At 57.8% G+C, this 115343-nt stretch carries 90 protein-coding genes and 10 pseudogenes (2 of these 100 running past the window's edge); 36 read left to right on the forward strand and 64 right to left on the reverse strand.

The features are described from left to right. From map to ACZRJ6_RS15170, 3 genes are all read right to left on the reverse strand, one after another. Positions 1-47: the 5' end (the start) of a type I methionyl aminopeptidase gene (gene map, locus ACZRJ6_RS15160; protein ID WP_463968519.1), read on the reverse strand. Its footprint begins 706 nt before the window's first position; 47 of the gene's 753 nt are visible here — the first part of the coding sequence; it begins with the start codon at positions 45-47; its stop codon lies off the left edge, out of view. Further along, positions 47-247 carry a ParD-like family protein gene (locus tag ACZRJ6_RS15165; protein ID WP_133102580.1) on the reverse strand — a complete coding sequence of 67 codons (201 nt, stop codon included), beginning with the start codon at positions 245-247 and terminating at the stop codon, positions 47-49. The genes map and ACZRJ6_RS15165 overlap by 1 nt, the downstream gene beginning before the upstream one ends. A gap of 65 nt (positions 248-312) precedes the next feature. Continuing rightward, the gene (locus tag ACZRJ6_RS15170; protein ID WP_463968518.1) at positions 313-648 is read right to left on the reverse strand and encodes a DUF2834 domain-containing protein; all 336 of its coding nucleotides are present in this window, start codon (positions 646-648) and stop codon (positions 313-315) included. A gap of 264 nt (positions 649-912) precedes the next feature. On the opposite strand from ACZRJ6_RS15170, the gene ilvA reads away from it, so the two are divergent. Next, positions 913-1944: a threonine ammonia-lyase, biosynthetic gene (gene ilvA, locus ACZRJ6_RS15175; protein WP_463968517.1), complete on the forward strand. Its 1032-nt coding sequence runs from the start codon at positions 913-915 to the stop codon at positions 1942-1944. A 25-nt stretch (positions 1945-1969) separates the two neighbouring features. On the opposite strand, the gene eco is transcribed toward ilvA, so the two are convergent. Beyond that, entirely contained in the window at positions 1970-2452 is a 483-nt protein-coding gene (gene eco, locus ACZRJ6_RS15180; protein WP_463968516.1) for a serine protease inhibitor ecotin, read from the reverse strand. A 510-nt stretch (positions 2453-2962) separates the two neighbouring features. Between eco and ACZRJ6_RS15185 the strand changes: the two genes are divergently transcribed. Next, on the forward strand, positions 2963-3235 hold the full coding sequence (locus ACZRJ6_RS15185; protein ID WP_463968868.1) for a DUF1652 domain-containing protein: 273 nt from the start codon (positions 2963-2965) through the stop codon (positions 3233-3235). Here ACZRJ6_RS15185 and ACZRJ6_RS15190 read toward each other — a convergent pair. Further along, a complete protein-coding gene (locus ACZRJ6_RS15190) occupies positions 3232-3630 on the reverse strand; it encodes a hypothetical protein (RefSeq protein WP_463968515.1) in 399 nt (132 codons plus the stop codon). The genes ACZRJ6_RS15185 and ACZRJ6_RS15190 overlap by 4 nt on opposite strands. Positions 3631-3869: 239 nt before the next feature. Between ACZRJ6_RS15190 and aqpZ the strand changes: the two genes are divergently transcribed. After that, entirely contained in the window at positions 3870-4553 is a 684-nt protein-coding gene (gene aqpZ, locus ACZRJ6_RS15195) for an aquaporin Z (RefSeq protein WP_463968514.1), read from the forward strand. A gap of 45 nt (positions 4554-4598) precedes the next feature. Here the strand turns inward: aqpZ and ACZRJ6_RS15200 are convergent, their stop codons facing one another. The 9 genes from ACZRJ6_RS15200 to ACZRJ6_RS15240 all read right to left on the reverse strand — a co-directional run bounded on the left by ACZRJ6_RS15200 (position 4599) and on the right by ACZRJ6_RS15240 (position 15504). Then, entirely contained in the window at positions 4599-5537 is a 939-nt protein-coding gene (locus tag ACZRJ6_RS15200; protein WP_463968513.1) for a carbohydrate kinase family protein, read from the reverse strand. Positions 5538-5549: 12 nt separating this feature from the next. Then, entirely contained in the window at positions 5550-7031 is a 1482-nt protein-coding gene (gene xylB, locus ACZRJ6_RS15205) for a xylulokinase (RefSeq protein WP_463968512.1), read from the reverse strand. An 11-nt stretch (positions 7032-7042) separates the two neighbouring features. Next, a complete protein-coding gene (locus ACZRJ6_RS15210; protein WP_463968511.1) occupies positions 7043-8524 on the reverse strand; it encodes a mannitol dehydrogenase family protein in 1482 nt (493 codons plus the stop codon). Between the two features lie 17 nt (positions 8525-8541). Further along, a complete protein-coding gene (locus ACZRJ6_RS15215; protein WP_463968510.1) occupies positions 8542-9645 on the reverse strand; it encodes an ABC transporter ATP-binding protein in 1104 nt (367 codons plus the stop codon). Between the two features lie 40 nt (positions 9646-9685). Next, positions 9686-10516 (reverse strand): carbohydrate ABC transporter permease, encoded by an 831-nt coding sequence (locus ACZRJ6_RS15220; protein ID WP_149413340.1) that lies wholly within the window; start codon positions 10514-10516, stop codon positions 9686-9688. A 10-nt stretch (positions 10517-10526) separates the two neighbouring features. After that, positions 10527-11453: a carbohydrate ABC transporter permease gene (locus ACZRJ6_RS15225; RefSeq protein WP_149413339.1), complete on the reverse strand. Its 927-nt coding sequence runs from the start codon at positions 11451-11453 to the stop codon at positions 10527-10529. A 230-nt stretch (positions 11454-11683) separates the two neighbouring features. Then, positions 11684-13006 carry an ABC transporter substrate-binding protein gene (locus ACZRJ6_RS15230; protein ID WP_463968509.1) on the reverse strand — a complete coding sequence of 441 codons (1323 nt, stop codon included), beginning with the start codon at positions 13004-13006 and terminating at the stop codon, positions 11684-11686. Positions 13007-13236: 230 nt separating this feature from the next. Beyond that, entirely contained in the window at positions 13237-14142 is a 906-nt protein-coding gene (locus ACZRJ6_RS15235; RefSeq protein WP_463968508.1) for an AraC family transcriptional regulator, read from the reverse strand. 72 nt (positions 14143-14214) lie between these two features. Then, on the reverse strand, positions 14215-15504 hold the full coding sequence (locus ACZRJ6_RS15240) for a glycosyltransferase (protein ID WP_463968507.1): 1290 nt from the start codon (positions 15502-15504) through the stop codon (positions 14215-14217). Between the two features lie 159 nt (positions 15505-15663). On the opposite strand from ACZRJ6_RS15240, the gene tpx reads away from it, so the two are divergent. The 7 genes from tpx to ACZRJ6_RS15275 all read left to right on the forward strand — a co-directional run bounded on the left by tpx (position 15664) and on the right by ACZRJ6_RS15275 (position 28531). Further along, positions 15664-16164 carry a thiol peroxidase gene (tpx, locus tag ACZRJ6_RS15245; RefSeq protein ID WP_463968506.1) on the forward strand — a complete coding sequence of 167 codons (501 nt, stop codon included), beginning with the start codon at positions 15664-15666 and terminating at the stop codon, positions 16162-16164. A 233-nt stretch (positions 16165-16397) separates the two neighbouring features. Then, positions 16398-17699, forward strand: a complete 1302-nt coding sequence (locus tag ACZRJ6_RS15250) for an MdtA/MuxA family multidrug efflux RND transporter periplasmic adaptor subunit (RefSeq protein ID WP_463968505.1) — start codon at positions 16398-16400, stop codon at positions 17697-17699. Further along, on the forward strand, positions 17696-20797 hold the full coding sequence (locus ACZRJ6_RS15255; RefSeq protein ID WP_463968504.1) for an MdtB/MuxB family multidrug efflux RND transporter permease subunit: 3102 nt from the start codon (positions 17696-17698) through the stop codon (positions 20795-20797). The genes ACZRJ6_RS15250 and ACZRJ6_RS15255 overlap by 4 nt, the downstream gene beginning before the upstream one ends. Further along, positions 20794-23901 (forward strand): efflux RND transporter permease subunit, encoded by a 3108-nt coding sequence (locus ACZRJ6_RS15260; protein WP_463968503.1) that lies wholly within the window; start codon positions 20794-20796, stop codon positions 23899-23901. Before ACZRJ6_RS15255 ends, ACZRJ6_RS15260 begins: the two co-directional genes overlap by 4 nt. Then, positions 23898-25367 carry an efflux transporter outer membrane subunit gene (locus tag ACZRJ6_RS15265; protein ID WP_463968502.1) on the forward strand — a complete coding sequence of 490 codons (1470 nt, stop codon included), beginning with the start codon at positions 23898-23900 and terminating at the stop codon, positions 25365-25367. The genes ACZRJ6_RS15260 and ACZRJ6_RS15265 overlap by 4 nt, the downstream gene beginning before the upstream one ends. Positions 25368-25599: 232 nt before the next feature. Next, a complete protein-coding gene (locus ACZRJ6_RS15270; RefSeq protein WP_463968501.1) occupies positions 25600-27696 on the forward strand; it encodes a putative bifunctional diguanylate cyclase/phosphodiesterase in 2097 nt (698 codons plus the stop codon). A gap of 88 nt (positions 27697-27784) precedes the next feature. Then, the gene (locus ACZRJ6_RS15275) at positions 27785-28531 is read left to right on the forward strand and encodes an SDR family oxidoreductase (protein WP_463968500.1); all 747 of its coding nucleotides are present in this window, start codon (positions 27785-27787) and stop codon (positions 28529-28531) included. Positions 28532-28630: 99 nt separating this feature from the next. On the opposite strand, the gene mapR is transcribed toward ACZRJ6_RS15275, so the two are convergent. From mapR to ACZRJ6_RS15290, 3 genes are all read right to left on the reverse strand, one after another. Then, a complete protein-coding gene (gene mapR, locus ACZRJ6_RS15280) occupies positions 28631-30040 on the reverse strand; it encodes a GntR family transcriptional regulator MpaR (RefSeq protein ID WP_463968499.1) in 1410 nt (469 codons plus the stop codon). A gap of 71 nt (positions 30041-30111) precedes the next feature. Beyond that, positions 30112-31527 (reverse strand): cytochrome c oxidase accessory protein CcoG, encoded by a 1416-nt coding sequence (gene ccoG, locus ACZRJ6_RS15285; protein WP_463968498.1) that lies wholly within the window; start codon positions 31525-31527, stop codon positions 30112-30114. Between the two features lie 194 nt (positions 31528-31721). Beyond that, the gene (locus ACZRJ6_RS15290; protein ID WP_463968497.1) at positions 31722-31961 is read right to left on the reverse strand and encodes a DUF3203 family protein; all 240 of its coding nucleotides are present in this window, start codon (positions 31959-31961) and stop codon (positions 31722-31724) included. A 121-nt stretch (positions 31962-32082) separates the two neighbouring features. Between ACZRJ6_RS15290 and ACZRJ6_RS15295 the strand changes: the two genes are divergently transcribed. Continuing rightward, on the forward strand, positions 32083-32577 hold the full coding sequence (locus tag ACZRJ6_RS15295; RefSeq protein WP_463968496.1) for an MgtC/SapB family protein: 495 nt from the start codon (positions 32083-32085) through the stop codon (positions 32575-32577). Between the two features lie 7 nt (positions 32578-32584). On the opposite strand, the gene ACZRJ6_RS15300 is transcribed toward ACZRJ6_RS15295, so the two are convergent. Then, on the reverse strand, positions 32585-32743 hold the full coding sequence (locus tag ACZRJ6_RS15300; protein WP_463968495.1) for a hypothetical protein: 159 nt from the start codon (positions 32741-32743) through the stop codon (positions 32585-32587). 203 nt (positions 32744-32946) lie between these two features. Here ACZRJ6_RS15300 and ACZRJ6_RS15305 point away from each other — a divergent pair, with 203 nt between their 5' ends. The 3 genes from ACZRJ6_RS15305 (at position 32947) to glgB (ending at position 40598) form a co-directional block, all read left to right on the forward strand. Further along, positions 32947-34956 (forward strand): alpha-1,4-glucan--maltose-1-phosphate maltosyltransferase, encoded by a 2010-nt coding sequence (locus tag ACZRJ6_RS15305; RefSeq protein ID WP_463968494.1) that lies wholly within the window; start codon positions 32947-32949, stop codon positions 34954-34956. Between the two features lie 66 nt (positions 34957-35022). Then, entirely contained in the window at positions 35023-38370 is a 3348-nt protein-coding gene (treS, locus tag ACZRJ6_RS15310; RefSeq protein ID WP_463968493.1) for a maltose alpha-D-glucosyltransferase, read from the forward strand. Further along, complete coding sequence (gene glgB, locus ACZRJ6_RS15315) at positions 38367-40598, forward strand: 1,4-alpha-glucan branching protein GlgB (protein ID WP_463968492.1); 2232 nt, start codon at positions 38367-38369, stop codon at positions 40596-40598. Before treS ends, glgB begins: the two co-directional genes overlap by 4 nt. Positions 40599-40627: 29 nt before the next feature. On the opposite strand, the gene ACZRJ6_RS15320 is transcribed toward glgB, so the two are convergent. The 8 genes and pseudogenes from ACZRJ6_RS15320 to ACZRJ6_RS15355 form a co-directional block, all read right to left on the reverse strand. Continuing rightward, a complete protein-coding gene (locus ACZRJ6_RS15320; RefSeq protein WP_463968491.1) occupies positions 40628-41389 on the reverse strand; it encodes a PIG-L deacetylase family protein in 762 nt (253 codons plus the stop codon). Positions 41390-41548: 159 nt separating this feature from the next. Next, the gene (glgX, locus tag ACZRJ6_RS15325; RefSeq protein WP_463968490.1) at positions 41549-43708 is read right to left on the reverse strand and encodes a glycogen debranching protein GlgX; all 2160 of its coding nucleotides are present in this window, start codon (positions 43706-43708) and stop codon (positions 41549-41551) included. Positions 43709-43809: 101 nt separating this feature from the next. Beyond that, positions 43810-44055, reverse strand: coding sequence for a DUF2934 domain-containing protein (locus tag ACZRJ6_RS15330; protein WP_463968489.1), 246 nt, complete (start codon positions 44053-44055; stop codon positions 43810-43812). A gap of 23 nt (positions 44056-44078) precedes the next feature. After that, positions 44079-46847, reverse strand: coding sequence for a malto-oligosyltrehalose synthase (locus ACZRJ6_RS15335; RefSeq protein ID WP_463968488.1), 2769 nt, complete (start codon positions 46845-46847; stop codon positions 44079-44081). Then, positions 46844-48928 (reverse strand): 4-alpha-glucanotransferase, encoded by a 2085-nt coding sequence (gene malQ / locus ACZRJ6_RS15340; RefSeq protein ID WP_463968487.1) that lies wholly within the window; start codon positions 48926-48928, stop codon positions 46844-46846. The genes ACZRJ6_RS15335 and malQ overlap by 4 nt, the downstream gene beginning before the upstream one ends. After that, positions 48925-50694, reverse strand: a complete 1770-nt coding sequence (gene treZ, locus ACZRJ6_RS15345; RefSeq protein ID WP_463968486.1) for a malto-oligosyltrehalose trehalohydrolase — start codon at positions 50692-50694, stop codon at positions 48925-48927. Before treZ ends, malQ begins: the two co-directional genes overlap by 4 nt. Positions 50695-50708: 14 nt before the next feature. Continuing rightward, on the reverse strand, positions 50709-52268 hold the full coding sequence (glgA, locus tag ACZRJ6_RS15350; RefSeq protein ID WP_463968485.1) for a glycogen synthase GlgA: 1560 nt from the start codon (positions 52266-52268) through the stop codon (positions 50709-50711). Between the two features lie 463 nt (positions 52269-52731). Then, positions 52732-52809: pseudogene (locus ACZRJ6_RS15355) on the reverse strand (outer membrane lipoprotein carrier protein LolA); the annotation flags it as partial. A gap of 756 nt (positions 52810-53565) precedes the next feature. On the opposite strand from ACZRJ6_RS15355, the gene ACZRJ6_RS15360 reads away from it, so the two are divergent. Beyond that, entirely contained in the window at positions 53566-54369 is an 804-nt protein-coding gene (locus tag ACZRJ6_RS15360) for a nitrilase-related carbon-nitrogen hydrolase (RefSeq protein ID WP_463968484.1), read from the forward strand. A gap of 106 nt (positions 54370-54475) precedes the next feature. Here the strand turns inward: ACZRJ6_RS15360 and ACZRJ6_RS15365 are convergent, their stop codons facing one another. The 17 genes and pseudogenes from ACZRJ6_RS15365 to arnC form a co-directional block, all read right to left on the reverse strand. Next, positions 54476-55489 (reverse strand): alpha/beta fold hydrolase, encoded by a 1014-nt coding sequence (locus ACZRJ6_RS15365; protein WP_463968483.1) that lies wholly within the window; start codon positions 55487-55489, stop codon positions 54476-54478. A gap of 64 nt (positions 55490-55553) precedes the next feature. Beyond that, on the reverse strand, positions 55554-55985 hold the full coding sequence (locus ACZRJ6_RS15370) for a YqaA family protein (RefSeq protein ID WP_463968482.1): 432 nt from the start codon (positions 55983-55985) through the stop codon (positions 55554-55556). Positions 55986-55988: 3 nt separating this feature from the next. Beyond that, a complete protein-coding gene (locus ACZRJ6_RS15375; protein ID WP_463968481.1) occupies positions 55989-56435 on the reverse strand; it encodes a DUF411 domain-containing protein in 447 nt (148 codons plus the stop codon). Positions 56436-56609: 174 nt separating this feature from the next. Beyond that, positions 56610-57059, reverse strand: a complete 450-nt coding sequence (locus ACZRJ6_RS15380; RefSeq protein WP_463968480.1) for an SRPBCC family protein — start codon at positions 57057-57059, stop codon at positions 56610-56612. 89 nt (positions 57060-57148) lie between these two features. Continuing rightward, positions 57149-57994, reverse strand: a complete 846-nt coding sequence (locus ACZRJ6_RS15385; protein ID WP_463993544.1) for a methyl-accepting chemotaxis protein — start codon at positions 57992-57994, stop codon at positions 57149-57151. A 15-nt stretch (positions 57995-58009) separates the two neighbouring features. Then, positions 58010-59143 (reverse strand): annotated as a pseudogene (locus ACZRJ6_RS15390) (HAMP domain-containing protein); the annotation flags it as partial. Positions 59144-59310: 167 nt separating this feature from the next. Beyond that, a complete protein-coding gene (locus tag ACZRJ6_RS15395) occupies positions 59311-60462 on the reverse strand; it encodes an acyl-CoA dehydrogenase family protein (protein WP_463968479.1) in 1152 nt (383 codons plus the stop codon). Between the two features lie 3 nt (positions 60463-60465). After that, positions 60466-61572, reverse strand: a complete 1107-nt coding sequence (locus tag ACZRJ6_RS15400) for an enoyl-CoA hydratase/isomerase family protein (protein WP_463968478.1) — start codon at positions 61570-61572, stop codon at positions 60466-60468. A gap of 158 nt (positions 61573-61730) precedes the next feature. Beyond that, positions 61731-62438, reverse strand: coding sequence for an HPP family protein (locus ACZRJ6_RS15405; RefSeq protein ID WP_463968477.1), 708 nt, complete (start codon positions 62436-62438; stop codon positions 61731-61733). Between the two features lie 251 nt (positions 62439-62689). Beyond that, entirely contained in the window at positions 62690-64309 is a 1620-nt protein-coding gene (locus ACZRJ6_RS15410) for an ArnT family glycosyltransferase (protein WP_463968476.1), read from the reverse strand. 3 nt (positions 64310-64312) lie between these two features. Beyond that, complete coding sequence (locus ACZRJ6_RS15415; protein ID WP_463968475.1) at positions 64313-65692, reverse strand: UDP-glucose 6-dehydrogenase; 1380 nt, start codon at positions 65690-65692, stop codon at positions 64313-64315. After that, on the reverse strand, positions 65689-66102 hold the full coding sequence (gene arnF / locus ACZRJ6_RS15420; protein ID WP_463968474.1) for a 4-amino-4-deoxy-L-arabinose-phosphoundecaprenol flippase subunit ArnF: 414 nt from the start codon (positions 66100-66102) through the stop codon (positions 65689-65691). Before arnF ends, ACZRJ6_RS15415 begins: the two co-directional genes overlap by 4 nt. Further along, the gene (gene arnE, locus ACZRJ6_RS15425; RefSeq protein ID WP_463968473.1) at positions 66099-66443 is read right to left on the reverse strand and encodes a 4-amino-4-deoxy-L-arabinose-phosphoundecaprenol flippase subunit ArnE; all 345 of its coding nucleotides are present in this window, start codon (positions 66441-66443) and stop codon (positions 66099-66101) included. The genes arnF and arnE overlap by 4 nt, the downstream gene beginning before the upstream one ends. Next, on the reverse strand, positions 66440-68095 hold the full coding sequence (arnT, locus tag ACZRJ6_RS15430; protein ID WP_463968472.1) for a lipid IV(A) 4-amino-4-deoxy-L-arabinosyltransferase: 1656 nt from the start codon (positions 68093-68095) through the stop codon (positions 66440-66442). Before arnT ends, arnE begins: the two co-directional genes overlap by 4 nt. Next, positions 68092-68976 carry a 4-deoxy-4-formamido-L-arabinose-phosphoundecaprenol deformylase gene (gene arnD / locus ACZRJ6_RS15435; RefSeq protein ID WP_463968471.1) on the reverse strand — a complete coding sequence of 295 codons (885 nt, stop codon included), beginning with the start codon at positions 68974-68976 and terminating at the stop codon, positions 68092-68094. Before arnD ends, arnT begins: the two co-directional genes overlap by 4 nt. Further along, positions 68976-70967, reverse strand: coding sequence for a bifunctional UDP-4-amino-4-deoxy-L-arabinose formyltransferase/UDP-glucuronic acid oxidase ArnA (gene arnA / locus ACZRJ6_RS15440; protein WP_463968470.1), 1992 nt, complete (start codon positions 70965-70967; stop codon positions 68976-68978). The genes arnD and arnA overlap by 1 nt, the downstream gene beginning before the upstream one ends. Then, on the reverse strand, positions 70964-71998 hold the full coding sequence (gene arnC / locus ACZRJ6_RS15445; RefSeq protein ID WP_463968469.1) for an undecaprenyl-phosphate 4-deoxy-4-formamido-L-arabinose transferase: 1035 nt from the start codon (positions 71996-71998) through the stop codon (positions 70964-70966). Before arnC ends, arnA begins: the two co-directional genes overlap by 4 nt. Positions 71999-72527: 529 nt before the next feature. On the opposite strand from arnC, the gene ACZRJ6_RS15450 reads away from it, so the two are divergent. From ACZRJ6_RS15450 to ACZRJ6_RS15460, 3 genes are all read left to right on the forward strand, one after another. Further along, positions 72528-73328, forward strand: a complete 801-nt coding sequence (locus ACZRJ6_RS15450) for a M949_RS01915 family surface polysaccharide biosynthesis protein (protein WP_463968468.1) — start codon at positions 72528-72530, stop codon at positions 73326-73328. Positions 73329-73445: 117 nt separating this feature from the next. Beyond that, positions 73446-74372: a site-specific integrase gene (locus ACZRJ6_RS15455; protein WP_463968467.1), complete on the forward strand. Its 927-nt coding sequence runs from the start codon at positions 73446-73448 to the stop codon at positions 74370-74372. A gap of 37 nt (positions 74373-74409) precedes the next feature. Further along, positions 74410-75000, forward strand: a complete 591-nt coding sequence (locus ACZRJ6_RS15460; protein ID WP_463968466.1) for a hypothetical protein — start codon at positions 74410-74412, stop codon at positions 74998-75000. Between the two features lie 195 nt (positions 75001-75195). Here the strand turns inward: ACZRJ6_RS15460 and ACZRJ6_RS15465 are convergent, their stop codons facing one another. The 3 genes from ACZRJ6_RS15465 to gltS form a co-directional block, all read right to left on the reverse strand. After that, complete coding sequence (locus tag ACZRJ6_RS15465) at positions 75196-75414, reverse strand: helix-turn-helix domain-containing protein (protein WP_149414944.1); 219 nt, start codon at positions 75412-75414, stop codon at positions 75196-75198. Positions 75415-75421: 7 nt separating this feature from the next. Continuing rightward, positions 75422-75982: a DUF2975 domain-containing protein gene (locus ACZRJ6_RS15470; RefSeq protein WP_463968465.1), complete on the reverse strand. Its 561-nt coding sequence runs from the start codon at positions 75980-75982 to the stop codon at positions 75422-75424. A gap of 432 nt (positions 75983-76414) precedes the next feature. Beyond that, positions 76415-77623, reverse strand: a complete 1209-nt coding sequence (gene gltS, locus ACZRJ6_RS15475) for a sodium/glutamate symporter (protein ID WP_463968464.1) — start codon at positions 77621-77623, stop codon at positions 76415-76417. A 421-nt stretch (positions 77624-78044) separates the two neighbouring features. On the opposite strand from gltS, the pseudogene ACZRJ6_RS15480 reads away from it, so the two are divergent. Further along, positions 78045-78800 (forward strand): annotated as a pseudogene (locus ACZRJ6_RS15480) (efflux RND transporter permease subunit). A 113-nt stretch (positions 78801-78913) separates the two neighbouring features. Here ACZRJ6_RS15480 and ACZRJ6_RS15485 read toward each other — a convergent pair. Further along, positions 78914-79468 carry a hypothetical protein gene (locus ACZRJ6_RS15485; protein WP_463968463.1) on the reverse strand — a complete coding sequence of 185 codons (555 nt, stop codon included), beginning with the start codon at positions 79466-79468 and terminating at the stop codon, positions 78914-78916. Between the two features lie 567 nt (positions 79469-80035). Here ACZRJ6_RS15485 and ACZRJ6_RS15490 point away from each other — a divergent pair. Next, positions 80036-80269: a hypothetical protein gene (locus ACZRJ6_RS15490; protein ID WP_463993540.1), complete on the forward strand. Its 234-nt coding sequence runs from the start codon at positions 80036-80038 to the stop codon at positions 80267-80269. Positions 80270-80452: 183 nt separating this feature from the next. On the opposite strand, the gene ACZRJ6_RS15495 is transcribed toward ACZRJ6_RS15490, so the two are convergent. The 3 genes and pseudogenes from ACZRJ6_RS15495 to ACZRJ6_RS15505 form a co-directional block, all read right to left on the reverse strand. Continuing rightward, on the reverse strand, positions 80453-80698 hold the full coding sequence (locus ACZRJ6_RS15495) for a hypothetical protein (protein WP_463968462.1): 246 nt from the start codon (positions 80696-80698) through the stop codon (positions 80453-80455). 7 nt (positions 80699-80705) lie between these two features. Continuing rightward, positions 80706-81047: pseudogene (locus ACZRJ6_RS15500) on the reverse strand (CrcB family protein); the annotation flags it as partial. Between the two features lie 79 nt (positions 81048-81126). Then, positions 81127-82497 carry an aminotransferase-like domain-containing protein gene (locus ACZRJ6_RS15505; protein ID WP_463968461.1) on the reverse strand — a complete coding sequence of 457 codons (1371 nt, stop codon included), beginning with the start codon at positions 82495-82497 and terminating at the stop codon, positions 81127-81129. A 137-nt stretch (positions 82498-82634) separates the two neighbouring features. Here ACZRJ6_RS15505 and ACZRJ6_RS15510 point away from each other — a divergent pair, with 137 nt between their 5' ends. The 8 genes and pseudogenes from ACZRJ6_RS15510 to ACZRJ6_RS15545 form a co-directional block, all read left to right on the forward strand. Beyond that, positions 82635-83921: a hydroxymethylglutaryl-CoA reductase, degradative gene (locus ACZRJ6_RS15510; RefSeq protein WP_463968460.1), complete on the forward strand. Its 1287-nt coding sequence runs from the start codon at positions 82635-82637 to the stop codon at positions 83919-83921. Positions 83922-83926: 5 nt separating this feature from the next. Then, positions 83927-84844 carry a hydroxymethylglutaryl-CoA lyase gene (locus ACZRJ6_RS15515; protein WP_463968459.1) on the forward strand — a complete coding sequence of 306 codons (918 nt, stop codon included), beginning with the start codon at positions 83927-83929 and terminating at the stop codon, positions 84842-84844. Positions 84845-84902: 58 nt separating this feature from the next. Then, entirely contained in the window at positions 84903-85379 is a 477-nt protein-coding gene (locus ACZRJ6_RS15520; protein WP_463968458.1) for a hypothetical protein, read from the forward strand. Beyond that, on the forward strand, positions 85376-86764 hold the full coding sequence (locus tag ACZRJ6_RS15525; protein WP_463968457.1) for a tripartite tricarboxylate transporter permease: 1389 nt from the start codon (positions 85376-85378) through the stop codon (positions 86762-86764). The genes ACZRJ6_RS15520 and ACZRJ6_RS15525 overlap by 4 nt, the downstream gene beginning before the upstream one ends. Positions 86765-87019: 255 nt before the next feature. Then, positions 87020-88291 (forward strand): OprD family porin, encoded by a 1272-nt coding sequence (locus ACZRJ6_RS15530; protein WP_463968456.1) that lies wholly within the window; start codon positions 87020-87022, stop codon positions 88289-88291. Positions 88292-88535: 244 nt separating this feature from the next. Next, positions 88536-89597 carry an SDR family oxidoreductase gene (locus tag ACZRJ6_RS15535; protein ID WP_463968455.1) on the forward strand — a complete coding sequence of 354 codons (1062 nt, stop codon included), beginning with the start codon at positions 88536-88538 and terminating at the stop codon, positions 89595-89597. Positions 89598-89648: 51 nt separating this feature from the next. After that, positions 89649-89847, forward strand: a pseudogene (locus ACZRJ6_RS15540) (hypothetical protein). Positions 89848-89960: 113 nt separating this feature from the next. Continuing rightward, positions 89961-90095 (forward strand): annotated as a pseudogene (locus tag ACZRJ6_RS15545) (DUF7693 family protein); the annotation flags it as partial. Between the two features lie 202 nt (positions 90096-90297). Here the strand turns inward: ACZRJ6_RS15545 and ACZRJ6_RS15550 are convergent. Then, positions 90298-91447, reverse strand: a protein-coding gene (locus ACZRJ6_RS15550) for an IS3 family transposase (RefSeq protein ID WP_463968454.1) whose coding sequence is annotated in 2 segments (ribosomal slippage) — positions 90298-91207 and positions 91206-91447 — 1152 coding nt in all. Because the reading frame shifts where the segments join, the coding sequence is not laid out codon by codon here. A 596-nt stretch (positions 91448-92043) separates the two neighbouring features. Here ACZRJ6_RS15550 and ACZRJ6_RS15555 point away from each other — a divergent pair. After that, positions 92044-92247, forward strand: coding sequence for a hypothetical protein (locus tag ACZRJ6_RS15555; RefSeq protein ID WP_463968867.1), 204 nt, complete (start codon positions 92044-92046; stop codon positions 92245-92247). Between the two features lie 68 nt (positions 92248-92315). Here the strand turns inward: ACZRJ6_RS15555 and ACZRJ6_RS15560 are convergent. The 6 genes and pseudogenes from ACZRJ6_RS15560 to ACZRJ6_RS15585 form a co-directional block, all read right to left on the reverse strand. After that, positions 92316-92484: pseudogene (locus tag ACZRJ6_RS15560) on the reverse strand (DUF6482 family protein); the annotation flags it as partial. Positions 92485-92498: 14 nt separating this feature from the next. Continuing rightward, the gene (locus tag ACZRJ6_RS15565; RefSeq protein ID WP_463968453.1) at positions 92499-93209 is read right to left on the reverse strand and encodes an SDR family NAD(P)-dependent oxidoreductase; all 711 of its coding nucleotides are present in this window, start codon (positions 93207-93209) and stop codon (positions 92499-92501) included. A 36-nt stretch (positions 93210-93245) separates the two neighbouring features. After that, a complete protein-coding gene (folE, locus tag ACZRJ6_RS15570) occupies positions 93246-93806 on the reverse strand; it encodes a GTP cyclohydrolase I FolE (RefSeq protein ID WP_463968452.1) in 561 nt (186 codons plus the stop codon). 154 nt (positions 93807-93960) lie between these two features. Beyond that, the gene (locus tag ACZRJ6_RS15575; RefSeq protein WP_463968451.1) at positions 93961-94425 is read right to left on the reverse strand and encodes a thiol-disulfide oxidoreductase DCC family protein; all 465 of its coding nucleotides are present in this window, start codon (positions 94423-94425) and stop codon (positions 93961-93963) included. 574 nt (positions 94426-94999) lie between these two features. Next, positions 95000-95659 (reverse strand): hypothetical protein, encoded by a 660-nt coding sequence (locus ACZRJ6_RS15580; RefSeq protein ID WP_463968450.1) that lies wholly within the window; start codon positions 95657-95659, stop codon positions 95000-95002. 256 nt (positions 95660-95915) lie between these two features. Beyond that, a pseudogene (locus ACZRJ6_RS15585) lies at positions 95916-96553 on the reverse strand (SOS response-associated peptidase). A 99-nt stretch (positions 96554-96652) separates the two neighbouring features. Between ACZRJ6_RS15585 and ACZRJ6_RS15590 the strand changes: the two are divergent. From ACZRJ6_RS15590 to ACZRJ6_RS15600, 3 genes are all read left to right on the forward strand, one after another. Then, positions 96653-97084, forward strand: a complete 432-nt coding sequence (locus ACZRJ6_RS15590; protein ID WP_463968449.1) for a LexA family protein — start codon at positions 96653-96655, stop codon at positions 97082-97084. Continuing rightward, positions 97071-98351, forward strand: coding sequence for a translesion error-prone DNA polymerase V subunit UmuC (gene umuC / locus ACZRJ6_RS15595; protein ID WP_463968448.1), 1281 nt, complete (start codon positions 97071-97073; stop codon positions 98349-98351). Before ACZRJ6_RS15590 ends, umuC begins: the two co-directional genes overlap by 14 nt. A 198-nt stretch (positions 98352-98549) precedes the next feature. Then, positions 98550-98633 (forward strand): hypothetical protein, encoded by an 84-nt coding sequence (locus tag ACZRJ6_RS15600; RefSeq protein WP_463993545.1) that lies wholly within the window; start codon positions 98550-98552, stop codon positions 98631-98633. Positions 98634-98840: 207 nt separating this feature from the next. Here the strand turns inward: ACZRJ6_RS15600 and ACZRJ6_RS15605 are convergent, their stop codons facing one another. Then, the gene (locus ACZRJ6_RS15605) at positions 98841-101573 is read right to left on the reverse strand and encodes a cation-transporting P-type ATPase (RefSeq protein ID WP_463968446.1); all 2733 of its coding nucleotides are present in this window, start codon (positions 101571-101573) and stop codon (positions 98841-98843) included. Positions 101574-101972: 399 nt separating this feature from the next. After that, positions 101973-102325: pseudogene (locus ACZRJ6_RS15610) on the reverse strand (LTA synthase family protein); the annotation flags it as partial. Between the two features lie 660 nt (positions 102326-102985). Between ACZRJ6_RS15610 and arsA the strand changes: the two are divergent. Further along, entirely contained in the window at positions 102986-104746 is a 1761-nt protein-coding gene (arsA, locus tag ACZRJ6_RS15615; RefSeq protein ID WP_463968445.1) for an arsenical pump-driving ATPase, read from the forward strand. A 109-nt stretch (positions 104747-104855) separates the two neighbouring features. Next, positions 104856-104924, forward strand: coding sequence for an IS3 family transposase (locus ACZRJ6_RS15620; protein ID WP_463993546.1), 69 nt, complete (start codon positions 104856-104858; stop codon positions 104922-104924). Positions 104925-105181: 257 nt separating this feature from the next. Here ACZRJ6_RS15620 and ACZRJ6_RS15625 read toward each other — a convergent pair whose 3' ends face one another. Then, positions 105182-105604, reverse strand: a complete 423-nt coding sequence (locus ACZRJ6_RS15625; RefSeq protein WP_463968444.1) for a hypothetical protein — start codon at positions 105602-105604, stop codon at positions 105182-105184. A 43-nt stretch (positions 105605-105647) separates the two neighbouring features. Here ACZRJ6_RS15625 and ACZRJ6_RS15630 point away from each other — a divergent pair. After that, positions 105648-105779, forward strand: a pseudogene (locus ACZRJ6_RS15630) (IS3 family transposase); the annotation flags it as partial. Positions 105780-105997: 218 nt separating this feature from the next. Then, complete coding sequence (locus ACZRJ6_RS15635) at positions 105998-109174, forward strand: transporter substrate-binding domain-containing protein (RefSeq protein WP_463968443.1); 3177 nt, start codon at positions 105998-106000, stop codon at positions 109172-109174. Positions 109175-109246: 72 nt separating this feature from the next. Here ACZRJ6_RS15635 and ACZRJ6_RS15640 read toward each other — a convergent pair whose 3' ends face one another. The 4 genes from ACZRJ6_RS15640 to ACZRJ6_RS15655 all read right to left on the reverse strand — a co-directional run. Continuing rightward, a complete protein-coding gene (locus ACZRJ6_RS15640; RefSeq protein ID WP_463968442.1) occupies positions 109247-112912 on the reverse strand; it encodes an ATP-binding protein in 3666 nt (1221 codons plus the stop codon). Positions 112913-112943: 31 nt separating this feature from the next. Then, positions 112944-113642 (reverse strand): response regulator, encoded by a 699-nt coding sequence (locus tag ACZRJ6_RS15645; protein ID WP_463968441.1) that lies wholly within the window; start codon positions 113640-113642, stop codon positions 112944-112946. A 179-nt stretch (positions 113643-113821) separates the two neighbouring features. Further along, complete coding sequence (locus tag ACZRJ6_RS15650) at positions 113822-114454, reverse strand: serine protease (RefSeq protein ID WP_463968440.1); 633 nt, start codon at positions 114452-114454, stop codon at positions 113822-113824. A gap of 164 nt (positions 114455-114618) precedes the next feature. Then, positions 114619-115343: the 3' portion of an EAL domain-containing response regulator gene (locus tag ACZRJ6_RS15655; RefSeq protein WP_463968439.1), read on the reverse strand. 484 nt of this gene lie beyond the right edge of the window; 725 of the gene's 1209 nt are visible here — the last part of the coding sequence; its start codon lies beyond the right edge, outside the window; the stop codon is at positions 114619-114621.

Genomic DNA, 115343 nt, shown 5'->3' on the forward strand with positions numbered 1-115343 from the left:
CGGCCCGACTCACGCATCAGTGCGATCTGTTCGGCATTCTTGATCATCAGCCACGCCCCCGGATCAGGTCAGGCTTGTCCAACAGCAGCTTGTTGATCAGGTCGTTGTAGGCTAGGTGCGGATTGAGTTCGGCCAGCAGGCCGATCTTGATCCAGAACTCCGCCTGGGCGTTGATGGAACGGTCCATGGTGGCGCTGGCCAGACGGATTTGTTCATGCAGTTGATCGGTGATCTTGACGATGCCCATGAGCTTCACTGTGCAGATTGATATACGAAGCGTATACGTTTCGTATATCAATAGTAAAGTCAGGTTTACGCGGCGGCTTGCGATGCCTTGGCCGGTTGCCGGTCCTGCAACCCGCGAACCACCAGGTACAGCAGCGGCCCAACGGACACGAAAATTGCCGTGAGCAACAGGTACGGCAGCACCGACAGTGCTGACCGACCACGGCTGCGAGCATCCTTGTACATCCAGATGCTGGCGAGTGTTGCCAGCAGGTACAAATCAATCACCACCTGCGCTGTGTCGGGGCGAGACATCAGGCTGATGCCGAAATCGAGCAAGGACTGCTCGGCTTGCAGCATCACCGAGACGGTATAGCCGGCGAAGGCAATGAGGGCGACCAGGGGCAATACAACCTTTTTCATAAACGTTCCTTCCTTGGACAGGCAGCAAAGAGCTGCTCAGATTAGCGGAACGACTCCACAACTCAATGGCCGTTTGCCATTGACTTGTCATACGTCGCCGGTTAATTTTGATTCATGACATTTCAAGCTTTCCGTTCACAGCCAAACATTATTACCGCCATTCCTTATTTGGCGGGATAGCGCACGGCTGCACCCAAACCCGCCCTAGAGGCGGGTTTTGTTTTTCCGTCTCCAGAGCCTTGAACCAAAAGCCAGGAGACATCGATGAGCACCAGCCAGCCACGTCCCGTGACCCAGACCGTTGAGCGGGGACTGCTTGAGCACTATGTAAAAAAGATCCTCGCCGCGCCGGTTTACGACCTGGCGGTGCGTACGCCGTTGCAAGTCGCGCCAGCGCTCTCGGCTTTGTTGGGCAATCAGATACTGCTCAAGCGCGAAGACCTGCAACCGACCTTTTCCTTTAAGATTCGCGGCGCCTACAACAAGCTGGTGCAGCTCACCGATGAGCAGAAGGCGGGTGGAGTGGTCACCGCGTCTGCGGGCAACCATGCCCAGGGCGTGGCGCTGGCAGCGCGGGAATTGGGGATCAAGGCCACCATCGTCATGCCGTGCAACACCCCGCAACTGAAAGTGCTTGGCGTGCGCTCCCGAGGCGCCGAGGCGATCCTGTATGGCCCGACCTTTCCTGTCGCCTTGGCCCATGCATTGCAGTTGGCTGAGCAGTCAGGCAGTACCTTTGTCTCGCCCTTCGACGACCCAGACGTGATAGCAGGACAGGGTACGGTCGCCATGGAAATCCTGCGCCAGCAGCAAGGACCGCTGGACGCGATCTTCGTGCCGGTGGGTGGAGGCGGGCTGATCGCGGGCATCGCCGCCTACGTCAAATACTTGCGCCCCGAGGTGCGCATCATCGGCGTTGAGCCTGAAGGCTCCAGTTGCCTGTTGGCGGCCTTGCGCGCCGGGGCAAGAGTGGTGTTGCCCAGTGTCGACAGCTTCGCCGATGGCACCGCCGTTGCGCAGATCGGCGCCTTCGGCTTTGAAATCTGCCGCCAATACGTGGATGAAGTCATCACCGTCAGCAACGACGAACTGTGCAGCGCCATCAAGCTTATCTACGACGACACCCGCTCCATCACCGAGCCTTCGGGCGCCTTGGCCGTTGCCGGTATCCGTAACCATGCTGCGAAAACCGGCGTCCAGGGGCAGACATGGGTGGCAATAAACTCCGGAGCCAATATCAACTTCGACAGTTTGCGCCATGTTGCCGAGAGGGTGGCCGCCCAAGAGCCGGTATAACCATGGATTAAACGTTTAAGCGAAACTATTCGGCGACGGCTTTATTGACCGTGGCCGACGCTGACCAGACTCGATAGCGAACTTCGACATCTTTTGGCACATATATAACGATGGGCAACTTGCTGTTGTAGCGCAGGACGAATCCATCGCCTACCACCGGTACAAAATCGGTACGGGTCTTGCCATCCGGACACGCCATTAGCGTACTCATCGGGCCGCTGATTTTATCCAGGCGGTAATAGGAATAGCCCCAGCCCTCAAGGTTCTTTTCTTCCAGCACGCCGCCCAGTCGTTGGCGATTGCAATCGACGGGCAAGGTCTTTCCGGCAAGGATTTCTACCTTGAAGTTGTCTTCCTGAGTGTGCGCCCGAAGATGGATGACCTGACGAACGAAACCCGCGTCCGCCTTGGGGTAGGGCGCAATATCTTCGAGTTTTGCGGCATTGGCCTGGGTGCAAAGACCTGCCATGCCAAGGAGGGCGAGTGAAATGCGCAGAGAGGGAATCATGAGGCGTCCTTGGGAAAATATACGGATCGAGCATTCATTTGGATGGATCGCTTTGAAACCGTCACTGGGCAAAACGAACGTGTCCACGATGCCAGCCTGCGCGCGCTGCTGCAAATTGCATGATTGCACACGGGCTTCATTGCAGAGTGCACGAGCCGTCAAACGTGAGTAATAAGCAAATCATTGATCCTGGTGCGCTCGAACTCGTACTCGCACACGGCATGTTTAATGCTTCGAATACATTTCGTTACCGCGCGATTGAGTTGTCGGCGTAGCAATGAACCACTTCAAACGGGTGAGTGCTAGCGGTCTGCCACACAACTTATGTAAGTATCGCTGCCGCTTATGAGAAAAGGGTCCAACGCTTCAAGACTCAGCCGAGTAGGCTTGGTGGTTGAAACCGTCTTCCATGGTTGGCAAGGCGTAACAGGCAGGCGCAACCGTGCGGCTGCCAGCGACACGTACATCCATAAAAACCTATTGGCAGTCTCAAAAAAGGAGAGGTTGGCCATGCTTTCGGATCTAGAGTTACGCAGCATTATTGAAGGAAGTTTCCTGCCTAAACGTTGCGAATGCATCAAGGCCGAGGATGCTTCGCTGACGGTCAAAGTCTACGACGACAAAGACCATGAGCGAGTGAATCTGCTGGTGACGGGCATTCGGGCGGATAAACTCGACAGCAGTCGAGCCATCTGCAATCTGATCACCGGGTTGCGCGAAGACCTCAAGCAGCAACATATCCCTGCTCTTACAAGAGTCGGTGCGCGTCCCTACTATTATTAAAGGGAGGGCTGCGGCTGTGTAAGCGCTGACTTCTGGGCCTGGATAAATGCCAGGCCCAACGCCGCTTCTGTGATCACCGCCAGCAAAATCCCAGGCCCCGCGTGGCCGTTGAGCCATTCACCGACTCCCAGCACCGCCAACGCAAAACAGCCGGTCACAAAACCTGTGGTCATGGCTCTCCGTGTGGCCGACGGCAGGGCATGCCGGGCTCGATAAAACATAATGCCGATGCCCAGAAACAACGCGGCGTTGCGTCGGGCGACCAATCCTGTGGCGCTTGAATATTCGACACTCCACAGCCACAGCAGCAGGTCGGGCCGCAGTCCCCAGATGATCGCCAGGGCGAAACACAGCAGGGCGGTGAAGGTGGCGACGGTACGGAAGCTGAGCTGCATGGCGAATCCTTTCGGCCGTTTCAGAAGGGCAAAAGCATACCGGGTGATGAGGCGCTTGTCCCGAGTGCTTACCGGCCCGCGCCATCAATTCTGAAAAATGCATGCATCGAAAGTCCCATGCCTTTCCCCCTAACCAGAAAAGTCTGATACGGCGAGGTTGCGCGCTGTTGCTAACGTCTCTGCCGGAGCCATCCACGTGATGGAAAACAGGCCGGCATAAACAACAGGCGGAATTAACCTTGCAACAAAAAATAGCAGCGGAGTTTCTCGGGACGTTCTGGCTGACGTTCGGCGGTTGTGGCAGTGCGGTCCTGGCGGCGGCGTTTCCAGAATTAGGTATCGGCTTTGCCGGCGTTTCCCTGGCGTTTGGCCTGACGGTGCTGACCATGGCCTATGCGGTGGGCAGTATTTCTGGAGCGCATTTCAACCCGGCAGTGACCATCTGCCTGTGGGTCGGGCGCCGAATGCCGGGTGTCGATGTGTTGCCTTACATCATTGCTCAGGTTGCCGGGGCTATTGTGGCGGCTGCGGTTCTGGCACTGATTGCCAGCGGTCGTCCAGGTTTTGAGTTGGGCGGGTTTGCCGCAAATGGTTTTGGCGAGCTGAGTCCGGGGCAATACAGCCTGCTGGCCGCGATAGTGGCGGAAGTGGTGGCAACGTTCTTTTTTGTATTCATCATCATGCGAGTCACCGCACCCGGCGCGCCGGTGGGGTTTGCGCCCATCGCCATTGGCCTGACGCTGACGTTGATCCATCTGGTGCTGATTCCAGTCACTAATACATCAGTGAACCCGGCCCGCAGCACAGGGCCGGCGTTGTTTGCCGGTGGTGCGTACCTGACACAACTCTGGGTGTTCTGGGCTGCGCCAATAGTGGGAGCTGTGGCGGGAGCGCTGGTTGCCCGGGCGGTCAGGGAGAAATAACGCTGTAAGCGCGCACCGACAAGGTCGGCGCGCGGTTTGCCCAAGTCAGTCCAACTGGTGACGATAGGGCAAGTCTGGACCGGTCTTGGCGCAGGTCAAAGCGGCGGCGCGAATGGCAAACTTGAGCATGCTGTCGAGCTGTTCACGCGTCAGCTGTTGCAGCCCATCGACCGAGTCCAGTTGCTGCTCGGTCAACCAGGCGATCAGCGCTGCCTGGAAGGTATCACCAGCGCCGACGGTATCGGCCATCACCACCTTGACCGCAGGCGCCGACCAACTGCCGTACTGACGGCTAAACACCGTGGCGCCATCGCCGCCACGGGTCAGGAAGATCAGTTGGCAACGATGCTGCAACCAGCCTTGCAACACGCTTTCCGGGGTTTGGCCGGGGTAGAGCAGGTGCAAGTCCTCATCACTGACCTTGATCAGGTCGGCATGCTTGACCAACTCGGCCATGCGCTGGCGCCATAGTTCGATGTTCGGCTCGGGATTCAGGCGAACGTTGGGGTCGAGGCTGATCAGGCGTTTGCCACTTTCCCTACGGACCAATGCCAACAACGTGTCGGCAATCGGCTGCACCACCAGGGAGAAGGAGCCTATGTGCAAGCCGCGAACTTCTGGCCCCAGCGCTGGTAAATGCTGCACCTGTAATTGCCGGTCAGCGCAGCCTTCACCGCGAAAGCTGTATTGCGGTGAACCGTTGGCGCCCACGGCAACCATCGCCAAGGTGGTCGGTGCGGCAAACTCCAGCAGGTAATCCTCGCGTACGCCTTCCAGCTTGAGCACCTGCAGCAAACGCTGCCCCAGGTAATCAATGGATAAACCAGCGAACAACCCGGCGTCGATGCCCAGGCGGCGCAGCCCCACCGCAACGTTGAACGGCGAGCCGCCGGCAATGGCCTTGAAATTGACCTTCGATGCCTGGCCGCTGGCATCGTCTTCGCTGAAAAAATCAAACAGCGCTTCGCCACATACCAAATACATATTCGTTCGCTCTTAAAGGGATGCTACGTGCTGTTGATAACGCTCATAGGCGTGTTGATAGGCGCTGACGCTGGTTGCCACAGGCTTGCTCAGGCTGGCCGGATCGACACTGACGCAACGAGCGCAAAGGGCCGCCAGGCTTTCACCAGACTGGCACCAGGCCGCCTGGATCGCCGCGCCCAGGGCCGCCGCTTCACTTTGTTCGGTACAGATGACTTCGGTGTTCATGATATCCGCGACCATCTGCCGCCACACCGGGCTTTTCGAGCCACCGCCGATCAGGCGGATACTTTGGCTTTGCAGGCCGGCCTGGCGCAACAAGTCCAGACCGTAGCGCAAACCGAAGGTGGTGCCTTCGACCACCGCGCGACACAGATTGGGTCGGGTCAGGTTGGTCATGGTCAAGCCATGTAGGCTGCCGGTGGCGTGGGGCAGGGCGGGCACTCGCTCGCCGTTGAGGAACGGCAACATGCTGACGCCATCGGCACCAATCGGGGCCTGGGCAACCTGGGCGTTGAAGCTGGCCAGGTCCAGGTCTAGCAGCTCGCGGATGACGCCAGTGGCGTTGGTCAGGTTCATGGTGCAGATCAACGGCAGCCAGCCGCCGCTGGACGAACAGAAGGTTGCCACCGATGCCTTGGGGCTGACGTTGGGTTGATCGTTGAAGGCGTAGACCGTGCCGGATGAGCCGAGGCTCATGGTGATCACGCCAGGGGCGATATTGCCGGTGCCGATAGCGCCCATCATGTTGTCGCCGCCGCCGCTGGACACCACTGCATTGGGGTTGATGCCCAGGCGTTCGGCGATGGCCGGGAGAATGCTGCCCACTGCCTGATTGGCTTCAATCAACTGCGGCAGCGCCACTTCCAGGCGTCCGTCGGGGTCGATATGACGCAGCAGTGGCAGATCCCACTCACGGGTTCGCACGTTGAAGTAGCCGGTGCCCGACGCGTCACCGTATTCGGCGCATGCGCGGCCGGTGAGCCAATAGTTGAGGTAGTCGTGGGGCAGCAGGATATGGGTGATGCGGGCGAAAACGTCCGGGTGTTGCTCGCGGGTCCAGAGCAATTTCGAGACCGTATAGCCTGGCGCGATGGCCACGCCCAGGCGCTCCAGGGAACCCTGTTCGCCGCCCAGATGTTGCAGCAGTCGATCGTTTTGCGGGGTGGTTTCGGTGTCGCACCACAGCTTGGCCGGACGCAATACCTGGCCTTGGTCATCGAGCAACACCAGGCCATGTTGCTGGCCGGAGACGCCAATGCCGAGGATGTCCTGGCCGTCGACCCCTGCCTGCTGAAGCGCACGGTGAGTGGCTTCGGTGAAGGCGTCCAGCCACTGGCGGGTGTCCTGTTCGCGGCGGCCATTGGCGCCGCTGATCAGCGTATGGCTGGCCGCGCCCAGGCCAAGAACCTTGCCGCTGGTGGCGTCGATGACGATGGCCTTGGTGCCCTGGGTACCGCAATCGATACCTAGGAAAAGGTTTTGCTGGGTCATTACGGGTTCCTTCAACTGATATTGGCTAGCAACCGCTCCAGCGTCTTGCTCACACCCACATCGCGCAAACTGGCAAAGCACCGTTCAAACGCTGCCACAAACGCTGGCGAGTTGGGAATGGAGGTGCCAAAAATCTCTTCCACCCCCAGCAAGCGTTGACTGATCAATGCATCGTCAGTCACCAGGCCCTGGCAAAATTCGGCACGTGGATCGGGGATCTTGTAGCTCACACCGTTTTCATCCACACCCTTCAAATACAGCGCCCAGGCTGCTACGACCAGCGCCGCACGCTCGGTCTCGCGACCGTCGGCAATCAGCCGATTGATGGTTGGCACAGTGAACTTGGGAAATTTCGACGAACCATCGGAGCACACTCGCTCCAACTGATCGGCAATCGCCTGGTTAGAAAAGCGGTCCACCAGGGTCTGCTTATAGTCTGTCAGGTCGATGCCCGGCACGGGCGCCAGTTGCGGCGTCACGTCCAGGTCCATATAAGCCCGCATATAAGCCACGAACAGCGGATCGTTCATGGTCTCGTGGACAAAACGATAGCCCTTGAGAAAACCCAGGTACGTCAGCGCCAGGTGACTGCCGTTGAGCAGGCCGATTTTCATTTCTTCATAAGGTGTAACGTCATTGGTGAACTGCACGCCGACCTTTTCCCAGGCCGGGCGGCCGTTGACGAACTTATCTTCCAGCACCCACTGCACAAAAGGCTCGCAGACCACCGGCCAGGCGTCGTCGATGCCGTGCTCGTCATGTAATTGCAGGCGATGGGCCGAACTGGTCATCGGCGTGATGCGATCGACCATGGCATTGGGGAAACTGACATTGGCCTTGATCCAGTCATACAGGTCGGCATTGTGCAGCGCAGCGAAGGCCAGCAACGCCTTGCGGGTGACGGCGCCATTGTGTGGCAGGTTATCGCAGGACATCACGGTGAACGCAGGAATGCCGGCAGCACGGCGCTTGCTCAGGGCGGCGCAGATAAAACCAAACACGGTTTTCGGCGCGCCCGGATGGGCCAGGTCATGCTGGATCTGCGGCAGGTGGGCCATGAACTCGCCGCTGCTATCGTCGATGCAGTAGCCGCCTTCGGTGATGGTCAGCGAGACGATGCGAATCTCTGGGCTGGCCAGTTTGTCGATCAGCGCCTGGGCACTGTCTTGCGCCAGCAGCATGTCGCTGATGGCGCCGATAACCCGCACTTCGGTGTCATCGGTATCGCCCAGTTCATACAGGGTAAACAGATAGTCCTGACCGGCCAGGTCATCCCGCGCCTTGCGGTCTTCTGCCCGCAGGCCAACGCCGCAGATGCTCCAGTCCAGGTCCACGCCGGTGTTCATCAAGGCATCGGTGTAATACGCCTGATGGGCCCGATGGAAACCGCCGACACCGATATGGGCAATGCCCTGTTTGGTATCGGCAATGGCGTAGGCTGGCAATTTCACTTCGGGGGCCAGTTGCGTGAGGTTTTGCTTGTTCAGTTTCATCAAGGGTTCTCGCGAAATCAGGCTGCAGCGCGCAGTGGACGGGCCACAGCCACGCCATCGGTGTCGAAAAGATGGCAGTGCACCGGGTCCAGGTGCAGCTTCAACGTTTCGCCATACTGGCTGGCCATGTCGCCACGGATGCGCAGGGTCAGCGGTTCGCCGTTTGATGTAATGACGTGGCAAAAGGTGTCGCTGCCCAGGCGCTCGCCGACATCGGCGGTGACGGTCAGCGTGGTATCGCCGGGCGAGGCGAGTTCCAGGTGTTCCGGACGAATACCCAGGGTCACCTGGCTGCCGATGCTCAGGGTTGGACTGCTCAAGGGCAGACTGATGCGCGTGCCAGCATCCAGCTCGACTTCGCAGCCCTGACCTTCAAGCCGCGTGACCTTGCCTTTGAGGAAGCCCATTTTCGGCGTGCCCAAAAAGCCCGCGACAAACAGATTGGCCGGTTGGTGGTACAAGTCCAGCGGCGAGCCGACCTGTTCAATACGGCCGCTGTTGAGCACCACTACCTTGTCAGCGAGGGTCATGGCTTCCACTTGGTCGTGGGTTACGTAGATCATGGTCGCTTGCAGTTCTTTATGCAGGCGCGCCAGTTCCAGGCGCATCTGCACCCGCAACGCGGCGTCAAGGTTGGACAGCGGTTCGTCGAACAGGAAGATTTTCGGATTGCGCACAATGGCGCGGCCGATGGCGACCCGTTGACGCTGGCCACCAGAGAGCTGCTTGGGCTTGCGTTCCAGCAACGGGCCGAGTTCGAGAATACGCGCCGCTTCATTGACCTTGCTCTCGACGACTTTCTTGTCGACACCCGCCAGGTCCAGGGCAAACGACATGTTCTTGCGCACGCTCATATGCGGGTACAACGCATAGGTCTGAAACACCATCGCCAGGTCGCGCTTGGCCGGGGTCACTTCGGTGATGTCGCGGCCATCCAGTTCGATGGTGCCTTCGCTGACTTCTTCAAGGCCTGCAATCAAGCGCAGCAGGGTGGACTTACCGCAGCCTGAGGGGCCGACGAAGACCACGAATTCCTTGTCATTCACTTCCAGGTCGATGCCCTTGATGATGGAAAAGCCTTCGAAACCTTTTTGCAAATTTTTGATTTTCAGGTTGGCCATGATGGGCCTCCACTTCTAATTATTGGTGTTGAAAGGGCCGTTATTTCACGGCGCCGAAAGACAAACCGCGGACCAGCTGTTTCTGGCTGATCCAGCCAAAAATCAGGATCGGCGCGCAGGCCAGGGTCGACACCGCGGACAACTTGGCCCAGAACAAGCCTTCGGGGCTGGAGTAGGAGGCGATCAATGCGGTTAATGGCGCGGCGTTGGACGAGGTCAGGTTCAGCGACCAGAACGCCTCGTTCCAGCACAGGATCAGCGACAGCAACACCGTGGAGGCCAGGCCACCCTTGGCAATCGGCAGCAGCACCCGGACCATTTCCTGCCACAGCGTGGCGCCGTCCAGGCGCGCGGCTTCGAGGATGTCCTTGGGAATGTCCTTGAAGTAGGTGTAAACCATCCAGACCACGATCGGCAGGTTGATCAGGGTGTAGATGATGATCAGCGCGACCCGCGTATCCAGCAGGCCAAGGCTCTTGGCCAGCAGGTAGATCGGCATCAGCACGCCCACCGGCGGCAGCATTTTGGTGGATAACATCCACAGCAGCGTGCCCTTGGTGCGCTGGGTTTCGTAGAAGGCCATGGAGTAGGCCGCCGGCACCGCAATCAGCAGGCACAAGGCGGTGGCGCTGAAGGAAATCACCACCGAGTTCCAGGCGAAGCTGAAGTAGTTGCTGCGCTCGTTGATGTGCAGGTAGTTCTCAAGCGTGGGCGTGAAAATGAACTGCGGCGGCGTGGCAAAGGCGTCGATTTCGGTCTTGAAACTGGTCAGCACCATCCAGAAGATCGGGAAGAAAATCAGGATCGCGATGGCCCAGGCCAATGTGCCGAGCAACAGGCTTTGCAGGCGGCGGGATTGTTGAAGCGTCATGGCGCAGCCCTCAAGGCTTGTCAGTCAGGTTTTTGCCGAGCATCCGCACCAGGATGATCGCCGCGATATTGGCAATGACCACGGCAATCAAGCCGCCGGCCGACGCCATGCCCACGTCGAACTGCACCAGCGCCTGGTTGTAGATCAGGTAGGCGAGGTTGGTCGAGGCGTAGCCGGGGCCACCGTTGGTGGTGGTGAAGATTTCAGCGAACACCGAGAGCAGGAAGATGGTTTCAATCATCACCACCACGGCGATGGGGCGCGCCAGGTGGGGCAGGGTCAGGTGCCAGAAAATCGCAATGGCACCAGCACCGTCCAGGCGGGCGGCTTCCTTTTGCTCCTGGTCGAGGGACTGCATGGCGGTCATCAGGATCAGGATGGCGAAGGGCAGCCATTGCCAGGACACAATGATGATGATCGACAGCAGCGGGTAATGGGCCAGCCAGTCCACCGGCTGGGCGCCGAACAGCTTCCACACTGCCGCCAAAACGCCGGACACCGGGTGGAAAATCAGGTTCTTCCAGATCAGCGCACCGACGGTGGGCATGATGAAGAACGGTGAAATCAGCAAGACCCGCACCAGTCCTCGGCCGAAGAACTCGCTGGCCTCAAGCAGGGCACTGATCAACACACCCAGCACCACGCTGATCAGCAGCACGCTGCCCACCAGCAACAGAGTATTGGTCGCACCAGGCAGGAAACCCGAGTCGGTGATGAAGTAGGTGAAGTTCTCAAGGCCCACGAATTGGTTTTCGCCGGGATAGAGCAGGTTGTAGCGGATCAACGAAAAGTACAGGGTCATGCCCAGCGGCACGATCATCCACAGCAGCAACAAGGCCACCGAGGGGCTGACGAGGAACCAGCCGGGGTTGATCAGGCGGCTTTTACGCGCCTTTTCCGGCTGAGCAGTTTGCACTTGGGCAGTGGTGGTATTCATGGTGATCACATGCTGAGTAGTGTCAGGGCGAAGTTACCCTAGGCGCTCCGGCTTATTGTTGTGTGGCGAGCGGGCTTATTGTGGCGAGCGGGCTTGCCCGCGTTGGGCTGCGAAGCGGCCCAAAATCCTTCAAGCGGGTTCTGTCTGGAGGAATGCGGTGAGCTTATTGGGGCCGCTTCGCGCCCCAACGCGGGCAAGCCCGCTCGCCACAAAAACGCCCTCGCCACAAGTTACTTGGGATAGCCGGCACGCTTCATTTCGCGCTCGGTGGTGGTCTGCGCCTGCTTGAGCGCATCGTCGACGGTCATCTGCCCGGTCAGCGCACCCGAGAAGAACTTGCCAACTTGTGTACCAATGGCCTGAAATTCAGGAATGGTCACCAATTGGATGCCGATGTACGGCGCAGGCTTGAGGGTCGGCTTGGTCGGATCGGCCACTTTCAGGGACTCCAGGGTCACCTTGGCAAACGGCGCGGCCTTCATATATTGCTCGCTGTAGGTCGAGGTACGCGTGCCTGGCGGAACGTTGGCGATGCCGTCGGTCTTGGCCACCAGCGCACTGTATTCCTTGGAAGTGGCCCAGGCACTGAACACCTTGGCGGCGTCCTTGGCCTTGGAGCTGGTCGGGATCGCTAGGGACCAGGAATACATCCACGACGTGCCTTTGTCCGTGACCTGATGGGGCGCGAAGGTGAAACCGACATGATCGGAAACCTTGCTTTGGGTTTTGTCGGTGACAAACGAGCCGGCAACGCTGGCGTCGACCCAGATCGCACACTTGCCGCTGTTGAACAGCGCCAGGTTTTCATTGAAACCGTTGCTGGAGGCACCCGGCGGACCGGATTTTTTCATGTTGTCGACGTAGAAGTTCAGCGCGTCCTTCCACTCTGAGCCGTTAAATTCCGGCTGCCATTTCTCATCGAACCAGCGCGCACCGTAGCCATTGGCCAGGATGGTGATCAGCGCCATGTTCTCGCCCCAACCGGCCTTGCCCCGCAGGCACAGGCCGTATTGTTCCTTGTCCTTATGGGTGAGCTTTTCGGCAAACTCGCCGATCTGCGTCCAGGTGGGATGCTCAGGCATGGTCAGCCCGGCGTCCTTGAACAGGTCGGTGCGGTAATAGGTGATGGAGCTTTCGGCGTAGAACGGCAGGGCGTACAGCGAACCCTTGACAGAAAGACCGTCGCGCACTGAAGGGAAAACATCGTCCAGGTCGTAGGTCGCCGGCAGATCCTTCATCGGTTCCAGCCAGCCCTTGGCGCCCCAGAGTGCGGCTTCGTACATGCCGATGGTCAACACATCAAACTGTCCGCCCTGGGTGGCGATGTCCGTGGTCAGGCGTTGGCGCAGGACGTTTTCTTCGAGCACCACCCAATTGAGCTTGATGTCTGGATGTTCGGCTTCGAAAGTTTTCGAGAGCTTTTGCATGCGGATCATGTCGCTGTTGTTGACGGTGGCAATGGTCAGGGTTTGCGCGCCAAGACTGACGGCGCTGAGGGTCATGCATGCAGTCATGCAAGTAGAGGCAAGCAGTGCTTTAGCTGTGAACTTCATCGCGCACTCCATTTCCGCGCCCAAGGGCTACGGAAGGACAGTTTTTGTTGTTGTGTCTTCCAAGGCTGCTGGAAGAGTGTGCGTTGATTACAGCCTTCTAATGGCGTGCTGACAAATCCTTGGGAGCACTGTCACTGATACTTTTTTGCACTGAGCCCGAAATTAGCTGAAACGATTCCTCCGATTACCCGTAGCGTTGTCGAGCCCCTCAACGCTTGACCGTCTGCGTCTCAGGCCAGGTTCTGCTCGGTCAACCGCTGCACCGCCAAGCGCCGATAATGGGATGGCGTCATACCCTTGAGCTGCTGGAAGCGCCGATTGAAGTTGGAAATATTGTTGAAGCCAGATTCAAAGCACACATCCGTCACTGCCTTGTCGCCATCGACCAGCAGTTCACAGGATTTGCTGATGCGCAGCCGATTGACGAACTCGATAAAAGTGCGCCCGGTGGCCTGTTTGAATACTCGGGAAAAATAGGTGGGCTTCATTCCCAGGTAGTCGGCCACTTCTTCCAGAGGCAGCTCCCGCGCGTAGTGGGCAAAAATGTAGTCCACCGCGCGGTTGGTGCGGTCGATGCTGTGTTCATCGGCCAATTGCGGCGTGGTCACGCCGGAGAGCAACTGATAATCCTCGCAGGTGCTGAGCACCTCCAGCAGGATAAAGAAATGCCCGAGGCGGGCCATGCCTCGGGCATCTTCGATGCGCTGCATCAGCGTCATGGTCTGGGCGATGGTGTGCTTGCAGCGGAACTCGATGCCGTACTGCGCCCGGTCCAGCAGCGGGGTAAGGGCCTTGAGTTCGGTGAAGATATGGCTGGCGCCGTCAAACAGCTCATCGGTAAAGTTCACCAGCATGTCGCGCTTGGGCACCACTTCGTCTTCCGCCACCTGGCTGATCCAGTTATGGGGCAGGTTGGGGCCAGTGAGAAATAGGCTTTGCGGATAGAAGTTGCCGATGTAATCGCCGATGAACACCTTGCCGGAGCTGGCTACGATCAGGTGCAGTTCGTATTCCTTGTGGAAATGCCAGCGCACCAGCGGGCACGGGAAACCGTGCTGGCGATAGATGATGGATAGGCCGTTGTGGTCGTCCATCAACTCGTAGGAAGGATCGGTGATTCTCGCTGCTCGGGTCATGCTGCAGTCGCTTTTATTGTGGTTGCCCACAGGATAATGCCCCCATGGGCGCAACCTCGCCAGCGCCTGTATTTAAAGTGTGCGGTTTTTTGCCTCGATCCACTGTGCCATGTACTGGGTGCTTTTATGCAGGTGGTGGCGCAGCATACTGCCGGTGAAGTTGATGCGCCGGTGCTGGGCCAACTCGCCACGGCACTGATCCAGCCGCTCGACCAGCGCCGGGCCGTGTACGTCTTGCGAGTAACGGCGGGCAAGTAACTGCCGGCCGTCTTCCTGAGCCAGGGTCCAGCGGTCGCGGTCCTGATACAGGGCAACCGCTGCGTCGGCCAAGGCGCTGGCGCTTTCTTCAATAACGCCGGGCCAGGCTTGTTCATCGTTCATGCCTTCAGCACCCATAGGGGTGGTGATATTCGGCGTGCCACAGAGCATCGCATCCGCCAGTTTCCCCTTGATTCCTGCGCCAAAGCGCAGCGGCGCCAGGCAGATACGCGTGGCCGACATCACCGCCAGCGCATCCTCGGCCCAGTTCATCACATGAAAGCCCTGGGCCGGATTGTGCAGCGCGGTGGCCTTGGGCGGGGTGTAGGCACCGTATATATGCAACTGGACGCCGGGCAGTTGCTGGCGGATCAACGGCCACAGGCTGTTCTTCATCCATAGCACCGCATCCCAGTTGGGCGCATGGCGGAAGTTACCTATGCTGAGAAAGTGCGCGCGGTCTTCAAAAGGTATGAAGGCTTCGGTCGGCGGCTCCAGCATCAACGGGCACCAGTGGAGCAGGGCGGCCGGCACCCTGAACTGCTCGGTAAGCAGGCGGATTTCAACGTCGGAGATCATCAAGCTGATGTCGCAGCGGTAAATTGCTGCTATTTCGCGCTTGGCCAGGTCGGTGTCGGCCATTAACTGGAATTCTTCCTCCAGCGCGGGGGCGAACAGTACGCCGAAATCGTCGCCGTCCGGATTGGCCTTGAGGTAATCCTTGAGGCGCTGCTGACGGGCGTCCCGCAGGCTTTGCAAGTCTGAGGTTTCCAGCACCCGCAGCGCATCCGGGCAATGCTTTTCGACGCGCCAGCCAAACTGTTCCTCCATCATGAAGCGATCGAACAGCACGATATCCGGGGCTAGTTCACAAATAAAATCGTCGAAACTGCTGTTATTGAGCTCGATGGCGCATTCGTCAATACCCAGCGCCAGCAAGTCGGCCTTGTGTTCGCCAATCGTTGCCGGGCTGCTGAAGGTAATGTCCCAGCCTTGATCAAGGAAACTGTGCAGGATCTGCATCATGTGCCCGCCTGCGGCCGACGAGCGAGGTTCCGGCCAGACGTAACCAATGACCAGGACTTTGGTGGCGGGCTGATTCATTGACAACGGTTTCCTTGAAGGGCTGGCGAAAAGCGCGCAATTAAACCACAACCGCGAGGCGTGACAATTTGTGTCTTGCGGTAGGTAGCCACGGCACTTTGTGGTTAACTTCGGCCTCTCGAATTCGTTTAACCAAAACCCAGTATAAGGATTCTGTCCATGGCTCAAGTCACCCTTCACGGTAACCCTGTCCAGGTTGAAGGCGAATTGCCGCAAACCGGCTCCAAAGCTCCAGCTTTTACTCTGACCGCCGGCGATCTGTCGGAAGCAACCCTGGCCACTTTCGCCGGCAAGCGCAAAGTACTGAACATCTTCCCAAGCGTTGATACCCCCACCTGCGCCACTTCGGTTCGCAAGTTCAACGCCCAGGCCAACGAACTGAACAACGCGGTAGTACTGTGTATCTCCACCGACCTGCCCTTCGCCCAGGCGCGTTTCTGCGGCTCCGAAGGCCTGGAAAACGTGAAGAACCTGTCAGACTTCCGCGACGCTGCCTTCGCCGTTGACTACGGTGTGGCAATCGCCGAAGGCCCACTCAAAGGCCTGACCGCTCGCGCCGTCGTGGTTCTGGATGAAAACGACAACGTGCTGCACAGCGAACTGGTATCTGAAATTGGCCAAGAGCCTAACTATGAAGCAGCCCTGGCTGTTTTGAAGTAACTGTTACGGCAAATGACTGTCGCTTTGCAGTAATACGCTTGATGCATGATCGCGGCCTGGCCTAGTCCAGGCCGTTTTTATTTGCGGTTCAGCGGCTTAGCCCTGAAACCGGATGTTGTAAGCCAAAATGTAGATGTTTGTAGGCTCGAAGGTAAATAGCCGGTAAAGGCGCTTCTCTTAAAGCCAGACAGTGCTTATCTTTCAGCCTCCCAAAGAAGAAGCTCTCGCGCCCAATGGCTGATCACTCCATGCAATCCTCCCCCCGCAACTCCCGCCGCTGGCTGTTCGGCTTGTTCGTCCTGTTGGTTATCGCCGGCCTGTGCTGGAAATTCTGGCCGACGGGGGCTGCCCAAAATGAAGCGCCGGCTGGTCGCACCAGCAAAACCGGGATGATGCGCCCCGGCTTCGGCGGTTCCACCGCCCCGATACCGGTCCGCGTGGCGCCGGTGGTGCAAGGGGAATTCCCTGTGTACTACAAGGCCTTGGGCACGGTAACGGCGTTGAACACAATTAATGTGCGTAGCCGGGTCGGGGGAGAGTTGGTCAAGATTGCCTTTGAAGAAGGGCAAATGGTCAAGGCAGGCGACCTGTTGGCGGAAATCGATCCGCGCAGTTACCAGAATGCCTTGCTCCAGGCCCAGGGCACGCTCTTGCAGAATCAGGCCCAGCTGAAAAACGCCCAGGTCGATCTTGAGCGTTATCGCGGCCTCTATGAGCAGGACAGCATCGCCAAGCAAACCCTGGACACCGCAGCCGCGCTGGTTATGCAGTATCAGGGAACGGTCAAGACCAACCAGGGCGCGGTCGACGACGCGAAACTCAACCTCGAATTCACCAAGATCCGCGCGCCGATCGCCGGGCGCGTAGGCCTGCGTCAACTGGACGTCGGCAACCTGGTCGCCGCCAATGACACCACCGCCCTGGCCGTGATCACCCAGACCCACCCCATCAACGTCGCCTTCACCTTGCCGGAAAACTCCCTGCAAACCGTGCTCGCCCGTTATCGCACCGGCAACAAGCTGCCAGTGCAAGCCTGGGACCGTGGCGACGTGAAGCTGCAAGCCACCGGGGTGTTGCAGAGCCTGGACAACCAGATCGACGTCACCACCGGCACCCTGAAATTCAAGGCGCGCTTCGATAACCAGGACCAGGTGCTGTTCCCCAACCAGTTCGTCAACGTGCGACTGCTGGCTGACACCCTCAAGAATGTGGTGTTGGCGCCGTCGGCAGCGATCCAGTTTGGCAACAATGGCACCTTCGTCTATGCCCTCGATGGCGACAAGAAGACCAAGATCCGCCCACTGGTGATCGGCGACACCGACGGCGAAAACACCGTGATCAAGGAAGGTCTGGCCGCCGGCGATCGCGTGGTCCTGGAAGGCACCGACCGCTTGAAGGACGGCAGCGACATCGAAGTGGTCAACGACAGCGCGGATGTCCCGACCAGCCCTACCGAACACTTGCAGGGTAAACCTGCGACGAAAGGCGAAGGCAGCCCGGCTAATGCCGGCAAGGCGCAAAAGGCCGGCGCATGAACCTCTCACGGCTGTTCATCCTCAGGCCCGTCGCCACCACCCTGAGCATGCTGGCCATCGTCCTGGCTGGCCTGATTGCCTACCGCCTGCTGCCGGTGTCGGCCTTGCCCCAGGTGGATTACCCGACCATTCGCGTCATGACCCTGTACCCCGGCGCCAGCCCGGACGTGATGACCAGCGCGGTCACCGCGCCCCTGGAGCGTCAGTTCGGGCAAATGCCCGGCCTGACCCAGATGGCGTCCACCAGCTCCGGCGGCGCCTCGGTACTGACCCTGCGCTTCAACCTAGACGTTAACATGGACGTCGCCGAGCAACAGGTCCAGGCCGCGATCAACGCCGCCACCAACCTGCTGCCCAAGGACCTGCCGGCGCCACCGGTGTACAACAAGGTCAACCCCGCAGACACCCCAGTGCTGACCCTGGCCATCACCTCCAAGACCATGCTGCTGCCCAAGCTCAATGACTTGGTCGACACCCGCATGGCGCAGAAAATCGCCCAGATCAGCGGCGTCGGCATGGTCAGCATCGCTGGCGGCCAGCGCCAGGCGGTCCGCATCAAGGTCAACCCCGAGGCTCTTGCCGCCAATGGCTTGAACCTGTCGGACGTGCGCACGTTGATTACCGCTTCTAACGTCAACCAGCCCAAGGGCAACTTCGACGGCCCGACCCGCGTCTCGATGCTCGACGCCAACGACCAGTTGGTCTCGCCCGAGCAATACGCGGAACTGATCCTTGCCTACAGCAATGGCGCGCCGTTGCGCCTCAAGGACGTCGCGCAAATCGTCGACGGCGCCGAAAACGAACGCCTCGCTGCCTGGGCCAATGAAAACCAGGCCGTGCTGCTGAACATCCAGCGCCAACCGGGTGCCAACGTTATCGAGGTAGTGGACCGGATCAAGGCGCTGCTGCCCAGCATCACCGACAACCTACCGGCTGGCCTGGAGGTGACGGTGCTCACCGACCGCACCCAGACCATCCGTGCTTCTGTTACCGACGTACAACACGAATTGCTGATCGCCATCGCCTTGGTGGTAATGGTGACGTTCCTGTTCCTGCGCCGATTCAGCGCCACCATTATTCCGTCGATTGCGGTACCGCTGTCCCTGGTGGGTACCTTTGGCGTGATGTACCTGGCCGGTTTCTCCATCAATAACCTGACGCTGATGGCCCTGACCATCGCCACCGGCTTTGTGGTGGACGACGCCATCGTCATGCTGGAGAACATTTCCCGCTATATCGAGGAAGGCGAAACACCCATGGCCGCGGCGCTCAAGGGTGCCAAGCAGATTGGCTTCACCCTGATTTCCCTGACGCTGTCGCTGATCGCCGTACTGATTCCGTTGCTGTTCATGGCTGATGTAGTGGGGCGCCTGTTCCGCGAATTTGCCATCACCCTGGCGGTGGCAATCCTGATCTCCCTGGTGGTGTCCCTGACCCTGACGCCGATGATGTGCGCGCGCCTACTCAAACGCGAACCAAAGGAAGAGGAACAGGGCCGCTTCTACAAGGCCAGCGGCGCCTGGATCGACTGGCTGGTCGCCGCCTACGGGCGCAAGTTGCAGTGGGTGCTCAAGCACCAGCCACTCACCCTGTTGGTGGCTATCGCTACCCTGGGCCTGACGGTGGTGCTGTACCTGGTGGTGCCAAAGGGCTTTTTCCCGGTGCAGGACACTGGGGTGATCCAGGGCATTTCCGAAGCACCGCAATCCATCTCCTTTGCCGCCATGAGCCAGCGCCAGCAGGAACTGGCGAAAATTATCCTGGAAGATCCGTCAGTCGAAAGCCTGTCGTCTTACATCGGGGTCGACGGTGATAACGCGACCCTCAACAGCGGCCGCCTGCTGATCAACCTCAAGCCTCACCGCGAAAGAGACCTGAGTGCCACGCAGATCATCACTCGCCTGCAACCGCAACTGGACAAACTGGTGGGCATTCGCCTGTTTATGCAACCGGTGCAGGACCTGACCATCGAAGACCGTGTCAGTCGCACCCAGTACCAGTTCAGCATGTCCTCGCCGGATGCCGACTTGTTGGCGCTGTGGAGCGGCAAGCTGGTACACGCACTGAGCGAGTTGCCGGAACTCACCGATGTCGCCAGCGACCTGCAGGACAAGGGCTTGCAGGTGTATTTGGTGATTGACCGTGATGCAGCCTCGCGTTTGGGCGTATCGGTGGCGACCATCACCGATGCGCTGTACGACGCCTTCGGCCAGCGGCAGATTTCTACCATCTACACCCAGGCCAGCCAGTACCGCGTGGTATTACAAGCCCAGTCCGGGGAAAGCCTGGGGCCGGACGCTCTGAACCAGATCCATGTGAAGACCACCGACGGCGGCCAGGTACGGTTGTCGAGCCTGGCCCATGTCGAACAGCGTCAGGCACAACTGGCGATTACCCATATCGGTCAGTTCCCGGCGGTGATGATGTCGTTCAACCTCGCGCCCGGCGTGGCGTTGGGCAAGGGTGTGGATCTGATCAACCAGATGCAGAAGGACATCGGCATGCCGGTGGGCGTGCAGACCCAGTTCCAGGGCGCCGCCCAGGCGTTCGAGGCTTCGCTGTCGAGCACCTTGCTGCTGATCCTGGCGGCGGTGGTGACCATGTACATCGTGCTGGGGGTGCTCTACGAGAGTTACATCCACCCGATCACCATTCTCTCGACCTTGCCATCGGCGGCGGTGGGGGCCTTGTTGGCCTTGCTGCTCAGTGGCAATGACCTGGGGATGATCGCCATCATTGGCATCATCCTGCTGATCGGTATCGTCAAGAAGAACGCGATCATGATGATCGACTTCGCCCTCGACGCCGAACGCAACCAGGGGCTTGACCCGCAAACGGCGATTTATCAGGCAGCGCTGCTGAGGTTCCGGCCGATCCTGATGACCACCCTGGCGGCCTTGTTCGGTGCGGTGCCGTTGATGTTGGCCACGGGTTCCGGCGCCGAATTGCGCCAGCCGTTGGGCCTGGTGATGGTCGGTGGGTTGCTGTTGAGCCAGGTGTTGACGCTGTTCACGACGCCGGTGATCTACTTGTACTTTGACCGCCTTGGCCGCCGCTGGCGCAAACAGCCCGAGCGCCTGGAGCCGGTTGAGCCATGAACCTGTCCGGACCTTTCATTCGTCGGCCGGTAGCCACCATGCTGCTGAGCCTGGCGATCATGCTGCTGGGCGGCGTCAGCTTCAACCTGCTGCCGGTGGCGCCATTGCCGCAGATCGACTTCCCGGTGATTGTTGTGCAAGCCAGCTTGCCCGGCGCCAGCCCCGAGGTGATGGCGTCTACAGTGGCAACGCCATTGGAACGCTCCTTCGGCGCGATTGCCGGCATTACCACCATGAGCAGCTCGTCAAGCCAGGGTTCGACCCGGGTGATCCTCGCCTTCGACAGCGACCGCGACATCAATGGCGCGGCACGGGAAGTACAGGCGGCGATCAACGCCTCGCGCAACCTGCTGCCCAGCGGCATGCGCAGCATGCCCACCTATAAAAAGATCAACCCGTCCCAGGCACCCATCATGGTGCTGTCGCTGACCTCGGACGTGTTGCCCAAGGGCCAGCTCTACGACCTGGCCTCGACCATTCTTTCCCAAAGCCTGTCCCAGGTGCCGGGTGTCGGTGAAGTGCAGATTGGCGGCAGCTCCCTGCCGGCGGTGCGCATCGAGCTGGAGCCCAAGGCCCTCGACCAGTACGGCGTGGCCCTGGACGATGTGCGCAACACCATCGCCAATGCCAACGTGCGCCGCCCCAAGGGTTCAGTGGAGGATGGCCAGCGCAACTGGCAGATCCAGGCTAATGACCAGCTGGAAAAAGCCAAGGACTACGAGCCCCTGGTGATTCGCTACCAGGACGGCGCGGCACTGCGCCTGAGCGACGTAGCCAAGATCAGCGACGGTGTCGAAGACCGCTACAACAGCGGTTTCTTCAACAACGATTCGGCGGTGCTGCTGGTGATCAATCGCCAGTCCGGCGCCAACATCATCGAGACCGTGGCGCAGATCAAGGCGCAGTTGCCGGCGCTGCAGGCGGTGCTGCCGTCCAGCGTCAAGCTGAACCTGGCCATGGACCGCTCGCCGGTGATCAAGGCCACCTTGCACGAAGCCGAGATGACCCTGCTGATCGCCGTGGCCCTGGTGATCCTGGTGGTGTACCTGTTTCTCGGTAACTTCCGTGCATCGTTGATCCCCACATTGGCAGTGCCGGTGTCCCTGGTGGGCACCTTTGCGGTGATGTACCTGTTTGGGTTTTCCCTGAACAACCTGTCGCTGATGGCCTTGATCCTGGCCACCGGCCTGGTGGTGGACGATGCCATCGTGGTGCTGGAGAACATTTCCCGGCACATCGACGACGGTATCCCACCCATGAAGGCCGCGTACCTGGGGGCCAAGGAAGTCGGCTTTACCTTGCTGTCGATGAACGTGTCGCTGGTGGCGGTGTTCCTGTCGATCCTGTTCATGGGCGGGATCGTCACCAGTTTGTTCCGGGAGTTCTCCATCACGTTGGCGGCGGCGATCATTGTCTCGCTGGTGGTCTCCCTGACCTTGACCCCGATGCTTTGCGCCCGCTGGCTCAAGCCCCATGTCAAAGACCAGGAGAGCGGTTTGCAGCGCTGGAGCCGCAAGGTCAACGACCTCATGGTTGCCGGTTATGCCCGTAGCCTGGACTGGGTACTCAAGCACCGGCGCCTGACCCTGCTCAGCCTGTTCGTGACCATTGGCGTCAACGTCGCACTGTACGTGGTGGTGCCGAAAACCTTTATGCCGCAACAGGACACCGGGCAGTTGATCGGTTTTGTCCGCGGGGATGACGGGCTGTCCTTCAGCGTCATGCAGCCGAAGATGGAAATCTTCCGCAAGGCGGTATTGCAAGACCCAGCCGTGGAAAGCGTGGCCGGTTTTATCGGCGGTAACAGTGGCACCAACAATGCCGTGATGCTGGTGCGGCTCAAGCCCATCAGCGAGCGCAAGATTTCCGCGCAGCAGGTAATCGAGCGCATGCGCAAAAGCGTGCCACCGGTACCCGGCGGGCGATTGATGCTGATGGCCGACCAGGACCTGCAGTTTGGCGGGGGCCGCGACCAGACCTCCTCGCAATACTCCTACATCCTGCAGAGTGGCGACCTGGCAGCCTTGCGCCTGTGGTACCCGAAAGTGGTCGCCGCCTTGCGTGAACTGCCAGAGCTGACCGCCATCGACGCCCGTGAAGGCCGTGGCGCGCAACAGGTCACGCTGATCGTCGACCGCGACCAGGCCAAACGCCTAGGGGTGGACATGGACATGGTTACCTCCGTGCTGAACAACGCTTACAGCCAGCGGCAGATTTCCACCATCTATGACAGCCTCAACCAGTACCAGGTGGTCATGGAGGTCAATCAGAAATATGCCCAGGACCCGATCACTCTGAATCAGGTGCAGGTGATTACCACAGATGGCGCGCGTATTCCCTTGTCGACCATTGCTCACTATGAAAACAGCCTGGCGGACGACCGTGTCAGTCACGAGGGCCAGTTCGCCTCGGAAGACATTGCTTTCGACATGTCCCCAGGAGTCACGATGGAGCAGGGCACAGCCGCCATCGAGCGGGCGATTGCCAAGGTTGGTCTGCCGGAAGACGTCATCGCCAAGATGGCGGGCACCGCCGACGCCTTTGCCGCCACCCAAAAAAGCCAGCCGTGGATGATCCTCGGCGCGCTGGTGGCGGTTTATCTGGTTCTCGGAATTCTCTATGAGAGCTACATCCACCCGTTGACCATCCTCTCGACCTTGCCCTCGGCCGGTGTCGGTGCCTTGCTGTCAATTTACGTGTTGGGCGGAGAGTTCAGCCTGATCTCCCTACTCGGGCTGTTCCTGTTGATCGGTGTGGTGAAGAAAAACGCCATCCTGATGATCGACCTGGCGCTGCAACTGGAGCGCAAGGACGGCATGGAGCCGCTGGAGTCGATTCGCAGCGCCTGCCTGCTGCGTCTGCGGCCAATCCTGATGACTACCCTGGCGGCGATCCTCGGCGCGTTGCCGTTGCTGTTGAGCACCGCCGAAGGCGCGGAAATGCGCCAGCCCCTGGGCCTGACGATTATCGGCGGCCTGGTGTTCAGCCAGATCCTGACCCTTTACACCACCCCTGTGGTTTACCTTTATCTCGACCGCCTTCGCCGCCGTTTCAACGGCTGGCGCGGGGTGCGTACCGATGCTGCCCTGGACACTGCGCTATGACTGATTCCATATTTGCAAAGGGCGCCATGACTCGCGGCTCCAGCCTGCTGACTCTGGCGCTCTGCGTGTCGTTGCTCAGCGCCTGCGCCATCGGCCCTGACTACAAGCGCCCGGAGCTGACCGAGCCTGTCCAGTACAAAGAGGCCAAGGGTTGGCGCCAGGCCTCGCCAAGCGACTCTTTGGCTCGTGGTGCCTGGTGGGAGTTGTACGGTGACAAACAGCTCAACGAACTGGTAGATAAACTCAACAACGCCAACCAGACCGTTGCCCAGGCCGAGGCCCGCTACCGTCAGGCCCAGGCATTGGTGCGCAGTTCAAGGGGCGCGTTTTTTCCCACCGTGGACTTGAGCGCCGGGAAAACCCGTGCCAGCCAGGGTACCGGCAGCAGCAGCGCCAGCCTGAGCAGCTCCAGCAGCGGAATCCGCGATACCTTCAATACCCAGTTGGGCGTCAGCTGGGAAGCCGATATCTGGGGCAAGTTGCGCCGTGGCCTGGAAGCCAACGAAGCCAGCGCCGAAGGCAGTTCGGCGGACTTGGCGGCCATGCGCCTGAGCCAGCAATCGGAACTGGTGCAGAACTATCTGCAACTGCGGGTCATGGATGAGCAGACCCGCTTGCTGCAAGCCACGGTCGAAACCTACCAACGCTCGCTGCAAATGACTGAAAACCAGTACCGCGCCGGCGTGTCCGGCAGGGACGCCGTGGCCCAGGCGCAGACGCAGCTCAAAAGCACCCAGGCCAGCATGATCGACCTGATCTGGCAGCGCGCCCAGCTGGAAAACGCGATTGCCGTGCTGATCGGTATTCCACCCACCCACTTTGAGCTGGCAGTGAGCAAGGACATTCCCGCTCTGCCGCAGATTCCGGTCAACCTGCCATCGCAACTGTTGGAGCGCCGCCCGGACATCGCCTCGGCGGAGCGCGCAGTGATTGCTGCCAACGCCAATATCGGCGTGGCCAAGACCGCCTACTACCCAGACCTGACCCTAAGCCTTGCAGGCGGCTACTCCAGTAGCACCTACGCCGACTGGATCAGCCTGCCGAATCGCTTCTGGTCGGTGGGGCCAAAACTGGCTATGACCCTGTTCGACGGCGGCCAACGCTCGGCGGAAGTCGATCGCGCCGAAGCGTCCTATGACGAAACCGTGGCCAAGTACCGCCAGACCGTACTCGACGGCTTCCGTGAAGTGGAAAACTACATGGTCCAGCTCAAGGTCCTGGAAGACGAGGCAGGGGTGAGCAACGAAGCCCTGGACGCCGCTCGCGAATCCTTGCGCCTGACCCAGAACCAGTACAAAGCCGGGCTGATCGCCTACCTCGATGTGGTCACCGTCCAGGCCACGGCCTTGAGCAACGAGCGCACCGTGCTGACCTTGCTGCAAACCCGCCTGGTGGCCAGCGTACAGTTGATCGCCGCATTGGGTGGTGGTTGGGATGGGCAGATGCAGGTGAGCGACAAAGAGTAAACAAACACCCCAGCGAGGCTACGCCTGGCCGCACCGCCACCAAGCCAGGCACTCGCACCAGTCGCCCCGACGCAGCCTCGCTAAAGCTCGACAGCTGCCACGGAAATAGCACCCAATCGTCACTAGTGGCCTTCTGATAATATTTCTCCTGCGCGAGAATTAATCTCGCTACAATCGCCGACTTTTCCAACCGGCACGGACGCCATTCGGCCCGTCGGCCACGAGACGTCCCATGCTCACCGGTAGTTATTCCCCCACGCTGGTCCTGATTTCCCTGTTTGTGGCGATCCTCGCTTCCTATACCGCTCTGGATCTGACCGGGCGTATTGCCACGGCCAAAGGTCGCACCGTGTACTTGTGGATGGCGGGTGGCGCGCTGGCCATGGGCATTGGCGTCTGGTCGATGCACTTTATCGGCATGCTGGCTTTCCGATTGCCCATTAGCCTTGGCTACGACATAGGCATCACAGCGCTATCGCTGTTGATCGCGATTCTTTCCAGCGGCTTTGCCCTCTGGTTGGTGAACCAGCCGCGCTTGCCTGCTTGGCAACTGGCGTTTGGCGCGCTGATCATGGGCGCGGGCATCAGCTCCATGCATTACACCGGCATGGCGGCCATGCGCATGACGCCAGGTATCGACTACGACCCTGCCTTGTTTGGCGCCTCGCTGCTGATCGCGGTCGGCGCCTCGGCGGCGGCGTTGTGGATCGCCTTCAATCTGCGACGCAATACCCCTTATGTACGTTTGGCGCGCGGTGCGGCGGCGCTGGTCATGGGCGTGGCAATTGTCGGCATGCACTACACCGGCATGGCTGCTGCGCGGTTTGCCGACGGCAGTTTTTGCGGTGCCGCTCTGGATGGCTTGACCGGCAAGGGCCTGGATAGCCTGGTGCTGGTCACCACCCTGGCGGTGCTGGCCATTGCGCTGTTGACCTCATTGCTGGATGCCCGCCTTGAATCCCGCACCGCCGTGCTGGCCGACTCCCTGACCCAGGCCAATCAGGAGCTGACCCACCTGGCCCTGCACGACACCCTGACGGGGCTGCCCAATCGCACCTTGCTCGCCGATCGCATCCAGCAGGCCACGCAACTGGTAGCCGAGCGGGGCGGCTGTTTCGCCCTGATGTTTATCGATCTCGATGGCTTCAAGCCCGTAAACGATGCCTTCGGCCATCACATGGGCGACCAGTTGCTGCGCGAAGTCGGCCTGCGCTTGCGCGAAGACCTGCGCAGCCAGGACACGTTGGCGCGGATCGGCGGCGATGAGTTCGTGCTATTGGTGCAATTGAACCAGCCCGACGATGCGCTGCGACTGGCGGAACGTCAGGTAGGCCTGATCAATCAAGCCTTCCGTGTGGCCGAGCATGAGCTGAAAATTTCTGCCAGTGTCGGCATCGCGATGTTCCCCGGCAACGGCGCCACGCCCCAGGAATTGCTGATGAACGCCGATGCGGCGATGTATCACGCCAAAAGCATGGGCAAGAACGGCTACAGCTTTTTCGACGTATCGATGAACACCAACGCTCGCAAGCAGCTGCAGTTGTTGCAGGACTTGCGCAACGCCGTGGATCAGCAGCAATTGCGGCTGTTCTACCAACCCAAGTTTGACGCCCTCAGCGGTCGGCCGGTGGGTGCCGAAGCACTATTGCGCTGGGAGCACCCGCAACACGGTTTGTTGCTGCCGGACAAGTTCATTGAGCTGGCGGAAAAGACCGGGCTGATCATCCCCATCGGCGAATGGGTGCTCAATGAAGCCTGCAGGCAGATGCAAGTGTGGTTTGCCCAGGGATATCACGACTGGCGCATTGCGGTGAACCTCTCGGCCTTGCAGTTTTGCCATGCCGGGCTGGTCACCAGTGTGGCCAGCGCCCTGGAACGTCACCAATTGCCGGCCAACAGCCTGACCCTGGAAATCACCGAAACCACCGCCATGAGCGATGCTGATGCGAGCATGACGGTATTGCAGAAACTCTCGGAAATGGGCGTCGACCTGTCCATCGATGACTTTGGCACCGGCTACTCCAGCCTGATGTACCTCAAGCGCTTGCCGGCCAACGAATTGAAGATCGACCGGGGCTTTGTGCGCGACCTGGAGCACGACAGCGACGACGCCGCGATTGTCTCGGCCATTGTTGCGCTGGGTCAGGCTCTGGGCCTGCGGATTGTCGCTGAAGGGGTGGAAACCGATATGCAGCAGAATTTCCTGACGCGACTGGGCTGTGATTCATTGCAGGGCTATCTGCTGGGTCATCCGTTGCCGGCGGACGGCTTCATGAGCGCCATTGTGGCGAAGGAAGTCGCTGGCGTGCCTCAAGTAGCAACATCCTGAGAACGATTGACCTCAGTCCATGCAAAACCCGACTAGCGCAGGTATTCTTGAATCCAACCGTTATAAGTTGATTCAGGAGACTGTACACATGGACAAAGTCGTCATCATCACCGGTGGCAGTCGTGGGATCGGGGCCGCCACGGCCTTGTTGGCGGCGCGCCAGGGTTACCGAATCGGTATCAACTTCCAGTCCGATGAAGAGGCAGCGCTGCGTGTCCTGGAGCAGGTCCGCGCCCTGGGCGCCCAAGCGATTGCAGTGCGTGCCGATGTCAGCATCGAAGACGAAGTGATCAGCCTGTTCAACCGGGTCGATGCCGAGCTGGGCCGAGTCACTGCGCTGGTCAATAACGCCGGAACCGTGGGGCACAAGTCGCGGGTCGATGAGATGTCCGAATTCCGCATCCTGAAAATTCTCAAGACCAACGTGCTGGGCCCGATCCTCTGTGCCAAGCACGCAGTGCTGCGCATGTCGCCCAAGCATGGTGGGCAGGGCGGCAGTATCGTCAACGTTTCATCGGTGGCCGCTCGTCTCGGCTCGCCCGGTGAATACGTTGACTACGCGGCGTCCAAAGGCGCAATGGACTCCTTCACCATCGGCCTTTCGAAAGAAGTGGCGGGTGAAGGCATCCGGGTCAACGCAGTGCGCCCTGGCTACATCTACACCGACTTCCATGCCCTGAGTGGCGACCCGGATCGGGTCAGCAAGCTGGAGTCGGGTATCCCGATGGCCCGTGGCGGGCGTCCGGATGAGGTGGCGGAAGCGATTGTCTGGCTGCTGTCGGACAAGGCGTCCTACGCTACCGGGACCTTTGTTGACCTCGGTGGTGGCCGCTGAAGCGCTGAAAAACTGCCTGCTCCTACGGGAGCGGGTCGCTATAGACCAGTTGGTCCCTGGGGCTATTCAAGTCAGGTATTTATTGCCCACCTCAACGGCTCAAAAAGATCGCACGATCCGCCCCAATGTCTCCATGGCCTTTTCCGAGGCATCATCCCAGGGACTGCCATAGTTCAAGCGAATGCAGTTCCTGAACCGCTGGGTCGGCGAAAATATCGGCCCCGGCGCAATGCTGATGCCTTGGGCCAACGCCATCTGGAACAACTTCAACGAATCCGTTTGCTCGGGCAATTCCAACCACAGGAAATACCCGCCCGCTGGCTGGCTGACACGGGTTTGCGCCGGAAAATAGCGGGCGATGGCGGCGAGCATGGCGCTTTGCTGTTCTTCCAGTGCATAACGCAACTTGCGCAGGTGCCGGTCGTAGCCACCATGTTGCAGGTAGTCGGCAATCGCCGCCTGGGCTGGCATTGACGCGCACAATGAGGTCATCAACTTCAGCCGTTCGATCTTCTGCGCATAACGCCCGGCAGCCACCCAACCGATGCGATAACCAGGCGCCAGGCTTTTGGCGAAGGAGCCGCAGTGCATCACCAAGCCTTCGGTATCGAACGCCTTGGCCGGTTTCGGTGCCTGTTGGCCGTAGTACAACTCGGCGTAGACATCGTCCTCGATCAGTGGCACCTGATGGCTGCGCAACAACTCCACCAGTTCCTGTTTCTTGGCTTCGGGCATGGTGGCGCCCATGGGGTTCTGGAAACTGGTCATGCACCAGCAAGCCTTGATCGGGTAACGCTCAAGGCTTTGGGCCAGCACTTTGAGGTCAATGCCATCGCGCGGGTGTACGGGAATTTCCACGGCCTTGAGTTTCAGCCGCTCCAGCACCTGCAGGCTGGCATAAAACGCCGGGGCTTCGATGGCCACCAGGTCGCCGGGTTCAGTCACGGCTTGCAGGCACAGGTTCAGCGCTTCCAGGGCACCGTTGGTGATCAGCAACTCCTCCATGGGCAGCATCAAGCCGCCGACCATGTAGCGCAGGGCGATTTGCCGGCGCAATTGTGGGTTGCCCGGTGACATGTCCGTGACCACCATGCGCGGGTCCATCTCCCGACTGGCACTGGCCAGGGAGCGGGCCAGGCGCTGTAGCGGGAACAGCGTCGGGCTGGGGAAGGCCGAGCCGAAGGGCACAGTCTGCGGGTCCTTGATGGAGTCGAGCACCGAAAACACCAGCTCGCTGACGTCGACTTCGGTGGATTCGTGTACATGCGCACTGACTACCGGCTCGGAAAACGGGCTTGGCGCATGGGTGTTGACGAAGTACCCGGAACGCGGCCGGGCGCGGATCAGGCCACGACGTTCCAGCAGGTAGTAGGCCTGGAACACCGTGGATGGGCTGACGCCGTAGGTTCGGCTGGCATAGCGCACCGACGGCACCCGCTGGCCAGGCCCCAGGACGCCGGAGCGGATCAGTTCTGCGATGTCGTCGGCGAATTTTTCGTAGCGTTTCATCGGGGCCTAATAGGGTCAGTAAGTTAAGAGCAAACTCTGCTCCTGTAGCAAGCCCGCTCGCCACAGCACCATCAACGGTTCAGCGGTGCCACAAACCGGCTGTCGGCGACACTATAAACGCCCGGTTCATCAATATCCGTGACCTTAAAGCTGATGGTCTGGGAACTGCTCGCAGACTTGTCGCTGGTCATCGCCACCGACACCGGCACATCGGTTATTTCCCCCGACGCCAAACTGATCTCGGTCTTGCCCTGAAGCTGGAAGCCATCACCGCCCACCAATTCAAGACGATAGTGCTGACGCTGCTGGGTCTTGTTGATGACCTTGAGGCTGTAGATGTTCTCGATCAAGCCTTGGCTGTTTTCGCGAAACATCCCTCGGTCCTTGGTCACGTCCAGCGACACCATCGGCCGCTGCACCAGCGCCATCACCAAGGCTGCGATCATCACCAGCAGCACCGCACTGTAGCCGATCAACCGTGGCCTGAGCAGGTGGGTCTTGCCGCCTTGCAACTGATGCTCAGAGGTGTAGCTCACCAGGCCCCGGGCATAGCCCATTTTGTCCATGATCGAATCACAGGCGTCGATGCAGGCCGCACAGCCGATGCACTCCATTTGCAAACCGTCGCGAATGTCGATACCGGTGGGGCAGACCTGTACGCACAGGTGGCAGTCGATGCAGTCACCGAGGCTGACATCCGCAGGTTTCACTTCGCGTTTACGTGGACCACGGCTCTCGCCACGGGCCACATCGTAGGAAATGGTCAGGGTGTCCTTGTCGAACATCACGCTCTGGAACCGCGCATACGGGCACATGTGCATGCACACTGCTTCACGCAACCAGCCGGCGTTAATGTAAGTAGCACCTGTGAAAAACAACACCCAGAACAGGCTGACGCCGCCCATTTGCCAGGTCAACAGCTCCTCGGCCAGGGGCCGGATAGGCGTGAAGTAGCCCACAAAGGTCAAGCCGGTGAGCACGCTGATGGCCAGCCACATCGTATGTTTGGCTGAACGCCGCAGCAGCTTGTTCAGGCCCCAGGGGGCAGCCTGCAGCTTGATGCGCTGGTTTCGCTCGCCCTCAGTGACCTTTTCGCACCACATGAACAGCCAGGTAAACGAGCTTTGCGGGCAGGTATAACCACACCAGACCCGGCCGGCAAATACCGTGATCGCAAAAAGGCCGAAGGCTGCGATGATCAACAACGCCGACAACAGGATGAAATCCTGGGGCCAGAAGGTTGCGCCGAAAATGTGGAATTTGCTTTCTGCAAGGTCCCACAACACCGCCTGCCGTCCGCCCCAGTTCAGCCACACGGTGCCGAAAAACGCCAGGAACAGAAAACCCGCACCACTCAAGCGCAAGGTACGGAACAAACCGGTGAAACTGCGGGTGTGAATCAGGTTGTCGCTGGATTTGGCCTTCATCTTCTTTGGATGTGCAGGCTCAAAGGTTTCAACTAATCGGACGGGGATTCTATCGCTCATGGTCTTTCGCTCATCAGCCTCCATCAGGCGGATGAACTATGCCGGGCGATCTGTTTGCATAACAGACTCAGGTATAGCGATAAAAAGCGGATCAGATGGATTGCCGACCCGCTCCTGCGTCAATCTGCCGCACCCCGTGCGGCCTGGGGCAGCGCCTGTATTCGCAGCCGTAAAGCGGTGCTGATGCAGTTCAATCAAATCACCGAATCACCCTCGGTTACCTTCAAGTGCTTACGACCATCCTTGGCGCCTGCTACGGTCAAGGCGTCGGCTTCTGCTTCGGTGATGTAGACGCGTTGGCCGTCGACTTCAGCTGCGGACATGGATTTTTCGCTGTCGGTGATCACCGTGACAGCCGTGGCGGCGAGGCTTCGTTCTTCGCCGTTCTCGTCGACCTTGAAGTAACAGGTCTGGTTTTCGATACGTACTGGCATGGTGCTCTCCTTCTCGTCAGGTACTGATCATTAGGGTTCGACAACAGGTAAATGGTTTCCGGCAACTGACTGGCGGTCGCCGCTGTCCATCCTTTATCGACCTATCAACAAGGACCGGTCCATGGACGCCTGGTGGCAAGAAGTCTGGCAAACCCTGCAAGCGGAATTCGCTGACATAGGCGATGCCCGGCAACTGACACAAATCACCGTGCGCCTGCTGATCGCCGCGATCCTGGGGGGCATTCTGGGCTTTGAGCGCGAACAAAAAGGCAAGGCTGCCGGCGTGCGCACCCACATGCTGGTGGCCTTGGGTGCTGCGTTGTTCGTGTTGGTGCCACAAATGTCCGGCTCCCAGGCCGATGCCATGAGCCGCGTGGTGCAGGGCGTAATCGCCGGTATCGGCTTTCTTGGTGCCGGGACCATCCTCAAGGGCACGGAAGATCAGGAGGGCCAACACGTCAAGGGGCTGACTACCGCAGCCGGGCTGTGGATGACCGCCGCCATTGGAGTGGCGGCGGGGATGGGCAGGGAGTCGACGGCGGTGTTGAGCACCCTGCTGGCGCTGCTGGTGTTCAGCGTAATGCCGAGGATTATGCGGCTGCTGGAGAAGGAGTAATCATCCTTCAGACAATCACTGGCGGCATCGTCGTGGGTGGATCTTCCTTCGCCGGGGGCGTTGTGCCAGGCGGTTCCTGCTCCGGGATCGGCTCAGGTTCTGTGGGTGGCAAGGTTGGTTGATCAATGTTGGGGTCCGGCGTTTCTGCCGGGATAGGGATATTCATCGGTGTGGCCTCCTTTGTGCTTTGCTGTATCGGTGGACAATCGGCATGGCCAATTGATTCCCGTCCGATGGCGGCACATCCATCTGAACTTTTCACCGGCTAGCGGGCTCGGACTTTATACGGCCCGGCTCAGGAAGAGCTTTGTCGTACCGCACTTGGGATCAGACACAAGAGCGTCCACGGGGCGTAAGGAGTGATGCTCGATGACTGCTGAACTATCGAAACAAAACGTACTCACGAAAAATGATGAAGCGTCCATGTTTCCACTGTCCCAGGCACTGTTGTTGCCCAGGATTGCCATAGAAAGCACCACCCCGGTGATCGACGGCGGCGAGTTCGCGGTCAAGGCCATCGTGGGGCAGCAGATCAAGGTAGCCAGCAAGGTCTTCGCCGACGGCCATGACCAGTTGGCGGTGCGGATTCGCTGGCGGCCGCTGAGTGAAGAGCACTGGCACAGCGTGGTTATGACCGATGTCGGCAATAACGGTTGGGAAGGGACCTTTACGGTCACCGCTCAAGGCCCGCATCAATATTGCATTGAGGCCTGGATCGATCAGTTCGCCAGCTTCTGCTACGAACTGGGCAAAAAACATAAAGCCCGCGTTCCCGTCAGCCTGGAGTTGCAGGAAGGCCGCAGCCAGGTGTTGCAGGCCGCCGAACGCAGCGAAGGCGAGTTACGCGAGCGCTTGATGCTGTTGCACCACGAGCTGTCGGGCTTGCTGGAAACCGAGCAAGTCGCGCGCTTCCTGCACGAAGACAGTGCGCACCTGATGGCTCAGGCCGATCACCGCGCCTACTTGAGCATCAGCCCGGTCTATCCGCTGGATGTGGAGCGCGAGGCCGCGCAGTTTGCCAGCTGGTACGAGCTGTTTCCCCGCTCGATCACCGATGATCCAGCGCGCCACGGCACTTTTAACGACGTGCATTCGCGGCTGCCGATGATCCATGACATGGGTTTTGACGTGCTGTATTTCCCGCCGATCCATCCTATCGGCCGCAGCTATCGCAAGGGCAAGAACAACGCCCTGACCGCAGGCCCCGATGATCCGGGCAGCCCGTATGCCATTGGCAGCGAGGAGGGCGGCCACGAGGCAATCCATTCGCAACTGGGCACCCGTGAAGATTTCCGCCGCCTGGTGGCCGCCGCCGCAGACCATGGCCTGGAAATCGCCCTGGACTTCGCTATCCAGTGTTCCCAGGACCATCCGTGGCTCAAGCAACACCCCGGCTGGTTCAACTGGCGGCCCGACGGCACCATCAAATACGCCGAGAACCCGCCGAAGAAATACCAGGACATCGTCAACGTCGACTTCTATGCCGCCGACGCCATCCCCAGCCTGTGGATCGAGCTGCGGGACGTTGTGCTGGGCTGGGTCGAGGAGGGTGTCAATACTTTCCGCGTCGACAACCCCCACACCAAGCCGCTGCCGTTCTGGCAATGGCTGATTGCGGACGTGCGAGAAAAACACCCACAGGTCATCTTCCTCGCCGAAGCCTTCACCACCCCGGCAATGATGGCGCGGCTGGGCAAGGTCGGTTACTCCCAGAGCTACACCTATTTCACCTGGCGCAACACCAAGGCCGAGCTGAGTGAATACCTGAGCGAACTCAACGAGTCGCCGTGGCGCGAATGCTTCCGACCCAACTTTTTCGTCAATACGCCAGACATCAACCCCGGTTTCCTCCATGAGTCTGGCCGCGCCGGCTTTCTTATCCGCGCGGCCCTGGCAACCATGGGCTCGGGCTTGTGGGGCATGTATTCGGGTTTTGAATTGTGCGAAGCCGCAGCGGTGCCCGGCAAGGAAGAGTACCTGGACTCGGAGAAGTACGAGATCCGCCCCAGGGATTTCACCGCGCCGGGCAACATCATTGCCGAGATCGCCCAGCTCAACCGCATCCGTCGGCAGAACCCGGCGTTGCAAACTCACTTGGGTTTGAAGCTCTACAACGCCTGGAACGACAACATCTTGTACTTCGGCAAACGCTGCGAGGACGCCGGCAATTTCATCCTCATCGCGGTGAGTCTCGACCCGCTCAATGCCCAGGAAGCCCATTTCGAATTGCCGCTGTGGGAGATGGGCCTACCGGACGACGCCCAGACCCAGGGCGAAGACTTGATGAACGGCCACCGCTGGACTTGGCATGGCAAGCACCAGTGGATGCGAATAGAGCCGTGGCATCAGCCGTTTGGTATTTGGCGGATCACTGTTTAAAGGGCTTTTTGTGGACAGTAAAAACATCGCCACTTTTTAGTTTTCATGAATTCTCAGGAGTTTCCAATGGCGAAGAAACCCAAGGCTGCCACCTTTATCAAAGACCCGCTCTGGTACAAGGATGCGGTGATTTATCAGGTTCACGTCAAATCTTATTTCGACTCCAATAACGATGGTATCGGCGACTTCCCAGGGCTGATCGCCAAACTCGACTACATCGCCGAGCTGGGAGTGAACACCATCTGGGTGCTGCCGTTCTACCCCTCGCCACGCCGTGACGACGGCTACGACATCGCCGAATACCGGGGTGTACACAGCGACTACGGGACCATGGCCGACGCCAAGCGTTTTATCGCCGAAGCCCATAAACGCGGCTTGCGGGTCATCACCGAACTGGTGATCAACCACACCTCCGACCAGCACCCGTGGTTTCAGCGCGCCCGCAAGGCCAAGCCAGGTTCCAAGGCACGGGATTTCTACGTTTGGTCCGATGACGATCAGAAATACGACGGCACCCGCATCATCTTTCTCGACACCGAGAAATCCAACTGGACCTGGGACCCGGTCGCTGGCCAATACTTCTGGCACCGTTTCTACTCCCACCAGCCGGACCTTAACTTCGACAACCCGCAAGTCATGAAAGCGGTGCTCTCGGTGATGCGCTACTGGTTGGACATGGGTATCGACGGCCTGCGCCTGGATGCGATCCCGTACCTGATCGAGCGCGACGGCACCAACAACGAAAACCTGCCGGAGACCCACGACGTCCTCAAGCAGATCCGCGCCGAAATCGACGCCAATTACCCGGACCGCATGCTGCTGGCCGAGGCCAACCAATGGCCGGAAGATACTCAACTGTACTTCGGGGACAAAAAAGGCGATGACGGCGACGAGTGCCATATGGCCTTTCACTTCCCGCTGATGCCGCGCATGTACATGGCGCTGGCCCAGGAAGATCGCTTCCCGATCACCGATATCCTGCGTCAGACCCCGGAGATTCCAGCCAATTGCCAGTGGGCGATTTTCCTGCGTAACCACGATGAACTGACCCTGGAAATGGTCACCGACAAAGAGCGCGACTACCTCTGGAACTACTACGCCGCTGACCGCCGTGCGCGCATCAACCTCGGTATTCGCCGGCGCCTGGCGCCGCTGATGGAGCGCGACCGCCGCCGCATCGAGCTGCTCAACAGTCTGCTGCTGTCGATGCCCGGTACGCCGACCCTGTATTACGGCGATGAAATCGGCATGGGCGACAACATCTACCTGGGCGACCGCGACGGCGTACGCACACCCATGCAGTGGTCCATCGACCGCAACGGCGGCTTCTCCCGCGCCGATCCGGCCAGCCTGGTGCTGCCGCCGATCATGGACGCGCTCTATGGCTACCCGTCAGTCAACGTCGAAACCCAGGCCCAGGACCCGCACTCGTTGCTCAACTGGACCCGGCGGATGCTGGCGATTCGTAAACAGTCCAAGGCCTTCGGTCGCGGCAGCTTGAAAATGCTCTCGCCCACCAACCGCCGCATCCTGGCCTACACCCGCGAATACACGGGCGACGACGGCAAGCACGAAATTATCCTCTGTGTGGCCAACGTCTCCCGCAGCGCCCAGGCGGCGGAGCTGGACCTGTCCGCATTCGCCGGCATGGTCCCGGTGGAGATGCTCGGTGGTAATGCGTTCCCGCCCATTGGCCAGCTGAACTTCCTGCTGACCCTGGCGCCTTACGGCTTCTACTGGTTCGTGCTGGCGGCGGAAAACCAGATGCCGAGCTGGCACGTGGAGCCTGCGCAAAGCATCCCGGATTTCACCACTCTGGTGCTGAAAAAACGCCTCGAAGAATTGCTCGAAGCGCCGTGCCGCACCACCCTGGAACAAAACTCGTTGCCGGCCTGGCTGCCCATGCGTCGCTGGTTCGCCAACAAAGACTCGGCCATCGATAGCGTGCACATCGCCTACGGCGTGCGCTTTGGTGACCCGCAGCATCCGGTGTTGCTCAGCGAGATTGAAGTCACCACAGCTGGGCAGGTCAGCCGTTATCAACTGCCGTTCGGCTTTTTGGCCGAAGACCAGTTCACCAGCGCCTTGCCGCAACAGCTCGCGCTGGCCCGTGTACGGCGAGTGCGCCAGGTCGGCCTGGTCACGGACGCCTTCAGCCTCGACACCTATATCCGCGCAGTGATTGAAGGCCTGCAAGCCAACACTGTGCTCACCTCCACTGACGGCGACATTCGTTTCGAACCGACGGAGCAATTGACCAAGCTGGAACTCAACGACGACTCAGAGGTGCGCTACCTCGCCACCGAACAGTCCAACAGTTCAGTGGTGGTGGGCGCCAGCCTAGTACTCAAGCTGATTCGTAAAGTCAGCGCCGGGGTACACCCGGAACTGGAGATGGGCGCTTACCTGACAGCCGCCGGCTACGAACATATCTCGCCGCTGCTGGGCTCGGTGATCCGCCGCGATGCCGAAGGCCAGGACAACTTGCTGATGATTGCCCAGGGCTACCTGAGTAACCAGGGCGATGCCTGGGGCTGGACCCAGAACAACCTGGAACGGGCGATTCGCGACGAATTGGCCCAGGCCATCTCCGAACAGGAACAGCACTACAACGCCCTGGGTGAGTTGGCCGACTTTGCTGGCCTACTCGGCCAGCGCCTGGGTGAAATGCACCTGGTATTGGCCGCGCCTACTGCCAACAAGGACTTCAAACCCGAGGTCACTTCCGTCAAGGACAGCCAGGGTTGGGCCAAGCAGGTGGGGGCGCAAGTCGACCGCGCCTTGCACTTGCTCAAACAGCATCAAAGCAAACTGACCACCGCTGACCAGGCGCTGGTCAGTGCAATGCTGGTGCAGAAAAAAGCCATCGCCACCCATGTGCAGGACCTGGCCAAGGCCACCGTGGGCGGCTTGCGCATTCGCGTCCACGGTGACTTGCACCTGGGCCAGGTGCTGGTGGTCAAGGGCGATGCTTACCTGATCGACTTTGAAGGGGAACCGGCTCGACCGCTCCATGAGCGTCGCGGCAAGCACAGCCCATACAAGGATGTCAGTGGCGTGCTACGGTCGTTCGACTATGCCGCCGCCATGGCCCTGAATGTGCAAGGGGTAGATCACTCGACCGAGGCCAACGCTGCACGGCAACGGGTGGCCGATCGTTACTTGAATGAAGCGCGGCAGGCATTTATCCAGGCCTATCATGAGGCTACGACTACACTGGCCCATGACTGGCAGGACGCCAAGGGCCAGGACGCAGCGCTGGCATTGTTCAGCCTGGAGAAGGCCGCGTACGAAGTGGCCTATGAAGCGGAAAATCGCCCGACCTGGCTGCCGGTACCGTTGCAAGGTTTGCACGGACTGCTCAGCGGACTGAAGCCATTATCCAAAACTGCACGCGCAGGGGAGACGTCATGAGTTTTACAAACAAGGAAGCGCTGCAACCCAAGCTTGCGGTAATGCCGGCAACCCAGGATATCGAAGCCTTGGTGCGGGCCGAACATCACGATCCATTCTCGATCCTTGGCCCCCACGATGATGAAGAGGGCGGCCAGTTTATCCGCGCGTTTCTGCCAGAGGCCTTGAGTGTTCAGGTGCTGGCCCGCGACAGCGGTGAGCACGTCGGCGATCTGGACGCGACTCCGGTGCCTGGCTTGTTTGTCGGGCATTTCTCGCCCCGCCAGGGCTATTTGCTGAAAATCCAGTGGGCGGGTGGCGAGCAGATCACCGAAGACCCTTACAGCTTCGGCCAGTTGCTGGGCGAGATGGACCTTTACCTGTTTGCCGAGGGCAATCACCGCGACCTGAGCAGTTGCCTCGGCGCCCAGGTGATGAGCATCGACGGCATCCAGGGCGTGCGTTTCGCGGTGTGGGCGCCCAATGCCAAGCGTGTTTCCGTAGTTGGCGACTTCAATATTTGGGACGGTCGCCGCCATCCGATGCGCCTGCGCCATCCAGCCGGCGTGTGGGAGATATTCATCCCGCGCCTGGAACCCGGCGCTGCCTACAAATACGAAATCCTGGGCACCAGCGGGATTCTTCCGCTCAAGGCCGACCCCATGGCCCTGGCCACGCAATTGCCGCCGGACACCGCCTCCAAGGTTGCCTCGCCGTTGCAGATCGACTGGCAGGACCACGCCTGGATGCAGGCCCGTGGCGAGCGGCAATTACCGAGCGCACCGCTGTCGGTCTATGAACTGCACGTCGGCTCCTGGCAATGTGAACTCGACGAGTTGGGCGAAGTGTCCCGCCAGTACGGCTGGCGCGAGCTGGGTGAACGACTGATTCCCTATGTGCAGCAGCTGGGTTTCACCCATATCGAGCTGATGCCGATCATGGAACACCCGTTTGGCGGCTCCTGGGGGTATCAGCCGCTGTCGCAATTCGCCCCCAGTGCCCGCTTTGGCTCGCCGGACGATTTTGCCGCCTTCGTCAACGCCTGCCATCAGGCCGATATTGGCATTATTCTCGACTGGGTTCCGGCGCATTTCCCCACCGACACCCACGGCCTGGCGCAATTTGATGGCACGGCGCTGTACGAATACGGCAACCCGCTGGAAGGCTTTCACCAGGACTGGGACACGCTGATCTACAACCTGGGCCGCACCGAGGTTCATGGTTTTATGCTGGCTTCGGCGCTGCACTGGCTCAAGCATTTTCATATCGACGGCCTGCGGGTGGATGCAGTGGCGTCGATGCTCTACCGCGATTATTCGCGCAAGGCCGGCGAGTGGGTGCCTAACCGTCATGGCGGTCGGGAAAACCTCGAAGCCATCGACTTCCTGCGTCACTTGAACGACGTGGTAGCCCTGGAAGCCCCCGGTGCCTTGGTGATCGCCGAGGAATCCACTGCCTGGCCAGGCGTCAGCCAACCGACCCAACAGGGCGGCCTGGGCTTCAACTACAAGTGGAACATGGGCTGGATGCACGATTCGCTGCACTACATCCAGCAGGACCCGGTATACCGCGCCCACCATCACAACGAACTGAGTTTCGGCCTGATGTATGCCTGGTCTGAGCGGTTCATCCTGCCGATTTCCCACGATGAAGTGGTTCACGGCAAACACTCGCTGATCGACAAGATGCCTGGCGACCGCTGGCAGAAATTCGCCAACCTGCGGGCTTACCTGTGTTTTATGTGGGCGCATCCGGGCAAGAAGCTGCTGTTTATGGGCTGCGAATTCGGCCAGTGGCGCGAGTGGAACCACGATCAGCAGCTTGATTGGTATTTGCTGCAATACCCGGAACACCGCGGCGTGCAAAAACTGGTGGGCGACCTCAATCGCCTGTATCGCGAAGAACCGGCGCTGCACGACCAGGACGACGCGCCCCAAGGCTTTCAGTGGCTGATCGGCGATGATGCGATCAACAGCGTCTACGCCTGGCTGCGCTGGAGCAAGGATGGCCGGCCGGTGTTGGTGGTGGCCAACTTCACCCCGGTGCCCCGTGAGGCGTACAAGGTCGGCGTGCCGTTTGCCGGGCGCTGGGGCGAAGTGATCAACAGTGATGCCGACACCTATGCCGGTTCCAACTATGGCAATGGTGGCGGGGCGTTTACCGAAGAGGAATCGCGCCATGGCCAGCCGCTATCACTGTCGTTGAATCTGCCGCCGCTGGGTGTGCTGATCCTGCGGCCGGAGGGCTGATTTTCAGACCCGACTCAACAGTGGACTGGCTACAAAAACACAATCTCATACGGCTCGCGCATTCGTTCCAGCAACACCTGCGCGAGCATCGGCGCCAGTCCGATTTCAGGATCACCCACCAACTGACTCGCATAGGCGTGGGCCGCATGAAGCTTGCGGGCCACGCTCCAGGTGCTAAGGCGAACCTTGCGGGCTCGCTGCCAGGGAATGACCGCAGCTTCACGGGCAGGCCAATGCCAGGCCCAAATCGGCAGTTCCAAAAGACGCGCGCCCATCAGGGCGCAGGCTTTGGCGGTGGCACGGCCGACCGCGTCGTGGTCGTCGTTGCCATCGGTGCGCCAAGTGGTAAACACCACATCGCCGGGTTGCAGGTAACGGGCAATAAACTGGCTCAACTGTTGCTCCCGGGCCGCCAGGGCATTGTCGGTAAAACCACCACGAATCCATTTCAGGCTGTGCAGCGGCACACCCAGGCGGCGCAAAGCCTCGACACTTTCCTGTGGGCGAAACACGCTCAGGCGCTGCGCCGGCCACAGGCTGGAGCCCGGATGGCTGGCACTGCCGTCGGTGACGGAAATCAGCTTCAGGGAATAGTCGAGTGTGCTCAGCAGTTGCAGCAGGCCACCGCAGGCCAGCACTTCATCGCCGGGGTGCGGGGCTATTACAACGACGCGTGCGCCAAAGGGCACGAGCATGACCGGATTGATAACGGGGATTTGCGCCAGCTGTGGGGCGCTGTTCCAGATTTGCGCGGGACCACAGCGGCCTTCTCTCAGCGGTACAGGCTTCATGAGTGTCACGTCCTTGTCCTGGCCGTACCCCGTTGACGGGACGACTCTTCTTTGGTCCCGCGAGAATCAATATTCTCGCGGTGTGCAGGCGTTCCAACCCTGGATTGCCGTGGCAAGAGTATTGATCATAGTCGGTGAAAAAATCCAGGCAGGTCTATTTCACACCTCGTCCTCATGTTGCAGTTCGAACAACAGCAGCGATCTTCCCGTCACAGCATATTCATGGTCGAAATCAAACCGCTCCTGGCCGCGCACGGCCGGTTGGTTGGTGTCGATCATGCAGGTCCAGAAGCCTCCATCGGGCACCGGCGGCAGGCGGAAATTGACCATGTCGTGGTGGGCGTTGACCACCAGCAGCAAGGTCGCATCGGCACCAGCACGGCGTATTCCGGTTTCCTGGGCGCGGCCATCCATCAACATGCCGAGGCAGCGACCCTGGCTGTCTTGCCACTGTTCGGTGCTCATCTCATTGCCGTCCGGGGCGAGCCAGGTCACGTCCTTGACGCCGATGTCTTCGTTGTAGTCGCCCACCAGGAAGCGCCCACGACGCAGGATCGGATAAGTCAGGCGCAGCTTGATCAGGCGTTTGACGAACTTGAGCAAAGCCTTGCCATCGTCATCCAACTCCCAGTTGACCCAGCCGATTTCGCTGTCCTGGCAGTAAGCGTTGTTGTTGCCGTGTTGGGTGCGGGCGAATTCATCACCGGCCACCAACATTGGCGTGCCCTGGGCCAGGAGCAGGGTGGCGAAAAAATTGCGCATCTGGCGTAGGCGCAGGGCATTGATTTCAGGATCGTCGGTAGGGCCTTCAACACCGTGGTTCCACGACAGGTTGTTGTTGCTGCCATCCTGGTTGTCCTCGTCGTTGTCCTCGTTGTGTTTGTCGTTGTAGGACACCAGATCGTGCAGGGTGAAACCGTCGTGGGCGGTAATGAAGTTCATCGAGCTGTAGGGCCGGCGACCGCGCTGGTTGAACATTTCACCGGAGGCGGTCATGCGCCCGGCAAAATCCGCCAGTTGGCCGTCGTCGCCTTTCCAGAAGGCACGCACGGTGTCGCGGAAGCGGTCGTTCCATTCCACCCAGCCCGGTGGAAAGTTACCGACTTGATAGCCGCCTGGGCCAATGTCCCAGGGTTCGGCGATCATCTTCACCTGGCGCAGTACCGGGTCCTGGCGGCAAGCAACGAGGAAGCTGTGGCGTTCTTCGAAACCGTCGTGGTAACGCCCCAGAATGGTCGCCAGGTCGAAGCGGAAGCCATCGACGTGCATTTCGGTGGCCCAGTAGCGCAGGGAATCAGTGACCATTTGCAGCACGCACGGGTGACTCAGGTCCAGGGTGTTGCCGGTGCCGGAGTCGTTGATGTAGAAGCGCTTGTCGTCGGGCATCAACCGGTAGTACGAGGCGTTGTCGATGCCGCGCATCGACAGGGTCGGGCCTTGCTCATTGCCTTCGGCGGTGTGGTTGTAGACCACGTCAAGAATCACTTCCAGCTTGGCTTCGTGCAGATGGGCGACCATCTCCTTGAACTCGGCGATCTTGCCGCTGGCCAAGTAACGCGGGTCGGGGGCAAAGAAGGCGATGCTGTTGTAACCCCAATAATTGGTCATGCCTTTTTGCAGCAGGTGCTGATCGTTGACGAAGGCATGGATGGGTAGCAACTCCACCGACGACACCCCCAACTGACGGATGTGTTTGAGCACATCATCGACCATCAGCCCGGCGCAGGTACCCCGCACGGCTTCTGGTACCGAGGGGTGACGCATGCTGATGCCGCGCAGGTGAGTCTCGTAAATGATGGTTCGATCCCAGGGCGTGCGCACGGGTTGGTCATTGCCCCAGGTGTGGGCCGGGTCGATGACTTTGCACTTGGGCACGAAGGGCGCGCTGTCGCGTTCGTCGAAGCTGAGGTCGGCGTCGGGGTGGCCAATGGTGTAGCCGAACAGGGCTTCGGACCATTTAAGCTCGCCCACCAGTTGTTTGGCGTAGGGGTCGATCAGCAATTTGTTGTGATTGAAGCGGTGGCCGTTAGCCGGGTCATAAGCACCATACACGCGATAGCCGTAGATCAGCCCCGGATGGGCGTCGGGCAGATAGCCGTGGAAGGTCTCGTCGGTGTATTCGGGCAACTCGATGCGTTCCAGCTCAATTTCGCCGGTGTCGTCGAACAGGCACAGCTCGACCTTGGTGGCGTTGGCGGAGAACAGAGCGAAGTTGACCCCCAGGCCGTCCCAGGTAGCGCCGAGGGGGAAGGGCAAACCTTCACGAATCCGCGACGGCTCGGTATCAGGCGTCGATTGGGTTTTGTCGGGTTTGCTCATTGATATGCTCCTGCAAATGGGTTCTTCAGGCCAAACGGGACCGTCTGTGGCGAGCGGGCAAGCCCCCTCGCCACAAAGAGCACGTCAGCCATGGACTGTGATCAGCTCGCCGGTTTGCGCGGCGCTTTCGGCTTGGGCTTGGAGGCCGGTTTCGCCACCGCGCTCGCCGCTTTGGCAGGCGCCGCCGGCTTGGCTTTCGGCTTGGGCGCCTTGCTTGGCGTCAGCGCTTCAGCTTCAGCCAGTTTGCGCGCCATCTCCCAATGACGCGCCTCCTGGCCTTGGGGTTTGCCTTCTGACTCCCAGATCTGATACGCGAATTCGCGAACGCGTTTGTCTTCGGTACTCATCGCAATGCTCCTCACAGAAAATTTCAGCTTTCTTGATCATTAGGATTGATAAAGATGTTCACCGGAAAATCCCCCAGAGCTGCGCGGATACTCAACTCCTTGTTGGGTGTGACTGCGCCTGTTCGGAAAAGTCCCTTCCAGTTTTTGGTTGTTACGGTGAACGGTAACTTGACCCGGGTATCGCCCCAGACTTGCGCATCGACGTGGGGGTTGGCGCTGTTTACAAGCAGGCTGTGGGTCCAGCGCGGCACCACCACCAACAGCCGTTTTCCTTGATGTTCACGGCAGAACGCAATGACTCGATCTGCATGCTCACCCACCACCTCCAACGGCTCGTAGCTGCCCTTGGCAAACAGCGCTGGGTGGGCCTTGCGCAAGGTCAACACCTGGGCAATCAGGGCCTGTTTGATACGCCCGTCACGCCAATGCTGAAGCAGTTGCCCCACCTCGACGGGCGATTGCAGCGCCTGTTGGCGGGCATTGAAATCCACCGGTCGACGGTTGTCCGGATCTACCAGGCTGAAGTCCCAAAACTCATCGCCCTGGTACAGGTCCGGCACGCCCGGCACGCTGAAGTGCAGCAAGGATTGCGCCAGTCCATTGAGGGCACCGGCTGGCGCGATGACCTGGGCGGCGACACCAATGGCTGTGCGCAGCGCTAACCCCGAATCGTCCAGCAACAAACGGCGCAGGAAAGCTTCGACGCCCTGCTCGTAAAGCTCGTTGGGCGCGCTCCAGCTGCTCTGCAGTTTGGCTTCGCGCAAAGCCTTCTGTTGCCACTGCCAGAGCCTCTGATGATAGTCGCCAAGGCCCGAGGCATTGGCGCTATCGAGGTCCAGGGGCCAACTGCCCAGCAGCACTTGGTAGAGGATCAACTCGTCACCCGCCGAGGGCGTGGCTTGATCGCTGCGCAACGGCGCGGCAAGCGCGCGCCAATGCTGCACCTGCTCGGCGTACCAAACGGCACACTCGCTGAGCACTGCCAGGCGGGCGCGGCTGTCTTCGCCGCGCTTGTGGTCATGGGTGGCGGTGGCCAGCAGGTTGTCGGGGAAGGTCTGCAAGCGTTGTTGATTGGCCGCGTGGAAGTGCGCCAGGGGCGCGCTGAACTGCTCGGTGCTGAAACCCACGTCATTGCGCGACAGCAACACCGCCGAACGATAGAACGCGGTGTCTTCCACGGCCTTGGCTGCTGCCGGGGAAGTCAGTTGCTGGAAGCGCACACAGGCGTGCTTGAGGATCTTGCGTTCGCGACCCAGAGGACGGTCACGCCAGGGCTGGCCGCCCAGCCATTTTTCCAGGCAGTCGAGGACCGGCCAGTCGCCTTCGCTCAAGGTGCTGCGGGCGCCGCTCATGGCTCGCATAAAGAACACATCGTCGCGCTCAGTGCGACCACGGGCGCTGATGTAGGTGCGATAGACCGGGAAGTGCACGATCAGCTCCTGCAAGGCGCGGCGAATGGCGCCAAGGGTCAGGTCGCGGCTCATCACGTCGTCACGGGCCACGTGCAGCAGGGCCTGGGCGACGCTTTCAAAATCCCCGGCCAGGGAACCGTTGAGGATCTGCTGGCGGGCCAGCCAGGCTTCCTCGATAAACGCTGATGGACGTTCGGTGTTGCCGCTCCATAGCTCGGCCAAGGGTTTAAAGCCTGCGGGGTCATGTTGCAGCAGTGACAGCTGGTTCATGAACTCATAGCCGGTAGTGCCGTCGACCCGCCAGTCCTCATGCAGGGTTTCCCCTTCGCCGAGGATTTTTTCGACGTAGATCGGCAAGTGCTGGTCCGGCGATAGCACATCCACCCGGCGCCGCAGCTTGCGGCAGTAACCGCGCGGGTCGGCCAGACCGTCGATATGGTCGATGCGCAGGCCATCCACCAGGCCTTCGCTGATCAGATGGAAGATCTTGCCGTGGGTGGCCTCGAACACGGCGCTGCGCTCCACCCGCAGGCCGCCCAGTTCGTTGATGTCGAAGAAGCGCCGCCAGTTGATGTCGTCTGCCGCCGTGCGCCAGCTGGCTAGGCGATAGCTCTGTTGTTCCAGCAGATGATGCAGGCGGGTAAAGCCTTGCGGCTCTCGCGAGTCGAAGAGACTCAGGCTGTGCTCGATGGCGTCCAGGATTGTTGGGTCGCCAACCAGCTCGACCAACTCCTGTTTCAGGATCGCGGCCTGGGGGTAGGCATCGGGCTGGTAGGCGAGGGTACTGAAGCGGTCGGCCAAGGCCTTGAGCGGCTCATGAGCACGCAGTATGTCGCCGTAATCGCTGGGGCAGATCGGGAAGCGGTGTTCGTAGTGCTCGACGAAGAAGCTGCCGTGCTGTGGATCGAAGCGCAGTGCAATAGTGCCGGTTTGCAGCGCCTCCCCGTAGTCGCTGCCCAAAAACGGCATCAGCAACTGGCCCTTGAGCAGCGGGTCAGGCGAATGCCACTGGATGTCGAAAAATTCGCTGTAGGGGCTCAAACGGCCCCATTCCAGCAGGTCCAGCCACCAGGCGTTGTCGCTGCCACCGACGGCCATGTGGTTGGAGACGATATCGAGGATCAGGCCCATCTGGTGTGCACGCAGGGCCGCCACCAGCCGGCGCAGGGCCGGTTCGCCACCCAGCTCGGGGTTGACGGTGGTGGGGTCGACTACATCGTAGCCGTGCATGGAACCGGCGCGGGCACTGAGCAGCGGCGAAGCATAGAGATGGCTGATACCCAAGCGGGCGAAGTAAGGCACCAACGGCACTGCGTCATCAAGGGTAAAGCCTTTATGAAATTGCAGGCGCTGAGTAGCCCGAAGGGTCAATGGCTTCACCGGTCACGCTCGAGGGCTTGATTGCGCGCGACTGCCAGCAGCTCAAGGCGGCGCGCGGCGTCTTCATCGTCGAGCAGGGTGGCAGCAGCTCCCGGCAGGCGACGGCGCCAATTGGGATGGGTGTCGGTGGTGCCGGGCAGGTTGGCTTGGTCTTCAATACCCAGGGCGTCTTCCAGGGGCAGCAAGACCAGAGGGGCACGGGTGTGGCCCAGGTAACGCACACTGGCGTCGATCACGTGGTCGGTTTCGTTGCGCACTTCATCGCGAAAATTCTGCGGGTCCTGGCTCAAGGCCTGGCGCAGTGACTGGCGTTCCCGCAGGCGGTGTTCGCTCCACTGCTTGACGGTGGGTGCATCAATGAGCCCCAGTTGCACATTCCAGTCGATATCGCGGTTATGCCACCAACCATTGAGAGTGGGCAGGTCATGGGTGCTGGTGGTCGCCAGGGCATTGTCCGGCCAATCGAGGATCGGCTTGAACTGGCCGCCATGGTCTTGTTCGAACAGCAGCACGCGCATGCCGAGGATCGAGCGGGCGATCAGTTTTTCCCGCAGGCCGTCAGGCACAGTGCCGAGGTCCTCGCCGAGGACGATGGCCTGGTGTCGACTCGATTCCAGAGCCAACAGTCGCAGTAGGTCATCCACCGGGTAATGCAGGTAGGCACCTTCTTGGGGTGAGGCGTCCATGGGGATCACCCACAGCCGTTGCAGGCCCATCACATGGTCGATGCGCAAACCGCCGGCATGGGCAAAGTTGGCCCGCAGCATTTCGATAAAGGCGCGAAAGCCGTTGCGCTTGAGGCCTTCGGGGGAAAAGGCGGAAATGCCCCAGCCCTGACCTGTGCGGTTGAGGATGTCCGGCGGCGCGCCCACAGTCAGTTCGGCGAGCAGTTCGTCCTGGCGACTCCAGGCCTGGCTACCCGCACCATCGGCACCTACGGCCAGGTCTGCGATCAGGCCGATGCCCATGCCGCTGCCCCTGGCGGCTTGTTGCGCCCGCTCCAGGCAGCGAGCGATCAGCCATTGGCTGAAGGCAAAGAAGCTGATTTCTTCGCCATTGTCTTGCGCAAATTGCACCAGTGCCGGGCTGTGGGGGTCGCGCCAGTCTTGCGGCCAATGGCGCCAGTCGAGGCTTTCACCGTTGGCGGCGCGCTCGGCCTGTACCGCCTCGAAGCGGCAGTGGTTTTCCAGGGCTTCGCCACCAGCCTGGCGAAAGCTCAGGAAGTCGGCGTGTTGCGGGTGGCTGCCTTGGCGAAAATCCTGGTACAGCGTGCGCAATAGCTGTTGTTTGGCCTTGGCCGCAGCGGGCCAGTCGATCAGGCTCTGTTGTTCAAGCGCCTGCAGTTCATCGGCCAGGCCGCTGGTCTCGATGGCGCTGCGCAGCGCCCGTTCGCCGAGGATGCAACCCGGCGAGGCATAGAGGCTGTTAAGGAACAGGCGGCTGGAGGGGGAATAGGGGCTGTAGCGCTCAGTGTCGGCGCTGAACATGGCGTGCATCGGGCTGATCGCCAGGGCATCGGCGCCTCTTTCGGCAGCAGCGCGGGCCAGGTGCTCCAATGCCTGCGTGTCGCCAAACCCGCCGTCACCGCTGCGGCGCAGGGCGTACAGTTGGGCGCTGAGGCCCCAGGCGCGGGCGGTTTGGCTGTCTACGGCTTCGGCGACGCTGTAGCAATGAGTCGGCGCCACTGCCAGGGTGAAGTGTTGCTTGGCAATGTGCGCCTGGTGGTAACCCACCGGCATCGAACCGACGAGAGTCGCGTCGGCGTCGAGTTCAAGGTCCAGGACGCTGCCGTCTTCCAGATGGAGCTGGCAGGGCGTGCCTGGCGCAAAGTAGCGCGCCAGGTCCAGGCCTGCGCCGAGATCCACGGTCAGCAGCGGTGGCAGGTGTTTGTCTTGTTGCACCCGCGCCAGGTCCTGCAGGCTGGCCGCAATGGCTTTGTCGCTGTCGGCGGGGTGGCCCAGGCCTTTGAGCACGGCGCGCAAGGCGTCGGGGCTGACACGTTGCGGGCGGCCGTTTGCGTCGATCCAGTCGACGGCCAGGCCCGCTAGGCTGGCGAGTATTTCCAATTGCGCTTCGCTCAAGAGTGCTCTCCAGTAAGGGTTGAGGATTCGCCCGGGGTCAGGCTGACACGGGCGCTAAAGGGCGCGAGCAACGTGTCATTGACGGTTGAAACCGGGGTCACAAACAGGCTGTGGACACCTGTTGGGTGCTTGAAGGTGGCAGGACTCAGGTTGAGGTCGATCTGCAGCACGCTGCCATCGCCCAGGCGCCAGCGGGCAGAGATCGCGCCTTGCCCCAGCACGTGCGCACCCAGCGCCACGCTGCCCGGCAGATGCGGCACGATGTGTCGGTGGCGCAGGCTCAGCAACTGGCGGTACAGCTGGGAAGTGCTGCAATCGGCCAGGGCCGGGGCAGAACGGCGGAAGGTTTGCAGAGCGTTGGGATCGGGAATACGCTCGCGCCGCTCGGGGTCGGTGAAGGCGGAAAATTCGGCAAATTCGTTACGCCGGCCTTCGCGCACCGCTTCAGCCAGTTCGCCATGGTGGTCGGTAAAAAACAGGAACGGCTCTTCAGCGGTGACTTCATCGCCCATGAACATCAGCGGGATCATCGGTGACATCAGCAGCAATGTCGTAGCGGCCTTCAATGCCTGGGGGGAGCAGAGTTGATGCAGGCGTTCGCCCAGGGCACGGTTACCGATCTGGTCATGGTTTTGTAGAAACAGCACAAATGCGCTGGGTGGCAAGTGCCCGCTTGGCTCACCGCGTTCGCTGCCGTGACGGGTAGCGTGGCCCTGGTAGATAAAGCCTTCGCTCAGGCAGCGCGCCAGTTTGGCGGTGGGGTCGTCGGCAAAGTCGGCGTAGTAGGCATCGGTTTCGCCGGTCAGCAGCACGTGCAGGGCGTTGTGCCCGTCATCGTTCCACTGGGCATCGAAACCTTGCTCCAGCAGGCTGGCCTGGTTGAATTCATTTTCCAGCACCAGCCACACGTGACGCCCCGGGTCCACTTGCTGACGGACCCGCTGGGCCAGTTCCTGGAGGAACTCGGGATCGTTGATGGCGTGCACTGCATCCAGGCGCAGGCCATCGAAGCGGTACTCCAGCAACCACATCAGGGCGTTGTCGATAAAGAACTCGCGCACTTCACGGCGGCGAAAGTCGATGCCGGCGCCCCATGGCGTGTGAGTGTCTTCGCGGAAAAATCCCTTGGCGTACTGCCCCAAGTAATTACCGTCGGGGCCGAAGTGGTTGTAGACCACGTCGAGGATCACCGCCAACCCCTGTTGGTGGGCGCTGTCGATCAGCTGTTTCAACTGGTCGGGAGTACCGTAGGAGGATTGCGGAGCGTAGGGTAGGACCCCGTCGTAGCCCCAATTACGCTCGCCGGGAAACTGCGCCAGGGGCATCAGTTCAATGGCCGTGACACCCAACTCGGCCAGGCGCGGCAGTTGTTTCTCAACCTCGGCGTAGCCCCCCAGCACACCCACGTGCAGCTCGTAGATAACCGCCTCATGCCAGGGCCGGCCCTGCCAGGCGCTGTGGCGCCAGCGGTAGGCCAGCGGATCGACCACGACGCTGTGGCCATGCACGTCCGAGTGCTGAAGTCGCGAAGCCGGGTCAGGGACCTCCCGCTCACCGTCGATGTTGTAACGGTAGCGAGTCCCCACCGGGCATTGCACTTGCACTACAAACCAGCCATCTACCAGAGGCAGCATGGGAACAGATGTGCCTTCTTCCAACTCAACGCTGACATAAAACGCATCAGGCGCCCACAAAGCGAAACGGGTGTGTTGCGCGTCGAGCATGATTGCGCCGTGGGGCCATGTTTCCAGAGTCCGTAACGGCATCTATAAAGACCTCTTTACTGTTTTCCCGATGTTCCCAGGGTTTTCGCCACCAGTTGTTCGTAAAGTTCGGCGTAGGGCTCCACTGACTGGCACCAGTTGAACGGCGCGGCCATGGCCCGGCAACGCATGGCGTTGAGCAGACCGGGGTAGGCAAAGACCTTGAACGCACGGCTCAAGGCAGCTTCGTAGCTTGGCACAGTGGATTCGTTGAACAGGAAACCAGTGACGCCATCCTCAATGGTGTCCGCCAGGCCGCCGGTGTTGCGGGCCACGGGCAACGAACCGAAACGCTGGGCGTACATCTGGCTCAGGCCGCAGGGTTCATAGCGCGAGGGCATCAGCAGAAAGTCGCTGCCGGCAAACATGCGTCGCGCGTCGGTTTCGTTGAAGCCGATACGTACGCCGATCTGACCAGGGAAGCGCAGGGCGAGGGCACGCATGGCCTGTTCTTCCTCGGGTTCGCCGCGACCGATGATTGCAATCTGGCCACCGGACTCGACGATAAAACTGGCGACTGCTTCGGTCAGGTCCAGGCCTTTCTGGTAGACCAGCCGAGAAACTACGGCAAACAGCGGGCCAGTGGAGTCGTGCAAGCCGAACAGGGTACGTACATGGGCAGCGTTCACGGCCTTGCCTTCCCAATCACCGATGTTGAACGGGTGGGTCAGGTGTGGGTCGGTGGACGATTCCCAGCTTTCATCGATGCCATTGGGAATACCGCTGAGCAGGCCTTGCTGGGTCTTGCTGGCAAGGAAGCCATCTAGACCGCAGCCAAACTCCGGGGTGGTGATTTCCTGGGCGTACGTGGCGCTGACCGTGGTGATGTGGCTGGAATAAGCCATGCCGGCTTTTAAAAACGACAGTTTGCCGTAGAACTCCATACCTTCCTGTTGCAAGGCATGCTCGGGAATCCCCAGCTCCGGGCACGAGGCCAGGCTGACCACCCCCTGGTAGGCGAGGTTATGGATGGTGAACAGCGTGGGTGTGCGTGAACCACGCCAGTGCATATACGCCGGCGCCAGGCCTGCAGGCCAGTCATGGGCGTGCACCAGGTCTGGGCACCAGTGGATTTGCGCCAGGTTGGCGGCAATATCGGCGGCGGCCAGGCCCAGGCGGGCGAAGCGGATATGGTTATCTGGCCAGTCGCGACCATTGTTGGCGCCGTAGGGCGTGCCTTCACGCTCATAGAGTTCGGGGCAGATCAGTACATAGATGACCAGGCCGTCCTTGAGGTCCATGCGCCCGATCTTGCAAGGCGGCAGCGCAGCATGGCCGCCCAGCTCACCGATGATATGAATGGGGTTGTCGCTCTCCAGCACCTGCGGGTAGCCGGGAATTAACACGCGTACATCGTGCAGGTGGGCCATGGCCCTGGGCAGGGCGGCGGAGACATCGCCCAGGCCACCGGTTTTCACCAGGTCGGCAAGCTCCGAGGTGACAAATAGCACTTTTTTGCGATTGGGGCTTTGAGACGAGACCGGCCGCACCGTGTTGGGAAGGTCCGCCAATGAGGTAGGCCCGCCAATTGGCTGACTAAAACGCTCTCCCTGAGTATCTAAATCGGCACTGATCATAGTTCTCTCCCATGGTTGGTCGGCCGATAGCTTTGAGCCATCAGCGATGATTGACCGCATCCTGCGGCCAGGCGCACAAGCGCTACACAGACTGGCAAGCCTTATGCCAGTTGCGCTGGAGTCATACATAGAGTGGATGGACGGGCGTTCGGCGTGAACCCTCAGCGCTCGCCTTACCTTAAACCTGACCTACGGCAGAGTTAGAAAGTTTCGATTTTTTGCGGGGGTTTTTCTTTTGGTTGCGACCCATCGGTCATGAGTCTAGGCCAGATCCCAGAGCCTGTGGGCTGTGTGGGTATTTTTTGTAGGACAAAATTTTTAATAGGTCTCTACATATTTCTTGAGGTTGCTGATGGCTGGGGTTTAGGGGGGCTATTGAGTACATATCCGTTGTTGCGGTAACGGCGGCTTAGGGTTATGCCCTTACGACGTGTCACTTTCGAAAAGCCGGAATCCGCTTTTCAGTAGGAGCGAGCTTGCTCGCGAAGAACCTGAGGGCACCGCGGTGATTCAGGAAGCCCGTGTCATCGTTAACGACCATCGCGAGCAAGCTCGATCCTACGGTGGGGATGGGATACGTTTTTGCTTTTCACCACTCAGGTCGGCTACCAGGCCGCCGTGCTTTTGCTTTTGATCTTGATCTAAGGCGCCCCGTTAAACCACGATGGCTGAACGCAGGCATTGATCCGTGGGTAAACCGGCAGGACGCCGGTTTAGCCGTGTTGGGCCAAGGATGGCCCATCGCGGCGGCCCACGGAGCAATGCCGGAGTGAAGGCATGCCGAGCCTAAGCGAGGCACCGAGTGGTGGGGCAAGAGCCTTTGGGTTACTTTTGGGCTCCTTTCAAAAGTGACACGCCGTAAGGGCGTAACCCTAATCCGCCCCAACCAAAATAACGGATATGTACCCAAGCCCAGTCCAGCCCGAAAACCCTGCCGGCAAAGATGCATAGATACCCATGGCAGGCATACCACCACAACCCGCGTGCCACATTCAGGCGCCAGCGGATTCGGTTCATGTGCCGTTATTGGTCGCGGCTGGCGCGCCGAATGTCAAAACGCTCGATAATGGTGCGCTGATGCCCCGGCGCCAGGAACATCCTCCTGGGCCTAACTTTCGGGGGCAGCCTGAACCTGTCGGCTACCCACCCAATGCCCAGACCGGGCAGCACGCTATCGCTGGCCAGCGCGTAACCCGGATAACGAAGGAGGCAGAGCGGTTAGGGTATAGTTCAACTTGACGCCGCCCAAAGGAAGATCAGCCTGGGCCCAGAAAACTCCATAACAGTTGGAAAATTCATGCTGACTGCTTTTTTGCAGTATCCCGTTTCATTTGGCGATCCAGCAGCAAATTTCAAGCAGATTCGTGACAGTGTAGACGCGGCACAATTTGATCTCCTGGTCATGCCCGAGCTTTGCACCATCGGTTATTTTCACAGCTCGCGTGAGGCATTGTTTCTTCATGCTGAATCGGCGTTCGATGGGCCAACCGCGCAGTTCTTACTACAACTATCGGCAGACAAGAATGCAACGCTAATTGCTGGCATCGCTGAGCGCGACGGCGATCACATATACAACACGGCGATTGTCGTATCGCGAGGGCGCTGGCTGGGGAAACAACGCAAGTGCCACCTGTCACGCATAGAAAAGCCCCTCTTTACCCCAGGCGATTCATTAGCGTGCTTCGATGACGGAATCTGCCGTTTTGGCGTTCTTACTTGTTTTGACCTCTGGATGCCAGAAGCCGCTCGCTTGCTGGTGCGCCAAGGTGCGCAGTTATTGTGTTGCCCAGCCAACTATGGTGGACCTTGGACAACCCAGCTTGCGCGCATTCGCGCAATGGAAAACGCCACTCCGCTAATCTGTGCCAATCGTACCGGTGTGGAAATGTATGCAGGCGAAGAGGCGACATTCAGAGGCGAAAGCCAAATTGTCGGGCCTATGGGAGAAGTTTGGGCATCTGCCACAGAAGAGACGTCGCTTGGCTTGTCGATAATCGACCCAGCTGCGCACGTTCTCAAGGCGAATCCTATGTGTGATGACTTGATGGAAGAGGCAAGTCGCTATGCTTTGTCTTTCGCCCCCAGCCGGAACCTCCCCTAAACCGCAAATCGCAGCTTCGCTCTCACTGAGCCTATCTGCAATTGCAGTCCAGTGACATGCTCCTCACGGCCCTGATGCCATTCACCAGAACCTAAAAAGGCTGGCCTTAAAGGGCATTGAGCCCTTGCAGCAGCGCCTTGTGGAACTGCGCTGGCTCTTCCATCTGCGGTGCATGGCCCAGGCCCGGGAACTCCACCAGGGTGGCGTGGGGAATCAGCTTGGCCACTTGTTTGCCCAACACTTCGTAGTGGCCGATCTTCGCCTTGACCGCTGGCGGCGCAATATCGCTGCCAATGGCCGTGGTGTCGGACGTGCCGATCAGCAACAGGGTGGGCATCTGCAAGTTCTTGAACTCGTAGTACACGGGCTGGGTGAAGATCATGTCGTAAATCAGCGCCGAGTTCCACGCCACCTGGGTATGGCCGGGGCCTTTGTTCAGGCCGGCAAGCATGTCGACCCAGCGGTCGAACTCCGGCTTCCAGCGCCCGCCGTAGTAGGTGGTGCGCTCATAGTTGCGGATGCCTTCGGCACTCAGCTTCAGCTCGCGCTCGTACCATTGGTCGACGCTGCGATAGGGCACGCCGAGGGCTTTCCAGTCTTCCAGGCCAATGGGGTTGACCAGCGCCAGTTGCTCGGTTTGCTGCGGATAAAGCAGGGCGTAGCGTGTGGCGAGCATGCCACCGGTGGAGTGGCCCAGCAAAGTGGCTTTCTGGATGCCAAGCTTTTCCAGCAGTTGGTGAGTGTTGATCGCCAGTTGCTGGAAGCTGTATTGGTAATGATCCGGTTTGCTGGAGGTGCAAAAGCCGATTTGATCGGGAGCGATTACCCGGTAACCAGCGTCGCTCAGGGCCTTGATCGAGTCGTCCCAGGTGGCGCCGCAGAAGTTCTTGCCGTGCATCAGTACGATGCTGCGACCGTTGGCCTTGCCCTTGGCGGGTACGTCCATGTAGCCCATTTGCAGGGCCTTGCCCTGGGACTGGAAGCTGAAGTGTTCGATTGGGTAAGGGTATTCAAAGCCTTGCAGCTCAGGCCCGTAAGCGGGGCCTGAGCTCGCGGCGAAAGCGGGAAGGGTGCTGCTGAGCAGCAGGCCGGCAAGGCAAAATGAGCGAGATAGAGGCATGGGCGGGCTCCAAAGACGATGCCCGGATGCTGTCGCGCAGGGATTAAGCGTAGATTAACGCCGGTCAGATCCAGTGCAGGGTCAGCATTGCCAGCACCCCGTAGCGGGTACCTTTGGCCAGGCTCACGATCAACAAAAACCGCCACAACGGCTCGCGCATCACCCCAGCCACCAGTGTCAACGGATCGCCGATAATCGGCAGCCAACTGAGCAGCAACGACCAATGCCCCCAGCGCTGATAGTGAACGCGTGCCTTGTCCAGCTTCGCGGTGCTGACGGGGAACCAGCGGCGGTCCTTGAAACGGTCAACCGAACGGCCCAACAGCCAGTTGATCACTGAGCCCAGGACATTACCAAGGGTGGCGATGGCAAGTAGTAACCACAGGCTGTAATGGCCGCTGAGCAGTAGCCCCACCAGCACTGCTTCCGATTGCATCGGCAACAGCGTCGCCGCACCGAAGGCGGCGAAAAACAGTCCCAGGTAGCCCGCCAGCATCTATCAGTGTGCCGGGTAGTCAGCGATCACTACGTCTTTGCCTTCGCGGGTCAGGCCGATGACCTGATAAGGGTGGCTCATACCGTCCGTTTCCATCCCCGGCGAGCCCATTGGCATGCCCGGTGCGGCGACGCCCAGCAGATCGTCGCGCTTGCGCAGGGCCAAAACCTGCTCTGCGGGCACATGGCCTTCGACGAATTTACCGTCGATCACCGCCGTGTGGCAGGACCCCAGGCGCGGCGCAACACCCAGGCGCTGCTTGACTGCGCTCATGTCGGTTTCGACAAGGTCATTGACCTTGAAACCGTTGCTTTCCAGGTGGCTGATCCATTTTTTGCAGCAACCGCAATTGGCATCGCGATGCACATCAATCGGGATCAGCTCGGCAGCCTGGGCCAGGGTAGTCATGAACAGGGCCGACAGCAGGGTCAGGCGCAGGGTGGTTTTCATCGAAGGTCCCATAGGTAACGAAATGTACGGAGATGACGCATTCTCCGCGCTTTTGAGAAAAGGGTCGCCTGGTTATGTTTCGAGATTATACGGAAGGTTGACAGCTCCAGGACGCCGTAGCCTAACGTCCTGAAGCTGTCGGCAAACTGAGGGGAAGATGACGATTTTGTCAGGTCAGGCGCTTTCCAGGCGTTGCTTGAGCTGGTCCAGAGCCTGATTCGACAGTTCTGTCATGCGCTCATGCAGGGTGGTGAGTTGCAACCCAGTCTCATAACTGAGAACGCGCTTGAACAGGGTGCCGCGGCCTTGCACCTGCAGAACGTAGTGAATGCAGCCATCCACTGCAGGTGAGGTGAATACAGTCTTGAACTCACGGGGCGGTACGGCGACTTGCACCCTGTAGTTCAAGGACACTCGCACGCCCAGCAGGTCGATCATTTCGGTGAAACGGTGGCCGGCGGGCAGCGAGCCGTGGGTGCCGGTGTCGGCGCTCAGGGAAGTTGGATGCCACTCATGCCAGCGATCCGGTTGGGTCACGTAGTCGTAGACAGCTTCGATGGGGGCCTGGATATAGCGTTCCTGGCTGATCCTCTCAAGGCGGCTCGGGTGCTCAACGGCATTCATGACACACCTCCTGTGTGGCGAAACTGGGCACTAGGACTGTCAGAATAGTCGCACTCCCGTACAACGCACGGGAGTGTTAGGGCTTTTTTTCAACGCACTTTGAAGCGGCCCATCAACGCAATAACCTGGCCATTAGCCTCCAGCAAGCTCTGGGTATTGTGTTCAGTGGCGTGCCCGCTTTGCACCAGCTCTTCAACCATATGGCGAATGTGCACCATGCTACGGTTGATCTCTTCGGTCACCGCGCTTTGCTGTTCGGCAGCGGTGGCGATCTGAGTGCTCAGGTTGTTGATATGGCTGACGGAGCCGGCCATTTCATCCAGCCCGCTGTTGACCCGAGCGGTGGCATCGGCCGCCGACTGGCAACTGGCCTGGGTGTTTTCCATTGCCGTGACCGAGGAGCTGACGCCCAGGGTCAGGCGCGCGAGCATTTCGTTGATTTGCGAGGTGCTGGCTTGAGTCCGGGCGGCGAGGGCGCGCACTTCATCGGCCACTACGGCAAACCCGCGGCCCTGCTCGCCGGCACGGGCGGCTTCAATCGCCGCGTTGAGCGCCAGCAGGTTGGTTTGGCCGGCAATGGCGCCGATCACCCCAAGTGTCTCCGTGATGCGCTGGGCGTCCTGGCGCATATTTTCCACAGTATGGGTGGCACTGGAGACTTCGCCGATCAAGGCACTGACGCTCTTGGAGGCTTCCCCCACGACGATTCGCGAACGGTCTGCGTGTTCGTTGGCGCTCTGGGTGAAGGCGGCGGTTTCAGCGGCGTTTTGCGCAACGGTGTCGGCGGTGGAACTCATCTCGGTGATGGCCGTGACGGTCTGGTCGGTTTCCGAGGCGTGGCGTACCAGGATCTGGTTGGCCTGGGCCGACGTTTGCTGCAACTGCGCCAGGCTTGAAGACATGGCGCCGGTGGCCAGGGTTACTTCGCCGATCATGTTTTGCAAGTAGACGATAAAGCGGTTGACCGAGTGACCAATGGCGCCCAATTCATCCTCGGTGCGGATGGTGATGCGTCGGGTCAAGTCGGCGTCGCCGGTGGACAGCGCATCAATATTGGTTTTCAAGGCCTTCATGCGCTGCACCAGTTGGCGGATCGCATAGACCTGCAACAGCACCAGCAGCAGGACCATGGGGACCTGCAACAGACTCAAGGTGCCGAGCACGTCATCGCGCTGGGCGGTGATCAGCGAGGTGGGCAGGGCGGTAGCAAGGAACCACGGTGTGCCTTCAATCGGGCGCATAAAGAAGGTGCTGGCTACGCCCTGATTATCGAACTCGTTGCGTTGCAACGGCTGGTCGCGATGGGCCAGGCCGGCGCTGACCTGGGCGGCAAACGCCGAGGTACCTGCCAGTTCGCTGATGTTTTTCAGCACCACCTGGCCGCTGATGCGCGAGCTGTTGCTGATGATCTTGCCGTCGCTTTCGACGATCAGCATTTGCCCGCCGATGTCTTTTTCCTTGCGGGCCACCAGGTCATTGAAAAAGCCCAGGGTCACGTCGATGGTGGCAACGCCGTAGGGCGCGCCATCGCGCTGGATCGCCATGGCGCAGTTGGTGCGCGGCTCCTGGCTGGCGTCATCCTTGTAAGCCGCGGCCCAGGCGCACTGGCCCCGAGGTGTGGCCATGCCGCCCTTGTACCAGGTCTGATCGTAATAATTGGGGGCGGCGTCGCTGTTCCAAAAGGTATTGACCGCCAGTTTGCCCGACGCATCGCGATGCCAGAAGGTGCTGTGTTTGTTGCGCCCCGGTGTGCGCTGGTTGGGCAGGGGCCAGATGCCGCCGCCGAACACTTTCAGTTCGCCGTACTGGTCCACCAGGCCGGGCAACACCTTGTCGATGGCATCGCTGTCGAGCAGGGGGATGGTTTGGGTGATGCTGCGCTGCTGGGCCTGGACCTTGTTCAGTTCGCCCTGGATCTGTTCAGCCACCTCGGCAATACGGTTGAGGGCGACCTGTTCCTCGGTTTGCCGAAGCTTGGGGGCCACCAACTGTCCGATGCCCACGACCGTCAAGACGAATAGCAGCAGGACGAATAACACCAGGAACAGGGTGTAGCGGGCTTGGATAGAGCGCAATGGGGGCATGGGGGTCGTCCTTACGAAGCGTTTTATTATTCAACGCGGCTTTTTTAGAGCTTCGTAGGGCTATCGGCCTGGAAAGAAGTACCTTTAGGTACGATGGTGCAAGAGTGTTCGAGCGCATGAGGTGAAGGTCGTCCACGATCAGGATGAACGACCAATATTTCAATAGCTTACAGCTGATAGTTCTTTAGCTCTCTAGCAATCACCATCCGCTGGATTTCACTGGTCCCTTCATAAATCTGGGTTATCCGCGCATCCCGGTAATAACGCTCCACCGGGTAATCTTCCAGATAGCCGTAGCCACCATGGATCTGCATCGCCGAGGAGCAGACCTTTTCCGCCATTTCCGAGGCGAACAACTTGGCCTGGGATGCTTCTGACAGGCACGGCTTGCCAGCACTGCGCAGGCGAGCAGCGTGCAGGATCAACAAACGCGCGGCATTGAGACGGGTCTGCATGTCAGCCAGCAGGTTGGCCACGCTCTGGTGCTCAATGATTGCCTTGTCGAACTGCACCCTGTCACGGGCGTAAGCCAACGCCGCCTCGAAAGCTGCGCGGGCGATGCCCAAGGCCTGGGCGGCAATACCGATACGACCGCCTTCCAGATTGGACAAGGCAATGGCCAGGCCCTTGCCACGTTCGCCCAACAGGTTAGCTTCGGGCACGGTGCATTGATTGAGGGTGACGGCACAGGTGTCCGAAGCGCGGATGCCCATCTTGTGTTCGGTGCGATCCACCACAAAGCCTGGCGTGTCAGTGGGAACGAGAAATGCAGAAAGACCTTTCTTGCCCAGTTCCGGGTCTGTCACGGCAAAGACGATGGCCAGTTTGGCCCGTTTGCCGTTGCTGACAAATTGCTTGGCGCCGTTGATCACCCATTGGCCGTTCCGCAACTCGGCACGGGTACGCAGGTTGTGGGCTTCGGAGCCGGCCTGGGGTTCGGTCAGGCAGAAGCAGCCGATGGCCTGGCCGCTGGCAAGGTCGGCCAGCCAGGTTTCTTTCTGCTCTTGTGAGCCGTAGTTGAGGATGGGGCCGCAACCCACTGAATTATGGATGCTCATCAGCGCGCCAGTGGCGCCGTCACCGGCGGAAATCTCTTCGACGGCCAGGGCGTAAGCCACATAGTCGACATAGGTGCCACCCCATTCTTCCGGGACCACCATGCCCAGCAGGCCCAGTTCGCCCATCTTCGCCACGAGGGCATCGTCGATCCAGCCGGCTTTTTCCCACGCTTGGGCATGGGGCGCGATTTCGCCTCGGGCAAAGTCGCGAGCCATGTCGCGGATCATGACTTGTTCTTCTGTAAATTCAATATCTTGCATGGCTTAGTTCCTGTTCTGCTCGAAGTCACAGAAGAAGCTTTCGACGTGGTCGGCATCCAGCGCCTGCAGAGTCGGCGGGTTCCATTGCGGGGATTTATCCTTGTCGATCAGCAGGGCGCGCACGCCTTCGATCAGGTCGCCACGGGCAAACCACTGACGGTCCAGGTGTAACTCCAGGGCAAAGCAGTCTTCCAACGCAAGGTGCCGACCACGCCTGAGCATTTCCAGGGTCACGGCCATGGCCAGTGGCGAGCGGCCCTGCATCAGTTTGACCGTCGCCAACGCCCATTCGTGGCTGTCAGCGACGGTAACTTGCTGCAATTGCTCAACGATGCTGGGTACGTCGGGCAGGGCGAAGAAGTGTTCGATGGCTGGGCGCAGTTTAGCCAGCGGCGCGTCGGCAAGCTGCTGCACTGCCAGTTTGGCCAGCAGGCCCTGGAGATCCTTGAGCGGGAAGTCATGCCATTGCAGGAGGTCGAGTTCCTGGTCAAGTTCCGCCAGCCTGGCGCTGTCCAGGTACCAGTTGGCCAGCCCACAGTACAACGCGTCGGCAGCGCGAATTTGCACGCCGGTTACGCCGAGGTAGATGCCCAGCTCACCGGGAATACGCGGCAGGAAATAGCTGCCACCGACGTCAGGGAAGTAACCGATGGCAACCTCGGGCATCGCCAAACGACTGCGCTCAGTGACCACTCGAAGGTCGGCACCCTGGACCAGGCCCATGCCGCCGCCCAGGACAAAGCCGTCCATCAGCGCGAGAACGGGTTTGGGGTAATGATGAATCGCCAGGTCGAGGGCGTACTCTTCGACGAAAAAATCCTGGTGCAGGGTGTCGCCGTTCTTGAAGCTGTCGTACAGCGAGCGTATGTCGCCACCGGCGCAGAAGGCTTTTTCCCCGGCACCACGCAGGACGACGGCGTGAACTTCTGGGTCGTCAGCCCAGCCCTGCAAATGCCGGGTGAGGCTGCGGACCATGTCCAGGGTGATGGCATTAAGGCCAGCAGGGCGATTGAGGGTGAGGTGGCCGATGTGGTTGCGTATCTCGGCGAGGACGTCGTCCTGTGGGGACTCGGCGCTGCACGTCGCCTGGGATGGAGCCTGAGCAGTCATCTGTAACTCCCTGCTTTTATTGTTCTTTATTAAAATGTTCGCGGACGAACCATCTCCCGATCGTACCAGTGCAAATTTGCCAAGTACAACTTGGAATACTGCAGGTCGTCTTTGCATTTATGCAGGGTAGTTATTATCAAAAAAACTGCCTGCCCTGCCTAGACCCGCCCCGCCAATACCTGGCCAATGCTGCGGCGCCGGGCATGATCTTCAGCGGTATGGATCAGTTGCTCCAGCTCCGTGGGCGTGACGTCGAAAAACTGTTCCATTTCGGCCAGGGCCCGCTCCAGGTCAACGGCAGTGATCTTGGGATCAGGCTCCTGGAGGCGATTGCTCATCATGATCACCGGCGCTTCTATCGCGCCCTTGGGGTAACGGGTCCGGGTCAGGTTGTTATAGGCAATGGCCGTCACCAGCAATGTGCCAGCACCGAGCATGACTGGGCCGATTCCCTGCCAACCCAGGGCGATGGTCGCCGGGTCTGCCAACACCAGTGTCATTGCCAGCCCGCCCGACGGCGGATGCAGACAGCGCAACCAGCACATCAGGATCAGCGCCATGCCAGCGGCCAGGCACGCGCTGCCCAGCGTGCGGCCCAGCACTCTGGCTACCAGCAATGCCACCACACTGGCACACAAGTAGCTGCCAACGATTGACCACGGCTGGGCCAGCGCACCGGATGAAACGGCAAACAGCAACACGGCAGACGCGCCCAAGGGACCAATCAGATGCATGGCGACGTCCATGCCAAACACTTGGGCACAGAGCCAGACACTGAACATTGTGCCCAAGGCCATGCCGATGGCGGCGCGACTCCATTCGGTGGGGCGGGTATTGATGGCAGCGGGGAACCAGCGAGCAAGCATTAATCGACGATCCAGAATAAAAGGCGGGCAAAAAGAAGGGCTTCTCTGGTTTCCCGGAAAGCCCTTCGAAAGTTCCAACATTTGGGGGAGGAACTGATGCAGTGTGCCGATCAAACAAAACCCTCGCCAATGCATATTAATGCACGTTAAGTGCAGTAATTTTGGAGTTAATTACCTTGAACCCAGTGGTCCCTTGAGTGCCACGAGGGTGTCGCGTAACTCCATCCACAGACAGGCCTGGCTGACCGTTATCAGGGCGCAGCCTTGGTCAGGTGCAGCAGCACGTAAGGGTTTTTGTCGAACTGCCCGCTGAGTACAGGTGCCAGCAGGCGCACACGCGGGTCGCTCGACCCTTCAAAATCAGCCTGGCTCATCACCAGCCAGGCCGGCCCCTGGACGAGGGCGAGTTCCGAGGGCAACTGAGTGAACAAGGGCACCCGGTCACAATTGAGGTTGACCATGAACTTGATGGCTTTGGCGTCCTTCCCCAGGGCATGCAGCACCAGCGGCGCCGGATGCTGCTGGATCAGGGCCTGGGCACCCAGGGTAAAGGTGCGCGTGTCGTAAAGGCTGCGCTCCAGCGGTTCCACCACCATGATGTAGGTCGACCACACCGCCAACACCGCACAAAAGGCCGGGCCTACTGGCTGCCAGCGCCACTTCAACAGTATGCCCAGGAGCAGCACCTGCAATACGACCAGCACGGTGAATACCAGGCCCAGGCTATTTAACTGCTCGGGGAAGCGATGACGGGCCATCAACAGGGCGCCAATCAACAGCGTCGGTATGAGCGCCAACACCCCCAGCATCAATCCCCGCAACCAGGCAAAGAGCCGCCCCTGAACACCCCGAAAAGGGTAGGCCGCAATGATTGCCGCCATGGGGATCATCGGCAGCATGTAACGGGCCTTCTTCGCCTGCGGGATCGACAGCCCCAGCATCACGATCAACCCCGCAGCCGCGCAAAACAGCAACAACTGCAGCGCTGGATCAGACGGTCGTTGCCCGTTGATCAGCACGGCAATCAGCACCAGGATCGCCAACGGATACGCCAAGGCATAGTTGCCCAACGAACTGGTGAAGTAATAGAGCACACCACTGGAACCTTCGCTGCCATCCATGCGGCCGAGGAACTGCATGCGGATCACGTCCTGCATGAACGCCTCACCACCGCTGAGTTTGGCCAATAGCAGCAGCAGGCCAACACAGGCCACCAGCAACGCCAGCGCGAGCAAGCCGAAGCTGAACAACTGACGCCATTGCCGATTGATCAGGTAATAGCTGCACAACACGCCGGTGGGAATCACCAGGCCGATCGGCCCACGAATGGCAAAGCCCAGAAGCAACAACGCCAGTAGCCAGTGCCAGCGTTTGCCGCCACCGAAGTGATCATGGGCGTAGCCCAGGTAAAACACCGCCAGGGCTACGGCAGCCAGCATCTGGTCCAGGGACACTGAGCGGGTTTCGCTGATAAAGGTGCTGCTGAGCAGCAGCAGGGCGATGCTCAGCAGCGCCCAGCGCCGGGAGTAGGGCGCTGTCAGTCGGTAGATCAAGGTGACGATAATCGCCGAGGAAACGGCCGTCGGCAGCCACGCCGTCAGGCTGGTAATGCGCCCCAGCGGTAGCGACAACAGCCAGGTAAACAGGGTCGACGTCGCCAGGTAGTCTGCATAAGGCTGCCCATAGGTTGTGGGAAAAAAGCTCGGCCCATGGCGCAGCATCTCCTGGGCGAACAACACAAAGCGCGAGTCAAAACCGATAATCGCCTGGTCCCAGCTGCCGGCGATGAACAGCATCAACGCCAGCAACCCAAGGCCCAAGGAGTGTCTGCGGATCGTGGCGCCAAGCAGCGGTGCAGGAACTATATCCACGTCTTACGCTTCCAGCAGCCGGGGAACCCATTGCTGCTGGGGGATCGGCAGGTTGCACGATTCTCCGCGGCCCATCGGGAAATACTGGAAGCCCTTGCGTGCCAGGCGCTCGGCGTCGTACAGGTTACGGCCGTCGAAAATCACCGCAGCTTTGAGGCGCTGTTGCAGCAGGTCGAAATCCGGCGCCTTGAACTGCTGCCACTCGGTGCAGATGATCAACGCATCGCAACCGCCCAGGGTCGACTCCGGCGTGCCCATCAGCATCAGCCGGGGGTCATCGCCGTAAAGGCGCTGGGTTTCCTGCATGGCTTCCGGGTCAAAGGCGCGCACGTTGGCGCCCGCCGCCCATAGCGACTCCATCAATACCCGGCTGGGCGCATCGCGCATGTCATCGGTGTTGGGCTTGAACGCCAGGCCCCACAGGGCGAAAGTCTTGCCGCGCAAGTCGCCTTTGTAGAAGGCCTTGATACGCTCGAACAATTTGCTCTTCTGCCGCTGATTGATGGCTTCCACCGCTTCCAACAGGTCGCTGGAGCAATTGGCTTGCTTGGCACTGTGGATCAAGGCGCGCATGTCCTTGGGAAAACACGACCCGCCGTAGCCGCAGCCGGGGTAGATAAAGTGGTAGCCGATCCGCGAATCGGCACCGATCCCCAGGCGCACGGATTCAATATCTGCGCCCAGGTGTTCGGCCAGCTCGGCGATCTGGTTGATAAAGCTGATCTTGGTTGCCAGCATGCAGTTGGCGGCGTACTTGGTCAGCTCGGCACTGCGCAGGTCCATGAAGATAATGCGGTCGTGGTTACGGTTGAACGGCGCGTACAGGTCGCGCATCACTTCGCGCACTTCTTCGCGCTCGCAACCGATGATGATCCGGTCTGGACGGCGGCAGTCGGCGACCGCCGAGCCTTCCTTGAGGAATTCCGGGTTGGAGACGATATCGAACTCCAGATTGCGCCCGGCCAGGTGCAGGGCCTTTTCGATATGGGCGCGTAAAGTGTCGCCGGTGCCCACGGGCACGGTGGATTTTTCCACCAGGATCACGGGGTCGCGCCGATGACGGGCCACCGCATCGCCCACCGACAGCACGTATCTCAAGTCCGCCGAACCGTCCTCGTCCGAAGGCGTGCCCACGGCAATGAACAGTACCTCACCGTGTTCCACCGCAAGCTTTTCATCGCAGGTGAAGGTCAGGCGGCCGTTCTCCAGGTTTTCCTTGACCAGGCTGGCAAGCCCCGGCTCGAAAATACTCACGTGCCCCTGCTGCAACAGGCGGACCTTGTTTTCATCAACGTCCATGCAGATGACATCGTGACCGACCTCGGCCAGTACGGTGGCTTGTACCAGACCGACGTAACCACTACCAAATACGCTGATTTTCATGGGGTATTCCTGGGGCTTGTACTGCTGATACGACGGGAGTTGATCGTCAGGACACCGAGGATGACCAATGCCACCCCCAGGGTTTTTGACAGAGAAAAGTGTTCGTTGAATACGGGCAGGCTGGCCGCCAGCAGGTACACCAGGGCGTAGCTGATGCTCAGCAGCGAATAAGCACGCCCCAGGGGAAGGTCCTTGAGGGCGCCGAGCCAACAGAGCATCGACAGCGCATAGGCGAAAATCGCCAGGATCACCACGCCCAACGCGCCAAGGTCGATGGCGCCGCTGTTCAACGCAGTCAGCCATTCGCTGGGCAGCGGCAGGCGGGTCATGCTCCAGCGCATGCCCAACTGGGCACCGCTGACCAATGCAACGCTGCCCAAGGCCAGGGCAAAGCCGCGAACTCGGCTCATACCTCACCTCCCAACAGCGCCACGCCGGCGATCACTAGGGCGACACCCAACCAATGGCGACGATCCACAGGCTCGTGGAAGACAAAACGCGCCACCAGGGTTACCAGCACAAAATTCAGGCTGAGCATGGGGTAAGCGATGCCCACTTCCAGGCGCTGCAAGACCAGCAGCCATACCAGTAAACCAAGGCCCAGGCAGAGCAGTGCCGACCACAGCCAGGGCGAGCGCAGTTTTGCGGCCCAACCGTCAGGCTGGTCACGCCAGCCTTCCACGGCAAACTTCTGCGAGACCTGACCCATGCAGGTCAGCAGGCAAGCGGCCAAGAGCAGCAGGAGGGTCATGGTGCAACCTGCGGGAAAATCAGGATCACCATATTGCCTTGCTCGTAGCGCTTGCCATCCTTGGGCAGCAAGTCCACTTCCTGCCGTTCGTCATCGCCCTTGACCCGCATGACCACGCCCACCGAACCCTGTTTACGGGCGTCCGTCATCCATTGCTGGACCTGGGCGGTGTCCACTTTGCGGTAGGCGGTGTCTGGATAGGCGATGCCGTATTTGACTTCGCCGACGGTGTTGTACAGCGCGACTTCCGGGCGTTTGAGCCGCCACGACAGGGCGGACGCAGCGCCCAGGTCGTTGCTTAGCAACGTGGCTGTGCGGGCCAACTCATCGGTGTGATCAATGATGAACTGATCCGGCGTCTTGTTATAAACCACCGAATGGGGCAGGGCGGCAGGTACCAGAGCAACCAGAAGCCAGCTGCCAATCGCCGGCGCGGCCCACAACCGCAACGGACGCGCCGCTTGCAGCAGGTTGGCGATGATCCAGCCGAACAGCACGATAAACACCAGCACTAGGCTCAGCAGCTCTTGGTTATGCTCGTACACCGGCTTCTTCAACTGGAAATACACCAGGGCCAGCAACCCCAGCAGGCCGAGCATCAGGTTCAGCCAGCCGTTGACTTGCAACACCCGGCCACGGGCCTGGGCCAGTTTGTCTGCCAGGGTATTGCCCATCAGCAGCGCCAGGGGCAGCAGGCACGGCAGGATATAAGCCGGCAACTTGCCCTTGCTCAGGCTGAAAAACGCCAGGGGCATCAGCAGCCACAACAACAGGAACGCGGTCTTGTGGGTGCGTTTTTCCAGCCACGCCTGTTTCAAGGTGGAGGGCAGCAAGGCCACCCACGGCAGACAGAACGCCACCAGCAGCGGCAGGTAATACCACCACGGCTGATCGTGCTGGGCATCTTCACCGGCAAAGCGCTGGATATGCTCATGCCAGAAAAAGAAATGCCAATAGTCCGGCTCCTGGGCATGTACCGCCAACGCCCACGGCAAGCTGACGACAACTGCCACGGCGACCGCCACCAAGCCATAGCCCAGCAGCTCACGAAAGCGCTTTTGCCAGATCATGTAGGGCAGGGCGATCAACACCGGTAGCAGCCACGCCAGAAAGCCCTTGGTCATGAACCCCATGGCACAGGCCACACCCAGCAAGGCCCAGGACCACAAACGGCCGCGATGGCTGGTGCTGTCGACACACAGCCACAAGGCCACTCCGGTCAGGTTGACCCAAAAGGTGAACTGCGGATCAAGGTTGGCGTAGCCCCCCAGTGCCGCAACGCTGACAAAACTCATGTACAGCACGGTGCTGACCATGCTTTTGCGCGGGTCATGCCACAAGCGTCGGGACACCAGGTACACCAGCAGGATGCTCAAGCCGGTGGCCAGCGCCGAGGCAAAGCGCACGCCAAACAGGTTCTGGCCAAAAATGGCCTGACCCAGGGCGATCATCCAGTACCCGGCAGCCGGTTTTTCAAAATAGCGGATACCCATAAAATGCGGCGACGCCCATTTGCCGGTCAGGAGCATTTCCTGGCTGGTCTGGGCATAGCGGGTTTCGTCCGGAATCCACAGGCCATGGGTGGCCATCGGCAGCAGATAACACACGCCAAAGACCAGCAAGAGCAGGGGCAGGGCCCAACGGCGAATCATGCCTTTTGCACTCCCAGCCAGCCCTCGCGGCCGCTCAATGCTCCGCGAACCAGATGTTCCTGGGGCAATGTGGCGGGATCGCTCGGCAACAGGCTGCCCAGCGGTTGAAACGCGATGCCGCGCTGCACCGCCTGGGCAAGCAACTGGCGAAAATCATTGGCCATCAGAATCCCTTCTACCTCTGCGTGGATCGTATAGACGTTGAGTTTCGATTCGGTGAATCGGTCGAGAATGAAGGCATTAAAATCCTTGGCCGCTACCAACGGCCCGACCACTTCGTCAAAGGTTGGCAGGCCCACCGGAATCTGCGGCGTGCCGGCACTGCCATCGGCCAGCGTCGGTCGGAACAGGCTGGTACCACGGCAATCGCTGTTGTAGCGAAAGTTGAAGCCTTGCTTGGCCTGCACCACACGTTCATCGGCACGCCAACCGGCGGCGGCCGAGCAGTCGACGTGCTCACCAAGAATGTCGCTCAAGGTGTCGACTCCACGGCGGATCTGCTCCACCAGTTGCTCATCGCTCCAGCCCCCGGCATTAGCCTGCCAGCCATGGTGATCCCAGGCGTGCAAACCGACTTCATGCCCGGCCGCCTTGGCCTGGCGCATCAGGTGCCCCAGGTCGCGACCGATGGGCTTGCCCGGCCAGGCAGTGCCGGCCAGCAGAATGTCCCAGCCGTACAGGCCGGCGGCATTGGAGCGCAGCATCTTCCACAGGAACTGCGGGCGGATCAGGCGCCACAAATGACGGCCCATATTGTCCGGCCCGACACTGAAGAAGAACGTCGCCTTGATCCCGGCTTCATCGAACAGCTCCAACAAGCGTGGCACCCCTTCACGGGTGCCTCGATAGGTGTCGACGTCGATGCGAAGACCTGCCTGCATCAATGCTTGTCCGCAATTTCGAGCATGGCTTCACGCAGGAAGAAATCCAGGGTGTTGCCAATGGTCTCGCTCATCTCCACGCTTGGCTCCCAGTTCAGCAGGCGCTTGGCGTTGGCGATGCTTGGCTTGCGGTGGGCGACGTCCTGGTAACCGGTGCCGTAGAACGCCTTGCTCTCGACATCACGGAAACCGGCGAACGGCGGGAAGTTGCCGCGCAAAGGGTGAGCTTCGAACTGACGCAACAGCTCTTCGCCCAACTGGCGGATGCTGGCTTCGTTGTCCGGGTTGCCGATGTTGATGATCTGACCGTTGCAGGCGTCATTTTCGTTGTCGATGATCCGCGCCAGGGCCTCGATGCCGTCGGCGATATCGGTAAAGCAGCGTTTCTGCTCGCCACCGTCGAACAGGCGGATGGGCGTGCCTTCTACCAGGTTGAGGATCAGTTGGGTGATTGCGCGAGAGCTGCCGATGCGCGCCGAATCGAGGCGGTCCAGGCGCGGGCCCATCCAGTTGAACGGACGGAACAGGGTGAAGTTCAGGCCCTTGGCGCCGTAGGCCCAGATCACCCGGTCCAGCAGTTGCTTGGACACTGAGTAGATCCAGCGCTGCTTGTTGATCGGGCCGACCACCAGGTTGGAGGTGTCTTCGTCGAAGTTCTGGTCCTGGCACATGCCATAGACTTCGGACGTCGAGGGGAAGATCACGCGCTTGTTGTACTTGACGCAGTAGCGAACCAGCTTCAGGTTCTCCTCGAAGTCCAGTTCAAATACGCGCAGCGGGTTGCGGGTGTATTCGATTGGCGTGGCGATGGCCACCAGCGGCAGGACCACGTCGCATTTCTTGATGTGGTACTCAATCCACTCCGAGTGAATGCTGATGTCGCCTTCCACGTAATGAAAGTTGGGGTGGCTGCGCAGGCGCTCGATGGCGTCGGAGCCAATGTCCAGGCCGTAGACTTCATAGCGGTCGTCGCGCAGCAGGCGCTCGGACAGGTGATTACCGATAAAGCCGTTGACGCCGAGGATCAGCACCCGTGTGCGACGTGGCTTGCGACCCGACTCGGCACCGCGCAACACGGATCCGTCCACCAGGCCCAGCTCGTTGGCAAGCGCAGGGCCGGCCAGGTACAGGCCGTTGTCATTGCGCTGACCGAAACGCACTACCAGGGAATCTACACCGCAGGCAATGCGCAGCGGATCGACGCTGATCACTCGGCCCGGGGCCTGGCCTTCGTTGCCTTTGACGACCTCGGCGCTCCAGACAATCAACTTGTGCTCGCCCGCAGCGCAGAAGGCACCCGGATACGGTTGAGTGACTGCGCGGACCAGATTGAACAGTTCTTCAGCAGGTTTTTTCCATTCCAGCTTGCCGTCGGCGGCGCTGCGGCGACCGAAATAGGTGGCTTGACTTTCATCCTGGGCAGTTTCAGTCAACGTGCCCTCGGCCAGTTGCCCTAAGGCATCGCCCAGCAGGTGGCTGGCGGCGTCACGCAGTTTGGCGTGCAGGGTCAGGCCGGTGTCGCTGCGCTCGATGCTGACCTTTTGCTGGGCGAGGATCCCACCGGCATCGGCCCGCTTGACCATGCGGTGCAGGGTCACGCCGGTTTCAGTTTCACCCTTGACCAGCACCCAGTTAGCCGGTGCGCGCCCCCGGTACTTGGGCAGAAGCGAGCCATGCAGGTTGAACGCGCCTTTGGCTGCGGTAGCCAGCAGCGCTTCGCTCAGCAGGTTGCGGTAGTAAAAGGAGAAGATGAAGTCTGGCTTGAGCTTGGCCACACGCTCGATCCACAGCGGGTGATTGGCGTCTTCCGGCGCATGCACCGGGATACCGTTGCGGGCGCAGAGCTGGGCGACGGAGCCGTAGAAGTTGTTTTCCTTGGGGTCGTCGGCATGGGTGAACACGGCAGCAATGTCGTAGCCGGCTGTGAGCAGGGCTTCGATGCCTGCACAGCCAATGTCGTGGTAAGCGAAGACAACAGCTTTTGGATTCATGACGAAACCTGATCGGAAAGTGAGGTGGAAGTATGGGAAGAGGTTAGGCCGTCGACGATAACGACCGGAGCCGGTGCTGCCGGTTCGTTGCGCAGCACCTTTTCAATAAAGAACCGTGGACGGGCCCGGACATCGCTGTACATGCGCCCCAGGTATTCACCCAACAAGCCCATGCCGATGAACTGGCCGCCGGTAAATACAAACAGCACGGCAAACAATACGAACATGCCGTCGCCCGCCCACTCGGCTCCGAAAGCCAGGCGCAGTACGATCAGCAGTAGCGCAAACAGCATGCCAATGGCAGCCAGGCTGAAGCCGACGATGGACAGTAGGCGCAACGGCGTGGTGGTCATGCAGGTCAGCAGGTCGAACATCAGGCTGATCAGCCGCATGGCGCTGTACTTGGACTCACCGTGTTCACGCTCGGCGTGCTGCACGAGGATTTCCGTGGTGTGGCGGGCAAAGCCGTTGGCCAGGATCGGGATAAAGGTGCTGCGCTCGCGGCAGGCCAGCATCGCGTCGACAACGGTGCGCCGATAAGCGCGAAGCATACAGCCGTAGTCAGTCATGGCAACGCCGGTGGAGCGCTGCACGGCAAGGTTGATCAAGCGCGACGGCCAGCGGCGCAAAGCGGAGTCCTGGCGGTTGTTGCGCACCGTGGCAACCACGTCGTAGCCCAGGGCGGCCTGTTCGACTAAACGCGGGATTTCTTCAGGAGGGTTTTGCAGGTCGGCGTCGAGGGTGATGACTACGTCGCCCCGGCACTGTTCAAAACCGGCCATGATTGCCGCGTGCTGGCCATAGTTACGGTTGAGGATCACCGCCACCACATGGCTGCCGTTTTCGGCGGCTGCCTCTTCCAGCAACTGGGCCGAGTTATCGCGGCTGCCGTCGTCCACCAGAATGATTTCGTATTCATAAGCCAGCTGCTTGCACGACGCCGTGGTGCGACGAAGCAACTCAGGCAAGCTCTCTTCTTCGTTGTAGACCGGGATAACGATCGACACGCAATGAATAGGGTAGGGTTTCAAAGATTCATGACCTCGGTTAGAGCAACTTGGCGCGTAAAGACGACAACAGCCAAAGGTTAAAAGTGCAGTGATCCGAATAAAAATAGAGCGGTTTGCTTACGGTCATTCGACCGTTGCATTGCCTGGCGCCTAGACACCTTGAGTAAAGACCACAGCGCTCAAAGGTAAAGCATAATCAAAGGGTTAGTCTGCAAAGCGCGGATTGTTCTCAAGTCCTGCGCTCAAGGTTAAGCGCAAAAATGTAGAACGAATATGAAAGGCCGATGAAAAACTCGTTTATTTGGTGGGTAGACAGCTAGTGTTCAGCTAAATAATAAGGGCAGAGACAAACGAGAACATTTTCGTGCTGTAGCGCCTTGCCTGTAAGTCATTTGTCCCACGTCAAAAATGGATTAACGGGTTTTCTTGCGAACAACTTCCCGGTGCTCGGCGGCCGCCTCCATGGCGAAGGCCCTATTTTACTGGTGAATCTTCTCTGCTTTGCCCTGCAAGTGCCGGTAAAGTAGCCATCTCTTGCCTGGATAGTCGGATGAACAACGTGCAGCTTTTACGCGGCCAGTTACGGCCGGTCTTGATGGTGTTGTGGATGACAGTCGTGTACGCCTGCGGGGTTCAGGCCGATGAGGGGGTGGTGCTCACTCAGGTCACTCAGCTACCGCCTGGCGTGGAGGTACGAGGCAAACAGGTGGCGGCGTATACCTGGAGCGACCGACAAGGCCGTAATCTGCTGGTGCTGGCCGAGCAACAGGCGAGTGAACGCGATGACGATGGCACACAGTCGGCGTCTGTCTATGCCGCCCAATACCTGCTCGATGGCGACCGGCCCAGGCGCCTGTGGATGCTCTACGACGACGTGCAGCACTGCGAATTTGACGCTGGCCTGCACTTCGACAGCGCAGCGACCAAGGTCACTGACCTGCTTGGCGACGGCATCACCCAAGCCACTGTCGGCTATTCACGGATGTGCACCAGCGACGTCAGCCCCCATGAGTTCAAGCTGATCATGCACATCGGCAAGTCGCAGAAGTACGGCTTGCGTGGCGTCGACCGCTATGGCGCCAGTTGGTGGGATGAAGAGGCCGGGGCACTGCAGGGCATGCCGCTGCCCAAGGATTGCAGCGTGACAGGGCAGCAAGCCTTGGTCAGCCAATACAAGGAGCAAGGCACCGAACTGCCGCTGCCGGGCTGTTACGCCGATGAACAGGACTTTGCCAAGGCGCCGGTAAGCCTGCTGGAATTCATGCGCCGGCACTGGCTGGCGGTGATGTATAAGCAGGATGCCCAATGGGGCCAACAGCAGACCCAGGACCGCATGGAGGGTCAGGAATAGGTTCGATGGTTTGGTGCGAGCCGCTGACCTGCGCTAGACTCGGTGCTCGCCCAACCACTAAATACCTTGGCTAAACAAATGCTTAGTCGCGTTATTTAATTCCAAGGCTGATCTATTTTGACTGAGCTTCCCCACGCCCCGACCCGAAACCCCTTGACCCTCTACCTCACGCGGCTGGCCCCTTCGAGCCAGTTGACCATGCGTTATGTGCTGCAAGACGCCGCCGACCGCCTGGGTTTCGAAGAGGTCAATCTGGAAGACATCGACTGGCATCTGCTGCAGCCCGAACACGTTATGGGCCTGGTGGCGGTGCTACGCGAAGACGGCTACGCGCCCAATACCTCATCGCTTTACGTCAACGCCGTGCGTGGGGTGATGAACGAGGCATGGCGCATGAGCCTGATCAGCCAGGAGCATCTACTGAAGATGCGCTCGGTCAAGGCGATGGCAGGTACGCGCTTGAGCCAGGGCCGCAACTTGCGGCGCACGCTGATTCGCGAGTTGATGGACGTTTGCGCAGCCGACCCACGCCCCCAGGGCATGCGGGACGCGGCAGTCATTGCAATCCTGTACGGCTCGGGGATGCGCAAGTCGGAGTCGGTCAACCTCGACCTGGCCCAGATCAATTTCGACGAACGCAGCCTGCGGGTCACGGGCAAGGGCAATAAGGAACTGATCAAGTACGCGCCGGCGTGGGCCTTTGCCAAACTTGAAGCGTGGCTGGCGTTCCGTCGCGCGCAATTGGGTGAAGGGCAGGAGGACGACGCCTTTCTGTTCAACCGTATCCGCCGGGGCAGCCACATCACCCGGGAGCGCATCACCAAGCACGCGATTTACTACATCGCCCGTCAGCGCGGGCAGCAAGTGGGGGTGAAGATCATGCCCCATGATTTCCGCCGTTCATTTATCACGCGAGTGATTGAAGAACACGACCTGTCCATCGCCCAGAAACTGGCGCACCACACCAATATCCAGACCACCGCCAGCTACGACGTTCGTGATGATAATGAGCGACGGCGGGCGATTGATCGGTTTGACCTGTAAAACTTGAGTTTCAATCATTCATGGAGAGAAAGCGGTAATGAGTACACGCCTGGATAGTTTTTTTCAGATCAACCTGGGTTTTCTGGTGCCCTGTGTGTTGCTGGCCATTATTATTTGCTGGATGGTGCGAACCGACTGGCTCGCCGGCTTTCACACCCCGGCTTCTCGCAACATAGCCCTGGGGGTGCTGTTGGTAGTGACGTCATTGGTGCCGATAGGTGTGGCATCAACGACGTTTCTTGAGTTCAAGAAACAGGAGGAGTTTCAGGCCCAAATTCACCAAGAGACGACTGAAAAAGCACTAGCGAAGTCGGTGAAGCCCGGCTCCGGGCAGAATCCTCCAGTTGTTTCCGGCACCTCCATTTACGATGTCCTGAAAGAGAATCGTCAGGAAACCTACACCATCATGGAGAAATTCATCGATCTGGTTGGGCTTCTGCTGGGTTTTCTAGGTGGGGCGCTGGGCGTCAACATTCTTACTGACGGCCTGCTCAGAAGAGACAAATTGGCAGTCGCGATTGTCCCTATGCCACCACGCGATCTGCATGTACGCAGAACGGTCTTTTTCAAAGGCTGGAAGCTGCACTATGAAACGGTCAGAGAACATCGTTTGCCCGTAACGCCATAGGTATTTACACATCTTCGAAAGCAGAAATGACCGTTGTCGAGCCCCAGCGAGGCTACGTCGGCCGCACCGCCGCTATCGAGCCTGGCACCAGGACCGAGGCGCACCCGACTCATCCTCACCGAAAAAAAACACCGCCAAAAGAGGCGGTGTCTGGGTTAAAGCGAGGAGGGTGCAGAGCATGCCTCCATCAAGGACTTACTGTTGCTCGACCTCGGGAACATGGATCAACAGATCCCCCGGCTGACAACTCAGGTGCTTACATATTGCGTCCAAAGTGGCCAATCGAACCCCCTTTACCTTGCCTTGCTTCAACAGTGAAAGGTTGGCTTCGGTAATGCCGATAGCTGATGCGAGGTCTTTGGATTTAACTTTGCGCAACGCAAGCATTACGTCCAGATGAATGACAATTGACATAAGGGTCTCAAACGAAAGTACGGTTTTCAGAGTCCACTTCACTGGCTTGCCAGAGAATACGCGCGATTATCGAAATACACGCCGCCAGGAACAAGGCAACAAAAGTCTGCGCATTAAAGCTCACGGTTAACAGTTTTTGGCCCACTGGTTCATTCATCGTAACCCAGAGGCTGAGCATTGGCTCACACAGGAAGTCCAGCAGCACCCACAGCGCCACCGCCTTACCGACCTTGCCTAGGCGCAAGGCGGCGGCACCGGAAAAATACTCGCCACTGGCATAGCTCTGGAACAGCCGACGCAAGTTCCCCAGGCCGAACGTCAACACCAGCAGCGGCACACTCGACAATACGATACCGCCCAGCGTTTGCCACCAAGGGAACAGTGCTGCGACCTCAGTTCTTTGTGACAGCTGCCGCTCGGTGAGCGCGAAACCCAGACCTAATCCCTCATTGGAAGCCAGGGAAGGGAAAAGCCACAGCGCCACATTGAGCGCCAGCATCACGACGATCAGGATTAACGTGGCGGCCGACATAAGCTGGCTGAGTTTAGCAAGACGAAGTGACGTCATAGTGAAGCCTCACAAAGTATGAATGAGCGTCTAAGCTAAGTCATTAATCATCGTAAAACAATAATTAATTATCGCAATTGTCGCATAAATTATTTCCATGCCCTTTGGTGACTGGCTTGCCGCGGTTAGTTTTTATCGTCTGCCGATCCGCTTCATCACCACCACAAAAAACACCGACACAAACACCACCGCCAGCGTAGCGGCGATCCGCCCATAGGTCGACAAGGGTTGTGCTTGGATGGTCTCAATCCGGACGGTGGGCGGTGGTGCGGATTTTTCTACGGAGGAAGACGTATCACAGGCGCCAAGCGCTAGTGCCCATGTGATCAGGCTGAGCCTTGCTAAAGGCCGCTAGTCGCGCCAACAGCACACAGATAGTTGAACCATGAGAGATCACTCAGGCCTAGTAACCCAGGCCCGGTGACTTGAGCGTCAGGCAGCAGCGCCAAGGAACGGCAATAATAGGTACAGCTTGATTATGATGACGTTAATGATGTCGATGAAGAAGGCGCCCACCATGGGGACTATCAGGAATGCTATCTGCGAAGGCCCGTAGCGCTGTGTCACTGCTTGCATGTTAGCGATGGCGGTGGGTGTAGCACCAAGCCCGAAACCGCAGTGGCCGGCAGCCAGTACCGCTGCATCGTAGTTACTGCCCATGACTCTGAACGTCACGAAAATCGCAAACAGCGCCATGAGCAAGGCTTGCGCTGTCAGGATGATAACGAACGGTAACGCCAGTGCTGCCAGATCCCACAGTTTGAGCGACATCAGCGCAATCGCTAGAAACAGCGACAAACTGACGTTGCCCAACACCGAGACTTCACGTTCAAACACCTGGTACAGACCCAGCGCTGAAAGCCCGTTGCGCAACACCACACCCACGAACAAGACGCAGACGAACGTCGGCAGCTCAAACGCCGTCCCCTGGAGCATGCCATTGAGGAGCGAACCGGCTTGTAGGCTGACGGCGATCAGCGCGATAGTCTCAATCAGCGAAAACGGTGTGATCAAGCGCTCTTTGTTTGGTTGTTCAAAGCCCCTTGGCAAGCGCGGCTCACCTTGTACGAGACCGGGAGTCTGGACACGGTTGATCAGCAAACGGGCGACCGGACCGCCAATCAAGCCGCCCAGCACCAGGCCGAACGTCGCGGAGGCCATCGCCAGTTCAGAGGCGGAAGCAAGACCGAACTTCTCACTGAACATCGCCCCCCAGGCAGCGCCTGTGCCGTGTCCGCCCGACAAGGTAATTGAACCTGTCAGCAACCCCATCAAGGGGTCGAGCCCCAACGCCTTGGCGAGCCCGATACCCATGGCGTTTTGGAGTATCAAAAGCCCTGTGACCGCCAGTAGAAAAATCCCGACTACGCGCCCACCTTTTTTCAGGCTGGCGAAATCTGCACTCAAGCCAATGGTGGCAAAAAACGCCAGCATCAAAGGGGTTTGCAGTGAAGTGTCAAAGCGGATTTCAATATCGAACAGGCGCAAAGCCAAGAGAAGCAATGCAACCACCAAGCCCCCTGCAACCGGCTCAGGAATATTGTACGTGCGTAAAAAACCGATACGTGCAACTAGTCCGCGCCCCAGTAAAAGGACTAAAGAGGCGGCCACAAGTGTTCCATAAAAATCGAGCTGAAACATTAGCATCCTAGGTCTTGATCCAGAGGCGGACTTTTTACCTGGTCACGCTTCTAGAGTGGGTTGAGCTACTTCAGCCCTGACTGACGTCGAGAATCAGGCAACCGTCACTGGCCTGCCAGATATATTGGAGCGCGGCATGGTAGTGGAGCCAAGATGACTTGGAGTTAACTTTACTTTATCAAAATATTTCATATGACGAGCACGATGAATCTATTCAAGGTCCATGATTTTGCAATGAATTTCCAATCGAGGAGTAGAGACTGTATTGCTTAGCGAAAGCACATATTGTATTGATGCGACAATATCACTGACCTGTAGTTTGTCTTCGTTGCGTATGCGCCCATCGTTGTTCATGCCTGTATTTGCAATGCTCTGGCATTGAACTGAAAAGCTGCGCCTTCTTGTCTGAAGGCGTAAGGACCTGTACCGCTGGTTTGTGCGTAACAGCCTGGGCGAAATGGTGCCGTTTTCCTCCTTCGCCAGCGCAACCTGGAGCTATGGTTCACCTCAACTGGAGCGCTACAACGGCAGTGCGGCCATCGGCCTGGTGGGCGACCCGGCACCGGGCGTCAGCTCGGGTAAAGCCATGACGGCGGTAGAGGCAGTCATCAAGCAATTGCCCGAAGGCATCGGCCACGAGTGGAGCGGGCAGTCTTATCAAGAGCGCCAGGCGGGCTCCCAGGCGCCTCTGCTGTACGCAGTGTCCATCCTCTTTGTGTTCTTGTGCCTGGCGGCACTGTATGAAAGTTGGTCGGTGCCGTTTTCGGTGATCCTGGTCGTGCCACTGGGGGTTATCGGCACAGTGCTGGCGATCCGAGCGGCGGGGCTTTCAAACGACGTGTATTTTCAGGTCGGGTTGCTGACCACGGTTGGCCTGGCGGCCAAAAACGCGATCCTGATCGTCGAATTTGCCAAGCACCTGCAGGAACAGGGCCAGAGCCTGGTGGACGCTACCCTACCGCGGCACGCTTGCGTCTGCGGCCAATCCTGATGACGTCGCTGGCGTTCCATGTTTGGCGTCCTGCCGCTGGCTATGAGCAGTGGCGCAGGCTCGGCAGGGCGGCAGGCCATCGGTAGGGGTGTGCTGGGCGGGATGTTTAGCGCGAAGCTGCTGGGGATATTTTTTGTACCGCTGTTTTTTGTGCTGATTCGTGGGCGGTTTACCAGGAAGGGTTAAATGGCGCTGGCGGCGGCAGGAGGGGGGCGCCCAATCACGGGCCTAGGCAAGGGTTTATTATAACTAAACTAAACAGTCATTTAGTTTAGTTATGCAATTGAACGCCCTCGGCGTCAACACGGAGCGAGGTTTAGCGCCTCGATGGCGAAATCTGAACTCATCGTCATTACCTCGAAATAGTCCTTCGAATACCTGCTGTTATTATTAAGACCGGAAGCCCAGCGATACATTCCTGAACCGTGGATGAACAAGGGTGGAATTTTGAACCTAATGGTGTGGCCGATCGGCACACGGTTATCGGGCAGGAACGTGAACGTCTGAATGTGGCTGATCCGCTTATCGAATTCAGGGGTAACATCGGCGTACTGATCATCCTTCTTCCAAATCGCATGAGGCTGGGCCACGTAGAACAAGTCGCCCTCGATCATCCCGGAATAGAGGTTCCAGCCGTAGATGACGTCGCCTTGGTTACGAAGCTGATGCACCCGGCAATTGTGGTGACACCTCAAGGGTTCGTATCCTTTGACCACGAGCTTGTTGACCGGGAACTGAATACCGTCACCTGGCAACGGAGCGTTAAGAACTGATGAGCAAGTGGCCAGCTTGTCGGCCATCAACCGGGCGATGAATGTCTGCAGATTTGGATCGTTCATTGCAACTGGTGACATCACAGATCAGGTTCCATCATGATTGAGCCGAGCAGATTGCCGCAGCGAGTACGAACCTGCAAGTAGCCGTATGGGGTGATTATTCAAGTAACGAGAAGGAGCGCAGTGCAGGCTGTGCATCTGATGCACAACACCCCAAAGGTCACACCTGATAGTACGCATAATGTATATTATGTTAAATCAGGTGCTATGTCAGATATGTTCATGAGCTGTCCGTTTCCACTAACCCCCGGTGAGATTTTCACAAACCCCCGTTCCATCCAGATCAAGCACTTGGTCGTAGTTTCCAGACCTCCCACTATCCCTGCGTGTCACAATCCTCCGTTCAACATACTTGAAAAAATCTAGCCCTGGCTGACAAATCTTCTGTCTGCTAAACCTAAAAAACATACTCTCCATCATAGCGCGCAGGATATCCAATCATGCGGCCGTTCATCCCATTCCCGATCTTCCCTCCATACGCACATTGGAGGCCAAATCAAGAAGCGCAGCTTCCTGTAAATTCTGAGGTTAACGCTCGACTGACTGCACTTGATTCAGACTTCATTCCGTTCATGAGTACTTGGTATGCTCACCGCTATATCAACTGGATTGCCCACAATTGGAATTACCAGAGGCCGCACCAGCTTTATTACGCTGGAGAAAATGCTGAATTGGAGCTTCGCCAACGAGATCTCGCTTCTCGGTTGGACTCGCCCTGACTACGAGCGCTATGCGGATTTCATTGCCAATCCAGATGCGAGCTGGGCCATTCCTGGGAACCAAGCGAGGTTCATCCCAAACTCCCCTCGCCTTGCTTGAGGTGCCTCTGGGCTATCTGACGTTCGATATCCTCCATGTCGTCCCTGGCCTATTTATTGATGGCGGCGCCCAATGGTAAGCGCCGATTGCCTGTTTGCCACAACCCATCGACTTCTTGGTACCCGTGTGAGACAAAAGCATTACTTGCCGACCGAATACGAGCCATCCCTCACCCATCAAAAATCAGGCAAGCGGCTTCTTTCTGACCGCAAAAATCGTCAGGCGGTTGAGGTCTTCGATCCCCAGCCTGTAGCTTTTCCCGGTCTCAGAAAGTACCAGACGGCCCAGACCGAACACGCGGAAATAGTCGGCATCCTCTTGGGCGAGGATGTCGTTGAAGAAGCCTCGGAACCGGTAAGCATCCATTTCCTGGTTGGTGACCTTCAGGTAAACGCCCTTCCCATTGACACGATCGATGAACCAAAACATGAACCCACTAACCGGCCCTTTCAATTGCCTTAATGATCAGCTCAATGGCATCTGAGTTTTTCTTGAGCGTCGGCGCAAAGCCACCCTCATCTCCGACCGCTGTTGAGTAGCCGGCGTCTTTAAGCACCGCTTTCAGCTCGTGGCAAACCTCAACCGTCATCACCAGCGAACCCACGACGTGTAATGAAACTGAGCCGAGCGCCCAGAGTATTCTCCCTTCCTAGATCAGGGCAACTGTTTCCGGCGAAAACGTAGAAAAGGTGGTAAGCCCGCCACAGAAACCCATGATGATCAGCAGACGCCACTCAGGGCTCAGGGTGGAGGATGCGGTCAAATCCGCGACACCAAAGGCCCCTGTCGGGCCACAAAGGTGCGCTGTGACGGCCTGCCGATAAACCAAAACGTCCCGAAAGGAGAACGGCGGCGTCTCAGTTGCTCAATATGGCTTTGAGTAACGGATCATTTAGATACGCGACATTCAATCTAGTCCATGGATTTATACGCGATTGCTCCGGTGAAAAAATGTGTCCTGGAGCAATCATGAAACCCTTTGGAAGTAGTTGGCGCGTCAGTTCCCTGGCATCCTCAACGTGAGGAAACCTGACCCACAAATAAAGACTTTGCTCTGGACGAACGAATACCTCGGCCCCAATCTCATCGAGCATCTGCAAACCTACCGTCGTGGCAGTTTTTAACCGCTCCTGAAGTCGGATCAGATGACGCAGGAAATGCCCCTCCGTCAGGATGACATCAACGGTTCGCTCACAAAGTTCCGATGTGCTGGTGTGCAGCAGCATTTTCACGTCACCCAGTTCATCTATGACATCTTTACTGCCAGCGATAAACCCAACCCTCAATGCCGCAGAAACAGATTTTGAAAAACTGCCCACGTACAGTGAGCGTTTCAACTGATCCAGCGCAGATACCTTAATTGCCGATGCCGGTTTGAAATCTGCCAAAGCGTCGTCGTCCACCAAGATAAAATTATGCTCGTCCGCTAACTGAACCAACCGATGAGCTTTGCTGGGTGAAATATCGGAGCCCGTCGGGTTGTGCCCAACGGACTGTATGAAAAATAACTTGGGCTTATGCAAGAGAAGATGGCGCTCCAGCGCTTCTATGTCTGGCCCATCCGGCAATCTAGGTACAGATAGCATCCGAGCACCTTGCAATTGCAGCTTACCGAACAGCGGGTAATAGCCTGGATCCTCGACAAAAACGTAATCCCCAGGGGCGATGAAGCGACGGATTATCAGATCCAGCGCGTGATTTGCCCCATGGGTTGTTACGATCTGGCGAGGACTGGCAGTAATCGAATAGGTAGCTAGTTTCTGCGCTAGGTGTTGACGAAGAGCTGCATTTCCCAGCCGGTTGCCGTATCGGAAAAGCGTCGTTACACCAATACGCATGACCTGCCGAGTGAACTTGTCCAACCGCAAATCCATTAACCACTCTACAGGCGGAAAACCTTCACCGAGTGGCGAGTGACCGGGCTCACGGACAAATTGCTGGCGCATAAGCCAAATGGTGTCCATCGCCCGAGTGAAAGGAAGTGGCTCTTCCGGTTCGCTGCTGCTTGGAGCTCCTCGTTTAACGAAGAAGCCCTGCCCATGACGCGCCTCAACAAGTCCTTGGGAAGCCAGCGACTCATACGCGTTGATAACCGTATTTTTCGAATGGCCGAACAAGCGCATACACTCGCGTAGGGACGGCAAACGGTCACCCACTCGGTATGTGCCGTTGCCGATCTGCTCGACCAGTGATGCAGTCAGTTCCTGGGCAAGTGTCAGCCGCGCCATCTTATGGATTCCTGAATGAATTGACTGCAAAGGGTACAGCCTAGGTACTGTCTGTCCAAACTGTACCTTTTTTACCAGAACACATGGGAATAGGGTGACCGCAACTCAAAAACAATAACTGCTACAGGACTCCCCCCATGAGTATCGACTCCCGTCTTCCCATGTTTCGCAGCATGTCACCTTCCGAACGCCTTGGTCACTTGCAAGAGCTTCTTGAGCTTCCAGAGGATGACGTGGCCCTGCTACGCGATGCCGGCGCCCTACCCTTGGAAATAGCCGACGGCATGATCGAGAACGTAATCGGTAAATTCGAATTACCCTACGCCGTCGCAAGCAACTTCCAAATTAATGGTCACGATGTAATCGTGCCGTTGGTGGTTGAAGAGCCTTCAGTAGTCGCAGCGGCATCGTTCATGGCAAAACTGGCGCGCGAGGCTGGTGGCTTCCAGACCTCCAGCTCTCTGCCGCTGATGCGTGCCCAAGTGCAGATCGTCGAAATAGATGACCCCTTTAATGCTCGCCTAAGTCTTATGCGTCGCAAAGACGAAATTATCGAACTGGCCAACCGCAAGGATCAACTGCTTAACAAGCTGGGCGGCGGTTGCCGTGACATTGAAGTACATACCTTCGCCCAGAGCCCACGCGGGCCAATGCTGGTAGCCCACCTGATCGTGGACGTGCGCGACGCCATGGGTGCTAACACCGTGAACACTATGGCGGAAGCAGTGGCCCCGTTGATGGAGGAAATAACTGGCGGCAAGGTACGACTGCGTATTCTGTCCAACCTGGCCGACCTGCGTCTTGCTCGAGCCCAAATCCGTATTGCACCTGAGCTACTCACGACCGCAGGCTACAGCGGCGAGGACGTCATTGAAGGCATCCTTGATGCCTACAACTTTGCCGTAGTCGATCCATACCGTGCGGCCACTCACAACAAGGGCATCATGAATGGCATCGACCCGTTGATCGTCGCCACCGGAAATGATTGGCGTGCGGTAGAAGCTGGTGCGCATGCTTACGCGTGTCGTAACGGTCATTACGGTTCTCTGAGCACTTGGGAAAAAGATGGCAAGGGCCATCTGGTGGGGACACTGGAAATGCCAATGCCTGTTGGACTGGTCGGCGGCGCCACCAAGACTCACCCACTGGCACAACTATCACTACGCATCCTGGGTGTGAAGACAGCACAGGAACTCGCCGAAATTGCTGTGGCAGTTGGGCTGGCACAAAACCTAGGCGCACTACGTGCACTGTCTACAGAGGGAATACAACGCGGCCACATGGCCTTGCACGCACGCAACATTGCGCTTTCCGCTGGAGCCAAAGGAGAAGAGGTCAACTGGCTGGTCAAGCAGATGGTTGAGGCTCGTGATGTGCGTTCAGACAAAGCGGCTGAACTACTTAAGCAAAAGCGTGCGCAGTAATGATCATGGCTGACGATCATGTCCGACTGGTTGAGGTGGGCGCGCGCGATGGATTGCAGAATGAAAAGCTGACGCTCTCACCGCAGACCCGTGTGCAGTTGCTGGAAAGGTTAGCGGACTCCGGGCTACAAACACTTGAGGCAGGGGCTTTTGTCTCACCTCGCTGGGTGCCGCAGATGGCGCGCTCGGATGAGGTGTTCCAGGCATTGCCAGTTCGTCCCGGGGTGACCTGGACTGCGCTGGTGCCCAATGTTCAAGGACTGGAGGCTGCCCTGGCTGCGGGATGTCGCGAAGTCGCTATATTCGCCGCAGCCTCAGAGGCCTTCTCGCAAAAGAACATCAACTGTTCGATTGCCGAAAGCCTCGTGCGTTTTCAAGAAGTCATGATGCGCGCGCGCGATGCCGGAGTAAGGGTGAGAGGCTACGTTTCCTGTGTCATGGGTTGCCCCTTCACAGGCCACGTCGAACCAGGTGCAGTCGCAGCAGTCTGCGCTTCACTGTATGAGATGGGATGTTACGAAATCAGTCTAGGCGACACCATTGGCACGGGTACGCCTGCGGCTACCAAGGAGTTGATCAAGACCTGTAGACAAGTTGTTCCGGTGAGCGCTCTGGCCGGGCACTTTCATGATACTTACGGCATGGCTATCGCGAATATCTACGCGGCGTTAGAGGCGGATGTAAGGATATTCGATAGCTCAGTCGCAGGCCTAGGTGGCTGCCCATACTCGCCTGGCGCCACTGGCAATGTTGCCACCGAAGACGTGGTGTACCTGCTAAACGGCCTAGGCATCAATCATGGCATTGACCTTGACGCATTGATCGAAATTGGTGCGTTCATCAATGCAAAGCTCAGCCGAAAAACGGCGTCGAGAGTATCCCGAGCCCTTCTCGCGAAACGTGGCCTCGTAGAAGTGAATTAAGCAGCATCTCTTCACGTTCATAACAATAAAAGCCCGCAGGGGCAGTGGGAGAATCCTTATGAAACCCGAACTGTTTGAAGTATGGGGTGACACGGTAGACGGTCGCCATCTGATCTACTCCATTGGTATTGGAGCAATCGTTAGCCTCGGCGCTTTCTTCATTGCGCAGCACCTGCTTGTCGGCTGGGTAGATTCTCTGCAGATGGCGCGCGCCTACGCAATGCTGGTGGGTATTGTCGGCTGCCTGGCAGGTGGAGCCATCAGCGCGGCGCTTTTCAAACCCAAGCGTAACGTCGTAGAGCATCTGGCAGATCCGGCATGGCGTTCAAAAATTCTGATCGAATTGCAGAACGAATATGGCCCCCTTGGCAGTCTGACTGACCTACCGCCCGCCACGATTGCGGAACTGCATGAAATGGATCTTTATGATCTGTTCGTTGATTACGAGAAAGGCCTTCTCACTCCCGCCAAAAACCTCGACGTGCCACCCGACATTACTGTCAGCGCTGCAGGCGTCAATGGAGGCCGGTCATGATCGCACTATTGATGGATCAGATCCTCGTAGCGCTGGGCATGGGTATCCTCGGGGCGGTGATTTTTGCCGGGATCGGACTCATCTCAGGCAGCGATGAAACCACTACGCTCGCCCCTTTGACTTTGCTCGTCGTTCTGCTGGGCGTTCCTGCCCCAGGTGTGCTGACATTCTTCCTGGCGGGAGCCGTAGCCAAACATATGACCCATGCCGTACCTACGGCATTACTGGGTATTCCTGGCGACACCATGGCTACGCCACTCATGCGCGAGGCTAACTTTTTGCGCAATTTAGGCGTTCCACACATTGCACTCCGTAAGATGATTTCGGGTGCGGTGATTGCTGCCTTAATTGCTGTTCCGATGGCCGTATTGTTCGCCGTGATGCTCGCGCCGTTCGGTGACATGATCAAGCATGCAGCACCTTGGGTTTTCCTGCTTGCGGCGATTGCCATCGCATGGTTCTCCAAAGGCCGCCTGGCTGCAGTGCTGACATTGATCCCCTTCGTTATGGTGATTGTTGGCCTGCAAAGCATCACCGGGCAGTACGGGGTCAAGCTCAGTGTCAGTTACTTCCTTGGCATTGCCATCGGCCCGTTAATCGCCGCGCTGTTCTCCATGCTCGCGCCTGCCGAGCGAGAAACAATGCGACGCCAAGAGGTGCGCACTTTTTCCTTGTCTCCCGACGTAAAAAGCTGGGGCGGATTTTTTCCTAATCCGCTTAGAGTATTGGATAGCAAACAAAGCATGTGGACTGCCGTCACCGCCGTAGTCTCCAGCGCCACCTTTGTGTTCAGCCCGGTCGCTATGACCGTAATCTTGGGCGAGGTCGTCGGATCAAGGGTCAAACACGTCTACCATCGTTTGACCACAGTCATAACCGCTCGGAACGGAGTCACCGAATCAACCTACATCGCCGAAGCGTTGATCCCGCTGATCGCCTTCGGTCTGCCACTTAGCCCAGTGGCAGCGGGCCCGGCAGCGCCACTCTTCAATGCTCCCCCGCGCTTCAGCGTCGATGCAGCAACAGGCCAAGTGAACAACTTGCACTCACTGCTCAGCACCTGGGAGTTTCTTGGGTACGGTATGTTGGCAGTGGTCATTGCCATTCTGATCGCTTACCCATTCACCATGAATTACGCGCACAGAGCGGCGTCCTATGTGTCGCGCAAAATCAGCCACGAAGCAGTGATCTCGACTTTTGTTGGACTGATTCTAGTGATTGGTATCTGGGAAGGCGGCCTACTAGGTTTGCTGGTGATCATCACCATCGGACTGCTGGGCGGTTTTCTCTCACGCTTTTTGGGCTTCAACATTGGCGTACAGTTCATGGGCTATTACACCGCCGTATTAACGGTGCCTGCCCTGATTGCCCTAATGGGCGCATGACTTCGTGCAAAAACAACAACAATATCCAGGCAACCATCATGCATAAGAATATATTCGCTTCCATGCGCTAAGTGCTGGGTGCAGTTGCATTTTTTGCTGACACTGCAGAGTCGACTCCAACCTTCGCTTAAGCGTTTATGAGTGTCGCCCAAAAATACTTTGGCGACACTTCATCCCGTCGTAACCCATAGCCTCGGACACCGCAGTCTTTTCACTGTGAAGGAGTCCTGCGCTCGATAAAAGGAAATAACAATAATGAAAATCCTTGCACGTTCCAAAACACCGCGACTTGCGACCCTCTTCAGGCCGACAGCAGTCGGCATTCTGTGCTCTGCTTCGATTGGGGCGTCGGCAGCAGGCTTTTTAAACGACACAACTGGTTATCTCAACCTTCGAAATTTCTATCAAAACCGAAATTTTGTAGACCCCTCCTACCCTCAAGGGAAGGCGGAAGAGTGGGCTCAAAGTTTTATTTTCGATATGCGTTCAGGCTACACTACGGGCGCAGTAGGGTTTGGAGTAGACCTACTAGGGCTCTACTCAATCAAGCTGGACGGCGGAAGAGGAACGGCAGGTACTCAACTCCTTCCTGTACACGATAGCGGAAGACCGGCAGACGACTTCGGACGTTTAGGTGTCGCGGTGAAAGCCAAATACTCCGCGACTGAACTGAAAATAGGTGAATGGGCTCCCCTACTACCTATCTTGCGCTCCGATGATGGCCGCTCCCTGCCACAGACCTTTCGCGGTGCACAGATTACCTCACGGGAAGTTGAAAACCTGACGCTCTACACTGGCCAATTCCGGGGCAACAGTCCTCGAAATGACGCCAGCATGGACGACATGTTCATGGCTGGACGCCCGGGAACGACCTCGGATCGATTCAACTTCGCCGGGAGCGAGTACCAGTTCAATGATAAGGCCACCCAAGTGGGCCTTTGGTACGCTCAACTTGATGATATCTACCAACAGCAATACTTGAATGTGATCCATAGCCAAGGTGTTGGATCCTGGAAATTGGGAGCAAATCTTGGGCTCTTTCTTGGCGACGAAAATGGATCTGCAAAAGCAGGCCAGATGGATAACAAAACGGCTTCACTGATGCTTTCAGCCAAAACAGGCGCTCATACGTTTTATCTGGGTTTGCAGCGGGTGTATGGGGAGACCGGCTGGATGCGAGTAAACGGCACGGCCGGCTACCCGCTAGCAAACGATACCTTTACTTCAAGTTATGACAGCGCCCGGGAACGCTCTTGGCAACTTCGTCACGACTTTGACTTCGCAGCGCTAGGACTGCCCGGACTGACGATGATGAATAGGTACCTCAGCGGTGACCATGTCCAGACCAACGCCACTGACCATGGAAAGGAATGGGGGCGAGAATCCGAACTGGCCTACGTCATTCAAAGCGGCCCGTTGAAGGACATCTCGGTGCGTTGGCGCAATTCAACACTTCGCCGGGATTTCAGCAGTTACGACATCGATGAGAACCGCCTCATCATAAACTACCCAATCAAATTTCTTTAGCGACTAGGTGTTCAACTCACAGCCTAAATTTTAGGAGATGTGACAACAAAAGGGTTCTCGAAGGGCCCTTTTTGTACTCATACCAAGATCACTTGGTCAGCCAAGACTCGATGGTGGTGGATAGCCAAGAGATTATTCGATGCGAATGATCTGCCTGGTACATAGGGGACGTCAGTGCGTATTCGCTTTAGGTTGAACCTCTGTTGCTTATGCGGGCTCCCAACTCTACATCCAGGAGAAACGTATGACCCAGACAGCATTGGTCGTCGGCGCCAGCGGCATCGTCGGCAGCGCCATCACTCAGTTACTAATCGACAACAAGTGGCAGGTCGCCGCGCTATCGAGGCACCCGTCGCAATCGCAAGGCGTGATCCCCGTCGCGGCAGACCTTCAAGATCCAGCTTCGCTGGAACATGCGCTCGCGGATCTGAAACCTACTCATGTGTTCATCACCACATGGTCACGGCAAGCCACGGAGGCCGAGAACATTCGCGTTAATGCCGCCATGGTACGCAACGTGCTCACCGCCATTCGCCCAGCCAAGAGCGTCGAGCACGTAGCACTGGTTACTGGGCTAAAGCACTACCTCGGCCCATTCGAAGCTTATGGTAAAGGTAGCCTTCCGCAGACTCCGTTCCGCGAAGAGCAGGGTCGTCTGAATATCGAAAATTTCTACTACGCCCAAGAAGACGAACTCTTCGCCGCTGCTGAAAAGGACGGCTCCACTTGGAGCGTTCATCGTCCGCATACCGTCACCGGGGTGGCGGTAGGCAACGCGATGAATATGGCAACCACCCTCGCCGTCTATGCCTCGATTTGCAAACAAACCAATCGCCCTTTTGTGTTTCCCGGATCAAAAGTGCAGTGGGATAGCCTCACCGATATGACGGACGCACGGCAGTTGGCGAAGCAACAGCTGTGGGCGGCCACCACGCCAGCTGCGGCCAACCAAGCATTCAATATTACTAATGGCGATGTATTTCGTTGGAAATGGATGTGGAGCAGAATTGCCGAATACTTCGACTTGCCTACTGCCGATTATCCCGCTTCACTTTCACCTCTTGAGAAGCAGATGGCTGACGACCAAGCCGCTTGGACGCAAATAGTCGTGGAACATGGTTTGAAGGAGCCGAATATTGGTCGCCTGGTATCCCCATGGCACACGGATGCAGCCCTCGGTCGACCAATCGAAGTCGTCACTGATATGTCGAAAAGCCGTGCAATGGGCTTCACCGCCTACCAGGCGAGCGATCAAGCATTTTTCGATGTGTTCGACAAACTACGCGAGATGCGCTTGATACCCTAGGTCGTGCCACAACGGATATGCTCAGATGATTCCAAGGAGAGGAGAAAGAAAATGGCAGGAGAATGCTCGTTGTCCGACGTGCTGGAAAGGATGTATCAGAATCAGCTCGCCCTAGAGGCGGCGTTGATGGCGTTAACGCTCCACGTTGAAGCCCAGGGTAGCGCTGAACGTCCGAGGTGCTTTGTGGGCCATTGGCGAGAACGCTGGGCACATAAAGCAAGGTTTTGCGAGGCTCAAAAAAGCGTCTTGAGCCGGGCCTTGCCCAAAGAAGCGAAGGCAGGAAGGATCGAAGCAAGTCGTGCCCACCTTAATTCACCGACGCTTCGCCGCTATGGATGCGTCATGACTTAAATCGAAATTGATTTGAACACAACCTCCCCTCTCACCGCCCTCAAGGTTTGCCAAGTACTGACGGACGTCGCGCTCGGCAAACCCATCATGGTGCGCAGCTCTATTCAGTCATGGAATAAAATTTACCACGGCCTCATGCCCGTGGAGACTGGTGACTGGCATCACGGCAACTCAAAGCCCAACTGGGCTAGCACAAGCCGATCCTCTGCTTTGAGCTTTTTCACCGCCCATATCAGTATATGCTGGGGCCTGGAGCTCGCTACATAAGCGAACCTCGCTGCTTCTGAACCTCGATCCCGCAACCAGTCTTGCCAATGGGACTGGTGAACCCTGAATCGCCCCGGATTCTCTAGACACCTTGCAAGCTCATTGCGTAACGCTTTTCAAACTCTACCGGTGACAGCTGATTGTTGAAACCATGGCGGCGTTTTGCGTTGTAGAACATCTCGATGTAATCGAACACATTACTACGAGCATCTTGCCGTGAGGTGTAGATTTTCCGCCTGATTCGTTCCCGTTTCAGAAGCTGGAAAAAGCTTTCAGCCACGGCGTTGTCATGACAATTGCCTCGGCGGCTCATGCTGGCAACCAAATTGTTTGCCTTCAAAAAACTGCGCCAATCGGAGCTGCTGTACTGGCTGCCCTGGTCGGAGTGAACCATCACCTCTTGTTTCGGTTTTCGCCTCCAAACCGCCATCAATAACTCATCAATAGCCAAATCACTGGTCATCTGCGCCTTCATTGACCAGCCAACGACCTGACGAGAAAACAGATCCAGCACCACTGCCAAATACAACCAGCCTTCATACGTACGAATGTAAGTGATGTCGGTGACCCAAACTTTGTTGGGTTCTACGACATCAAACTGGCGCTTCAGCAAATTGGGTGAGGCGACCGCTGGCTTACCGCCGTACTTTCCAGGGCGGCGTCGATAACCTGTCTGAGAACGCAGACCTTCAAGACGCATCAGCCTCGCCACACGATGACGACCACAATCCTCACCGACCTCGCGCAGATCGTCATGGATTTTGCGATAGCCATAAACACCGCCGCTCTCCAGCCAGGAATGCTTGATCAAACCCAGCAGTCGCTGGTCGTCTTTGGCGCGTAAAGATTGCGGCTCAGACAGCCAGGCGTAATAACCGCTGGGATGGACTTTCAGCGTCAGGCAAAGCCGTCGAATCGAATAGTCGCCAGCGCGCTGCTGGATAAAGGCGTACTTCAGCCGCACTCCTTGGCAAAGTACGCGGCGGCCTTTTTAAGATGTCTCGCTCTTCAGTGACGCGTTTGAGTTCTGCTCGCAGACGACGCAGTTCAGCGTGTTGATCATCGTCTTGCTGTCGTTCTTCTAGAGGTTTGCTGTAGCGCTTTATCCAGGCATAGAGGCTATGCGTCGACACACCAAGACGTGCTGCCACATCAGCAACAGGCAGCTTCTTTTCGGTCACTTGATTGACCGCTTGGATTTTGAATTCTTCGGGATAACGTGGGTTGCTCATGGCACCTCCTAATTGGCCTCAGTTTAAGGCAAAGAGGTGTCTACGAAACCCGGGGCGATTCAAAATGAGTTGGTGTCTAGCGGGCAGGCCTTATCAACTTTGAACTTATCACAAAGCCATCCCCCTAAAGCTGTGCAGATAGCCCCTAGCTCAGGCTATCCCTGGGGTTCCCACTTACACGCAAAGGTTTGGTGAGTTAGGGACTCAAGCACTCTTCGCAGTAGTTGAGCTCATCGCAGTCGATGCAAATCGAAATATCCCAACCGTCTACATTGAATTAGAAGCGGATGGCATAAACTTCGCCCCACGACTTCTGACCCACCTTACTCACGCTGCTTCGACCGAAGATCACTTCGCTCAGCATCTGGCATACCTCTCTCGCTGAGAGCGGAGATGGAATGTTTTCGCTAACGCTACCTGCTCTCATTGTCGATTGAGGACTGAAGAAAAATGATCATAGGAAGAGTGAAGCGAAGGCAAAAGCAGAGGTATGGGTTTAGAGCCCCAGATGAGCATGCCATATCGGCGATGCGTAAATCGCCATTTTGAACGGGGTGAAAAGCTTGGCTTATCTAGATTGGGTTCAATGGCCTGCGATGTTGGTGACGGTGCTTGCGGCCTGGCTTATTGGGTCTCAACGACCAGGAAGGCGGATGACAGGATTTGTATGCTTTAGCCTGAGCAATATATTGTGGGTGACTTGGGGGGTGTACGTAGAAGCCTATGCTCTCATCGTCCTGCAGTTTTGCCTTTTCATAATGAACCTTCGCGGATTCAAAAAGAACCTCGACGTACGCTAGGTTTAACCGTAAACATCAGGAGTTTCAGGTACTAAACCTTACCTCTGGCGCCGTGCATCTGAGATGTCATGACTGATGGCGCGAAGGTGAATAGGCCTCTTTTAATTCGTCGAGCAAAGTGAGCTGGCCCTGATCGAGCCTGACTCGTGCCAGATAAAAATCGCCCTCCAGCGACAGCTGCTCCAATTCGCGTACTTCCCCATTCGCGGCCCTTTCGGTCAGCGCCTGGAGATTCAAGGTTCACACCCTGTCTACCAAGGAAGGCGTTCTCCGTTATAGGCAAAGAAATTACCGCTGTCAGCAGGCGCCAAGCGGTCAATCAGAGATAACAACTCATGGGCAGCAATGCTCGCCGGTCTGGCTGCTGAGGCACCACGAAATGGGTGTGACAGGCCCGAGATGACGGTGCCGGGATGAAGACTCAACAAGCGGATCTGAGGCCGCGTTCGTGCCAGTTCGATGGCCGCCGTTTTAATCAGCATGTTCAGTGCTGCCTTGGAGGCACGATAGGCGTACCAGCCGCCCAGGCGGTTATCGCCGATGCTGCCTACCTTGGCAGAGAGCATCGCCATTGCGCCATGAGTATCCAGCAACGGCAGGAAGTGACGCAAAACCAGAGCAGGCCCAAACGTGTTGACTTGAAATACCGACTGCAACGCGTCTGCTTCAATTGCGGAGTAACTTTTTTCAGGCTTTATTTCGTCGCGATGAAGCAGGCCTGCGGCATGCACGATCAACTGATACGGTGCTTCTTCAGTCAATTCGGCTGCCGCTTTGGCGATACTGTCGGCATCCTCCAGGTCGAGGCAGGGAACACTGTTGCGCCCTAACTCACGAACATACGCACACCGTGGATCCTGATTGAGCAACTCACAAAATGCTGAGCCGAGCGCCCCACTGGCGCCTATTACGAGGGCACGATAGCCCTCACTAAGGGAGTTCATCGTCAAGGGACTGTTCATCTAGGCTCTCCTGCAGTGTGATGCGATTTGTTGGTGTTAACCCAGTCGCCCTATCAGTTGCAGGAACTCGTGACGCGTAGAGGAGGACTCGCGAAAGGCGCCCAGCATCACGGATGAGGTCATCACCGAATTTTGTTTCTCCACGCCCCGCATCATCATGCACATGTGCTTCGCTTCAATGACCACCGCCACGCCGGCGGCATCGGTGATGTGCTGAATTGCATCGGCAATTTGTTTGGTCAGGTTTTCCTGGATCTGTAGGCGACGAGCGAACATATCCACCACTCGGGCCACCTTCGACAGGCCCAGTACCCTTCCGGTAGGGATGTACGCTACGTGAGCCTTGCCGATGAAGGGCAGCATGTGATGCTCACACAATGAATACAGTTCGATGTCGCGCACGATGACCATTTCATCGTTTTCCGATTCGAACAATGCGCCATTGATCAATTCCTCCAGACTCATCGTGTAGCCATTGCACAGGTACTGCATCGCTTTGGCTGCGCGTTTGGGGGTGTCCAGCAGTCCTTCACGCTCAGGGTTCTCGCCTACGCCGACGAGAATTTCACGGTAATGCTCGGCTAATGATGGGTTCATCTTGATTCCTCGCAGCCACGCTGCGCTTTATGTGTCGGCAATCCTTGGCGGTAGGAGAGTATCTGCTGCGCACGATCTGACGCAGATGACACAGGGTTCGCCAGATCAGCCATGACCCAGGTTCTTCGTCGGGGCCATAACAAAGCGAAGCTTTCTATGTCTGCTTTTTTTTCAAAGTGGACTGCTCGTCTGATGCGGGTTTTGACGCCGGCACCGCGCAACGGTTATCGACACAGCGGCTGCCACTATCTGGGTGAGGTAACCACGCCAAATGGGGGCGTAAGCGGCAGAAAAGTCGATAACCGAATTCAAGCAGCGGGCGGAATACTCTCCACGTCAGTGGCGTTGCCCAAAAACCCAAGCCGGCGGCTCGCCAGCTCCACAGGGTGGCATCCAGGCCGGTTACCCAACGTCCATCAGCGAAGCGGGCGTGCAGCGAGGACTGCATCTGCTCGAACGTGAACCCGATTGCCTTGGCGTCGAATGCACCGCTGCTGATGTCCACGAAAAGCAGTTGATCCTTTACGGCATTCCCGCGCAGGAGCTTGATTTCGCGCGCACACAGAGGGCATTCACCGTCAAAGTACAGCGTCAGTGGCCAATTCGTTTTATTGTACATGGGTAATGCTATTGTATAAGTCATGTACAAGATATGTTGAAAGAAACGGACTGACAATGGGCACTATGCTGTAGTTGCGCGATGGACTCTCACGCCCAGTTTCGTGAACGGATCGTGCGTCTCTTCGGCATCAAGCTTCGAGAGGGCGAGCTATACGAAGGTGTTCACGAGCTTGCAAGGTGTCTATAGAACCCAGGGCGATTCAATACGCCCTACTCGTCGAGGCGGGTGAAAGCTTTGATCTTGACTCTTGAAGGAGCAAGGGGACACCTTATGATGGTTGCGCCATACCTCCCAGATCATGACAATGCTAGACATCACAGAGCGCACGGAAGGCAGCATGGAGCAGCAGTATCAACTGGGACATGGGCTATGTCGGTCACTAAAGCGACGGACTCATGGTTTTTCCCGGCGTCTGCATGCGGTCGCAGAGCGGTGTCTTGCGCTTGGCCGCACGCAGCAATTCGGTAATGCAGCCAGTCTTCAGGCTTCCCAAGCTAATAGTGCATATTTCACATCAATCGAGACTTATCTCTAACGAGCAAACCCCTCTTGGCTCTGCTCTCTATCTGCGTCAACTCGGCGGCGTTGTCGACGAACAGCCCGTCACTTGTGGGTAAGTCTGGCAAACCAGCATAATTTTGTTTTTGGGCTCAAAGCCATGATCAATCATGCAGCGTTGCACTTCTGCAGTGTGCCCGATGCTGGCGACGTCCAGATTCGACCCAAGTGGTTTCGCATAGCCGCACGCATACATCACTGGCAGGGCTTCACTATCATTGGCTACCTCGAATGAGAAATGGAGTGATGCTCCCGCTTTACGCCATGAGACCTGCATACGTTCATCCCGACCAGAATTAGGTTTGATTGGGTGAAATGCTTCATCTTCTACAAACGGCAACGCTTCGAGCTGCGACAAACTGAGCGGACGACCCTGCCTTTCTTCGACGCAGGCTGGCATATTCTTCATTATTTCACAGTATTCAAAGCCGTCTTTACGGGTAAAACCGAGGCGCTGCATACACTGAAAGTGAATTATCTGTTCGTTTATTGGGAAATGGTTTTGTGGCCCTGCCACAGGGTCGCCACATTCTGCCATTGCGGCTCTTACACCATCTACAGAGGTCGAAGTACGTTGCCATCGGGTGAATTCCGGTGATGGGGGGCAGCCGGTGAGTAAAAGTACCGATGAGATCAGGACTGGGATGGTAATGATCTGAGATTTGCTGAACATATTTTGTCCTTAATTTATGTCAGGCCACCCTAATGGTGTCCAACTCTTCGGGGCGAACAATCCCACCACATGCCCCCTACAGTACGAGCTGTTACCTGGGCGGTCTCAGGTATGCCGGGTGTCAAAACTGGTGGTTGATCTAAGCGATGTCCGTTCTTAATGAAATCTGATAAGCGCTATTCATGGAAAGGCTTAGCAACGCTGCAGTTGCCTTCCATCAACATCGACAGACTACAGGACGTATGGCACGGGTTGATCATTCATCGCCGTCTGACACCCTTGCGAGCGGCTCAATCAATTCTGGGCCCTGATTACGAACACTGCCCACAGCCTTGCTTACCTTGTACCAATGAAAATCGGTAGCAGGCCGGCAGTGTTCCATCGCGGTTTCCGATCATGGATATCTACCATCCCTTGATCGCTGGCGGCGGTGATTATGACGAAGCCGTCGCGAGGGTCTGGCTCCAGGCCCTGGTGAACCTCAGCTAAACCAGCGAAGAACATCGGAGCCTGCTCCTTCAGGGTTATGAAGTAGGGCTGCTTTTTCTTTGGATCAGCCGGATCTTTGACCCACTCAAACCACCTGTTTGCCGGTGCAAGCACGCGACCGTTTGGCCAGAGCCGACTAAAGAATTTCCCGCTCATGACTGTTTCAACCCTAGCGTTTATCGGATCAGGACGCTTTCCTTTCGCCCAAAATGGCGACCATCCCCACTTCACCTTATCAATGCTCAGCTTTTCGTCTAAGGGCCGAATAATTTCCACGCGGGTCGAGGGTGCGAAGTTGTATCGCTCCACTGGCCAAAGATCGTAGCCGTTGATCACAAGCTGCTCTGGCGCGAGCTCCTTCAGATAGTGATCCATCGATTCGTAGATCGACCAGCGTCCGCACATGCTGTCACCCGTCGAATAGTGATGCTTATGAGATTGACCGCAAGCGAAGCAAATCGTTAACTGTATATACGTACAGTCTACCACTCTAAGGCTTGCATCATGAGCGTCACCATCCTCGGCCCACTCGCTACTGGCGGTAAGAAGCTGCCCCTTTATTCATCCAAGGTGCCGGCGGGCTTCCCCTCCCCTGCGGCTGATCACATCGAAAAGCACATCTCCCTTGATGAGCTGTTCGATATTCGAGCCCCGCACGTGTACCTGGTGAAGATCGACGGAGACAGTATGCAGGGCGCAGGTATCTATTCCGGGGATCTGGTAGTTGTTGATCGAAGTGTAGATCCGGTCAGTGGGGATATTGTCATCGCAGCTCTTAACTCCGAGCCATTCTGCAAACGCCTGCATTTGCGCGATAACGCCGTGATCCTCCTGTCCGAAAATCCAAAATATCCAGCAAGGCATGTGATGGAAGGCGACGAGCTTGTGATCTGGGGAGTGGTGAAATACAGCGTCCGCGATCATGACAACACTTGAGCCAGTCTTCGCCCTGATTGACTGCAACAGCTTTTACGCAAGCTGCGAGCGAGTGTTCAGACCCGACCTGGCAAAGACACCCATCGTGGTGCTGTCCAACAACGACGGCTGTGTAATTGCGCGCAGCTACGACGCCAAGCCTTTCGTGAAGATGGGCCAGCCGTACTTCCAGATCAAAGACCATCTACGCCGGCATGGGATCGTGGCCTTCAGCAGTAATTACGCTCTGTACGGCGACATGAGCGAACGCGTCATGACGATTATCGAATCGATAGTGCCAGCGCTGGAGGTCTACAGCATTGATGAGGCGTTCGCCGATCTCACTGGCATCCCTGGCGATCTGTCTGCGTTCGGTCGGCACTTGCGTTCCACCCTCCTCAAGCGCACCGGCATTCCAGTGGGGGTAGGAATTGCCCGCACCAAGACTCTAGCCAAGCTCGCCAACTATACCGCCAAAAGGCTGCTGGATATCACCGGTGGTGTGGTCGATCTCTGCGATCCGTTCAAACGGGATTGGACGCTGCGCAACACTGATGTCGGTGAGGTTTGGGGCGTTGGCAAGCGAATGAAGGCACACCTGGAGGCGATGGGGATCAGGACGGCAATGGATTTAGCGAAAGCCGATGCCTGGATGCTTCGCCAAAAATTCAGTGTTGTGATTGAGAAGACCGCTCGAGAGCTCGCCGGCACTCCATGTCTCGAATTAGGTGAGGCTGACCCACCGAAACAGGAAATCTGCTGTAGTCGGATGTTCGGAACACGCCTCACCGACATAGAACCCATCAAGGAGGCGGTGGCTACTTACACCCAGCGCGCTGCGGAAAAGCTCCGAGCGCAAAACTCGCTGTGCAAGAAGATCCGCGTGAGCATTCGGACGGGTATGTTCAATCCCGATGAAGCAAAATATGCGAACGGCGCACTCGTCGACCTACCCTACCCGACAAACGATGTTCGACTCATGACCAAGGCCGTGACCGAAGCGGTCAACCGCCTCTTCCGCCCGGGCTACAAATACAGCAAGGCGGAGGTTCTGCTGATGGATCTGCGCCAGCCTGGAGAGTTCACCGATGATCTGTTCGCGCATTCGCAACCCGTGATGGCTGATAAGGTAATGAGCGTCCTGGATGAGATCAATGGCCGCTGGGGAAAGGGGGTTCTACGAGTTGCGAGTGTTCCGGTGGCGCCAGGTTGGGCGATGCGTCGAGAGTTGATGAGTCAGAGCTATACGACCAAGGTAGATCAGTTGTGGACGGTCAAGGCTAGGTAACGAGCAGGCAAGCTAACGGTACTCTACGTCAGCGGGGGCGATTCAAACGAAGCAATTGAATAAGATTAAAAAAGATAGCGTCGATGTTGAGATGGGGTCGTTAGCACGGACAGGGAAGCTGCCTCCTGGTCGACCAGCTCGATCCGGGCGGTGCAGAAAGCTGCAGAGGCAAATCGTCTAAACAGTGCGGGAGTGCCCGTGGCCGAGATATGGGAGGCATTGGGGCTGTCGAAAACTACTGTTCGTAGGTATTTGAAAACAACCAAGTCCGAACAGCCGTGATTTTTGAATGACCAGCACCCGACTGAAAATGTCAGAGGAGGGACTGCTGTGGAAGACTGCTCTGGAACACCTAGGCCCCATTGGCCTCCATCAAGTGGTGGTCGAACTATGGACAAAATCCCGGCCACCCGCCCGCACAACTGTCGAGTACCTGGACAGCGACTATGTTGGCGATGATGTGCTGAATATTGATGTTCCCAATAAGTCCTATTCAGACAAACGGATTCGAATCTGTTTTTCAATCTCGATGATCGCAAAGAGCGCCACGCCAACCCCAATGATCAGTAGGCCATCAAGGAAGGGGATCGCTTCAGTGGCAAACACCTTTTGCAGCGGCGGTGCATACGTGATGGCGAACTGAGCTATGGTAACCACTGCGACGGTCATCCACACAACTTTGGTGCCACGAATGCCCTTCCAGGTAAGCGATGTGCTGTAGAGATTACGAATGAAGAACAGATGGAATATTTCCATTACCACTAACGTGTTGACCGCGATGGTTCGGGCCAACTCCACCGAGTAGCCTCGGTCGAGCGCATACGAAAAAATACCGTAAACGCCGCAGAGAAACAGAATAGAAACAAGCACGATATGCCAGACTAAAGCGCCGCTTATCAGTGGATCTTTGCGCGAACGGGGCGGTCTGCGCATGGTGTTTTCTTCGGTGGGCTCGAATGCCAATGCGATGCCGAGCGTCACTGCGGTTATCAGATTAATCCACAGAATCTGTATCGGCGTCACCGGTAGTGTAAGGCCGAGTAGCAGGGCCACGATGATGGTCATGGTCTCGCCCGCGCTGGTAGGCAGCGTCCAGCTCAACACTTTCTTGATGTTGTCGTAGACTGTCCGACCTTCGCGCACTGCAGCCACGATGGACGCGAAGTTGTCATCGGCCAGCACCAGGTCTGCGGCTTCCTTGGCGGCCTCACTGCCTTTTCCACCCATGGCGATACCGGCATCGGCACGCTTTAGCGCTGGTGCGTCGTTAACGCCATCGCCGGTCATTGCCACTGTCATGCCATTCGATTGCAGCAGCATTACCAGCCTGAGTTTATGTTCGGGGCTGGTGCGAGCAAAGATATTGACGTCCTTTACCGCCTCCATGAGGACGGCATCGTTCATGGCGTCTAGGTCTGCGCCGGTCAGCACCTTGTCAGGATGTTGCAGGCCAATCTGACGACCGATAGCGGCGGCGGTGCCGCCGTGATCGCCAGTGATCATTTTTACGACAATGCCCGCCGCTTGGCAATGCTGAACGGCCTTTATCGTCTCGGGTCTAGGCGGGTCAATCAGCCCGACCATCCCCAGTAAGATTAACTTCCCTTGCACGTCCCCAAACTCCAACACGGTGTGCTCGGGCGGAACTGATCTAACTGCAAACGCCAATACACGCTGCCCCTTGGTAGCAATGGCATTTGCCTGGGCGTGCCAGTAGTACGCGTCGAGCGGTTCAGTCATGCCGGCGTTTACGAACTGCTGCGTGCTCATGGCCAGTATTTGCTCTGGCGCGCCTTTTACATAGATAGAGGCATGGCGATCATGGTTGTGATGGAGGGTCGCCATAAAGCGGTGTTTCGCGTCAAACGGAATGGCATCGGTGCGGGGCCAGGCCCGATGCTCTTCATCGCTATCGATTCCGGTCTTTCCGGAAAATGCCAGCAAGGCACCCTCCATCGGGTCTCCCTCTACCTTCCATAAGTCTTCATGCAAGCGCAGCACAGCATCGTTGCACAGGCCAGCTGCTCGCCCCATTTCTGCCAACACAGGGTAAGTCGATATGTCGACTAGCTGATCTGCAAGGATGATGCTGCCCGCTGGCTGATAACCTGCGCCATCGACCGTGAAGATGAGATCGTTCGTGACTACCGATGCCACCATCATTTCGTTGCGAGTCAGTGTGCCAGTCTTGTCAGTGCAGATGACGGATACCGAGCCTAGCGTTTCGATGGCAGGCAGGCGGCGCACGATGGCGTTGCGGCGAGCCATTGCCCGAACTCCGACAGCCAGCGTGATAGTAAGGACGGCGGGCAGCCCTTCAGGTATCGCCGCTACTGACATCCCGACCACGACCATGAAGATATCGGTGAACTCGTAGTGCCCGACATAATGGCCGAACACGAGTAAAAGTCCGCCGACTAACAAGATCAAGATCGTCAGCCAGCGCGCAAATACGTTCATTTGCTGCACCAGCGGAGTGGTCAGCGTTTCTACTCCAGCAAGCAGCGTACTGATGCGTCCGATTTCAGCTGCTGCTGCGGTAGCAACTACAACCCCAGTTGCTTGTCCGCTAGTCACGAGCGTACCGCTGAACGCCATGCAAGTACGATCACCCATGGCGGCTCCAAGACTCACTGGTTCGGTATGTTTTTCTACTGGTACGGATTCACCGGTGAGAATTGCTTCTTGAATTTGTAGTCTGTTCGCGTGCAGCAGACGTAAATCAGCAGGTACTTTGTCTCCGGCCTCCAGCAATACAATATCGCCCGGCACTAGCTCCTCGCCTACAACACTCAAGCGTTCGCCTGCGCGAATCACAGCGGCGTGCGGTGCCAGCATCTGCCGGATAGCGTCCATGGATTTTTCCGCTTTGCCTTCCTGGACGTAACCAATGATCGCGTTGGTAATTACCACCGCCAGAATCACTACCGTATCCCACAGATGTAGCAGCATCGCGGTAATCGCAGCAGATCCTAGAAGCACATAAATCAGAATGTTGTGAAACTGCAGCAAAAATCGCAGCCACGCAGGTCGCCGTGCGGCTTCTGGCAGGCGATTGAAACCAGTGCGGTCAAGCCGGGTTTGAACCTCGGCGGCCTCCAGTCCGACATGCTCATTGACTTTAAGTAGGTTCGTTACCTGCTCTGCAGGCATGGTATGCCAGGCCACGGAATGTGTGGGAGTTGGTGTTTGCTCAGTTGCTGCGTCGACCACCTGCTTCATCAATGAGTATCTCCTTGTGCGCACAGCTCAACTGAAGCGGGCTGAGGTGGTCACGAGCGGGCGGGGTTATACCTGAATGCTGAAAAGTCGTTGATTGCTCTTACATTCGGTCGGTTTTCTAGATGACACGACCCTATATATTCATGCAACCAACAGCCTGATGATTATTGACTTAAATCAAATTATTGGCCGTCGATAGTGTGACTAGATATTTTATCTGTGCAAACTATGCTTCGACTTAGGCCTCTTTTGATTTATGACGTCAGTGTTTTAATATTTTTAGCAAATTTGACCTATTAATAAGTTGGCATGCAGTTGCCGCAATACTTCGATAAATCATTATGTTACAGCCTGCATACTGGTTGCCCCCAAAACAAGAATCCAACCATACTGAGCTCCCTAGCTTGATTGAGCACTGCTATCGACCGGTGTCTCGTCCAGCGCCTCTGGTGCTCTTGGCCGCTCGGTGATCACGCTGAAGTCACTCACCTCAACGGAACCCAACCCGTAGCCCGTCAGGTGGAACGAGAGCGCCTTACGCGGCAGCGGATTGTCGAAACTGAAGTCCTCTCCAGTGACTGATCGGCAGTGACGATCATTTCTGCAGGTAGGCCCAGTTGGGCATCCTGTTCCAGCTCCTTGGCCTTGAGCAGTATGTAGGCGGTCTGTTGTGAATCTACCGAGCGTACGGTCAGACGCACGCGAGTGTGTGAGCCTTTGGGCATTTCCAGATGCTGCGCGCCAATAAAATTCTGGTATGCCTCATTCCCCATATTGGTAGGCTTTACTGTTCTAGTGCTTGCCCTGAATATGGCTGACCAAGTAGTTCCGCTATATCTTCAAAGCTTTGAAGGCATCGAGCTGAGTCAGCAAGCGAGATCCTCCCAAAAACCGAATCACAAATCCGAATCAAGTCTATGGAAGGTTTTGGTGAGACTGCTACACAAATCACCTCACCATAGCCAGCAGGATAATCCTCCCCCAAGGGCATACGGAGTGACCGCACTAAAACGTGACGAGGTGCATCGAATGTTCAAACGAAAGCTATTGCTTGCTGTGGGGTTGGTGATTTGTGGTGTCGCGCAGACAGCCGAAGGGTGCAGTGCATACGTGGAGCCTGAAAACGCTGGATAAGGCTGGAGTCTCGACCGGAGGGCTCTACAGCAAGTCTTTCCAAGCCCCGCACAGTTGCCTAAATACACTTGCGGCTATTACTCCAGGTTTGACGAGGATCAGAACGGCTCATCCACACAGGGACTAGACTCAGGGCGCGCTATCAATCCTGATCGTTGGGCATAACGACTATCAGGTAAGCGCATTAATCAGTGTGCTGGTAATGCTCTGATTAGTAAAAAGGCTCAATGGTACTCGTGTGTACGAGTTCGGACTGTCGAATCGATAGGGAATTACTCATGCAGTTTCTTGAGAACGCACCACGCTTTCTGTTTTTTACTGGCAAAGGCGGTGTTGGCAAAACGTCGATTGCCTGCGCTACAGCGCTGCAGCTGACGGCTCAAGGCAAACGCGTCCTGCTGGTGAGTACCGACCCAGCGTCCAACGTTGGACAAGTGTTTGGCATCAGTATTGGCAACAACATCACTCCTGTACCTGCCGTTGCTAATTTGTCAGCGCTTGAAATTGATCCCCAGGCCGCAGCTCAGGCCTACCGAGACCGCATTGTCGGGCCTGCGCGAGGCGTGTTGGACGCCGATGTGGTCAAAGGCATGGAAGAACAGTTGTCCGGAGCCTGTACAACAGAAATTGCATCCTTTGATGAGTTCACCGGGCTTCTCGTGGGCTCCAGGCACACTGACTGCTTTGACCACATCATCTTTGATACAGCCCCGACCGGTCACACCATTCGCCTGCTCCAACTACCTGGAGCCTGGAGTGGTTTCCTAGAGGCCGGCCAGGGTGATGCCTCATGCTTGGGGCCATTGGCTGGTCTCGATAAACAGCGCGATCAATATCGTAAGGCCGTTGAAGCCCTGTCCGATCCTGCACGTACTCGGCTCGTCCTGGTTGCTCGGGCCCAAACGGCCACACTGCGTGAAGCCGCACGCACCCACGAAGAGCTCGCGGGTATTGGCCTGAGCAAGCAATACCTGGTGGTCAACGGAGTGTTGCCCAGCACTGAGGCCGAGAAAGACCCTTTAGCCGCAGCAGTATATGCACGGGAGCAGGCGGCTCTTACCGGGATGCCGGACGAGCTCAAGGCGCTGCCCTTTGATCAGCTTCCCCTCAAAGCCTTCAATCTAGTCGGCGTTGAAGCACTGAAACAGTTACTGAGTGAAGATAGTCAAGCAGTTGAAGGGATTGAATCTGCAGCGGTCGATATTCATGCACCAAGCTTGAGTGATTTGGTCGATGAAATTGCCGCTGATGGTCATGGACTGATTATGGTCATGGGTAAAGGTGGGGTCGGCAAAACAACACTCGCTGCGGCGGTGGCAGTCGAGTTGGCACACAGAGGGCTGCCGGTTCACCTCACCACCTCCGATCCAGCGGCTCATCTGGCAGAAACGCTGGATGGGGCAATGACGAACCTGACCCTCAGCCGCATTGATCCTCACGTTGAAACTCAGCGCTATCGTGATCAAGTGATGGCCTCTAAAGGCGCAAAACTGGACGAGCAGGGAAAAGCGCTTTTGGCAGAGGATCTTCGCTCGCCCTGCACTGAAGAAATCGCAGTTTTTCAGGCCTTCTCACGCGTTATTCGGGAGGCTGGCAAGAAGTTTGTGGTTATGGACACAGCGCCGACCGGGCATACCCTTTTGTTGCTTGATGCCACGGGTGCCTATCACCGCGACATAGCTCGGCAGATGGCAGGCAGCAATACCCGCTTCAGTACGCCAATGATGCAGCTTCAAGACCCAAAACAAACCAAGGTTTTGCTGGTTACATTGGCCGAGACGACTCCGGTACTTGAAGCTACCAATCTGGAAACCGATCTACGCCGCGCAGGCATTGAACCCTGGGCATGGGTGATCAACAACAGCATTGCGGCCTCCAGGACTCAATCACCATTACTTCGTAAGCGAGCGCGAAATGAACTCAAAGAAATTGAGCATGTGGCCAGTGAGCACGCCCAACGCTATGCCGTGATTCCCTTGATGGCTGAGGAGCCTGTTGGGGTAGAACGCTTGCTCCGACTAAGCGAGAGACAGAGCTGACAAACCAGAGGTGAGCGATTCGATGGTTGCACTCCGAAAGACTGGGCAGGCGTGATTTTCTTTGTGTGTGAGTATCCACGCGCCATGGAGCGTGGATACTCTCGGTGATGTGTTCGATTACATTGAGATGTTCTACAACCCCAAACGCCGTCATGGTGAATCGCCCCGGGTTCTTTAGACACCCTGTAAACTTCAATGCGCTGTAGCGGCCCCAGGTGTCATCGAATGAATCTCGAACCACGCTTCTCAAATAGGCATTTTCCGTGGTTGGATTTTCCAGGCACACCTCAATGGTGGGGCTGGGCTCCGCATCGTTTTCGGCAATAAACGCTGTAGCGCGACGCTCTACCTCGATCACCTCCCGGATAATCCGGAGCATTAAGCACTGAAAATTGGGATAGCCACTTTTCCAGCAAAATGTTTGCAGCCCAACGTCTACTCAGTCATAAACGTACTGCCATGCAGAAAGGTATTGCGCTCTTCTGGCGTGGTCAGCGGGAACTCGGCGAAGTGAGAATGATTGAATTGCTTCAGCCATAACGTCTTGGCCGCTTGATCCTCTACAGGTCGCCCATCTAATGCTCCCGGTGGAGCCTCCTTGGGGACGGCATGAATCGTACCGACCCGCGAGCGCAGGTTGGCTGTGCACAGTTCCACGATCAGCCCGGTAATGCCCTTTTTCATCAGTTGCTTCAATACCCTGAGCTTATCGACCGCCGCAAAGTTGGTCGTTTTCAACAAGGTGTTGTAATGCGGCTTGAAGTAGTTGATTAGCCCGGCCTCTGCCAGCGCGACAACCTCCTTGCGATCGAGCTTGACGCGGGTGAGACGGTCGAAATGGGTCGTATCCTGTTGCACGGATGCCTGTGCCTGAAGATTGAAATCGCCGCCGTTACTGGGATGGATGGAGAGCGGCGGCGTTTATGGTTATCGCAAAATCCATGACGATCTGCGTGAAGTCGGTGAAAATTGTGATCGGCATCGGGTCGCCAGGTTGATGCGTCTTGAAGGTCTGCGCTCTCAGACAGGGTGGCATGGAACATTACTCAGATAAATTAGCAACTGACGATTCAATCGCGACATAATGCGTCTGATCGAAAAAATCGTCAGCGCTGCCAATACCAAGGCCCAGAGCAAATTGCCGTATCTTCGGCGCTGGGTCTGGCAAATCTCGCCTGGCGCCCTTCCTTCAGGCCTGAGAAACGCAACGTGAGATCAAAGCCACACCCGCTATATGCCGCATGGATTTTCTTGATTCTGTCGGTATCTTGCGGTGCATTTGCCAATAGCGACGCCCTGCAGATCCACGCACGGCAACCCCTGGAAGGGCTGAAGATATCGCTCGATTCCGAGTCGAAAGCCTGGTTGCGAAACAAGCGGTCTCTGGTAGTCGGTGTGCCCGCCGAGAACTATCCGCCCTACCGCATCATTACCGGGCGCAATGAACTGGAAGGCATCGGCGCCGATTACCTGCGCGCCTTGGAGCGCGAGTTGGCGATTCCGGTGATAGTCCAGCGGTTTGGCTCGACGGACGCGGCATACCAGGCGTTGCGCGAAGGCCAGGTCGATATGGTAGATGGCGCAACAGCAAGCTCAGCCAAACACAATCAAGTGAGTTTGAGCCCGCCCTATGCCGTCAGCCAGTTGGCGTTGTTTGCCGAGTCCGGTGAACTGCGCGACTACGATATTAAAACAGGCAATACGCGCATCGCGACTGCTGACGAGCCGCTTCTTGAACTGTACCTCCAGGCTGGAGGACAGGGAACGATCAATCGCTATTCCACCCCTCTCGCGGCCATTGCGTCGGTATTGAACGGCCAGTCGCAAGTCTACCTGGGCGACACCTTTTCCACCCGATACTTTTTGGGGCAACTGTTCAGCAATCAGTTGGTTATCAATCAAAGTGTCGGCTTGCCGAAAATTCGGGTGGGCTTCGCGTTCAAAACAAGCGACAGAATGCTCGGCCATGTCCTTGATCAAACATTAGGTAGTCTCAGGCGCTGTAACCTTGTCAGCGCCATGCGGGTTTGGGGGGACACCGAGGGGTGCGACAGCGGCAACTTTCGCGACCGCCTCAGTAAACCCGAACGTGCCTGGCTCGATCAAGCAGGTCCGGTGAAACTGGCCATCAGTGAAGACCTGGCCCCTTTCACCTTTTTTGACAACAGGGGCCGGTTCAATGGAATTGCCTCCGAGCTTCTGGAGATTGTCCGACGTAAGACCGGCATTCATTTCGAGATCAATCGCGTCAGCTCTGTTAGCGATGTCGAGGCCTTACTAAGCGAAGAAAAGGCGGACCTTAGCGTTCTGACTCATGTCAGCCCGAACCATGACCGTTATCTGTTTACCCGACCGTTCGTGACAATTCCCTATGTGATTGTGACCCGGCGCGATGAAAATTCACTGACATCACTGAGCCCGCAGACCGACGCCACTTTGGCCATTGCAAAGGGCCATATGCCGCCCGACGCGCTCACCCGCAAATACCCTCACCTTCACCTCGTCGAGCCTGCAACAACGGCTGAAGCGCTCAAATTGGTGCGCGATGGCGACGCAGACTTTTCACTCGCGCCTGCCAACCTTGCACGCTACTACCTGTCCTACAAATATGAGAACAGCCTGAAGATCAGCGGTATTTTCCCGGATAATGAGGCGCAGATAGCGTTTGTTGCGTCAGCAAAAGAACCGCTGCTCATATCGATCCTCGACAAGGCGCTGGCGGAAATCACTCCTGCGCAATACATGCAAATTACCGGTCGCTGGCGAGCCAATGCTGCAACTGATGACAGGCGCTGGGAAGGAATAGCCTCCGGTATATGGAACACCCTGGGAGCGCTGTGCCTGCTGCTCGCCATTGCGGCTCTGCTTATCTTTATCCTGCGGCGGCGCATCATTCGCAAGCAGCACGACCTGCTGCAGCGGCAACTCATTCTTGATGAACTACAAATTGCAAAGGACTCTGCAGAAAAGGCCAGCCGAAGCAAGACCGTGTTTTTGGCAACCATGAGCCACGAAATCCGCACTCCTTTGAACGCGATCATCGGCATGCTGGAGCTGGTACTAACCCGCAAGACCGACGCCGAACTCAATACCCAGTCTGTGCATATCGCCTACGAATCGGCACATAACCTGCTGGGACTAATCGGCGACATCCTCGACATCTCACGCATAGAATCCGGCAAGCTGACCCTACGACCGGAGATTCATAGCCTCAAGGAATTGATCGAATCGGTGGCCAATGTGTTTGCCGGCCTGGCACGCCAAAAACAACTCAGCATCCGGCTTGAACTGGATGAAACAGCCAACCAGCGAGTGTGGATCGATGGTCTGAAGTTCAAGCAGATCATGTCCAATCTCTTAAGCAATGCGATCAAGTTCACTGAGAAAGGGGGCATTGTCATCAGTTGCAAAGGCACCCGTGACGACGAGAATTTCGTTCAGCTTCGTATAGGCGTGGCCGACAGCGGCAAAGGCATTGCTCAATCTCAAATTGATAAGGTCTTCACACCCTTCTTCGAACTGGACAGCGCGGTTAACAATCCCAACACCGGAGCCGGTCTTGGCCTGTCCATCAGCAAGGTGTTAAGCCAGTTGATGAAAGCCAGCCTCGACGTCGAAAGCGAAGTCGGGGTCGGCACATCAATGATCTTCAATGGCGCCTTCCAATGCGTAAGCGCGGGCAGCACAGAGATCGACGCGGTCCGACAACAGACGTCAACAGTGCCTATTGATTTGCCACTGAACATCTTGATCGTGGAAGACCACCTGCCGAGCCAGTTCCTGCTGGAGCAACAGATCACGTACCTGGGGCACCATGCGATCATCGCCAACAATGGTGTCGAAGGCCTGGCGCTATGGTGGGCACAGGACATCGACATTGTATTGACCGACTGCAACATGCCCGAAATCAGCGGTTATGAAATGACCCGCACCATCCGTGACTTGGAAACCCACCTTGGCATTGTGCCTTGCACCATCATCGGACTTACCGCCGACGCTCAACGCGAAGTGCTTGATCAATGCCTGACGTCGGGCATGGACGAAGCCCTCGCCAAACCTATTGATCTTGCCGGGTTGAACCGGTTTATTCCGACGCTCGATAACGGCGAAAAAAAACGAGCGCAATCTCCCAGCAACCTTGCGCACGAAGTAAAACTGGAGATAGCGGAACACGTGATCGCCAGCAACAATCAGGAATTGCTGGCCTTGGAAAAAGCGCTGGATCTGCTTGATCTCCGCTCACTCGCCCGTATCGCTCACAGACTCAAAGGCACCGCCTACGTACTTAATTCGCAAAGTTTGCTGCAACTGTGCTCGACTTTGGAGGATCTGACTGAGAGCGTTGACGAACCTGAAAAGATAGAGCGGGCAGTAACCGAATTGGTCCAGGCACTCAATGACATCAGCCTGTCGCTGCAACCAGTGTGATCATCTGTGCGAAATCAATACTCCGGCTTGCCTGAGTGCGCTCGCTGGCCGTTGTGACGCCCACTACGGCCCTCAAGCCATGGAGATATCACGCAGGCTATCCACCAAAGCCGCCTGTGCATTTTCGAGTAACCTGGCGGACTCAAAGACATGCGCCGGCACAATGACCGATGCATGACCGGCCAGTTCCAACGCCTCGCAACAGGTAATTACAGCTTGATCGGCCACGATCCGCGCTGCCCCCTTGATGCGGTGGGCGAGATCGACCAGAGCGAATGTCTCATGCTGGGCGAGCAACACTTTCAACTCGGCCAGGTCTCGCTCGCAACTGAGCAATGCTTCATGGATCAACACATGGGTTGCTTCAGGATCGCCGCCAGTCAACTCACACAAACGCTCAGTGATCGAGCGCTGATCAGCGCGGACTTCCAGCTCAACCTGCGGGGTATATTCGCCTGCCAATGGCACTTGCAACCGCGACAAAAGAGCTGACAGCGTGCTCAGGCCCATAGGTTTGAACAAACAATCGTCCATCCCCGCCGCCAGGCATTTAGCCTTTTCCTCTGGCTGAGCGTTGGCGGTCAAACCCACTACCAGACAATGTCCCTTCTTGCGTTCTACTTCTTCCTTACGTATTTGCCGAGCCAATTCATAGCCATTCATCACCGGCATGTTGCAATCGGTAATAAGGACATCGAAATGCCCAAAACGCCATAGGTTCAGTGCAACAGCGCCGTCCTCGGCAGCGACGGCCGACTGCCCTAGATACGTCAACTGCTGAACCAGAAGCAAGCGGTTCGCTGGCTGGTCATCCACCACGAGCACCTTCATGGCGTGCACGCAATTAAGCTGAGGAACAGGCTGCGGAGCCTTTTCCGTAATCGCTTCAAGTTTGTTGAACAACAACGAGACCTCAAGCCGCGACCCCTGGCCCGGGACACTGCTGATCTGCAGGCTACCGCCCATTAATTCACACAGTGAGCGGGAGATCACCAATCCCAAACCCGTGCCACCTCTGGAAGACGCACCATGGTCAGCCTGCGAGAAAGGCTGGAACAACCGCTGCATATCTTCAGCGCTGATACCAATTCCAGTGTCTTCGACTTTAAGGAACACCTGGAGTCGCTCATCAATTACGTGCTGTCCGGTGATAGACACCCGTACTTCGCCGGAATCAGTGAACTTGATCGCATTGCCCAATAAATTGGAAAGAATCTGCTGGAAGCGCATCGGATCAACCAGAACCTCACAGCCGACACTCGCATCAATATCAAGCTTCATCATGAGGTTCTTTTGCCTGGCCAAGCCGTCAAAGGCCCGGGCAACGGACTCGACCAGTTCCCGTAAATTTGCCCTCCTGGGTGACAGGCTGACGTGGCCGGACTCAATTCGGACCACATCCAGAATATCGCCAATCAGTTCAAGCATGCCTTTGGCCGAGTCGTAGGCCACCTCAATCGCCGACGTGTCGAAATCACCTTGTTCGGTCCGTTTCAACGCGAGTTCAAGCATGCCGATAACGGCGCTCATGGGGGTGCGAATTTCATGGCTCATGGTCGCCAGAAACGTTGTTTTTGCCCGGCTGGAGTCATCGGCCAATTGCTTGGCAGAACGCAACTCCTCGATGAGCTCGCGCCGCTCACTAATATCGATCCAGCCGCAAATGACGCCCTGCACTTGCCCGCCAGTGTCGTGAAAGGGCTGAATCCAATGGTAAATAATCAATTGGGTGTTGCCCACGTGCAGTGTGCGATCGACTTCGTAAGGCGCATCCTCTTGCATGACTTGCATATAGCCATCATGGAATTGCAGTGCTTCCTCACGATTATGCTTGCCGCTTTGCAGCGCTGTTTTTCCGATAACATCCTTAAGGCTGACAGAGAACGTTTTCAGGTAATTATCATTACAAGACAACAGTCGGCCTTGGCGATCACGCACGTAGATCGGATGGGGGGTGCCGTTTATCAAAGCCTCCATGAACTTCAACTGGTCACTCAAGGCCAACTCGGCCCGCCTGCGTTCTCGAATTTGTCGACGAATATAAAGATTCCAGAGCAGCGAGCAAAAAATGAACAGGAACGCCGCTGCACCAATCTGATAAATAAGCGTTTTGTAGTTTCTCCATGACATCCCCTGAAACGCCGCAACAGGCCGCCAGCGATTGAGCACTACGCTGAGTTCATCCGGTGGAATACTCAGGAGCGCCTTGTCGATTATTGAAATCAGTTCGGTATCGGCACGACGGGCCGCAAAGGTCATGGCCCCATGCTCCCCCTCCAGAATATTGGTGACCCGCAACCTGTCCCCGTAGAGATGTTGAAGGTAGTAGCGGGCCGCCTGGAGAGTGACGAAGGTCGCATCCGCTCTGCCGTCGGCAACCATCGCCAGCGATTCGAGGAAAGTAGGTGAGTCAAGCACCTCGATGTCAGGATAGGTGCTCAGTAATCCACGCTCGGCCGCCATTGGCGGCACTGCGACCCTTTTGCCACGCAGCGCCACAAGGCTCGAGGGCGCCCCTTTTTCATCGCGCGCAACGATCACAAATGAACTGAAAATAAAGGGCTTGCTGAAACGCAGGTCGGACTCGCCTTCACTCGTGGGTGCGGCAATGGTCAGGTCCGCCGCCCCCTGAAACAGAGACCTGCTTAGATTGGCAAAACTGTCGGTACGTATGGCTTCGAATCGGAGCCCTGTGCGCCGATGAATCAACTCAAGCAGCTCCGAACTCATGCCGCTGAAGTGCCCATCGGCATTAAAGAAGGCAAAGGGCGCCAGGTCGTCATTGACCACAAAACGTGCCACCGGATGACGCTCGATCCAGCGCTGCTCGTTAGCCGTCAGGTCAACCTTTCCGGTTGATAACATGGCCCCACCTCCGGACCAACGCTTGACGATTTCCTCCAGGCCGGCCTTGCCGATAGCACTGATGGTGGTGTTCAGGATGCTTTTCAGCGGATCATTGCCGCGCCGGACAGCGAAACCTAAACCGCTACTTTGCAGATCTATGAACCGCTCCAGACGGACATAGTTGAAGTAGCTCATATTGATCAGATAGTTACTTGAGACTCCGTCGCCGAGATAACCATCCACGTCACCGAATGCGAGTGCTGCCAGCGCCAAGTCGCGTGAGGCGTATGGAACGAAAAGGGTATCGGGATAGTGAGCTGTCAGCCGGGCCTGCGGCAGATAATCATTGGCAATGGCAATGCGTTTGCCCGCCAAATTGGTCGGCAACGATTGTTGTTCCGCGCTGCGCACAAACAAAGCAGGATGGTCGTCCACATAAGGCGTGCTCAACACCGTATTGCCGCCGGCGACTTCGAAACCGTTGGCACTGCCCACCATATCGATTTCACCATGCGTCAATGCCGAGAGCGCACTGCGCCGATCAACAAAGCGCCGTATCGTTATGCCGACGTGAAGTGATTGAGCGAGATAACACGCAACATCGCCCGTGATCCCTTCTAAATACGAGCTCCCGGCCGTCATCTCGAAAGGCGGGTAATTGGGTTGCGCGACGCCCAACACTAATACACGTTTTTGTCTCAGCCAACCCCAGTCCTTATCGGAAAGCGGGACTTGCACATTCGCGCACTGGCTCCGCTCCAACAACCGGAGCGACCCGTCTGCGGTGGCAGACTGTGCCCGATCCACATAGAAAAGCAGCAAGGCCAGGATGACCAATACACCTCGTTTCATGCAACGGACAGCGTTAGGAGGTGTTACGACCAGCCTCATCAAGACTCCTTCAACTAGAAATGGGAGACGCTTACTGCTCGTCAAGGTTGTGTTGCAACTTGAACAGTTCAACGTCTGTGCGTATGCCGAGCTTTCTGAACGCAGACTGCTTTTGTCCACTGATGGTTTTTCTGCTGCGCATGAACTTCTGCGCAATCTGCGAGACCTGCATGCCATCCAGGCAGCAGCGCAGCACCTCACGCTCCTTCGGCGAAAGCGCTGCATTGTTGGCCAGCACCGAGTCGCCGACCGGGTCGCCGTCGATAGAGGTCTTCTGCTCTTGGCCCGTCACCGGTTTCTTGTCCAATTCAAAGGCCATCTGTGAAGACAAATACAACTGTCCCGACGCCACGGTACGGATGGCCACGGTCAGATCATCAACCGGTTGGGATTTACCGAGGAAGCCATTGGCGCCGGCGCCAATGGCTAAATTGACGATGGCCGGCTTTTCCGCCGAAGAAAAAATCAGAATAAGCAGTTGCGGGTATTGTTTGCGCAGGAGCCGGATGAGATTCAGGCCGTCAAGCTCGTCATCATGTAATTGATAATCGAGGACCAACAGATCGACGTTCATCTCGCGCAGCGCCGATATCAAATCCGCGCTGCCGCAGAACACGCCCACCACCGAGAGATCCGCCTCTCGGGTCAGGCGCGCATGTAAGGCCAGGCGAATCAGCGAATGATCATCCAGCACGGCAACGCGTAACGGAGTGACAACGGACCACTGCATTCTTTTTCCTCCAGCACAGTAATGTTCGGACTTTTCAACAAAAGCCGTAGGAAAATTCTGAGTGATAAAGCGGACAATGGATATAGGCCATTGTCTCAAAACGCGATGAAGCGATAAGGCATCCAGTGCAGGAGCGAGTGCTCCTGCACTGGACCCAAAGGCCGCTTTCAGCCCTCCGATCAATACAACCCGACGACCTTCCTGCCCTCCATGCTGTACTTCTGCCACTCCAGCAGTACAACGTCATACGGAAGATAGACGCTTATCCGATCGCTAGTCTTGAGCTCTCCAAAGGCAGGTTTGTCCCCCAGCCACATTCCTACGGTGATACCGAGTACCGCACCATCCGAACCATACACCGGGCCTCCAGACATGCCGATGACGATGGGCGCGTCATTGATGGCATAGGGCGTTGAATCGGCCTTGCCGGGCATCACCATGCGCATGCCTTTGGCCACGCCATGCCCCTGCATGGTCACCATCAACGGGCTGAACCCGACCGCTGTCACCGCTTCACCTTTGACAAAGTTGCGCCAAACAGGAATCACCCCTTCAGCCTTGTGCTTGATAAACACCAGATCGCAGCCGGAACTGCAGGTATACACAACGTTCGATAACATCGGGATATGTTTGACCGTCACCGCATACTCGTCATTCCACTGCACGGCAGTGCCTTGGAAAAGGTAAGGCACGGGGAAGCCGGAATTGATGATAAAGCGCCCCTGATAATCGTTATCCGCGGAAATGGGGTGTGGCAGACCGTTGCAACCGACCAGTATCAATGTACAAACAAAAGCGACGAAAAACCTCATAAACACCCCCTCTTACCGCTCCGGAAAGTCACGGCGGGTGGCAAGCCCCATCGCCGTGAGCAGCAGCCTCCTGATGAAGCGCTGCACAACCTGAGCCTAGAGCAGCATTAGCCGTTTACCAGGGGGGGAACTAAAATTTCAGCGTCGTTTCACGGCATAGCCGATCAAGGGTTTGCATTGCGCCAAATCGATGGATCGCCCTCAAATTTCCAGACCATCAGTTGTGCCTCGCTCATCGGCCGGGCATACAAATATCCTTGCCCCAGCTGACAATCCAGGTCGACCAGGCAATGTAATTGCTCAACGGTTTCTATGCCTTCGGCAATCACTCGCATATTCAGCGCTCGGGCCAGGCCCAGGACGCCATTGATCACAGCGATAGAACGTTTCTGCTGAATATTGCGAATGAAACCGGCGTCCAGTTTCACTTCATTGAATGGCATCTGACACAACCGCTCAAGCGACGAATAACCCACACCAAAGTCATCAATAGACAAGTCACATCCCAGCATGCGTAAACGCACCATGCTGGTCATGCACACCCCTGGCGCCTGCAGCAGGCCGGTTTCCGTCAATTCGAAAACCACCTCTCGGGGCGAGGCGCCGTGCATGCTAAACGCTGCCTGTAGTTGGTCGACGAAGTGCACACAGGAAAGCTGGGCAACGTCCAGATTGAACGCCAGCTTGAAGGGCTTGCCTCGAGACTGCATGAACCGCTGCAAACGCAGCCCTTGATCAAGCAGATTGAAAAATATCTCGTTAAGTAGACCGTATTGTTCGACGGCGGGAAGAAATGCCGCCGGCAATAAAAGCCGGCTCTCGGCACGCTGCCATCTGACCAACACCTCCGCGCCCTGTATCTCGCCCGACTGCAGATGAAACTTGGGCT

It is taken from the genome of Pseudomonas sp. C321 (assembly GCF_055407105.1).

What these genes read in the sequence shown, in the direction of transcription:
- ACZRJ6_RS15165 (WP_133102580.1), bottom strand. Translation starts at nt 247, where the DNA reads ATGGGCATCGTCAAGATCACCGATCAACTGCATGAACAAATCCGTCTG.
- ACZRJ6_RS15170 (WP_463968518.1), bottom strand. Translation starts at nt 648, where the DNA reads ATGAAAAAGGTTGTATTGCCCCTGGTCGCCCTCATTGCCTTCGCCGGC.
- ilvA (WP_463968517.1), top strand. Translation starts at nt 913, where the DNA reads ATGAGCACCAGCCAGCCACGTCCCGTGACCCAGACCGTTGAGCGGGGA.
- eco (WP_463968516.1), bottom strand. Translation starts at nt 2,452, where the DNA reads ATGATTCCCTCTCTGCGCATTTCACTCGCCCTCCTTGGCATGGCAGGT.
- ACZRJ6_RS15185 (WP_463968868.1), top strand. Translation starts at nt 2,963, where the DNA reads ATGCTTTCGGATCTAGAGTTACGCAGCATTATTGAAGGAAGTTTCCTG.
- ACZRJ6_RS15190 (WP_463968515.1), bottom strand. Translation starts at nt 3,630, where the DNA reads ATGCAGCTCAGCTTCCGTACCGTCGCCACCTTCACCGCCCTGCTGTGT.
- ACZRJ6_RS15200 (WP_463968513.1), bottom strand. Translation starts at nt 5,537, where the DNA reads ATGTATTTGGTATGTGGCGAAGCGCTGTTTGATTTTTTCAGCGAAGAC.
- xylB (WP_463968512.1), bottom strand. Translation starts at nt 7,031, where the DNA reads ATGACCCAGCAAAACCTTTTCCTAGGTATCGATTGCGGTACCCAGGGC.
- ACZRJ6_RS15210 (WP_463968511.1), bottom strand. Translation starts at nt 8,524, where the DNA reads ATGAAACTGAACAAGCAAAACCTCACGCAACTGGCCCCCGAAGTGAAA.
- ACZRJ6_RS15215 (WP_463968510.1), bottom strand. Translation starts at nt 9,645, where the DNA reads ATGGCCAACCTGAAAATCAAAAATTTGCAAAAAGGTTTCGAAGGCTTT.
- ACZRJ6_RS15220 (WP_149413340.1), bottom strand. Translation starts at nt 10,516, where the DNA reads ATGACGCTTCAACAATCCCGCCGCCTGCAAAGCCTGTTGCTCGGCACA.
- ACZRJ6_RS15225 (WP_149413339.1), bottom strand. Translation starts at nt 11,453, where the DNA reads ATGAATACCACCACTGCCCAAGTGCAAACTGCTCAGCCGGAAAAGGCG.
- ACZRJ6_RS15230 (WP_463968509.1), bottom strand. Translation starts at nt 13,006, where the DNA reads ATGAAGTTCACAGCTAAAGCACTGCTTGCCTCTACTTGCATGACTGCA.
- ACZRJ6_RS15235 (WP_463968508.1), bottom strand. Translation starts at nt 14,142, where the DNA reads ATGACCCGAGCAGCGAGAATCACCGATCCTTCCTACGAGTTGATGGAC.
- ACZRJ6_RS15240 (WP_463968507.1), bottom strand. Translation starts at nt 15,504, where the DNA reads ATGAATCAGCCCGCCACCAAAGTCCTGGTCATTGGTTACGTCTGGCCG.
- tpx (WP_463968506.1), top strand. Translation starts at nt 15,664, where the DNA reads ATGGCTCAAGTCACCCTTCACGGTAACCCTGTCCAGGTTGAAGGCGAA.
- ACZRJ6_RS15250 (WP_463968505.1), top strand. Translation starts at nt 16,398, where the DNA reads ATGGCTGATCACTCCATGCAATCCTCCCCCCGCAACTCCCGCCGCTGG.
- ACZRJ6_RS15255 (WP_463968504.1), top strand. Translation starts at nt 17,696, where the DNA reads ATGAACCTCTCACGGCTGTTCATCCTCAGGCCCGTCGCCACCACCCTG.
- ACZRJ6_RS15260 (WP_463968503.1), top strand. Translation starts at nt 20,794, where the DNA reads ATGAACCTGTCCGGACCTTTCATTCGTCGGCCGGTAGCCACCATGCTG.
- ACZRJ6_RS15265 (WP_463968502.1), top strand. Translation starts at nt 23,898, where the DNA reads ATGACTGATTCCATATTTGCAAAGGGCGCCATGACTCGCGGCTCCAGC.
- ACZRJ6_RS15270 (WP_463968501.1), top strand. Translation starts at nt 25,600, where the DNA reads ATGCTCACCGGTAGTTATTCCCCCACGCTGGTCCTGATTTCCCTGTTT.
- ACZRJ6_RS15275 (WP_463968500.1), top strand. Translation starts at nt 27,785, where the DNA reads ATGGACAAAGTCGTCATCATCACCGGTGGCAGTCGTGGGATCGGGGCC.
- mapR (WP_463968499.1), bottom strand. Translation starts at nt 30,040, where the DNA reads ATGAAACGCTACGAAAAATTCGCCGACGACATCGCAGAACTGATCCGC.
- ccoG (WP_463968498.1), bottom strand. Translation starts at nt 31,527, where the DNA reads ATGAGCGATAGAATCCCCGTCCGATTAGTTGAAACCTTTGAGCCTGCA.
- ACZRJ6_RS15290 (WP_463968497.1), bottom strand. Translation starts at nt 31,961, where the DNA reads ATGCCAGTACGTATCGAAAACCAGACCTGTTACTTCAAGGTCGACGAG.
- ACZRJ6_RS15295 (WP_463968496.1), top strand. Translation starts at nt 32,083, where the DNA reads ATGGACGCCTGGTGGCAAGAAGTCTGGCAAACCCTGCAAGCGGAATTC.
- ACZRJ6_RS15300 (WP_463968495.1), bottom strand. Translation starts at nt 32,743, where the DNA reads ATGAATATCCCTATCCCGGCAGAAACGCCGGACCCCAACATTGATCAA.
- ACZRJ6_RS15305 (WP_463968494.1), top strand. Translation starts at nt 32,947, where the DNA reads ATGACTGCTGAACTATCGAAACAAAACGTACTCACGAAAAATGATGAA.
- treS (WP_463968493.1), top strand. Translation starts at nt 35,023, where the DNA reads ATGGCGAAGAAACCCAAGGCTGCCACCTTTATCAAAGACCCGCTCTGG.
- glgB (WP_463968492.1), top strand. Translation starts at nt 38,367, where the DNA reads ATGAGTTTTACAAACAAGGAAGCGCTGCAACCCAAGCTTGCGGTAATG.
- ACZRJ6_RS15320 (WP_463968491.1), bottom strand. Translation starts at nt 41,389, where the DNA reads ATGAAGCCTGTACCGCTGAGAGAAGGCCGCTGTGGTCCCGCGCAAATC.
- glgX (WP_463968490.1), bottom strand. Translation starts at nt 43,708, where the DNA reads ATGAGCAAACCCGACAAAACCCAATCGACGCCTGATACCGAGCCGTCG.
- ACZRJ6_RS15330 (WP_463968489.1), bottom strand. Translation starts at nt 44,055, where the DNA reads ATGAGTACCGAAGACAAACGCGTTCGCGAATTCGCGTATCAGATCTGG.
- treZ (WP_463968486.1), bottom strand. Translation starts at nt 50,694, where the DNA reads ATGCCGTTACGGACTCTGGAAACATGGCCCCACGGCGCAATCATGCTC.
- glgA (WP_463968485.1), bottom strand. Translation starts at nt 52,268, where the DNA reads ATGATCAGTGCCGATTTAGATACTCAGGGAGAGCGTTTTAGTCAGCCA.
- ACZRJ6_RS15360 (WP_463968484.1), top strand. Translation starts at nt 53,566, where the DNA reads ATGCTGACTGCTTTTTTGCAGTATCCCGTTTCATTTGGCGATCCAGCA.
- ACZRJ6_RS15365 (WP_463968483.1), bottom strand. Translation starts at nt 55,489, where the DNA reads ATGCCTCTATCTCGCTCATTTTGCCTTGCCGGCCTGCTGCTCAGCAGC.
- ACZRJ6_RS15370 (WP_463968482.1), bottom strand. Translation starts at nt 55,985, where the DNA reads ATGCTGGCGGGCTACCTGGGACTGTTTTTCGCCGCCTTCGGTGCGGCG.
- ACZRJ6_RS15375 (WP_463968481.1), bottom strand. Translation starts at nt 56,435, where the DNA reads ATGAAAACCACCCTGCGCCTGACCCTGCTGTCGGCCCTGTTCATGACT.
- ACZRJ6_RS15380 (WP_463968480.1), bottom strand. Translation starts at nt 57,059, where the DNA reads ATGAATGCCGTTGAGCACCCGAGCCGCCTTGAGAGGATCAGCCAGGAA.
- ACZRJ6_RS15385 (WP_463993544.1), bottom strand. Translation starts at nt 57,994, where the DNA reads ATGATCGGCGAAGTAACCCTGGCCACCGGCGCCATGTCTTCAAGCCTG.
- ACZRJ6_RS15395 (WP_463968479.1), bottom strand. Translation starts at nt 60,462, where the DNA reads ATGCAAGATATTGAATTTACAGAAGAACAAGTCATGATCCGCGACATG.
- ACZRJ6_RS15400 (WP_463968478.1), bottom strand. Translation starts at nt 61,572, where the DNA reads ATGACTGCTCAGGCTCCATCCCAGGCGACGTGCAGCGCCGAGTCCCCA.
- ACZRJ6_RS15405 (WP_463968477.1), bottom strand. Translation starts at nt 62,438, where the DNA reads ATGCTTGCTCGCTGGTTCCCCGCTGCCATCAATACCCGCCCCACCGAA.
- ACZRJ6_RS15415 (WP_463968475.1), bottom strand. Translation starts at nt 65,692, where the DNA reads ATGAAAATCAGCGTATTTGGTAGTGGTTACGTCGGTCTGGTACAAGCC.
- arnF (WP_463968474.1), bottom strand. Translation starts at nt 66,102, where the DNA reads ATGAGCCGAGTTCGCGGCTTTGCCCTGGCCTTGGGCAGCGTTGCATTG.
- arnE (WP_463968473.1), bottom strand. Translation starts at nt 66,443, where the DNA reads ATGACCCTCCTGCTGCTCTTGGCCGCTTGCCTGCTGACCTGCATGGGT.
- arnT (WP_463968472.1), bottom strand. Translation starts at nt 68,095, where the DNA reads ATGATTCGCCGTTGGGCCCTGCCCCTGCTCTTGCTGGTCTTTGGCGTG.
- arnD (WP_463968471.1), bottom strand. Translation starts at nt 68,976, where the DNA reads ATGCAGGCAGGTCTTCGCATCGACGTCGACACCTATCGAGGCACCCGT.
- arnA (WP_463968470.1), bottom strand. Translation starts at nt 70,967, where the DNA reads ATGAATCCAAAAGCTGTTGTCTTCGCTTACCACGACATTGGCTGTGCA.
- ACZRJ6_RS15450 (WP_463968468.1), top strand. Translation starts at nt 72,528, where the DNA reads ATGAACAACGTGCAGCTTTTACGCGGCCAGTTACGGCCGGTCTTGATG.
- ACZRJ6_RS15460 (WP_463968466.1), top strand. Translation starts at nt 74,410, where the DNA reads ATGAGTACACGCCTGGATAGTTTTTTTCAGATCAACCTGGGTTTTCTG.
- ACZRJ6_RS15465 (WP_149414944.1), bottom strand. Translation starts at nt 75,414, where the DNA reads ATGTCAATTGTCATTCATCTGGACGTAATGCTTGCGTTGCGCAAAGTT.
- ACZRJ6_RS15470 (WP_463968465.1), bottom strand. Translation starts at nt 75,982, where the DNA reads ATGACGTCACTTCGTCTTGCTAAACTCAGCCAGCTTATGTCGGCCGCC.
- gltS (WP_463968464.1), bottom strand. Translation starts at nt 77,623, where the DNA reads ATGTTTCAGCTCGATTTTTATGGAACACTTGTGGCCGCCTCTTTAGTC.
- ACZRJ6_RS15485 (WP_463968463.1), bottom strand. Translation starts at nt 79,468, where the DNA reads ATGTCACCAGTTGCAATGAACGATCCAAATCTGCAGACATTCATCGCC.
- ACZRJ6_RS15490 (WP_463993540.1), top strand. Translation starts at nt 80,036, where the DNA reads ATGCTCACCGCTATATCAACTGGATTGCCCACAATTGGAATTACCAGA.
- ACZRJ6_RS15495 (WP_463968462.1), bottom strand. Translation starts at nt 80,698, where the DNA reads ATGTTTTGGTTCATCGATCGTGTCAATGGGAAGGGCGTTTACCTGAAG.
- ACZRJ6_RS15505 (WP_463968461.1), bottom strand. Translation starts at nt 82,497, where the DNA reads ATGGCGCGGCTGACACTTGCCCAGGAACTGACTGCATCACTGGTCGAG.
- ACZRJ6_RS15510 (WP_463968460.1), top strand. Translation starts at nt 82,635, where the DNA reads ATGAGTATCGACTCCCGTCTTCCCATGTTTCGCAGCATGTCACCTTCC.
- ACZRJ6_RS15515 (WP_463968459.1), top strand. Translation starts at nt 83,927, where the DNA reads ATGGCTGACGATCATGTCCGACTGGTTGAGGTGGGCGCGCGCGATGGA.
- ACZRJ6_RS15520 (WP_463968458.1), top strand. Translation starts at nt 84,903, where the DNA reads ATGAAACCCGAACTGTTTGAAGTATGGGGTGACACGGTAGACGGTCGC.
- ACZRJ6_RS15525 (WP_463968457.1), top strand. Translation starts at nt 85,376, where the DNA reads ATGATCGCACTATTGATGGATCAGATCCTCGTAGCGCTGGGCATGGGT.
- ACZRJ6_RS15530 (WP_463968456.1), top strand. Translation starts at nt 87,020, where the DNA reads ATGAAAATCCTTGCACGTTCCAAAACACCGCGACTTGCGACCCTCTTC.
- ACZRJ6_RS15535 (WP_463968455.1), top strand. Translation starts at nt 88,536, where the DNA reads ATGACCCAGACAGCATTGGTCGTCGGCGCCAGCGGCATCGTCGGCAGC.
- ACZRJ6_RS15555 (WP_463968867.1), top strand. Translation starts at nt 92,044, where the DNA reads ATGTTGGTGACGGTGCTTGCGGCCTGGCTTATTGGGTCTCAACGACCA.
- ACZRJ6_RS15565 (WP_463968453.1), bottom strand. Translation starts at nt 93,209, where the DNA reads ATGAACAGTCCCTTGACGATGAACTCCCTTAGTGAGGGCTATCGTGCC.
- folE (WP_463968452.1), bottom strand. Translation starts at nt 93,806, where the DNA reads ATGAACCCATCATTAGCCGAGCATTACCGTGAAATTCTCGTCGGCGTA.
- ACZRJ6_RS15575 (WP_463968451.1), bottom strand. Translation starts at nt 94,425, where the DNA reads ATGTACAATAAAACGAATTGGCCACTGACGCTGTACTTTGACGGTGAA.
- ACZRJ6_RS15580 (WP_463968450.1), bottom strand. Translation starts at nt 95,659, where the DNA reads ATGTTCAGCAAATCTCAGATCATTACCATCCCAGTCCTGATCTCATCG.
- ACZRJ6_RS15590 (WP_463968449.1), top strand. Translation starts at nt 96,653, where the DNA reads ATGAGCGTCACCATCCTCGGCCCACTCGCTACTGGCGGTAAGAAGCTG.
- umuC (WP_463968448.1), top strand. Translation starts at nt 97,071, where the DNA reads ATGACAACACTTGAGCCAGTCTTCGCCCTGATTGACTGCAACAGCTTT.
- ACZRJ6_RS15605 (WP_463968446.1), bottom strand. Translation starts at nt 101,573, where the DNA reads ATGAAGCAGGTGGTCGACGCAGCAACTGAGCAAACACCAACTCCCACA.
- arsA (WP_463968445.1), top strand. Translation starts at nt 102,986, where the DNA reads ATGCAGTTTCTTGAGAACGCACCACGCTTTCTGTTTTTTACTGGCAAA.
- ACZRJ6_RS15640 (WP_463968442.1), bottom strand. Translation starts at nt 112,912, where the DNA reads ATGAGGCTGGTCGTAACACCTCCTAACGCTGTCCGTTGCATGAAACGA.
- ACZRJ6_RS15645 (WP_463968441.1), bottom strand. Translation starts at nt 113,642, where the DNA reads ATGCAGTGGTCCGTTGTCACTCCGTTACGCGTTGCCGTGCTGGATGAT.
- ACZRJ6_RS15650 (WP_463968440.1), bottom strand. Translation starts at nt 114,454, where the DNA reads ATGAGGTTTTTCGTCGCTTTTGTTTGTACATTGATACTGGTCGGTTGC.